At 70.3% G+C, this 111,463-nt stretch carries 102 protein-coding genes and 2 pseudogenes; 48 read left to right on the plus strand and 56 right to left on the minus strand.

Features of this window, described 5'->3' with window-relative positions:
• Positions 1–89, minus strand: a pseudogene (locus ADL25_RS48175) (ROK family protein); the annotation flags it as partial.
• 53 nt (positions 90–142) lie between these two features.
• A complete protein-coding gene (locus ADL25_RS19825) occupies positions 143–1,147 on the minus strand; it encodes a 4-hydroxy-3-methylbut-2-enyl diphosphate reductase (protein ID WP_059129101.1) in 1,005 nt (334 codons plus the stop codon).
• 89 nt (positions 1,148–1,236) lie between these two features.
• Here ADL25_RS19825 and xseA point away from each other — a divergent pair, with 89 nt between their 5' ends.
• Positions 1,237–2,445, plus strand: coding sequence for an exodeoxyribonuclease VII large subunit (gene xseA, locus ADL25_RS19830; RefSeq protein WP_059129188.1), 1,209 nt, complete (start codon positions 1,237–1,239; stop codon positions 2,443–2,445).
• Positions 2,446–2,454: 9 nt separating this feature from the next.
• On the plus strand, positions 2,455–2,700 hold the full coding sequence (locus ADL25_RS19835; RefSeq protein WP_059129102.1) for an exodeoxyribonuclease VII small subunit: 246 nt from the start codon (positions 2,455–2,457) through the stop codon (positions 2,698–2,700).
• Positions 2,701–2,990: 290 nt separating this feature from the next.
• Here ADL25_RS19835 and ADL25_RS19840 read toward each other — a convergent pair whose 3' ends face one another.
• Entirely contained in the window at positions 2,991–3,512 is a 522-nt protein-coding gene (locus ADL25_RS19840) for a DUF4245 domain-containing protein (protein WP_059129103.1), read from the minus strand.
• 126 nt (positions 3,513–3,638) lie between these two features.
• On the opposite strand from ADL25_RS19840, the gene glpX reads away from it, so the two are divergent.
• Positions 3,639–4,673: a class II fructose-bisphosphatase gene (gene glpX / locus ADL25_RS19845; RefSeq protein ID WP_059129104.1), complete on the plus strand. Its 1,035-nt coding sequence runs from the start codon at positions 3,639–3,641 to the stop codon at positions 4,671–4,673.
• A gap of 236 nt (positions 4,674–4,909) precedes the next feature.
• Here glpX and ADL25_RS19850 read toward each other — a convergent pair whose 3' ends face one another.
• Both ADL25_RS19850 and ADL25_RS19855 read right to left on the minus strand, forming a co-directional pair.
• A complete protein-coding gene (locus ADL25_RS19850) occupies positions 4,910–5,281 on the minus strand; it encodes a WhiB family transcriptional regulator (RefSeq protein ID WP_059129105.1) in 372 nt (123 codons plus the stop codon).
• Positions 5,282–5,443: 162 nt separating this feature from the next.
• A complete protein-coding gene (locus tag ADL25_RS19855; protein WP_059129106.1) occupies positions 5,444–6,145 on the minus strand; it encodes a DUF1707 SHOCT-like domain-containing protein in 702 nt (233 codons plus the stop codon).
• A gap of 363 nt (positions 6,146–6,508) precedes the next feature.
• Here ADL25_RS19855 and ADL25_RS19860 point away from each other — a divergent pair, with 363 nt between their 5' ends.
• From ADL25_RS19860 to ADL25_RS19880, 5 genes are all read left to right on the plus strand, one after another.
• The gene (locus tag ADL25_RS19860) at positions 6,509–8,176 is read left to right on the plus strand and encodes a fumarate hydratase (protein WP_059129189.1); all 1,668 of its coding nucleotides are present in this window, start codon (positions 6,509–6,511) and stop codon (positions 8,174–8,176) included.
• A gap of 230 nt (positions 8,177–8,406) precedes the next feature.
• Positions 8,407–9,792 carry a class II fumarate hydratase gene (locus ADL25_RS19865; protein WP_059129107.1) on the plus strand — a complete coding sequence of 462 codons (1,386 nt, stop codon included), beginning with the start codon at positions 8,407–8,409 and terminating at the stop codon, positions 9,790–9,792.
• Between the two features lie 82 nt (positions 9,793–9,874).
• Entirely contained in the window at positions 9,875–10,567 is a 693-nt protein-coding gene (locus tag ADL25_RS19870; RefSeq protein WP_059129108.1) for a DUF402 domain-containing protein, read from the plus strand.
• Positions 10,568–10,841: 274 nt separating this feature from the next.
• Positions 10,842–12,959, plus strand: coding sequence for a SpoIIE family protein phosphatase (locus ADL25_RS19875; protein ID WP_059129109.1), 2,118 nt, complete (start codon positions 10,842–10,844; stop codon positions 12,957–12,959).
• A gap of 143 nt (positions 12,960–13,102) precedes the next feature.
• Positions 13,103–14,566: a catalase gene (locus tag ADL25_RS19880; protein WP_059129110.1), complete on the plus strand. Its 1,464-nt coding sequence runs from the start codon at positions 13,103–13,105 to the stop codon at positions 14,564–14,566.
• Between the two features lie 51 nt (positions 14,567–14,617).
• Here ADL25_RS19880 and ADL25_RS19885 read toward each other — a convergent pair whose 3' ends face one another.
• Entirely contained in the window at positions 14,618–16,960 is a 2,343-nt protein-coding gene (locus ADL25_RS19885) for a transglycosylase domain-containing protein (protein WP_059129111.1), read from the minus strand.
• A gap of 238 nt (positions 16,961–17,198) precedes the next feature.
• On the opposite strand from ADL25_RS19885, the gene ADL25_RS19890 reads away from it, so the two are divergent.
• From ADL25_RS19890 to ADL25_RS19910, 5 genes are all read left to right on the plus strand, one after another.
• The gene (locus ADL25_RS19890; protein ID WP_059129112.1) at positions 17,199–18,131 is read left to right on the plus strand and encodes an SPFH domain-containing protein; all 933 of its coding nucleotides are present in this window, start codon (positions 17,199–17,201) and stop codon (positions 18,129–18,131) included.
• A complete protein-coding gene (locus ADL25_RS19895) occupies positions 18,128–18,376 on the plus strand; it encodes a hypothetical protein (RefSeq protein WP_059129113.1) in 249 nt (82 codons plus the stop codon). The genes ADL25_RS19890 and ADL25_RS19895 overlap by 4 nt, the downstream gene beginning before the upstream one ends.
• A 127-nt stretch (positions 18,377–18,503) precedes the next feature.
• Positions 18,504–19,028, plus strand: a complete 525-nt coding sequence (locus ADL25_RS19900; RefSeq protein WP_059129114.1) for a PadR family transcriptional regulator — start codon at positions 18,504–18,506, stop codon at positions 19,026–19,028.
• Complete coding sequence (locus ADL25_RS19905; RefSeq protein ID WP_059129115.1) at positions 19,025–19,714, plus strand: ABC transporter ATP-binding protein; 690 nt, start codon at positions 19,025–19,027, stop codon at positions 19,712–19,714. The genes ADL25_RS19900 and ADL25_RS19905 overlap by 4 nt, the downstream gene beginning before the upstream one ends.
• Before the next feature lie 86 nt (positions 19,715–19,800).
• A complete protein-coding gene (locus ADL25_RS19910; protein WP_059129116.1) occupies positions 19,801–22,098 on the plus strand; it encodes an ABC transporter permease in 2,298 nt (765 codons plus the stop codon).
• Between the two features lie 50 nt (positions 22,099–22,148).
• Here the strand turns inward: ADL25_RS19910 and ADL25_RS19915 are convergent, their stop codons facing one another.
• The gene (locus ADL25_RS19915; protein WP_059129117.1) at positions 22,149–22,577 is read right to left on the minus strand and encodes a hypothetical protein; all 429 of its coding nucleotides are present in this window, start codon (positions 22,575–22,577) and stop codon (positions 22,149–22,151) included.
• 123 nt (positions 22,578–22,700) lie between these two features.
• Positions 22,701–23,687 (minus strand): LysR substrate-binding domain-containing protein, encoded by a 987-nt coding sequence (locus tag ADL25_RS19920; protein ID WP_059129118.1) that lies wholly within the window; start codon positions 23,685–23,687, stop codon positions 22,701–22,703.
• A 158-nt stretch (positions 23,688–23,845) separates the two neighbouring features.
• On the opposite strand from ADL25_RS19920, the gene ADL25_RS19925 reads away from it, so the two are divergent.
• Positions 23,846–24,400, plus strand: a complete 555-nt coding sequence (locus tag ADL25_RS19925; RefSeq protein WP_059129119.1) for a peroxiredoxin — start codon at positions 23,846–23,848, stop codon at positions 24,398–24,400.
• A gap of 3 nt (positions 24,401–24,403) precedes the next feature.
• Entirely contained in the window at positions 24,404–24,937 is a 534-nt protein-coding gene (locus ADL25_RS19930; protein WP_059129120.1) for an alkyl hydroperoxide reductase, read from the plus strand.
• A gap of 122 nt (positions 24,938–25,059) precedes the next feature.
• On the opposite strand, the gene ADL25_RS19935 is transcribed toward ADL25_RS19930, so the two are convergent.
• The 4 genes from ADL25_RS19935 to ADL25_RS19950 form a co-directional block, all read right to left on the minus strand.
• Entirely contained in the window at positions 25,060–26,382 is a 1,323-nt protein-coding gene (locus tag ADL25_RS19935) for an AI-2E family transporter (RefSeq protein ID WP_079050476.1), read from the minus strand.
• A gap of 172 nt (positions 26,383–26,554) precedes the next feature.
• A complete protein-coding gene (locus tag ADL25_RS19940) occupies positions 26,555–27,259 on the minus strand; it encodes a lytic transglycosylase domain-containing protein (protein ID WP_079050477.1) in 705 nt (234 codons plus the stop codon).
• Between the two features lie 401 nt (positions 27,260–27,660).
• The gene (locus tag ADL25_RS19945) at positions 27,661–28,986 is read right to left on the minus strand and encodes a PhoH family protein (protein WP_059129122.1); all 1,326 of its coding nucleotides are present in this window, start codon (positions 28,984–28,986) and stop codon (positions 27,661–27,663) included.
• 349 nt (positions 28,987–29,335) lie between these two features.
• Entirely contained in the window at positions 29,336–30,109 is a 774-nt protein-coding gene (locus tag ADL25_RS19950) for an isoprenyl transferase (RefSeq protein ID WP_059129191.1), read from the minus strand.
• Between the two features lie 592 nt (positions 30,110–30,701).
• On the opposite strand from ADL25_RS19950, the gene ADL25_RS19955 reads away from it, so the two are divergent.
• Positions 30,702–31,037 carry a DUF192 domain-containing protein gene (locus tag ADL25_RS19955; protein WP_059129123.1) on the plus strand — a complete coding sequence of 112 codons (336 nt, stop codon included), beginning with the start codon at positions 30,702–30,704 and terminating at the stop codon, positions 31,035–31,037.
• 212 nt (positions 31,038–31,249) lie between these two features.
• Here the strand turns inward: ADL25_RS19955 and ADL25_RS19960 are convergent, their stop codons facing one another.
• The 16 genes from ADL25_RS19960 to ADL25_RS20035 all read right to left on the minus strand — a co-directional run bounded on the left by ADL25_RS19960 (position 31,250) and on the right by ADL25_RS20035 (position 44,869).
• Entirely contained in the window at positions 31,250–32,020 is a 771-nt protein-coding gene (locus ADL25_RS19960) for a class I SAM-dependent methyltransferase (protein ID WP_059129124.1), read from the minus strand.
• 107 nt (positions 32,021–32,127) lie between these two features.
• Entirely contained in the window at positions 32,128–33,000 is an 873-nt protein-coding gene (locus tag ADL25_RS19965) for an LLM class flavin-dependent oxidoreductase (protein WP_059129125.1), read from the minus strand.
• A gap of 40 nt (positions 33,001–33,040) precedes the next feature.
• A complete protein-coding gene (locus ADL25_RS19970) occupies positions 33,041–33,616 on the minus strand; it encodes a dihydrofolate reductase family protein (RefSeq protein WP_059129192.1) in 576 nt (191 codons plus the stop codon).
• A gap of 98 nt (positions 33,617–33,714) precedes the next feature.
• Entirely contained in the window at positions 33,715–34,332 is a 618-nt protein-coding gene (locus tag ADL25_RS19975; protein ID WP_059129126.1) for an OmpA family protein, read from the minus strand.
• A gap of 6 nt (positions 34,333–34,338) precedes the next feature.
• On the minus strand, positions 34,339–34,929 hold the full coding sequence (locus ADL25_RS19980; protein ID WP_059129127.1) for a hypothetical protein: 591 nt from the start codon (positions 34,927–34,929) through the stop codon (positions 34,339–34,341).
• A 15-nt stretch (positions 34,930–34,944) separates the two neighbouring features.
• Positions 34,945–35,553 carry a pilus assembly protein TadG-related protein gene (locus ADL25_RS19985; protein WP_267889263.1) on the minus strand — a complete coding sequence of 203 codons (609 nt, stop codon included), beginning with the start codon at positions 35,551–35,553 and terminating at the stop codon, positions 34,945–34,947.
• On the minus strand, positions 35,550–35,750 hold the full coding sequence (locus ADL25_RS19990; protein ID WP_059129194.1) for a hypothetical protein: 201 nt from the start codon (positions 35,748–35,750) through the stop codon (positions 35,550–35,552). The genes ADL25_RS19985 and ADL25_RS19990 overlap by 4 nt, the downstream gene beginning before the upstream one ends.
• Before the next feature lie 105 nt (positions 35,751–35,855).
• Positions 35,856–36,620 carry a response regulator gene (locus ADL25_RS19995; protein ID WP_059129128.1) on the minus strand — a complete coding sequence of 255 codons (765 nt, stop codon included), beginning with the start codon at positions 36,618–36,620 and terminating at the stop codon, positions 35,856–35,858.
• The gene (locus ADL25_RS20000) at positions 36,613–37,917 is read right to left on the minus strand and encodes a sensor histidine kinase (protein ID WP_059129129.1); all 1,305 of its coding nucleotides are present in this window, start codon (positions 37,915–37,917) and stop codon (positions 36,613–36,615) included. Before ADL25_RS20000 ends, ADL25_RS19995 begins: the two co-directional genes overlap by 8 nt.
• Positions 37,914–38,804 carry a DUF5936 domain-containing protein gene (locus tag ADL25_RS20005; protein ID WP_059129130.1) on the minus strand — a complete coding sequence of 297 codons (891 nt, stop codon included), beginning with the start codon at positions 38,802–38,804 and terminating at the stop codon, positions 37,914–37,916. Before ADL25_RS20005 ends, ADL25_RS20000 begins: the two co-directional genes overlap by 4 nt.
• Before the next feature lie 10 nt (positions 38,805–38,814).
• The gene (locus ADL25_RS20010; RefSeq protein ID WP_059129131.1) at positions 38,815–39,762 is read right to left on the minus strand and encodes a type II secretion system F family protein; all 948 of its coding nucleotides are present in this window, start codon (positions 39,760–39,762) and stop codon (positions 38,815–38,817) included.
• A gap of 25 nt (positions 39,763–39,787) precedes the next feature.
• Positions 39,788–41,128, minus strand: a complete 1,341-nt coding sequence (locus ADL25_RS20015) for a CpaF family protein (protein WP_059129132.1) — start codon at positions 41,126–41,128, stop codon at positions 39,788–39,790.
• 35 nt (positions 41,129–41,163) lie between these two features.
• On the minus strand, positions 41,164–41,478 hold the full coding sequence (locus ADL25_RS20020; protein WP_079050479.1) for a TadE/TadG family type IV pilus assembly protein: 315 nt from the start codon (positions 41,476–41,478) through the stop codon (positions 41,164–41,166).
• A gap of 74 nt (positions 41,479–41,552) precedes the next feature.
• A complete protein-coding gene (locus tag ADL25_RS20025; RefSeq protein WP_059129133.1) occupies positions 41,553–43,163 on the minus strand; it encodes an AAA family ATPase in 1,611 nt (536 codons plus the stop codon).
• Positions 43,164–43,221: 58 nt separating this feature from the next.
• Positions 43,222–43,935 (minus strand): Flp pilus assembly protein CpaB, encoded by a 714-nt coding sequence (gene cpaB / locus ADL25_RS20030; RefSeq protein ID WP_059129134.1) that lies wholly within the window; start codon positions 43,933–43,935, stop codon positions 43,222–43,224.
• Between the two features lie 73 nt (positions 43,936–44,008).
• A complete protein-coding gene (locus tag ADL25_RS20035; RefSeq protein ID WP_059129135.1) occupies positions 44,009–44,869 on the minus strand; it encodes a hypothetical protein in 861 nt (286 codons plus the stop codon).
• 327 nt (positions 44,870–45,196) lie between these two features.
• Between ADL25_RS20035 and ADL25_RS20040 the strand changes: the two genes are divergently transcribed.
• On the plus strand, positions 45,197–46,897 hold the full coding sequence (locus tag ADL25_RS20040; protein ID WP_059129136.1) for a chitinase: 1,701 nt from the start codon (positions 45,197–45,199) through the stop codon (positions 46,895–46,897).
• A gap of 85 nt (positions 46,898–46,982) precedes the next feature.
• On the opposite strand, the gene ADL25_RS20045 is transcribed toward ADL25_RS20040, so the two are convergent.
• A complete protein-coding gene (locus tag ADL25_RS20045) occupies positions 46,983–47,378 on the minus strand; it encodes a hypothetical protein (RefSeq protein ID WP_059129137.1) in 396 nt (131 codons plus the stop codon).
• 135 nt (positions 47,379–47,513) lie between these two features.
• Here ADL25_RS20045 and ADL25_RS20050 point away from each other — a divergent pair, with 135 nt between their 5' ends.
• Positions 47,514–48,029, plus strand: a complete 516-nt coding sequence (locus ADL25_RS20050) for a SigE family RNA polymerase sigma factor (protein ID WP_059129138.1) — start codon at positions 47,514–47,516, stop codon at positions 48,027–48,029.
• A 46-nt stretch (positions 48,030–48,075) separates the two neighbouring features.
• Positions 48,076–49,314 carry a hypothetical protein gene (locus ADL25_RS20055; RefSeq protein ID WP_059129139.1) on the plus strand — a complete coding sequence of 413 codons (1,239 nt, stop codon included), beginning with the start codon at positions 48,076–48,078 and terminating at the stop codon, positions 49,312–49,314.
• A 106-nt stretch (positions 49,315–49,420) separates the two neighbouring features.
• Here the strand turns inward: ADL25_RS20055 and ADL25_RS20060 are convergent, their stop codons facing one another.
• The 5 genes from ADL25_RS20060 to ADL25_RS20080 form a co-directional block, all read right to left on the minus strand.
• Positions 49,421–49,993 carry a hypothetical protein gene (locus ADL25_RS20060; RefSeq protein WP_059129140.1) on the minus strand — a complete coding sequence of 191 codons (573 nt, stop codon included), beginning with the start codon at positions 49,991–49,993 and terminating at the stop codon, positions 49,421–49,423.
• Between the two features lie 68 nt (positions 49,994–50,061).
• Positions 50,062–51,543: a GntP family permease gene (locus ADL25_RS20065; RefSeq protein WP_059129141.1), complete on the minus strand. Its 1,482-nt coding sequence runs from the start codon at positions 51,541–51,543 to the stop codon at positions 50,062–50,064.
• Between the two features lie 128 nt (positions 51,544–51,671).
• On the minus strand, positions 51,672–52,082 hold the full coding sequence (locus ADL25_RS20070; protein ID WP_059129142.1) for a RidA family protein: 411 nt from the start codon (positions 52,080–52,082) through the stop codon (positions 51,672–51,674).
• Positions 52,079–52,840 carry an IclR family transcriptional regulator gene (locus ADL25_RS20075; RefSeq protein WP_059129143.1) on the minus strand — a complete coding sequence of 254 codons (762 nt, stop codon included), beginning with the start codon at positions 52,838–52,840 and terminating at the stop codon, positions 52,079–52,081. Before ADL25_RS20075 ends, ADL25_RS20070 begins: the two co-directional genes overlap by 4 nt.
• Entirely contained in the window at positions 52,837–53,910 is a 1,074-nt protein-coding gene (locus ADL25_RS20080; RefSeq protein WP_059129144.1) for a sugar kinase, read from the minus strand. The genes ADL25_RS20075 and ADL25_RS20080 overlap by 4 nt, the downstream gene beginning before the upstream one ends.
• Before the next feature lie 137 nt (positions 53,911–54,047).
• Here ADL25_RS20080 and ADL25_RS20085 point away from each other — a divergent pair, with 137 nt between their 5' ends.
• Together ADL25_RS20085 and ADL25_RS20090 are read left to right on the plus strand one after the other, a co-directional pair.
• Positions 54,048–55,325: an amino acid deaminase gene (locus tag ADL25_RS20085; protein WP_059129145.1), complete on the plus strand. Its 1,278-nt coding sequence runs from the start codon at positions 54,048–54,050 to the stop codon at positions 55,323–55,325.
• Between the two features lie 10 nt (positions 55,326–55,335).
• Positions 55,336–56,946, plus strand: a complete 1,611-nt coding sequence (locus ADL25_RS20090) for an N-acyl-D-amino-acid deacylase family protein (protein ID WP_059129146.1) — start codon at positions 55,336–55,338, stop codon at positions 56,944–56,946.
• Between the two features lie 18 nt (positions 56,947–56,964).
• Here the strand turns inward: ADL25_RS20090 and ADL25_RS20095 are convergent, their stop codons facing one another.
• A complete protein-coding gene (locus ADL25_RS20095) occupies positions 56,965–57,831 on the minus strand; it encodes a S1 family peptidase (RefSeq protein ID WP_059129147.1) in 867 nt (288 codons plus the stop codon).
• A gap of 414 nt (positions 57,832–58,245) precedes the next feature.
• On the opposite strand from ADL25_RS20095, the gene ADL25_RS20100 reads away from it, so the two are divergent.
• The 3 genes from ADL25_RS20100 (at position 58,246) to ADL25_RS20110 (ending at position 60,828) form a co-directional block, all read left to right on the plus strand.
• Positions 58,246–59,457: a pyridoxal phosphate-dependent aminotransferase gene (locus ADL25_RS20100; protein ID WP_059129148.1), complete on the plus strand. Its 1,212-nt coding sequence runs from the start codon at positions 58,246–58,248 to the stop codon at positions 59,455–59,457.
• 101 nt (positions 59,458–59,558) lie between these two features.
• Complete coding sequence (locus ADL25_RS20105; RefSeq protein WP_059129149.1) at positions 59,559–59,981, plus strand: hypothetical protein; 423 nt, start codon at positions 59,559–59,561, stop codon at positions 59,979–59,981.
• A 259-nt stretch (positions 59,982–60,240) separates the two neighbouring features.
• On the plus strand, positions 60,241–60,828 hold the full coding sequence (locus tag ADL25_RS20110; RefSeq protein WP_059129150.1) for a tetratricopeptide repeat protein: 588 nt from the start codon (positions 60,241–60,243) through the stop codon (positions 60,826–60,828).
• 226 nt (positions 60,829–61,054) lie between these two features.
• On the opposite strand, the gene ADL25_RS20115 is transcribed toward ADL25_RS20110, so the two are convergent.
• Entirely contained in the window at positions 61,055–62,878 is a 1,824-nt protein-coding gene (locus ADL25_RS20115) for a phosphoenolpyruvate carboxykinase (GTP) (protein WP_059129151.1), read from the minus strand.
• Between the two features lie 308 nt (positions 62,879–63,186).
• Here ADL25_RS20115 and trhA point away from each other — a divergent pair, with 308 nt between their 5' ends.
• The 4 genes from trhA (at position 63,187) to ADL25_RS20135 (ending at position 67,078) form a co-directional block, all read left to right on the plus strand.
• A complete protein-coding gene (gene trhA / locus ADL25_RS20120) occupies positions 63,187–63,900 on the plus strand; it encodes a PAQR family membrane homeostasis protein TrhA (RefSeq protein ID WP_059129152.1) in 714 nt (237 codons plus the stop codon).
• Positions 63,901–64,054: 154 nt separating this feature from the next.
• Positions 64,055–65,620: an MFS transporter gene (locus ADL25_RS20125; protein WP_059129153.1), complete on the plus strand. Its 1,566-nt coding sequence runs from the start codon at positions 64,055–64,057 to the stop codon at positions 65,618–65,620.
• Positions 65,617–66,276: a TetR/AcrR family transcriptional regulator gene (locus tag ADL25_RS20130; RefSeq protein ID WP_059129154.1), complete on the plus strand. Its 660-nt coding sequence runs from the start codon at positions 65,617–65,619 to the stop codon at positions 66,274–66,276. Before ADL25_RS20125 ends, ADL25_RS20130 begins: the two co-directional genes overlap by 4 nt.
• 25 nt (positions 66,277–66,301) lie before the next feature.
• Complete coding sequence (locus tag ADL25_RS20135; protein WP_059129155.1) at positions 66,302–67,078, plus strand: Mut7-C RNAse domain-containing protein; 777 nt, start codon at positions 66,302–66,304, stop codon at positions 67,076–67,078.
• Here the strand turns inward: ADL25_RS20135 and ADL25_RS20140 are convergent.
• The 5 genes from ADL25_RS20140 to ADL25_RS20160 form a co-directional block, all read right to left on the minus strand.
• On the minus strand, positions 67,075–69,450 hold the full coding sequence (locus ADL25_RS20140; RefSeq protein ID WP_079050482.1) for a galactose oxidase-like domain-containing protein: 2,376 nt from the start codon (positions 69,448–69,450) through the stop codon (positions 67,075–67,077). The genes ADL25_RS20135 and ADL25_RS20140 overlap by 4 nt on opposite strands.
• A 92-nt stretch (positions 69,451–69,542) precedes the next feature.
• Positions 69,543–70,739: a glycosyltransferase gene (locus ADL25_RS20145; RefSeq protein ID WP_059129157.1), complete on the minus strand. Its 1,197-nt coding sequence runs from the start codon at positions 70,737–70,739 to the stop codon at positions 69,543–69,545.
• Positions 70,736–72,379 (minus strand): ArnT family glycosyltransferase, encoded by a 1,644-nt coding sequence (locus ADL25_RS20150; protein ID WP_059129158.1) that lies wholly within the window; start codon positions 72,377–72,379, stop codon positions 70,736–70,738. Before ADL25_RS20150 ends, ADL25_RS20145 begins: the two co-directional genes overlap by 4 nt.
• Positions 72,376–73,653: a glycosyltransferase gene (locus ADL25_RS20155; RefSeq protein ID WP_059129159.1), complete on the minus strand. Its 1,278-nt coding sequence runs from the start codon at positions 73,651–73,653 to the stop codon at positions 72,376–72,378. Before ADL25_RS20155 ends, ADL25_RS20150 begins: the two co-directional genes overlap by 4 nt.
• Positions 73,654–73,846: 193 nt before the next feature.
• A complete protein-coding gene (locus ADL25_RS20160) occupies positions 73,847–75,886 on the minus strand; it encodes a thioredoxin domain-containing protein (protein WP_059129160.1) in 2,040 nt (679 codons plus the stop codon).
• Positions 75,887–76,139: 253 nt separating this feature from the next.
• On the opposite strand from ADL25_RS20160, the gene ADL25_RS20165 reads away from it, so the two are divergent.
• A complete protein-coding gene (locus ADL25_RS20165; protein ID WP_059129161.1) occupies positions 76,140–79,337 on the plus strand; it encodes a tetratricopeptide repeat protein in 3,198 nt (1,065 codons plus the stop codon).
• Between the two features lie 70 nt (positions 79,338–79,407).
• Here the strand turns inward: ADL25_RS20165 and ADL25_RS49795 are convergent, their stop codons facing one another.
• A complete protein-coding gene (locus tag ADL25_RS49795) occupies positions 79,408–79,680 on the minus strand; it encodes a hypothetical protein (RefSeq protein WP_234380971.1) in 273 nt (90 codons plus the stop codon).
• Positions 79,681–79,692: 12 nt separating this feature from the next.
• Entirely contained in the window at positions 79,693–80,565 is an 873-nt protein-coding gene (gene mca / locus ADL25_RS20175) for a mycothiol conjugate amidase Mca (RefSeq protein ID WP_059129163.1), read from the minus strand.
• Between the two features lie 158 nt (positions 80,566–80,723).
• Between mca and ADL25_RS20180 the strand changes: the two genes are divergently transcribed.
• Positions 80,724–81,122 carry a DUF4307 domain-containing protein gene (locus ADL25_RS20180; protein ID WP_059129164.1) on the plus strand — a complete coding sequence of 133 codons (399 nt, stop codon included), beginning with the start codon at positions 80,724–80,726 and terminating at the stop codon, positions 81,120–81,122.
• 168 nt (positions 81,123–81,290) lie between these two features.
• Positions 81,291–81,791, plus strand: coding sequence for a transcription elongation factor GreA (greA, locus tag ADL25_RS20185; RefSeq protein WP_059129165.1), 501 nt, complete (start codon positions 81,291–81,293; stop codon positions 81,789–81,791).
• 89 nt (positions 81,792–81,880) lie between these two features.
• Here the strand turns inward: greA and ADL25_RS20190 are convergent, their stop codons facing one another.
• The 3 genes from ADL25_RS20190 to ilvA all read right to left on the minus strand — a co-directional run bounded on the left by ADL25_RS20190 (position 81,881) and on the right by ilvA (position 85,168).
• A complete protein-coding gene (locus ADL25_RS20190; protein WP_059129166.1) occupies positions 81,881–82,738 on the minus strand; it encodes an ABC transporter permease in 858 nt (285 codons plus the stop codon).
• Positions 82,735–83,745 (minus strand): ATP-binding cassette domain-containing protein, encoded by a 1,011-nt coding sequence (locus ADL25_RS20195; RefSeq protein ID WP_059129167.1) that lies wholly within the window; start codon positions 83,743–83,745, stop codon positions 82,735–82,737. Before ADL25_RS20195 ends, ADL25_RS20190 begins: the two co-directional genes overlap by 4 nt.
• Before the next feature lie 193 nt (positions 83,746–83,938).
• The gene (ilvA, locus tag ADL25_RS20200; protein ID WP_059129196.1) at positions 83,939–85,168 is read right to left on the minus strand and encodes a threonine ammonia-lyase; all 1,230 of its coding nucleotides are present in this window, start codon (positions 85,166–85,168) and stop codon (positions 83,939–83,941) included.
• Positions 85,169–85,331: 163 nt separating this feature from the next.
• Between ilvA and ADL25_RS20205 the strand changes: the two genes are divergently transcribed.
• The 3 genes from ADL25_RS20205 (at position 85,332) to ADL25_RS20215 (ending at position 86,874) form a co-directional block, all read left to right on the plus strand.
• Entirely contained in the window at positions 85,332–85,838 is a 507-nt protein-coding gene (locus tag ADL25_RS20205; RefSeq protein WP_059129168.1) for a MarR family winged helix-turn-helix transcriptional regulator, read from the plus strand.
• 212 nt (positions 85,839–86,050) lie between these two features.
• Entirely contained in the window at positions 86,051–86,554 is a 504-nt protein-coding gene (locus ADL25_RS20210; RefSeq protein WP_059129169.1) for a sigma factor-like helix-turn-helix DNA-binding protein, read from the plus strand.
• Positions 86,555–86,625: 71 nt separating this feature from the next.
• On the plus strand, positions 86,626–86,874 hold the full coding sequence (locus ADL25_RS20215) for a hypothetical protein (RefSeq protein ID WP_059129170.1): 249 nt from the start codon (positions 86,626–86,628) through the stop codon (positions 86,872–86,874).
• Between the two features lie 10 nt (positions 86,875–86,884).
• On the opposite strand, the gene ADL25_RS20220 is transcribed toward ADL25_RS20215, so the two are convergent.
• Positions 86,885–88,039 carry a cystathionine gamma-synthase gene (locus tag ADL25_RS20220; protein WP_059129171.1) on the minus strand — a complete coding sequence of 385 codons (1,155 nt, stop codon included), beginning with the start codon at positions 88,037–88,039 and terminating at the stop codon, positions 86,885–86,887.
• A 267-nt stretch (positions 88,040–88,306) separates the two neighbouring features.
• Between ADL25_RS20220 and ADL25_RS20225 the strand changes: the two genes are divergently transcribed.
• The 8 genes and pseudogenes from ADL25_RS20225 (at position 88,307) to ADL25_RS20255 (ending at position 95,203) form a co-directional block, all read left to right on the plus strand.
• A complete protein-coding gene (locus ADL25_RS20225) occupies positions 88,307–89,425 on the plus strand; it encodes a hypothetical protein (protein ID WP_059129172.1) in 1,119 nt (372 codons plus the stop codon).
• Positions 89,426–89,549: 124 nt separating this feature from the next.
• Positions 89,550–90,227, plus strand: coding sequence for a peptide-methionine (S)-S-oxide reductase MsrA (msrA, locus tag ADL25_RS20230; protein ID WP_059129173.1), 678 nt, complete (start codon positions 89,550–89,552; stop codon positions 90,225–90,227).
• A 73-nt stretch (positions 90,228–90,300) separates the two neighbouring features.
• Positions 90,301–90,894 carry a DUF4291 domain-containing protein gene (locus ADL25_RS20235; RefSeq protein ID WP_059129174.1) on the plus strand — a complete coding sequence of 198 codons (594 nt, stop codon included), beginning with the start codon at positions 90,301–90,303 and terminating at the stop codon, positions 90,892–90,894.
• A gap of 468 nt (positions 90,895–91,362) precedes the next feature.
• Positions 91,363–91,647: a hypothetical protein gene (locus ADL25_RS20240; protein WP_059129175.1), complete on the plus strand. Its 285-nt coding sequence runs from the start codon at positions 91,363–91,365 to the stop codon at positions 91,645–91,647.
• Between the two features lie 151 nt (positions 91,648–91,798).
• Entirely contained in the window at positions 91,799–92,689 is an 891-nt protein-coding gene (locus ADL25_RS20245; protein ID WP_059129176.1) for an NAD(P)H-binding protein, read from the plus strand.
• A gap of 29 nt (positions 92,690–92,718) precedes the next feature.
• Positions 92,719–92,949 (plus strand): annotated as a pseudogene (locus tag ADL25_RS46325) (DUF4291 family protein); the annotation flags it as partial.
• 171 nt (positions 92,950–93,120) lie between these two features.
• Positions 93,121–93,915, plus strand: coding sequence for a hypothetical protein (locus ADL25_RS49800; RefSeq protein ID WP_199839186.1), 795 nt, complete (start codon positions 93,121–93,123; stop codon positions 93,913–93,915).
• Positions 93,916–94,096: 181 nt separating this feature from the next.
• Positions 94,097–95,203, plus strand: a complete 1,107-nt coding sequence (locus tag ADL25_RS20255) for a serine hydrolase domain-containing protein (RefSeq protein ID WP_059129177.1) — start codon at positions 94,097–94,099, stop codon at positions 95,201–95,203.
• Between the two features lie 52 nt (positions 95,204–95,255).
• Here the strand turns inward: ADL25_RS20255 and ADL25_RS20260 are convergent, their stop codons facing one another.
• Entirely contained in the window at positions 95,256–97,274 is a 2,019-nt protein-coding gene (locus tag ADL25_RS20260; RefSeq protein WP_059129197.1) for a restriction endonuclease, read from the minus strand.
• Here ADL25_RS20260 and ADL25_RS50630 point away from each other — a divergent pair.
• The gene (locus ADL25_RS50630) at positions 97,209–97,382 is read left to right on the plus strand and encodes a hypothetical protein (protein ID WP_234380973.1); all 174 of its coding nucleotides are present in this window, start codon (positions 97,209–97,211) and stop codon (positions 97,380–97,382) included. The two genes, ADL25_RS20260 and ADL25_RS50630, sit on opposite strands and share 66 nt — an antisense overlap.
• Before the next feature lie 333 nt (positions 97,383–97,715).
• On the opposite strand, the gene ADL25_RS20265 is transcribed toward ADL25_RS50630, so the two are convergent.
• Positions 97,716–98,492 carry a DinB family protein gene (locus ADL25_RS20265; RefSeq protein WP_059129198.1) on the minus strand — a complete coding sequence of 259 codons (777 nt, stop codon included), beginning with the start codon at positions 98,490–98,492 and terminating at the stop codon, positions 97,716–97,718.
• A 154-nt stretch (positions 98,493–98,646) separates the two neighbouring features.
• The gene (locus ADL25_RS20270) at positions 98,647–99,456 is read right to left on the minus strand and encodes a helix-turn-helix transcriptional regulator (protein ID WP_059129178.1); all 810 of its coding nucleotides are present in this window, start codon (positions 99,454–99,456) and stop codon (positions 98,647–98,649) included.
• Positions 99,457–99,678: 222 nt separating this feature from the next.
• Here ADL25_RS20270 and ADL25_RS20275 point away from each other — a divergent pair, with 222 nt between their 5' ends.
• The 4 genes from ADL25_RS20275 to ADL25_RS20290 all read left to right on the plus strand — a co-directional run bounded on the left by ADL25_RS20275 (position 99,679) and on the right by ADL25_RS20290 (position 103,165).
• On the plus strand, positions 99,679–100,416 hold the full coding sequence (locus tag ADL25_RS20275; RefSeq protein WP_059129179.1) for an SDR family oxidoreductase: 738 nt from the start codon (positions 99,679–99,681) through the stop codon (positions 100,414–100,416).
• A 114-nt stretch (positions 100,417–100,530) separates the two neighbouring features.
• Positions 100,531–101,808 (plus strand): ATP-binding protein, encoded by a 1,278-nt coding sequence (locus ADL25_RS20280; RefSeq protein WP_059129199.1) that lies wholly within the window; start codon positions 100,531–100,533, stop codon positions 101,806–101,808.
• 438 nt (positions 101,809–102,246) lie between these two features.
• Positions 102,247–102,420 (plus strand): hypothetical protein, encoded by a 174-nt coding sequence (locus ADL25_RS20285; RefSeq protein ID WP_159044959.1) that lies wholly within the window; start codon positions 102,247–102,249, stop codon positions 102,418–102,420.
• Between the two features lie 22 nt (positions 102,421–102,442).
• Positions 102,443–103,165, plus strand: coding sequence for a DUF2637 domain-containing protein (locus ADL25_RS20290; protein WP_079050483.1), 723 nt, complete (start codon positions 102,443–102,445; stop codon positions 103,163–103,165).
• 121 nt (positions 103,166–103,286) lie between these two features.
• Here the strand turns inward: ADL25_RS20290 and ADL25_RS20295 are convergent, their stop codons facing one another.
• The 4 genes from ADL25_RS20295 to ADL25_RS20310 all read right to left on the minus strand — a co-directional run bounded on the left by ADL25_RS20295 (position 103,287) and on the right by ADL25_RS20310 (position 107,894).
• Positions 103,287–105,041 carry a S8 family serine peptidase gene (locus tag ADL25_RS20295; RefSeq protein ID WP_059129181.1) on the minus strand — a complete coding sequence of 585 codons (1,755 nt, stop codon included), beginning with the start codon at positions 105,039–105,041 and terminating at the stop codon, positions 103,287–103,289.
• Between the two features lie 111 nt (positions 105,042–105,152).
• Positions 105,153–105,593, minus strand: coding sequence for a hypothetical protein (locus ADL25_RS49805; RefSeq protein ID WP_059129182.1), 441 nt, complete (start codon positions 105,591–105,593; stop codon positions 105,153–105,155).
• 657 nt (positions 105,594–106,250) lie between these two features.
• Positions 106,251–106,637, minus strand: coding sequence for a VOC family protein (locus ADL25_RS20305; RefSeq protein WP_059129183.1), 387 nt, complete (start codon positions 106,635–106,637; stop codon positions 106,251–106,253).
• Between the two features lie 216 nt (positions 106,638–106,853).
• Entirely contained in the window at positions 106,854–107,894 is a 1,041-nt protein-coding gene (locus ADL25_RS20310) for an NAD(P)-dependent alcohol dehydrogenase (RefSeq protein WP_059129184.1), read from the minus strand.
• A 167-nt stretch (positions 107,895–108,061) separates the two neighbouring features.
• Between ADL25_RS20310 and ADL25_RS20315 the strand changes: the two genes are divergently transcribed.
• On the plus strand, positions 108,062–108,985 hold the full coding sequence (locus ADL25_RS20315; protein ID WP_059129185.1) for a helix-turn-helix domain-containing protein: 924 nt from the start codon (positions 108,062–108,064) through the stop codon (positions 108,983–108,985).
• 114 nt (positions 108,986–109,099) lie between these two features.
• On the opposite strand, the gene ADL25_RS20320 is transcribed toward ADL25_RS20315, so the two are convergent.
• Together ADL25_RS20320 and ADL25_RS20325 are read right to left on the minus strand one after the other, a co-directional pair.
• The gene (locus ADL25_RS20320; protein ID WP_059129186.1) at positions 109,100–109,783 is read right to left on the minus strand and encodes an ABC transporter ATP-binding protein; all 684 of its coding nucleotides are present in this window, start codon (positions 109,781–109,783) and stop codon (positions 109,100–109,102) included.
• An 83-nt stretch (positions 109,784–109,866) separates the two neighbouring features.
• The gene (locus tag ADL25_RS20325) at positions 109,867–111,354 is read right to left on the minus strand and encodes an ABC transporter permease (protein ID WP_059129187.1); all 1,488 of its coding nucleotides are present in this window, start codon (positions 111,352–111,354) and stop codon (positions 109,867–109,869) included.
• Between the last annotated feature and the right edge of the window lie 109 nt (positions 111,355–111,463).

The following is a 111,463-nucleotide window of genomic DNA, read 5'->3' on the forward strand; positions in this document are numbered from 1 at the left end:
AAGCGCTCCTCCACCAGGACGCCCCGCTCCAGGTCCACGGGAGCGCCCTTGATTCCGGATCCACCGATGTCCACGCCGAAGATCTGCATGGGCACCACGTTACGGCGTACGGGCTACGCGTTCTTCCCGATCTCCACGGCCGTCAGTTGTCCCCGGTGGCGTCCGGGCCCAGCTCGGCGGCCTCCGCACGCAGGTCCCGCCGGAGTTCCTTGGGCAGCGAGAAGGTGATCGACTCCTCTGCCGCCTTGACGATCTCGACGTCCTCGAAGCCGCGCCCGGACAGCCACTCGAGGACCTGCTCGACCAGGACCTCGGGGACCGAGGCACCCGAGGTCACCCCGACCGTGGACACGCCCTCCAGCCACGCCTCGTCGATCTCGTCGGCGAAGTCCACGAGGTACGCCTCCCGCGCACCCGCGAGCTTGGCGACCTCGACGAGCCGCTTGGAGTTCGAGGAGTTCCGGGAACCGACCACGATCACCAGGTCCGCCTCGGCGCCCATCTGCTTCACCGCGAGCTGGCGGTTCTGGGTGGCGTAGCAGATGTCGTCGCTGGGCGGGGAGACCAGCTGCGGGAAGCGCTCCTTGAGGGCGTCGACCGTCTCCATGGTCTCGTCGACGGAGAGGGTGGTCTGGGAGAGCCAGACGACCCTCGACGGGTCGCGCACCTCGACCTTGGCGACGTCCGCGGGGCCGTCCACGAGCTGGATGTGGTCGGGGGCCTCGCCGGAGGTGCCGATGACCTCCTCGTGGCCCTCGTGCCCGATCAGGAGGATGTCGAAGTCCTCATCGGCGAAGCGGACGGCTTCCTTGTGGACCTTGGTGACCAGCGGGCAGGTCGCGTCGATGGTGGCGAGCCTGCCCCGCTTCGCCTCTTCGTGGACCGTGGGCGCGACGCCGTGGGCGGAGAACATGACGATGTTGCCCGGCGGCACCTCCTCCGTCCGTTCGACGAAGATCGCGCCCTTCTTCTCCAGGGTCTGCACGACGTATTTGTTGTGGACGATCTCGTGGCGGACGTACACGGGGGCCCCGTACTGCTCCAGGGCCTTCTCGACGGCGATCACGGCACGGTCGACACCCGCGCAGTAGCCCCGGGGGGCGGCGAGCAGAACACGGCGGCCAGGCGAAGCGGTCATGCGCACCATCGTAAGGCCGTGTCCGGGCCCGCAGATCGCCTCCCTGGGGAGAGGTTGTGCCGACCGGCGATGTCGGTCCGGGCCGTTACCCTCGGCGCATGGCTGTCAACACGTCCGCGGAGTCACCGCTGCCCGTCGGTGAGGTGTCGCGGCTCATCGGCGGATGGATCGACCGGCTCGGAGCCGTGTGGGTCGAAGGACAGATCACGCAGCTGTCGCGGCGGCCCGGCGCCGGGGTCGTCTTTCTGACCCTGCGCGATCCGTCGTACGACATCTCCGTCGGAGTCACCTGCTACCGCCAGGTGTTCGACGCCGTCGCCGATGTCGTCAGCGAGGGCGCCCGTGTGATCGTCCACGCCAAGCCCGAGTGGTACGCCCCGCGCGGACAGCTCTCGCTGCGTGCCGCGGAGATACGGCCCGTGGGCGTCGGCGAGCTGCTGGCGCGGCTGGAGCAGCTGAAGAAGTCGCTGACCGCCGAGGGACTGTTCGCCGCCGAGCGCAAGAAGCCGCTGCCCTTCCTGCCGCAGCTCGTCGGGCTCGTCTGCGGCCGGGCCTCGGCGGCCGAGCGGGACGTACTGGAGAACGCCCGGCACCGCTGGCCCGCCGTCCGCTTCGAGGTGCGCAACGTCGCCGTGCAGGGCGTGCATGCCGTGCCCCAGGTCGTCCAGGCCGTGAAGGAGCTGGACGCGCTGGACGAGGTGGACGTGATCATCGTGGCCCGCGGCGGCGGCAGCGTGGAGGACCTGCTGCCGTTCTCCGACGAGCAGCTCGTACGGGCGGTGGCTGCCTGCCGCACCCCCGTGGTGTCGGCCATCGGACACGAGCCGGACAATCCGCTGCTCGACCACGTCGCGGATCTGCGCGCCTCCACACCGACCGACGCCGCCAAGAAGGTGGTGCCCGACGTCGGCGAGGAGCTGCAGCGTGTGCACGCGCTGCGGGACCGGGCGCGGCGGTGCGTGCTGGCGTTCGTCGAGCGTGAGGAGCGGGGACTGGCCCATGCGCTGGCGCGGCCCTGCATAGAGGATCCGCACCGCATGGTCGACGAGCGGGCCGAGCAGGTGGCCGCGCTGGTGGACCGCAGCCGGCGCACGCTGAGGCATCTGCTGGACCGGGCCGAGTCGGAGCTCACGCACACCCACGCACGCGTGGTGGCGCTGTCGCCGGCCGCGACGCTCCAGCGGGGCTATGCGGTGCTGCAGAGTGCCGACGGGCACGTGGTCCGGACGCCGGAGGAGGTGTCGGCGGGCGAGGCGCTGCGGGCGCGGGTCGCCGAGGGCGAGTTCACGGTACGGGCAGAGATCTAGGGTGGGCGCATGACCGGCAAGACGGACGAGGCACTCGGGTACGAGCAGGCACGGGACGAGCTGATCGAGGTCGTACGGCGGCTGGAGGCCGGGGGCACGACGCTCGAGGAGTCCCTGGCGCTGTGGGAGCGGGGCGAGGAACTGGCCAAGGTGTGCCGGACGTGGCTGGAGGGGGCCCGGAAGCGGCTGGACGCCGCGCTCGCCGAGGAGCGGGAGGACGCGGACGACGCCGCCGGCGTCGAGGGCTCCGGGTGACCGTGTCGGCGGTTTGTGCCGTCGGCCGCGGGTCGGCCCCTGCGAGCGGTGTGATGTCACGCATCACGGGCCCGTTGATTGAAGTTTGAACTTAATAGGGTTAGCGTTCACCTCGCAGGGGCTCATCGCCGAGCCGACGACCCGTCCGGACATCGAGGTCCGGAGTTCGACCGGGGCGTCGCCATGGCCGAGCAGACTGCGCACACATGAGGAGGCCCCGCCGATGACGCCGGGGCCCTCCTCATGTACCGGCCCCAGCAGGGCCGCCGCGGAGCACGGCCCCGCGGCCGTCACTCGGTCTTCAGCGACTGGGCCATCTTCGTCAGCTGCGCGAACGACGCCGTCCCGGCCACCACGGTCGTGGAGCCCTTGTCCTTGAACACGAGCGCGTCGTAGCGGCCGCCCGTGTAGTGCTGCCAGGTACGGCCGCCGATGTTCTGGGTCACCTCGGTCCCGTGTCCGCCCTGACTGGCCTCGTCGATGAATGCGGACGGCTTCTGAGTGGACTGCTCGATCGCCACGTACTGACCGGTGGGGTCCTGGAAGCCGAGGTGCCAGGCGTCGAACGGTTCGCCCTGGAAGCGCACCGAGGTGGCCTTCCAGGTGCCGGGCAGGCCTTCGGGCGCCGCCACCGGGTAGGCCGCCGCGCGACGAGCCGTGAGCAGCTCGACCCGGTAGTCGACCCGCTGGAGATCGGGAGCGTGGTCGTCGTGCGGGAGGAAAAGGTAGATGACACCCGCCATCAGCCCGATCACGCCCAGGGAGAGAAGCATGCCCCGGACCGTCTTCTGCTTGCCATTCGTACCTGCCACACCCCTATCGTCGCAGGTACGACGGTCCGCTCATCCGTGGGCCCCCCTGCTCATTTTGTCTGCCCGGCGATAGAGTCGTGGGCACACCCTCATCCGGCCGTCGTCGTATCAGAAAGGTGCGCTCCGATGACCGAGAATCATCATCTGCCGTCCGAACTCGAAGTTCCCTCCGAGGCGCCCGACCGCAACCTCGCCCTCGAACTGGTCCGCGTCACGGAGGCCGCCGCGATGGCCGCCGGCCGCTGGGTCGGCCGCGGGGACAAGAACGGAGCCGACGGCGCCGCAGTGCGCGCCATGCGCAACCTCGTCCACACCGTGTCGATGAACGGCATCGTCGTCATCGGCGAAGGGGAGAAGGACGAGGCCCCGATGCTCTTCAACGGGGAGCGGATCGGCGACGGTACCGGCGCGGAGTGCGACATCGCCGTCGACCCGATCGACGGCACCACGCTCACCGCCAAGGGCATGCCCAACGCGATCGCCGTGCTGGCCGCCGCCGACCGCGGCACGATGTTCGACCCGTCGGCCGTCTTCTACATGGACAAGCTCGTCACCGGCCCCGAGGCGGCCGACTTCGTCGACATCGACGCCCCGGTCTCGGTGAACATCCGCCGGGTCGCCAAGGCCAAGCGGTCCGCGCCCGAGGACGTCACCGTCGTCATCCTCGACCGGCCGCGCCACGAGAGCCTCATCAAGGAGGTCCGGGACACCGGCGCACGTATCAAACTGATCTCGGACGGCGATGTGGCCGGCTCGATCCTGGCGCTGCGCGAGGGCACCGGCATCGACCTGCTGCTCGGTGTCGGCGGCACACCCGAGGGCATCATCTCGGCCTGTGCCGTGAAGTGCCTGGGCGGCACCATCCAGGGCAAGCTGTGGCCCAAGGACGACGAGGAACGGCAGCGGGCCATCGACGCCGGGCACGACCTCGACCGGGTGCTGACCACGGACGACCTGGTCTCCGGCGAGAACGTCTTCTTCGTCGCCACCGGCATCACCGACGGCGAGCTGCTGCGCGGGGTGCGCTACCGCTCCGAGACCGCCACGACCGACTCGATCGTGATGCGCTCGAAATCCGGCACCGTCCGCCGGATCGACTCGGTGCACAAGCTGAGCAAGCTGCGTGCGTACAGCACGGTCGACTTCGACCGCGCGCAGTGATCGCGGCCCGGCTCGCCGGGCGGACCAGGTCGGGGGCGCCCTCGGTGCGGAGAGGGCGCCCTCCGCCGTTTCCGCGGGCGGTGCGCGGGTGGTGGAAGCCTGACCCGGACGCGGGAAGGCGTGCCGGGAGCCCGGCCGCGCCCAGGGCCTGCGTCGTCGGGCCCCGCACCGCGCTCCCACCCCGGGCCCGCCCTCGGCTCGCCCGCCGGCCGATGGGCCGCCGCCCGCGCGGACTCCTAGCCGGCCGCGGCTATCGTCCCTCGTGCGGCCTTGTTGAGCTCCATGTCCCGGCGCCGTCGCCGGGCGAGGACCACACGGCGCTCGGCGGCCGTGAGACCGCCCCAGACCCCGTACGGCTCGGGCTGGACCAGCGCGTGTTCGCGGCACTCCACCATCACCGGACAGCGGGCGCAGACCCGCTTGGCCGCCTCCTCGCGGGACAACCGGGCCGCGGTGGGCTCCTTGGAGGGGGCGAAGAACAGGCCGGCCTCGTCCCGCCGGCACACCGCCTCCGTGTGCCACGGGGCGTCCTGGTTCCTGTCCCGCACCGGCACTCGCTGGTGCGGGATGGCAGCGACCTGCAGGGACGAATGCGGCGGTTGCAGCACGGTCTACTCCTGACGACGGCTTCGCGAGCGAGAGACGATGCAGCAAGGCCTACCCGCTGTGCGCACGCCTATGCACTGCGTCCCCAACGGCTGCTGATGCATGGGGTGTTCACGACATGGGGAAACGTCCGGCCGGCCGGGGACGCGAGCGAGGCACGGGAGTCAGCGGTCGAGGTGCCTGCGCAGAGCCTTGTCGACCTTGTCCGACACACGGTCCAGGATGTCGGAGACCAGCTTGCCCCGCTTCGGCCGCGCCTCCACGTTCCCGAGCACGGCAAGTCCGTCCACATGGACGACGGGTGCGTTCTGCTCGCCGGAATCGAGGGGACTCACCTCGAAGTTGCCGAGGACGGCGCCGCCGGTGCCGCGCAGCGTGATGTTCTCCGGGACACGGATCGTCACATCACCGAAGACCGAGATCGCCTTGATCACGACCTGCTGGTATTCGAAGATCGCCTCGCTGAGGTCGATCTCGACGCTGCCGAAGATCGCGTAGGCGTGCAGCCGGCGGCCGGGACGCCAGCGGCCCTTGCGCATGGCACTGCTGAAGACCGCCACCACGTTCGCGTCGGGCTCGGCAGGCACCGCGCCCGGGGCGGGGCGCCCCGGCGGGGCGTATGCCGCGGTGGTGCGGCGCGCGTGCGCCGCGGGCAGATCGCGGACGAACAGGTCCAGCTCCCCGACCGTCTTGGCGTTCAGCACGCCCTCGACGCGCTCGGCGTGCTCCTCCACCGTGAGGCGCCCCTCGGCGAGGGCGTCGCGCAGGATGTCGGCGATGCGGTCACGGTCGGCGTCCGAACAGCGCAACTCGGTCGCGGGCACGGGCCCGCGGGCCGTCGGGGCAGGGCTCTTGTGAAGGTCCACGGCAGCAGCGTACCGAAACGCGATAGATCGCGACTACCCCCCGGCGCGCCCTGTGGAGAACATGCCGGCCGGACCGGCACCCTCCGCCCGGCCGACTGAGCCTTACCTCACAGGTTCACCGCGAGTGCCAGGTTCTACGCTGGTGAACGCTGCCAACGGAGGCCAGCCACGGCGAGTGAGCCGAGGGGCGCGTCTGCGCTGGGAGACCGAGGTCCCCTGCTCGAGCAAGCCGAGAGCCCGGGGAAGCGCGCCGAAGCCCGACACGGAAGAGCCGGGTGCGGCCGGTCGCCCGGCACGGCCGACCGCGCCCCGAAGGTGCACCGAGCCACGAAAACACGGCCTGTCTAGTGAGGAATGGGCGAGATGCCTGAGTTCGCGTACACCGATCTGCTCCCGACGGGAGAGGACACCACGCCGTACCGGCTGGTGACCTCCGAGGGCGTCTCCACCTTCGAGGCCGACGGGCGTACGTTCCTCAAGGTCGAGCCGGAGGCGCTGCGCAAGCTCGCCGAAGAGGCGATCCACGACATCCAGCACTACCTGCGGCCCGCGCACCTCGCCCAGCTGCGGCGCATCATCGACGACCCGGAGGCGTCCTCGAACGACAAGTTCGTGGCGCTGGACCTGCTGAAGAACGCGAACATCGCCGCGGCGGGCGTGCTCCCGATGTGCCAGGACACCGGCACGGCGATCGTGATGGGCAAGCGCGGTCAGCAGGTCCTCACCGGGGGCGAGGACGAGAAGGCCCTCTCCCGCGGCATCTACGACGCGTACACCCGGCTGAACCTGCGGTACTCGCAGATGGCTCCGCTCACCATGTGGGAGGAGAAGAACACCGGCTCCAACCTGCCGGCGCAGATCGAGCTCTACGCCACGGACGGCGGCGCCTACAAGTTCCTGTTCATGGCGAAGGGCGGCGGCAGCGCCAACAAGTCGTTCCTCTACCAGGAGACCAAGGCCGTCCTGAACGAGGCCTCCATGATGAAGTTCCTGGAGCAGAAGATCCGCTCGCTCGGGACCGCCGCCTGCCCCCCGTACCACCTGGCGATCGTCGTCGGCGGCACCAGCGCGGAGTACGCGCTGAAGACCGCCAAGTACGCCTCCGCGCACTACCTGGACGAACTGCCGAGCGAGGGCTCCGAACTGGGCCACGGCTTCCGGGACAAGGATCTCGAGGAGAAGGTCTTCGAGCTCACGCAGAGGATCGGGATCGGGGCGCAGTTCGGCGGCAAGTACTTCTGCCACGACGTGCGCGTGGTGCGCCTGCCGAGGCACGGCGCGTCCTGCCCGGTCGCCATCGCGGTCTCCTGCTCCGCCGACCGCCAGGCCGTCGCGAAGATCACGGCCGAGGGCGTGTTCCTGGAGCAGCTCGAGACGGACCCGGCGCGGTTCCTGCCGGAGACGACGGACGAGCACCTGGAGCAGGACGGGGACGTCGTCCGCATCGACCTGAACCAGCCGATGGACGACATCCTCGCCGAGCTGACCAGGTACCCGGTGAAGACGCGGCTGTCGCTGTCCGGACCGCTGGTCGTGGCGCGCGACATCGCGCACGCCAAGATCAAGGAGCGGCTGGACGCCGGCGAGGAGCTGCCGCAGTACCTGAAGGACCACCCGGTCTACTACGCCGGTCCCGCCAAGACCCCCGAGGGCTACGCGTCGGGTTCCTTCGGCCCGACGACTGCCGGGCGCATGGACTCGTACGTGGAGCAGTTCCAGGCGGCGGGCGGCTCCAAGGTGATGCTGGCGAAGGGCAACCGGAGCAAGCAGGTCACGGACGCGTGCGCGTCGCACGGCGGCTTCTACCTCGGTTCCATCGGCGGCCCGGCCGCCCGTCTCGCCCAGGACTGCATCAAGAAGGTCGAGGTCGTCGAGTACGAGGAGCTCGGGATGGAGGCCGTCTGGAAGATCGAGGTCGAGGACTTCCCCGCGTTCGTCGTCGTGGACGACAAGGGCAACGACTTCTTCCAGGCACCCGCCGAGCCGCCGACCTTCACCTCGATCCCGGTCCGCGGCCCCGGGCTCGCGTAGCACGCCGGGGCGGGGACGGTTCCGCCCCCGCCGCCCCGTCCTTCCCCGGGCCGGCGGTCCGTCCGCCGCGCCGCGGGGACGGCTGACTGCCCCCGCGGGCACCCGGCTTCCGCCCCTTCCGAAGAGTGCTCCCGGAAGGGGCGGCGCCCCCCGGCCGCGAGCGCGCCGGATCACCCGCACGTCCGGCTCCACCACGGAACAACCGCACCCGGTCCCGCGCTGTACCGGACATGAGCGAATACCGCATCGAGCACGACTCCATGGGTGAGGTACGGGTACCCGTCGACGCCAAGTGGCGGGCGCAGACCCAGCGCGCCGTGGAGAACTTCCCCGTGTCCGGACAACGGATCGAGCGCGCCCACATCGAGGCGCTCGCCCGGATCAAGGGCGCTGCCGCCAAGGTGAACGCGGAGCTCGGCGTGCTCGACAAGGACATCGCCGAGGCGATCCGGGAGGCCGCCGCCGAGGTCGCCGAGGGCCGGTGGGACGAGCACTTCCCCGTCGACGTCTTCCAGACCGGTTCGGGGACCTCGTCCAACATGAACACCAACGAGGTGATCGCGACTCTGGCCACCGAGCGGCTCGGCAGGGACGTGCACCCCAACGACCACGTGAACGCCTCCCAGTCGTCCAACGACGTCTTCCCCTCCTCCCTCCACATCGCCGCGACCGCCGCCGTCGCCCGCGACCTCGTCCCCGCTCTCGAACACCTGGCGGCCTCCCTGGAACGGAAGGCCGACGAATTCGCCGACGTCGTGAAGGCGGGGCGCACCCACCTCATGGACGCCACGCCGGTCACGCTCGGACAGGAGTTCGGCGGATATGCCGCGCAGGTGCGATACGGCGTCGAGCGGCTGAACGCCTCGCTGCCGCGGCTCGCCGAGCTGCCGCTGGGCGGCACCGCGGTCGGCACCGGCATCAACACCCCACCCGGCTTCTCCGCCGCGGTCATCGCCGAGGTCGCCCGGGCCACGGGGCTGCCGCTCACCGAGGCCCGCAACCACTTCGAGGCCCAGGGCGCCCGGGACGGCGTCGTCGAGACCAGCGGGCAGCTCAGGACCATCGCGGTCGGACTGACGAAGATCGCCAACGATCTGCGGTGGATGTCCTCCGGGCCAAGGACCGGACTCGCCGAGATCGCCCTTCCCGACCTGCAGCCGGGGTCGTCGATCATGCCCGGCAAGGTCAACCCCGTCGTCCCCGAGGCCGTCCTCATGGTTGCCGCGCAGGTCATCGGCAACGACGCGACCATCACCACGGCGGGCGCCTCCGGCAACTTCGAGCTCAACGTCATGCTGCCGGTCATCGCCAAGAACGTGCTGGAGTCGATCCGCCTGCTGGCCAACGTCTCGCGGCTGCTCGCCGACCGCACCGTCGACGGGATCGTCGCCCACCGGGAACGCGCCCGGGAGTACGCCGAGTCGTCGCCCTCCGTCGTCACCCCGCTCAACAAGTACATCGGGTACGAGGAGGCCGCGAAGGTCGCCAAGAAGGCGCTCGCCGAGCGCAGGACGATCCGTCAGGTCGTCCTGGAATCCGGGTACGTGGAGCGCGGGGACCTGACGCTGGAGCAGCTCGACGAGGCACTCGACGTCCTGCGCATGACGCATCCGTAGCCGTCCGGCGTTTCACCCGCCCGTGACGCGAACCGTGACGGGGACCGCAGCGTCGTATGCCTGGGGCACCTAATATCTGTGCATGGCAGACGGCGGAGCGGTGGGACGGACGCAAGCGGGCGGGTCGGCGACGCACTGGGCCCCGGGGGATCAGATCCTCTGGCGGTACCGGGAGAACGGCGGCGAACGCTTCCACATCGCTCGTCCCGTCACGGTCGTCAGGGACGACGAGGAACTGCTCGCGGTGTGGATGGCTCCCGGCACCGAGTGCGTGAAGCCCGTCTTCACCGACGGCACGCCGCTGCACGCCGAACCGCTGGGGTCCCGCTACATCAGGCGCCGGACCGTGCAGCTCGACCGCTGGTTCGGCACCGGCGTGCTCAAGCTGGCGCGTCCCGGCCGGCCCTGGTCGGTCTGGCTGTTCTGGGAGCCCGGCTGGCGGTTCAAGAACTGGTACGTGAACCTGGAGCAGCCGCTGGTCCGATGGGCCGGCGGTGTGGACTCCGAGGACCACTTCCTCGACATCTGCGTCTACCCGGATCGCAGTTGGGGCTGGCGGGACGAGGACGAGTTCGCGCAGGCCCAGCGGGACGGACTGATGGACTCCCGGCTCGCCGAGCGTGTACGGGCCGCGGGGCGGTCCGCGGTGGCGGTGATCGAGGCATGGGGGGCGCCGTTCTCGGAGGACTGGCAGCACTGGCGACCCGATCCGTCCTGGCCGGTGCCGCCCCTGCCGCGGGACTGGGACCGTACTCCCGCGTACATGACGTCATGAGACCCTTGTTGCGCCCCCGCGGTACAACCGTAGGATCGTCCTCCGCAAGGGCACACAACAGCAACTCCCGCAGAATGCACTGGGCTTGACCGAACGTCACCGAGGGGCGGCAGGACGTGAGCGAGGGGTACGAGGGCCACACCGGGACGGCGCGCCCGACCCGTGGATCATGTACGGCGGGTGACCGTACGGGAATTTCGTTCCTGGGACACGTATTCCGGGTATCGGCTTCTCGGCGGGACGAACTGCACGCACGGCGCGCAGCCCCGGACGGATGGACTCGACACGCGTGACGGAGCACCCGACCTCCCACAAGAGCCCGCAGCAGGGCGTCGGCCCTGCGGACCCCCGCGGGGCGCTCCTGCGTACCCCGGAACCGCTGCCCACCCCGCCCGCCACGGCTTTACCGGCACAGACCCGGGCGGGTGGCGAGGCGCCGTCGTCCGGTCCGCTGTCCTGCGCGAAGCAGGGTCCGCCGGGCAACCCCGGCGGCACCTCCTCCCCGTTGCCCGCGACGGATGGCTCCGAGCACTCCCAGCCGGCCGCCGAGGAGCCGGGCACGCACCGGCCGCGTCCGGTTCCGGAGGGCATCCCGGCGCAGCCCGGCGGTGAGCAGGACCGTGTGTCCGCGCCGCCCGGCGGCAAGGACCGGCGCACCGGCCAGAGCCCGATGCCGCACGGCCCCATGCCCATGCGGCGTGACGGGGACCGGCTGCGTTTCGTGGGCGCCGCCACCCGGCGGATCGCCCGCGGCATCGACCTCGACGAGATCGTGATGGGGCTGTGCCGGGCCACCGTGCCCACCTTCTCCGACGCGATACTCGTCTATCTGCGCGATCCGCTCCCCGTGGGCGACGAGCGGCCCGCCGGACCGCTCGTACTACGGCTGCGGCGCACCGACCGGATCCCGCAGGAGCGGGATCTGGAGGACGGGATCCTCCCGGTTCCGGTACCGGAGAACTCCGGCCTGGTGGCCCTGAACAGCGAACTGTGCGAGGTGCGACCCGGCGGTGCGCTCGCCGAGGTGCTGCGGGGGGTCCGTCCGGTCTTCGCGGACGCGCCCGCCGCCCGCGCCGCGCTGCCCGAGCTGCTCGGCGACGACACCATGGTCCCCGCGGGCCAGCGGGCGATCCTCGCTCCGCTGCGCGGCCGCCGCAGGGTCATCGGCGCCGTCCTCTTCCTGCGCCGCCCCGACCGGCTGGCGTTCGAGGCGGACGACCTGCTGGTCGCCGCTCAGCTCGCCACGCACAGCGCGCTCGGCATCGACAAGGCGGTGCTGTACGGCCGTGAGGCGTACATCGCCGACGAACTGCAGCGGACGATGCTGCCCGAGACCCTGCCGAACCCGACGGGTGTCCGGCTGGCGTCGCGCTATCTGCCGGCCGCAGAGACCGCCCGTGTCGGCGGCGACTGGTACGACGCGATCCCGCTGCCGGGCAGCCGCGTCGCACTCGTGGTCGGCGACGTCATGGGCCACTCCATGACATCCGCGGCGATCATGGGCCAGCTGCGGACGACCGCCCAGACGCTCGCCGGGCTCGATCTGCCGCCGCAGGAGGTGCTGCACCACCTCGACGAGCAGGCCCAGCGGCTCGGCACCGACCGCATGGCCACCTGCCTGTACGCGGTGTACGACCCGGTCGCGCACCGGATCACCATCGCCAACGCCGGCCATCCCCCGCCGGTCCTGCTGCACCTCGGCGGCCGGGCGGAGGTGCTGCGGGTCCCGGCGGGCGCGCCCATCGGCGTGGGCGGGGTGGACTTCGAGGCCGTGGAGCTGGACGCACCGGCCGGCGCGACCCTCCTGCTGTACACCGACGGCCTCGTCGAGTCGCGGCTGCGGGACGTGTGGACCGGCATAGAACAGCTGCGGGAGAAGCTCGCCGCCACCGCCCAGCTCACCGGCGCCGATCATTCGCCGCCGCTCGAGGCGCTGTGCGACGAGGTGCTCGACATGCTCGGCCCGGGCGACCGCGACGACGACATCGCGCTGCTCGCCGCCCGCTTCGACGGGATCGCGCCGAGTGACGTCGCGTACTGGGTCCTCGATCCCGAGGACGCGGCCCCGAGCCGGGCCCGGCGGCTCGCCCGCCGTGCGCTCGCCCACTGGGGCATGGAGGAGCTGACGGACTCGGTGGAGCTGCTGGTCAGTGAGGTCGTGACCAATGCGGTGCGCTACGCGTCGCGTCCCGTCACGCTGCGGCTGCTGCGCACCGATGTGCTGCGCTGCGAGGTGGGCGACGACGTTCCGCAGCTGCCGCGGCTGCGGCAGGCCCGGGCTACGGACGAGGGGGGCCGTGGTCTGTACCTGGTCAACCGGTTGGCCCGGCGGTGGGGTGCGACCCGTCTGAGCACCGGGAAGGTGGTCTGGTTCGAACTGAACAGGGGCTGAGCGGCGAGGACGGGCCGAGCGGCAGTAGAACGATGCCGGTCTTGGACTCAGTCCAAAAGTTGCCAACCTCCCGTCGTAGGAGTTGACTGCTGGGGTGAGCGAAGCGACCTGACCGACCCCTTTTGTACGACGGGAGGACGCTCGTGACGCAGGCACCCCAGTCGGTTCCTTACACCACCAGCAATGCGGGTATCCCGGTGGAGAGCGACGAGCACTCGCTCACCGTCGGCCCCGACGGCCCGATTCTGCTCCAGGACCATTACCTCATCGAGAAGATGGCCCAGTTCAACAGGGAGCGGGTACCGGAGCGGGTGGTACACGCCAAGGGCAGTGGCGCGTACGGAACCTTCGAAGTCACCAACGATGTCAGCCAGTTCACCAAGGCAGACCTGTTCCAGCCGGGGAAGCGCACCGAGATGCTCGCACGCTTCTCCACCGTCGCCGGTGAACTCGGCTCCCCGGACACCTGGCGCGACCCGCGCGGTTTCGCGCTGAAGTTCTACACCCAGCACGGCAACTACGACCTGGTCGGCAACAACACACCGGTCTTCTTCGTCCGTGACTCGCAGAAGTTCCAGGACTTCATCCGCTCCCAGAAGCGCCACCCGGTGACCGGGCTGCGCAACAACGACATGCAGTGGGACTTCTGGACCCTGTCCCCCGAGTCCGCGCACATGGTGACGTGGCTCATGGGCGACCGGGGCATCCCGAAGACGTACCGCAACATGAACGGGTACTCCTCCCACACCTACATGTGGGTCAACGGCGGCGGCGAGAGGTTCTGGGTCAAGTACCACATGAAGACCGACCAGGGCATCGACTTCCTCACCCAGGAGGCGGCCGACGAACTGGCGGGCAAGGACGCCGACGTGCACCGCCGCGATCTGTACGAGGCGATCGAGCGCGGCGACCACCCGTCCTGGACGATGTACGTCCAGGTGATGCCCTTCGACGACGCGCCGGACTACCGGTTCAACCCGTTCGACCTCACCAAGGTGTGGCCGCACGGCGACTATCCGTTGATCGAGGTCGGCCGGATGACGCTCGACAAGAATCCGGAGGACTACTTCATCCATATCGAGCAGGCCGCGTTCGAGCCGTCCAACATGGTGCCGGGCATCGGCCCGTCCCCGGACAAGATGCTGCTCGGCCGGCTCTTCTCGTACCCGGACACGCACCGCTACCGCATCGGCCCCAACTACGCCCAGTTGCCGCCCAACCGGCCTCGTGTGGACGTGCGCTCCTACGCCAAGGACGGCCCGATGCGCTACGAGCCCGCGCGCACCGCGCGGCCGTACGCCCCGAACTCCTACGGCGGACCGGCCGCGGACGTCCAGCAGTTCGGCGACCCGGCCGGCTGGCACACGGCGGGCGAGATGGTGCGGGAGGCCTATCGGCTGCACCGCGAGGACGACGACTTCGGCCAGGCGCACACGATGGTCCGCCAGGTCCTGGACGAGGCGGCCCGCGACCGGCTGGTCTCCAACGTCACAGGGCACCTGCTGCAGGGCGTGAGCCGCCCGGTCCTGGACCGTGCGCTGCAGTACTGGCGCAACATCGACAAGGAGATCGGCGACCGTATCGCCCACAACGTCAACGGCGGCTGACGCACAGCACACGAAGGGAGCCCGGTGGACCGTCCACCGGGCTCCCTCGTGCTACTGGCCCCCGTTGGGGTCGAGCGGGTTCTTCGGGGTGCTCGGAGGCGTGGTCCCCGGAGGTGCCGGCGGGGTCGTCGTCGTCGGCGGCGCGGACGTCGGCGGCTGGGTGCCCGGAGTCGTGGTGGGCGGCGTCGTCGGCGGCGCGGACGTCGGCGGCGCGGTGGTCGGCGTCGACGGCGGGCTCGTGGTCGGCGACTGCGAGAGGGTCGGCGACAGGGTCGGCTGGACCGCGGCGCCCTGTGTGGTGTCCAGGTCGAACTTGGCGACCTCGCCCATCGCATCGAAGGTGTAGGCCGCCCATATCTGCGCCGGGTAGCCACCGCCGTTGATGCGGCCGGGAGCCGGGAGCAGGCCCGTGGCGCCCTGGAGGGTGACCTGGGCATGGGTCTTGGCGTCCTCACCGAAGAGGCCGACCGAGGTGACCAGGTTCGGCGTGAAGCCGGTGAACCAGGCCGACTTGTTGTTGTCGGACGTACCCGTCTTGCCCGCCACCTGCTGGCCGTCGCGCGAGGGGTTGTCCCGCACCGACACCTTGGCCGTACCGTCGTCGACCACGCCGGTGAGCACCGAGGTCACCGTGTCGGCGGCCTCGCGGCTGATCACCTGGTCGCCGATCGGGTCGGGCATCGTGACCGTGCGGTCCTTGTGCTCGGCCGACTTGATGATCGCCGGGGTGACCTTCCTGCCGTGGTTGTCGAGGGTCGCGTAGATTCCGGCCATCTCCAGCGGGCTCGCGCCCATACTGCCCAGGGTCTGCGCGGGCACGGCCTGCATGCCCTTGGTGTCCATGCCCAGGTCGCCGGCGACCTTCATCACGTTGTCCATGCCGACGTCCACACCCATCTGTGCGAAGACCGAGTTCACGGACTGGTTCATCGCCTTCTGCACCGTGATGTCGCCGTAGTCCTGGTCGTCCTCGTTCGGCGGGGCGAAGGCGATCGCACTGCCCTTGACCGGACGGCCGCTGGTGCCGTCGTAGATCGTGTTGGCGGTGATCGGCCGGTCGTCCTGGGTCTTGGCCTGCTCGTCCACGGCGGCGGCGAGTATCAGCGGCTTGAAGGTGGAGGCGGGCTGGTAGTCGCGGCGGGTGGCGTTGTTGGTGAAGTGCTTGAGGTAGTCCACGCCGCCGTACATGGCGAGCACACGGCCCGTCTTCGGGTCGACGGACACGGCACCGGGCTGGACGTCGCCGTCGACCGAGCGCTTCTTCGGGTTCAGCTTGCTGGTGAGCTTGTCCTTGACGGCCTGCTCCAGCTGGGCCTGCTTCTTCTTGTCGATGTTCACGGTGATGGTCCAGCCGCCCGACTTCACGAGCGCCTCGGCGTCACCGATCGAGGCCGCGGTGCCCTGGGAGACGAGCTGCCTCTCCAGGGACGCGTTGGCCGCGTCCACCAGATAGCCGGTCTGCCCCTCCATGCCGGGCGCCCCCTTGGGCGCCTTCGGCACCGGGAACTTCATGGCCGTGCGCTTGCCCGCGTCCAGCCAGTGCTGGCCCACCATGTTGTCGAGCACGTAGTTCCAGCGGTTCTGCACCAGCTTCTTGCCGGTGTCGGTGGCGACGGCCCAGTCGTACTGGCTCGGCGCCTGGAGCAGCGCCGCCAGATACGCGCCCTCCTCCACCGTGAGGTCCTTGGCGTCCTTGCGGTAGTAGGCCTGCGCGGCGGCCTGGATGCCGTAGGCGCCACGACCGTAGTAGCTGGTGTTGATGTAGCCCGCCAGGATGTACTCCTTGGACTTCTGGCGGTCCAGCTTCAGCGAGATGACCAGTTCCTTCAGCTTGCGCGTGACGGTCTGGTTCTGGTTCAGGTAGTAGTTCTTGACGTACTGCTGGGTGATCGTCGAACCACCCTGCGCGCCCTTGCCCGAGACGGTGTTGAGCAGACCGCGTGCCGTGCCCTTCAGGTCGACGCCCGCGTCCTGGTAGAAGGTCTTGTTCTCGGCGGCGACGAAGGTGTGCTGGACCTCCTTGGGCACCTGGGCGAGGTCGACGTTCTCGCGGTTGACCTCACCGGTGCGGGCGAGAATGCTGCCGTCGCTGTACTTGTAGACGTTGGACTGCAGCTTGGCGGCGGCGTTCCCCGCGGGGATCGGGGTCATCACGTACATCAGGACGAACGCGCCCATGACGAGCAGCACAAAGCCGAACAGCGTGCCGAGGATCGACTTCCAGGTGACGAACCTGCGTATGCCGCCCTTCTTGCCCTTGGCGGCGCTCGCACGCGCTGCGGCCCTGCCGCCGACCGACGGCGAGCCGACCGTCCGCTCGGCTCCGGACGAGCGCTTGGGCGCCGCGCGGCGGCCACCGCGCTGCCGCGCTCGTCTCTCTTCCGCTCGTCCCATGGGTCGATCCGCTCCGCTTCGTTCTCGTGTGTCACACAGGGGCGTGGCTCGGGTCAGCTCAGAAAACTAACACCACGCGATATGACAAAGGCGCGCCGATCACGCCTTTTGCGGACGTGACAATCAGCACCTGTCCCATCCGAACCGACGATCGAACGGCATGAAAGGTTGTCATGACGGGTAATGTGCTATCACTTAGCTAGAGTCGTGCTAGTGGACGAAACGGGGGATACCACTCATGTCCACACAAGACGCTTCCGCTGCCGGTGACCTACCGGAGATGCCCTCGCCCCGCGTCCGCGAGTTCGCCGCGCACAGCATCGGCGGCGGGGCGGCGCTGCTTCTCGGGCTCGTCGGACTGGCGCTGGGCGCCTGTCTGATCGCGCTGGGGGCGAACCTCGGCTCCGGCTCCGGGGCCGCGTCGATCGTGGCCGGTGTCCTGCTCGCCATATCGGCGCTCATCGCGATGGCCGGCCTGAACACCGTGGCACCCGGCGAGGCCAGGGTCGTCCAGCTCTTCGGCCGCTACCGCGGCACCATCCGCCAGGACGGACTGCGCTGGGTGAACCCGTTCACCTCCCGCACGAAGATCTCGACCCGGGTGCGCAACAACGAGACCGCCGTCCTGAAGGTCAACGACGCCTACGGCAACCCGATCGAGCTGGCCGCCGTGGTGGTCTGGAGGGTCGAGGACACCGCGCAGGCCACCTTCGAGGTCGACGACTACCTGGAGTTCGTCTCCACGCAGACCGAGACCGCCGTACGGCACATCGCCATCGAGTACCCGTACGACGCCCACGAGGAGGACGGGCTCTCACTGCGGGGCAACGCGGAGGAGATCACCGAGAAGCTCGCCGCGGAGCTGCAGGCGCGCGTGGAGGCCGCCGGGGTGCGGATCGTCGAGTCGCGCTTCACGCATCTCGCGTACGCGCCGGAGATCGCCTCCGCGATGCTCCAGCGGCAGCAGGCCGGAGCGGTGGTCGCCGCGCGGCGGCAGATCGTCGACGGCGCGGTCGGCATGGTCGAGGCGGCCCTCGCCCGGATCGCGGAGCAGGACATCGTGGAGCTCGACGAGGAACGGAAGGCGGCGATGGTGTCGAATCTGATGGTGGTGCTCTGCGGGGACCGGGCGCCGCAGCCCGTGCTCAACACCGGATCGCTCTACCAGTGACGGATCCCTCCGAAGGTCCGGCCCCCCGGCGTCGGCCGCAGCAGCGCAAGCAGGTGCTGCTGCGGCTGGATCCGTCGGTCTACGAGGCGCTCGCCCGCTGGGCGTCGGACGAACTGCGCTCGGCCAATGCCCAGATCGAGTTCCTGCTCCGGCGGTCCCTCGCGGAAGCGGGTCGGCTCCCCCGTGGGACGGCACCGATCCCCCGCCGCGGACGTCCGCCGGCATCCGGCGACCCGGAGACCTAGACAGGGCGTCCGAACCATGTAACCGAACCGTGACAAACGGCTCCCACCAGGGAAGACGCGGTCCGGACCAAGATCTATACGCACTGTGTATACGTGGGGTGTATACGCCATGTGTACAGTGCTTGCCATGTCCATCGGTCACACTCTTCTCGGACTCCTGGAGTCCGGACCACGTCACGGCTACGACCTGAAGCGGGCCTTCGACGAGAAATTCGGTCACGACCGGCCGCTGCACTACGGCCAGGTCTACTCGACGATGTCCCGGCTGCTGAAGAACGGCCTCGTCGAAGTCGACGGCATCGAGCCGGGCGGCGGCCCCGAACGGAAGCGCTACGCCATCACCGACGCCGGGGTCACCGACGTTCGGCAGTGGCTCGCGACCCCGGAGAAGCCCGAGCCGTATCTGCAGTCGACCCTCTACACCAAGGTCGTCCTCGCACTGCTCACACACCGCGACGCGGCCGACATACTCGACACGCAGCGTGCCGAACACCTGCGCATGATGCGGATCCTGACCGACCGCAAGCGCAAGGGCGACCTGGCCGACCAGCTGATCTGCGATCACGCCCTGTTCCACCTCGAGGCCGATCTGCGCTGGCTGGAACTGACCGCCGCACGCCTCGACAAGCTCGCAGAGGCGGTGGCCAAGTGACTCCTCCCCCCGGTTCCCTGCTGACCGCCCAGGACCTGCGCAAGACGTACGGTCCGACCGTGGCCCTCGACGGCGCCGAGTTCTCCATCCACCCGGGCGAGATCGTCGCCGTGATGGGTCCGTCCGGTTCGGGGAAGTCGACCCTGCTGCACTGTCTCGCCGGGATCGTGCCCCCCGACTCGGGCTCGATCCTCTACAACGGCCGCGAGATGGCCGGCATGAGCGACGCCGAGCGCAGCCTGCTCAGGCGCTCGGAGTTCGGCTTCGTGTTCCAGTTCGGTCAGCTCGTGCCCGAACTGACCTGCGTCGAGAACGTGGCCCTCCCGATGCGTCTGAGCGGCACCTCGCGCAAGGAGGCCGAACGAACCGCCCTGTCCTGGATGGAGCGGCTCGAGGTCGACGATCTCGCGCGCAAGCGCCCTGGTGAGATATCCGGAGGTCAGGGGCAGCGTGTGGCCGTCGCCCGCGCCCTGGTCACCAACCCGCGCGTGCTGTTCGCGGACGAGCCCACAGGCGCGCTGGACTCCCTCAACGGCGAGCGGGTGATGGAGCTGCTGACCGAGGCCGCCCGGTCCACCAACGCCGCCGTCGTACTGGTCACGCACGAGGCACGGGTGGCCGCGTACTCCGACCGCGAGATCGTCGTACGGGACGGCAAGTCGCGGGACATGGAGCGCGTCGTATGAACACGAGATCGGGGCGGCTCCCGGCTCACGAGGGTGTCCCCGCCCGAGCGAGGGCGGGAACCCTGGGGAGCTTCCGGGACCTGGCCATGGGGGTCCGGTTCGCCGTCACCGGCGGGCGGGAAGGATGGGTCAGGCTCCTGCTGACGGCCGTCGGCGTCGGACTGGGGGTGGCCCTGCTGCTCCTCACCACCGCGCTGCCGAACGCGCTCACGGTGCGGCGCGACCGCGAGGAGGCGCGCCTGGACTACACCTACAGCCAGACGGTCATGCCCAAGGCCGACAACACCCTCGTGATCGCGGACATCGACACGACGTACCGCGAGAAGGACGTGCGTGGACGGCTGATGGAGCCCGAGGGCGCACGGGCGCCGCTTCCGCCGGGGGTGGACGGGTTCCCGGCGGTGGGCGAGATGGTCGTCTCCCCCGCGCTGAAGGAACTCCTCGCCTCCGACGGCGGGAAGCTGCTGCGGGAGCGGCTGCCGTACCGGATCGTCGGGACCATCGGGGAGAGCGGGCTCATCGGCTCGGCCGAACTCGCCTACTACGCGGGGGCGGACGGTCTCGCCACGAAGATCGACGGCTCGTCGGTGGCCCGGATCGACCGCTTCGGCAATCCGAACCCGACGACCGAGCGGTCGGACCCGGTGCTGCTCCTGCTGTCCCTCGTCGTCTTCGTGGTGCTGCTGACCCCGGTGGCCGTGTTCATCGCCGCGGCCGTGCGGTTCGGCGGCGAGCGGCGCGACCGCAGGCTCGCCGCACTGCGGCTGATCGGCTCCGACGGCGGGATGACCCGGCGGATCGCCGCGGGCGAGGCGCTCGCGGGGGCTCTGCTCGGCCTGGTCCTCGGGGCCGGGTTCTTCCTGGTGGGACGTCAGGCGGCGGGATCGGCGGTGGTCCTCGACGTCAGCGTGTTCCCCAGCTATCTGAACCCTTCGCCGCTGCTCGCCGTGCTCGTCGCGGTCGCGGTCCCGGCGGCCGCGGTGCTGGTGACGCTGTTCGCGCTGCGCGGTGTCGTCATCGAGCCGCTCGGTGTCGTGCGCACGGCGCGGCCCGCGCGACGCCGGCTGTGGTGGCGGCTGCTGCTGCCGCTGGCCGGACTCGCGATGCTCTACCCGATGATCGGCAAGGGCCGGACCCACGGGGACTTCAACCAGTACCTGGTGACCGGCGGCGTCGTCCTGCTGCTGGTGGGCATCACCGCCCTGCTCCCCTGGGTCGTCGAGACGGTCGTCGCACGGCTCGGCCGGGGCGGTGTCGCCTGGCAACTCGCCGTGCGCAGGCTCCAGCTGAGCAGCGGCACGGCGGCCCGCATGGTCAACGGCATCGCGGTGGCGGTGGCCGGGGCGATCGCACTGCAGATGCTGTTCGCCGGGGTCGAGAGCGACTACACCAAGCAGTCGCAGAACGATCTCTCGCGGGCGCAGATGCAGGTGAGCCTGCCGAGCGGAGTGGCGGTCGACGCGGCTGCCGCGAAGTTCGACACCACGCCGGGCGTACGGAAGACCACCGCTCTGTCCGGCACCGGTATCGGCGAGCGCAGCAAGGACCCCGAGATGTCCAGCGACCTCAGCATCGGCGACTGCGCCGCCCTGCGCGAGCTGGCCACGCTGCCCTCGTGCCACGACGGTGACGTGTTCGTGCTGCGGGGCGCCGAGTACGACATCGACACGCCGAAGCTCGTCGCACCGGGCCGGAAGCTCTACCTCGATCCTTCCTACGGAAGCGAGCACAGCAGCGCGGTGGCCTGGACCGTGCCGGCGGAACTGAAGCAGGCCCGGTCGATCGAGGACCCGACGGGAGTGCGGCGCGGCGGGGTCCTGATGACGCCGAGCGCGCTGCCCGAGCGGGCCGGACGGATCGTCACCGGGGTGGTCTACCTGTCGCTCGACCAGTCCGTGCCGGATGTACGCGAGTACGTACGGAACACGGCGGCGAAGGTCGACGTCGAGTCGAATCCGATGGTCTGGGCGGCGTCCGAGCAGTCCCACCGGTTCACCTCCATCCGCACCGGGCTGTTCGTCGGCGCCACCTGCGTGCTGGCGCTGATCGGGGCGAGCCTGCTGGTGTCGCAGCTGGAGCAGCTGCGGGAGCGCAAGAAGCTGCTGTCGTCGCTGGTCGCCTTCGGCACCCGGCGCCGCACGCTGAGCCTGTCGGTGCTGTGGCAGACGGCCATCCCGATCGCGCTCGGACTGGTGCTGGCGTCGGCGGTTGGCCTGGCCCTGGGGGCGGTCCTGCTGAAGATGACCGCCCAGAGCATCAGCGTGGACTGGGCGAGTGTGCTGTCGATGACGGGCATCGGCGCCGCGGTCGTCCTCGTCGTGACGCTGCTCAGCCTGCCGCCGCTGCTGCGGTTGATGCGGCCGGACGGACTGCGTACGGAGTGACCGACACCCTGCCGTGCGGGCCCCCCTTACCGGGAGGGGCCCGCACGCGTTCACAGGGCGTACTCCTTGACCACCCTGCGGACCTGGGCGAAGAGCATGCCGACGTTTACCGACTTGCGGCACACCACCACCGCGACCACGTCCTGCTGCTCGCTCATCCGCACGAACAGATGGGTGAGGTTCTCGCTGTTGACGAGGATCTCCTGGAAGAAGTGGTTCTCGCTGGAGACGCCGCGGCGTTCCTTGAACACGTCCTCGATCATCACGACCGTACGGCCCTGGAACAGGTCGAGGGTCGCGCCCGCGAGGAGGTCGAGAACCTCCGGCGGATGGTTGTCCACCGTCTCGTAGGACAGCAGCGTCCCCATCGACATGTCGACCACGCCTGAGGCGACGCAGTCGGGGGCGTCCGTACGGAGGGATTTGACCAGGCCCATCACCTGATCGGAGAAACCTGGAGTCATACGCTTCGTCGCCATAGCCGAGGCGCATATTCCAGCGAAATTCGTACCTCCTGACGGAAGTTGAATTCTCTCGCCGTTCCCGGTGCCCCATCGGACACATGAATGACCGAGTATGTGTGCGGGTCTGCCCGGAGATTCTCAGTCGTCGGGCCCCAACACCCGTACGGGCAGCGGCCGCAGCGCCTCGCGGAGCGCGCCGGCCAGCTCCTCGTACTCGGCCCCCCGCGCAGCACCCGCGCGCATCGCGAAGGCGACGCGCCGGGACGGGGCCGGATCGGCGAAGCGGCCGGTGCGCAGCCGGCTGTTGCGCGAGGTCTCCACCCGGAGGGCGGTGCGCGGCAGCAGGGTCACCCCGAGCCCGCCGGCGACGAGTTGGACGAGGGTGGACAGCCCGGCGGCGGTCGTGGTCACCGGCGTGCCCACCGCGGGACCCCGCCCCGCCCCGCTGATGCCGCGGCCGGCCTCCCGGCAGATGTCGAGGGCCTGGTCGCGCAGGCAGTGCCCCTCGTCGAGCAGCAGCAGGTTCAGCTCACGCAGGGCCTGCCGGGGGATGCCCTCCCGGCCGCCGAGCCGGTGGTCGAGCGGGGTGACGAGCACGAAGTCCTCATCGTAGAGCGGGAGTTCGACGACGCCCGGCACGCCGAGGGGGACGGCGAGCAGCAGCAGGTCCAGACGGCCGCTGGTGAGCCCGTCGAGCAGGCTCGCGGTCTGTTCCTCGTGGACCTGCAGGTCGAGGTGCGGATAGCGGTCGTGGACGAGATTGAGGACGGCCGGCAGCAGATACGGCGCGACGGTCGGGATCACCCCGAGCCGCAGCACCCCGGTGAACGGCGCCCGGACGGCCTCGGCCTCCTCCATGAGCGCGCCCACCTCCGCCAGCACCGCCTTGGCCCGTACCGCGAGCCGCTCACCGGCCGGCGACAGGAGGACCTTGCGGGTGGTGCGCTCCAGCAGGGTGACGCCGAGGACCTCCTCCAGGGCGGAGACCGCACCGGACAGGGCGGGCTGGCTCATGCCGATCGCGGCGGCCGCGTCCCGGAAGTGGAGGTGCTCGGCGACGGCGGCGAAGGCGCGCAGCTGGGCGAGACTGGGCTGGCGGCGCCCGTTCGTCCTGGTCCCACCCATTCCCAACCCCCTACCGATAGTGACTGATAGCAGACATCGATCAACTGGTCAGAGTGTAGCTATTTCTTGAATCAATGCACCATGTGCCAGGATCGCAGACGTCCAACCCATGAGAAGCACCTTGTGTTCGTGGTGCTCCTGTGCTGCAAGGAGAGCGTGTGCTCACTGTCGGTGACAAGTTCCCCGAGTTCGAACTGACCGCCTGCGTCTCGCTGGAGAAGGGCAAGGAGTTCGAGGAGATCAACCACAAGACCTACGAGGGTCAGTGGAAGATCGTCTTTGCGTGGCCCAAGGACTTCACCTTCGTGTGCCCCACCGAGATCGCGGCCTTCGGCAAGCTGAACGACGAGTTCGCCGACCGCGACGCCCAGATCCTCGGCTTCTCCGGCGACTCCGAGTACGTCCACCACGCCTGGCGCAAGGACCACCCGGACCTGCGCGACCTGCCGTTCCCGATGATGGCCGACTCCAAGCACGAGCTGATGCGGGCCCTGGGCATCGAGGGCGAGGACGGCTTTGCGCAGCGTGCCGTCTTCATCGTGGACCAGAACAACGAGATCCAGTTCACCATGGTGACCGCGGGCTCCGTCGGCCGTAACCCCAAGGAGGTCCTGCGGGTCCTGGACGCCCTGCAGACCGACGAGCTGTGCCCCTGCAACTGGAACAAGGGCGAGAACACCCTCGACGCGGTCGAACTGCTGGCCGGTGAGTGAGCGATGTCCCTCGACTCCCTGAAGTCCGCCCTGCCGGACTACGCCAAGGACCTGAAGCTCAACCTGGGTTCGGTCATCGGCAACTCCGACCTGCCGACGCAGCAGCTGTGGGGCACGGTGCTGGTCACGGCGATCGCGTCCCGCTCGCCGATCGTGCTGCGCGAGCTGGCGCCCGAGGCGAAGGCGAACCTCTCGCCGCAGGCGTACACCGCGGCGAAGTCCGCGGCCGCCGTGATGGCGATGAACAACGTCTTCTACCGCACCCGCCACCTGCTCTCGGACCACGAGTACGGCACGCTCCGCGCGGGCCTGCGGATGAACGTCATCGGCAACCCCGGGGTCGAGAAGGTCGACTTCGAGCTGTGGTCGTTCGCGGTGTCGGCGATCAACGGCTGCGGGATGTGCCTGGACTCGCACGAGCAGGTGCTCCGCAAGGCCGGTGTCGACCGTGAGGTCGTCCAGGAGGCCTTCAAGATCGCTTCGGTGATCCAGGCCGTCGGTGTGACACTGGACGCGGAGGCGATCCTCGCCGAGTAGTGCATGAGATCGTCCGGCTTCCGGGGCCCCGGTCACCTCCACGGTGGGCGGGGCCCCACGCCTGTTCGCCCGGCTTCGTGCTTCGGCCCGAACGGCGTCGCCCTCCCCCGCCGGACCGACGCTCACACGGTCGTCGGGCTGTCCTGCGGCGGCGGTGCCTCCGCCTCCGCCTCCGGTACGGACGCGGGCTGGGGAACCGGGTGCAGTGCTCTGGAGGCCGCGTACGACCGCAGATAGCCCACCACCGTGTTCGTCACCGCCACCAGCGGTACGGCCACCACCGCGCCGCCGATGCCGGCCACCATGCCGCCGGCCGTCACGGAGAGCACCACCGCGAGCGGATGCACCCTCACGGCCCGGCCCAGGATGAACGGTTGCAGGATGTGACCCTCGATCTGCTGGACGGCCAGGACCACCACGAGAGTCATGATCGCGGTGAAGACGCCCTGGGTCACCAGCGCCACCACCACCGCCAGCGCGCCGGACGCCACGGCCCCCACCAGGGGGATGAACGAGAAGAGGAAGATGAAGACGGCGAGCGGCACGGCCATGGGCACGTTCAGGAAGTAGATGCCGAGGCCGATGAAGGTGGCGTCGATCAGGGCGACGATCACCGTCCCGCGGACGTAGGCCGTCAGCGTGCGCCAGGCGCGGGGGCCGGCACCGGCCACTCCCGGCCGCGCCGCCGCGGGCACCAGCTTCAGCGTCCACTCCCAGATGCGCCGGCCGTCGTACAGCAGGAACAAGGTGGAGAAGACGGTCAGAAGGATTCCGGTCAGTGCCTCGACGATGACCTGGACGCCCTCGAGGCCCGTCGACGTTATCTGGTCGGCGTTCGCGCCGATCGCCTCGCGCAGGTTCTTGGCGATCTGGTTGATCTGTTTGTCCGTGACGTGGAAGGGGCTGTTGAGCAGCCACTTGCGCAACTCGTCGATGCCGTCCTGGATCTGGTTGGAGAGCGAGTCGATGTTCTCCATGACCTGCCAGGTCACGAACCAGCCGATGAGGCCCATGATGACGAAGCCCAGGATGGCGGTCAGCGCGGTCGCCGGACCGCGCGGCACACCGTGACGGGTCAGCCGCGCGACGGTCGGCTGCAGGAGCGCTGTGATGAGCAGCGCGCACACGAACGCCAGCACCACCAACTGGACGGCGCTGATGACCCGCATCAGCACCCAGAGCGTGCCCGCGAGCACGAGTACCCGCCAGCCGGCCTCGGCCGCCACCCGCACGCCCCACGGCACCGCCTCGACGGGATGCGGACGCGCCTGTGCCGGTACGACGGGAGGATGCGCCGGAGGCGGCGGAACTCCGTCCGGCACCGGGGCGGTCGCCGACTCGGTGTGGAGTTCCTTCTCGACCTCGGCACGGCGTTCGTCCAGCCGCTCCCCCACCTGGCTGAGTCCGGCGCCGAGCCGTGAGAGCCACCCTGGCAGTTGCGACATGATCCGTCCTCTTCCCCCGCGTCCCTGAGTGCTCCCCACCACTCCCCCCTGGAGTCGTCCCTTCCGACCGTACACGGCGGGGCCCCGCGCGGGTAAACAGCCGAAGCCCCTCACCCATAGACGGTGAGGGGCTTCGTGAGGTTGAGCGCCCGCCCGGAAGCGGGACCGCGGCTCAGTACCAGCTGTTGGCCTGCCAGAACGACCAGGCCTGGCACGGGCTGCCGTAGCGGCCGTTCATGTAGTTGAGGCCCCACTTGATCTGCGTGGCCGGGTTCGTCTGCCAGTCGGAGCCGACGGACGACATCTTGGAGCCGGGCAGGGCCTGGAAGAGACCGTAGGCGCCGGAGGACGCGTTGACCGCGCGGTAGTTCCAGCTGGACTCGTGGTCCACGATGTTGCTGAAGCACTGGAACTGGTCGGAGGCGACCATCTGACGCGCCATCGCCTGGATCTGCGCAACGGTGTAAGAGCTCTGGACGGCGAAGCTGGACGCGCTGCGGCTGGCCTTGGCCTGCTCTTCCTTGCGCGCCTTCGCGGCCTCTTCGGCCTTCTGCGCGGCCTCCTGCTTGGCGATCGCGTCAGCGGCCGCCTGCTTGCGGGCCGACTCCTCGGCGTCCTTCTTGGCGCTCGCGTCAGCGGCGATGGCCTGTGCGTCGGCCTGCTGCGTCAGCGACGCGGTCTGGACCTGGGCCTGCTGACCCGTAGGTATGTCAGCGAGGAGCATCGAGTCGCTTGCCGTTGCCTCGGCGTCGCTCGAGGGCTGCCCGGTGCTGCCCGAGGCAACACCAGTGACGGCGCCGACAGCGGTGACCGCCGTGGCCGAGGCCACTGCGAATCCCCGGACCGAAATCCGGCTCACACGGTTTCCTTCCAGCATCGTCCGCTTGGGTGACCCTGGCGGACGCAATCGTGCCCCCTGACGCTGGCCTCCCAACTGCGGGGTCACGGGAGGCACGGGCCCGGTGGGCAACCCCCTGTCGGAGGTGGCCGCGTGGTGCTCGGGCGGCATACGACGGCGCTATGAAGTTGGCTGTGGTGCTTTTGAGGTGCCGTACCGCTGGGGGTACAGGTGTGTCGTATGCGGGGCCTGACAGGAGTGAGACTCTGCCGTAACCGGACGCCGAGTGGCAATTCTGTGTTGCGTGTGAAAGCTCACATCCCGTTTGGCCCAGTGGAATCGCGGAAACTCCCGCACGCGAAGGCGCCGCCCGGCTAGGCTCTAGGCCTTTGTCGGACGGCGCCAACCCGCGAGTAACAACCCCGCGTTGAATGCCCGGGTCAGATCTGCCCGTCTTCGAGCATTTCGGTCACAAGGGCGGCGATCTGGGACCTCTCGGACCGCGTCAGGGTGACGTGGGCGAAGAGCGGATGCCCCTTCAGCTTCTCCACGACGGCGACCACGCCGTCGTACCGGCCCACCCGCAGGTTGTCCCGCTGGGCGACGTCATGGGTGAGGACCACCCGCGAATTGGCGCCGATCCGGGACAGAACGGTCAGCAGCACGTTCCGTTCGAGCGACTGCGCCTCGTCCACGATGACAAAGGCGTCGTGGAGCGAGCGGCCGCGGATGTGGGTGAGCGGGAGGACCTCCAGCATCCCGCGCGCGGTGACCTCCTCGATGACCTCGCGGGAGGTGACCGCCGACAGCGTGTCGAAGACCGCCTGGGCCCAGGGGCTCATCTTCTCGGCCTCGGTGCCGGGCAGATAGCCGAGCTCCTGGCCGCCGACCGCGTACAGCGGCCGGAAGACCATCACCTTCTGGTGCTGCCTGCGCTCCAGCACCGCCTCGAGGCCCGCGCACAGCGCCAGTGCCGACTTGCCGGTGCCGGCGCGGCCGCCCATCGACATGATCCCCACGTCCGGGTCGAGCAGCAGGTCGAGCGCGATCCGCTGCTCCGCGCTGCGCCCCTTGATGCCGAACGCCTCCCGGTCGCCGCGCACCAGGCGGACGTTGCCCTCGGCCGTGACGCGGCCCAGGGCCTTGCCCCGCTCCGACTGGATCGTCAGGCCGGTGTGCACGGGCAGATCGGCGGCTTCGGGAACGTATACGTGTCCCTCTTCGAAGAGGATGTCCACCTGTTCACCGGACAGCGTCAGTTCGGACATTCCGGTCCAGCCGGTGGAGTCCGTGATGGCCAGTTCCGCGCGGTACTCCTCGGCCTGGAGCCCGACGGACGACGCCTTGATCCGCAGCGGCAGGTCCTTCGACACGACGGTGACGTCGAAACCCTCGGCCTGCAGATTGCGGGCGACCGCGAGGATGCGGGAGTCGTTGTCCCCCAGGCGGTAGCCGGTGGGCAGCACGCTGGGGTCCGAGTGGTTGAGCTCGACACGGAGGGTCCCGCCGAGGTCCCCGGTCGGGATGGGGGCGTCGAGTCGGCCGTACCGCACTCGGTAGTCGTCGAGGAGGCGCAGGGCCTGCCGGGCGAAATAGCCGAGTTCGGGATGGTGCCGCTTGGCCTCCAGCTCGGTGACCACGACCACCGGGAGCACGACCTCGTGCTCGTCGAAGCGGGTCATGGCGTTCGGGTCGGCCAATAGGACGCTGGTGTCGAGAACATAGGTGCGCCGGTCTGGCTTGTGGCGCTTTGTGCTGGTCACCACGGAAGGACGTACCCCCTCGGATGAGGTCGGGGAGCGACGGAGTGGAGCTGGACCGGTCGTCGGCCACGATGCACGGGCCGAGAACCGGCCCTCCACTGCTTCCTCCGTGCCGAGACCGCACGGTGGCGCTGGTGCAAAGGGCCTCCCGGGCGGACGACCCCGAGCCGTCCGCTGAGATACGACACCCGTGGTTCGGGTGTCGACCTGTCTGGTCTTATGCCCTCGAACATGCGCCGCCATGCCACGGCATATGACGGCGCCCCGATGAACTCCTTGTAACTTTTACACCCGAGCGAGTGAGTACGTGCCGCCGAACGACGGATGCGCGGGCGCCGCGGCGAGTGGCTTCTCAGCCGCCGTAGCGACGGTGGCGCGCCGCGTAGTCACGCAGGGCGCGCAGGAAGTCGACCTTGCGGAAGGCCGGCCAGAAGACCTCGCAGAAGTAGTACTCCGAATGCGCGGTCTGCCAGAGCATGAAACCGGACAGCCGTTGTTCGCCACTCGTGCGAATCACCAGATCGGGGTCGGGCTGGTCACTCGTATAGAGGTGTCTGCCGATCAGATCGACGTCGACGGACTCGGCCAGGTCCTCCACCGACGCACCCTTGTCATGGGCCTCGAGAAGCATCGAGCGGACGGCGTCGGCGATCTCCTGGCGCCCGCCGTAGCCGATCGCGACGTTGACGAGTATTCCGTCGATGTGTGCGGTGGCCTCCTCGGCCTCCTTGAGGACGCCCTGCATCTGTGCGGGCAGCAGATCGCGGGCCCCCACGTGATGCACCCGCCAGCGGCCGTCGGCGGCAAGGGAGCGGACCACGTCCTCGATGATGCCGAGGAGCGGGACCAGCTCCTCCTTCGGCCGGTCGAAGTTGTCCGTCGACAGCAGCCAGAGCGTCACGACCTCGACGTCCGTCTCGGCGCACCAGCCGAGGAACTCCTCGATCTTGTCGGCCCCGGCCCGGTGGCCCTGCGCGGTGGTCGAACCCGCGGCCTTCGCCCAGCGTCGGTTGCCGTCCATGATGACGCCGATGTGCTTGGGCACCTGAGCGTGGTCCAGGTGGCCCTCCACCCGGCGCGCGTACAGCCTGACGAGCAGGCCGCGCAGCTTGTCGCGCAGGTTCACGGTGATTGTCAGCCCCTCCGTACGGATCAGACAGGTGCGGGCGTGCGCGATCCCCGTCAGATGTCGGTCCCCGGAGGCGAAGCCTACTCCCGGGAAACCCGGGCCCCGCCAAGGGGTGTCAGTGGTCTGTGTCGGCTGCGTACCCGTGAACGGGGGCCGCATGACCCGGGATTCCGGGTTTTGTGTCGGGTGCGGGGGGACGCTCCCGCACGGGCGGCGGGCTCGGCGGGCGAGCCGGTCGGACCGCGGGGCTCGGCCGCGGGGAAAGGAAACGGGCCGGTCCGTGGGGGGGAGACGGACCGGCCCGAGGGGGGGTTTCCACCATAACCCTTCGTAAGTGATGCTGCGTGCATCGGCGTGCCACAACTACTCTCCGAAATCGCGCGACGACGCCACGGTGACCCCGGAAGCGTTCATTCAGGGTGCGCCCATGGCCGAAACACAGCAGATTCAAAGGGAATCCGGCTGAATCCTGAGGTATCCAAGGGGTTTGCGCGGCCTCGCGGGACGCGCGGAGAGATGTCCGTACGTACTCCCGGCGGGTGACGGGCGCCAGGAACGGCCACTTGACGCCGCCGCTAACTTCGCAGCCATGGCCATGCTCACCACGGCGGGGATGCCCGCCCCGGTGCCGCTGGAGATCGCCCGCTCGGCGGGCGCCCGGCGGCGTGGACTGCTCGGGCGCACGGGGATCGAGGGCGCCCTGCTGCTGAGCCCGGCGAGCGCCGTGCACACGCTGGGCATGCGCTTCGCGATCGACGTCGCCTACCTGGACACGGCATTGCGGGTGGTCGCGGTGCGGACGATGCGGCCGGGGCGGCTCGGCCTGCCCCGGTTTCGCGCGCGCCACGTACTGGAGGCCGAGGCCGGCGCCATGGAGCGGTGGGGGATACGGCGGGGGGTGCGGGTGAGTGTGCGGGACGCCTGACGGTGCCTCCGGCCGGGCGCGGCGCCGCGCAGCCCCCTCCACTGCGCGATGCCGTCCGCGCAGCTTTGCTCACGCGATTTACCTTGGTCTGAACTTACGTGACAGGGGCACCCGGATCGAGCCAACGTCGATAACGATGTGGAAACCTTGAGCCAACGTCTCGGAACACGGTCGCCGGTCTCACATTTCGAGCATGGTGATGCGGTGCACGGTCAGCCGCGCGGCTTGCGCGCCTCGATCAGGAAGCGCGTGCTGTGGGCGACGAAGGATCCTTCGGACTCGATCCGCTCGTGCAGGGAACGGAGCCGGGACTCGTACCGCTCCACGGTGAAGTCGGGAACCATCCAGATCACCTTGCGCAGGAAGTGGACGACGGCGCCGATGTCGTGGAACTCCATGCGCAGCCGGGCCTGCTGAAGACCGGTCACCTCCAGGCCGGCCGCTTCGGCGTCGGCCCGCGCACGCCCGGGGTCGCGGGCGGAGCGGACCCCGGCCGGCTGGGGTCCCAGGAAGTACTCGACCACCTCGAAGGCGCTCGCCGGGCCGACCTGCTGGGAGAAGTACGTGCCGCCGGGGCGCAGGACACGGGCGATCTCACGCCAGTAGGTGCGCACCGGGTGGCGGCTGGTGACGAGATCGAAGGCGGCGTCCCCGAAGGGCAGCGGCGCCTCCTCCGGAGAGGCGACGACCACGGCGCCGCGCGGATGGAGCAGGGCGGTGGCCCTCGCGACGTTCGGCGGCCAGCCCTCGGTGGCGACGGTGAGCGGCGGGAGCGTCGGCGCCGAGGCCAGAACCTCGCCTCCACCGGTCTGGATGTCGAGCGCGGCCGACACGTGCGCAAGGCGCTCGGCCATCGAACGCGCGTACCCCCACGAAGGCCGCTCCTCCGTGGCCCGGCCGTCGAACCAGGAGAAGTCCCAGCCGTCGACGGAGGCGTCGACGGCTTCCTTGACGAGCTCTTCGAAGGTGCGGCCGAGGGTCATGCGGCGATCGTCCCAATGCCGGGGAGGGATCGCGAACGAATTTTCTGCGGGGCCGCTCGCCCGCACGGACAGGCGGACGACCAGCCCCGTCAGGGCCTGTCCCGGCGCTACGGCAGCAGGGGCCGTACCTCGTGGGCCGCGAACCGAACGAACGCCTCCGGGTCCGGCTCGTCCGCGGTCGGTTCGAGGACCACCGTGTCCGCGCCGGCGTCGGCGAGGCTCCGGACGGCCTTGGCGACCGTGCCCGCGTCCCCGGCCACCCCGTGCTCCGCCCTCGGGTCCTTCCCGCCCGCCGCCATGTCCGCGCTCAACCGTGCGACGGCGTCCGGACCGGTGGCGGTGCGCAGATAGACGACGATGCGATGGGGATCGGTGCGGCCGGCCGACTCCCGTCCCGCGTCGATGAGCTGACGGGCCTTCCGTAGCCCTCCGGGTGTCGTGGACGAGGTGAGGATGGTCCCGTCGGCCGCCTCGCCGGACAGCCGCAGCGTGCGCGGTCCGGTGGCGCCCGCGAGGATGCGGACCGCCTGCGCGGGCGGCCAGTCCAGCGCGACGCCGTCCAGCCTCACGTACCGCCCGTCCGTGGTGACCCGCTCACCGCGCAACAGGGCGCGCAGGGCGTCGAGATGCTCGCGCAGCAGGGTCAGCGGCGAGTCGGCGCGGGCCCCGACCTGGGCCATCCAGCTCTGCACACCGTGACCGACGCCGAGGATCGCCCGCCCCGGGAACAACCGATCGAGCGTCGCGGCCTCCATCGCGGTGACCGCGACGTTCCGCAAGGGCACCGGAAGCAGTCCGACGCCGATCCGCAGCCGCTCGGTCCAGGCGAGCGCGGCGGACGCGGCGGAGACCCCTCCCTCCAGGAAACAGTCCTCCCACAGCCACAGTTCCTCCAGGCCCGAGTCGTCCGCGAGCCGTGCCATCGCACGCAGTCGCTCGGGAGGCAGTTGGGGCCGGAACACAGCACCGAGTCCAGTCATGCGGTCTTCCTACCGAGCGGACCGGGCCTGGACAACACCTTTACCGGTCGGCCGCGCCCGGGCGCTCGTAGTGCAGCAGCACGACACCGTTGCCGAACCGCCGGGAATCGATCAGTCGGAGGGCGGTCAGGGCGTCGCTGTCGGGGAAGAGCCGCTGTCCCCGGCCGACGAGGATCGGGTGGACGTACACCCGGAACTCGTCCACGAGGTCGAGCCGCAGGAACTCGGCCGCGAGGGCCGCTCCGCCGAGTGCCAGGTCCCCGCCGTCCTGTGCCTTGAGGGCGAGGATGTCGTCGACGACGACGTCCCGGACGACGGTGGTGTGCCAGTCGGCGTGCTCCAGGGTGCGGGAGAACACCACCTTGGGCATGTTCCGCCAGATCCGGGCGTACTCGATCATGGGCCCCGAGCGATGGGGATCGGCGTCGGCGGTGGGCCAGAAGCCGGCCATCAGCTCGTAGGTCACACGTCCGTTGAGGAAGGCGCCCATCTCCTTGAGCACGTCGTTGAAGTGCTGGTGCAGTTCGTCGTCCACGAGGTGCCAGTCGATCTCGCGGTCGGGGCCCTCGATGTAGCCGTCCAGGGACATGGACATCATCAGGACGATCTTTCTCATGGCAGCTCCCGGTTCCGGCACCGACCGACTGGACTGCACGAGCATCGCGCAGCCGTGCCGCACGGGAGCGGAGGCGGCTCCGTCGAATGCGCGCACTCCTACGAAGACGAGTCTCCTCTGGGGAACGACACCTCCACGCGGCGGTTCTTGCGCCGGCCCTCCTCCGTGGAGTTGTCGGCGATCGGATAGTCCTCGCTGTAGCCGCGCACCTCGAAGGTGACGTTCCCGCCGAGGGTCGAGGCCAGCCGGTCGTGCACCGCCTCCGCGCGCTTCTTGGAGAGGACCAGGCCGTGGGCGTAGCTGCCGAGGTTGTCGGTGAAGCCGAAGACGCGGACGCTGCTCGCGTTCTGCTTCCTGATCTCCTCCGCGATGGCGTCGATACGGGAGCGGGCCTGCGGGTTCAGCTTGGCGCTGTCCTTGGGGAACAGCACCTCCGCCTGGAGCGCGAAGGTGACGCTCTCGTTGGTGTCCTCACGACGCTCCTCGCCGCCGAGGTCCTCCACGACGGACTTGATGTCGAGCACCTTGGCGGGCGCGAGCGTGGCACCGTCGGCGAGTTTGAGCCCGGGGCTGGTGGGATCGACGGACGGCGGCGGCGAGGTGGCAACACTCCCGGGCGGCGCGCTCGGTCCGTCGTCGGCGAGCGCCTGGGGCATGGCGGTCAGGGTGAGAAGGGCGAGGGCCGCGACGAGGGTGACGCGGGGGGTGGGGGCCATGGTGGGTCACCCCTGGGAGATCTGGATCGGGGCAGGGGGCATAGAGCCGACCTGGAAGTCGACGTCGGTGGTCCCTTCCGGTGGGGCGGGGAACTGGGCGAACCATTGGGCGGTGGCGCCCTGTTGCACGCCGCCCGTGAACTGGGTGCACAGACACCGGCCCGAGGTGTCGCGCAGGATCAGGTACTTCTTCTTGCCCTTCTGGTCGATCAGGCTGGCACCGGCGATGGACGCGCCGTTCTTGGACAGCTCGCGCTCGTCACCGCGCCAGTTGGCCGCGACCCAGATACTGTCCGTGTTGTTCGTGACCGATCCCTCGACCGTCACGAATCCCCCGCCGTCGCGTTTGGCCGATGTCACCGTGAGGGTGAGGCCGTTCTCCCCCTTGACCTCCGACAGCACCGTACCGGAGTCGGGTTGCTGCGATGCCTGCTTGCCGCCGCCGCTGCTCTTCGCCGGAGCCGAGGAAGACGGAGCTCCCTTGTCGGACGTTCCCCCGTCCCCACCGCCGCAACCGGCCACCGTGAGGAGCAGCCCGGTCGTGATCGCGACCGCGCTCAGCGCCCTGCGGCCCTTCATGGTGTGCCGAAAGTCCATCGGTACGGCTTCCTTTCACTCGGCCAGATGCACAGAGAACAGCACGGACGCGTCAGGAAGGTCGTCCTGTTCGAAATCTTCGGGGTCGATGTTCACGATCCGGCCGTCGCAGTCCAGTTCGACTGGCTTCCCGGGGACCGCGTCCGGGTCGAAGTCGCAGCGCGGTTGGACGACGGCGACGGCGTGGGCCTCCGCCCGAAGGCCTTCGGTGCCCGGAATGATCGAGTGGCCGACCGTGTAGTTCGTCTGAACGCCTACCTGGAAGCCTGGATATCCGTTCCTGGTCACCGGCTGGGCCCCGCCCACAACGGTCGAGTCGTTCTCCGAGGCCAGTTGCTGCGCGGCGCTGGTGGCACCCTCATCGGCGGGCAGCCGCCCACGCAGCCAGTCGAGCCAGTCGTCGTCCTGCCCGACGTCAGCCCCGAGACGGTCCATCAACTCGTCCCGGGCGTCCTGGGCCGCTGCCAGAGCGGCAGCGTCCGCCGCCGACTGAGCTCCATTACGGGCTGACGCTGCCTGGGCGAACACGAAGAACGCCAGCGCAACGAACAGCAGAATCCCCGTCAGCCAGATATAGATCGGGAGTGTCTGCCCCCGGTCACTCGGGGGAAGTGAAGCGGTCAGCCTCCGATGACGTCGTTGACCGCCCGCAGGATCGCTCCCGAGATCAGGCCGTCCAGGCCCAGGCTGTCGATCAACGTGAAGATCCCGGCGATGATGATCATCAGGCCCGCGTACTCCACGAACCCGGCTCCCGCGTCCCGGCCCTTGCCCCTCATCCGGGAGACGAGGGTCTGCCTCCACCTGTCGAACCCGGCCATGGCGTCCGCCCTCCCGTCCGATCGCACTGCCGACCTCAGCACGGTAGGTGAGAACATGCGCACTCCGAGTGGGCCCAGGGACCCAACTTCCCCCCGCGGTGGCCGTCACCCGCTCCACCCCTCTCGTGCCGTACCGAGCCAGCGGGCGATCGCTTCGCTGCGCGAGGAACTGTGCAGTTTCGCGAAGATGCGATTGATGTGGTTCTTGACCGTCTTCTCGCTGATGAAGCAGGCGGCGGCGATCTGCCGGTTGTTCATCCCGGACGCGATGAGATCCATGACCTCCACCTCCCTCGAGCTGAGACCGAAGTCCAGCCACCCCCCGGCACGGCGCCGCAGGCCTCCCGTGTGGGCGGCACCGGCCGTCGACGACTCTGACACAACTGGTTGCAGTTGCGAAGCACTTTCACCCCGTTCGTAGGAAACACCGAGCGAGGACAAGACAGGACCGGACGGCGGCGCGACCGCCGGGGAGACCGTCGGCCGTCCCCGTCTCAGCTCCCGTACCGCCCTGATCAGTTCGGCCGCCGTGAACTCGCCGTGCACCAGATAGCCGCAGGCGCCGCGGCGCAGCGCCTCGGCCACGACGTCGGGTTCCCTGCTGTACGTCAGCATCATCACGAGGGACCGGTGGGCCAGTTCGGGCAGTGCGGTCAGGCCGTCCGTGCCCGGCATCCGCACGTCCAGGAGGACGACGTCGGGACGGTGCCGGGCGCTGAGAGCGAGCGCCTGCCCACCGTCCGCCGCCTCGGCGACCACGTTGATGCCGGGGCACGCGGACAGCAGGGCCGCGAGTCCCGCCCGCACGACCGGATTGTCGTCGGCCACGAGCACGCGCAGGGGCGGGTCGGGAAGCGCCTGGTCAGGCATGTGCGGCCTCCTCCTGGGGGGTGTACGGAGCGGTCTCCGCGAGGGGCACGTGCAGATGGATCTCGGCGCCGCCGAGCGGGGAACGGCCCCGTCGGAGGCGGCCGCCCAGGGTCACGGCCCGTTCCGCCATGCCCAGCAGCCCGAAGTGGCCGGTTTTCGCCAGGTCCCCGGGTGCGGTGCCCGGTGGCAGACCGACGCCGTCGTCCCCGATCCGCAGATCGAGCGCGGTGTCCCCGGCGGTGTCGAGCGTGATGCGGACGCGGGTCGCACGGGCGTGGCGGTGTGTGTTCTCCAGTGCCTCCGAGACGACGGCCAGGACGTGGTGCGCCGTCGCGTACGGCAGGAGCAGTGGTGCCTCCGGCTTGGCCAGCTCGACCTCGAGACCCGCGCGTCCGGCGAACTCTCGCCCCCGTACGGCCAGTTCCGCCGACACGTCCACCCGGGCCGCCCTGAAGTCCGTGCGGCGCCGCAGGTCCGACAGCAGATCCCGGGACTCCGCCGCCGCCCTGCGGGCCGCGCCGGCCACCTGGTTCGCCTGGCGCTTGAGCGTCTCGGGGTCGGCATGGTCCGCCGACAGCGCGAGCGCCTCCGCGGCCAGGGCGAGACCGTGCAGTGTCTTGGCCACCGAGTCGTGCATCTCCCGGGCGAGGAAGGCCCGTTCGGACTCGACGGCCTCCGCCGCAGCCAGGCGTGCGTTCGCCTCGGACAGCGCCTGGCCGGCGGTCCCGAAGCGGAACAGCAGATTGCGCAGGGTCACCCCGATGATGCCGGCGGCGACACAGAAGCCGGCGATCAGAAGGGTGCTGACGCCGGCGCCCGGGCGCTGCTCCCAGGCCCGGAACACCGTGACGATGACGACCAGTTGCAGGCCGGTGATGGCGCCGGCCCCCCGCCAGCCGTAGAGCAGGCCGGACAGCAGTGGGGTGCAGACGGTGGCGTACGCGAGAGGGGAGGCGGGGGACGCGGTGAGCAGCAGTGTGGCGACGAAGAGGAGGTCGAGTGCCATCAGGGACGGGTGGGCGAGCAGACGAGGGCCGACCCGGTCCCAGTCGCGCAGCAGGGCGTACGACGTCATGACACCGAGGACGGCCGCCGCGAGGACGGCGTAGCGCGGGGCACCGTCGGCGGTGTTGGCCAGTGCGAAGGGCGCGCCGATCAGGACCAGGGCCAGTCGTACGGCGACGGTCTGGCGGCACAGGGCCTGGAGCGCGCCGAGCTGGAGGCGGACGCTCGCCGGCGGCGGGGCGTCGTCCTCCAGGTACCCGGGTGTGGGGCGCGGGGCACGGCTGCTCATCATCGGCCCAGGATCGATCCGAAGTCCGTCCCCGACCCCAGGAACATGCCCGTCGCGATGAGGATCATCGTGGCCGGGAGCATGAAGACCAGGGTGACCAGCGTGGCCTTGGGGATCGTCTTCGCCGCACGGCGGCGGGCGTTCTGCGCGTCGGTGCGCCGCATGTCCATGGCCAGCTGGATCAGCGTCTCGGCGATGGGGGAACCGAGCTCCTCGCCCTGCTGCAGTGCCGAGACGAACTGGGCCACCTGCTCGGACGAGTTGCGCCGGCGCAATTCGTCGAAGGCCTGGCGGCGGCTGACCCCCATGTCCATCTGGCGCAGGGTGATGCGCAGTTCGTCCGCCCAGGGCCCCTCGTACTTCTCCGCGACCCGGTCGAGGGCCTGGCGGAAGCCCAGCCCGGCGGAGACGACGACCGCGAGCACGTCCAGGAAGTCCGGCAGGGTGCGGTCGATGACCTCCTTGCGCTCGCGGATGGCCTGCCAGATCAGCGCGTCGGCCGCCAGCAGACCGAACGCGAACGTGGCGACGGCGAGCAGCGGATGGCCGCCCGAGAGGAAGATCAGGCCCATCAGGCAACCGAAGAGGCCGTACACCGCACGGCGGGCGGCGTAGCGGTTGAGGGTGAGGCCGTTCGGGTTGCCGGCCATGTCGATACGTCGGCGCTTGTCGTCGACCCGGCGCGGACCCATCAGACGCAGGACGAACGGTGCGAAGCGTATGCCGACGCGGTCGACCGCCGATCCGGTCCTGGACACACGGCCGGCCCCGACCTCCAGGGCGAGCTGCAGGTCGCTCGGCAGTTTGGCGTCCGCGCGGATCATGCGCACACCGAGCAGGATCCCGGCGACCGAGACCGCCATCAGCAGGGCGAGGAGCAGTGATGTCATCGCGGCCTCCTCACACTTCGATCTTGCCGAGGCGGCGGATGACGAAGAAGCCGACCGTGTAGAGGCCGAGGGCGAGCAGTACCAGCCCCTGACCGAGCGGTGAGCCGGTGACGCGGGCCAGGGCGCCTTCGTTCGAGGAGTTGACCAGGACGAGGGAGCCGAGGCCCAGCAGCGGGACCGTGAAGGCCGTGGCGTTGACCTCGGAGAGCATCGTGCGGACCTCGCGCCGGGTCTCCTTGCGGTCCTCCAGGGTCTGCGTGAGGTTGCGCAGCGAGTTCACCACCGAGCCGCCCGCCTTGTTGGCCAGGACGAGCGTGGTGACGAGGACGATCAGCTCACGGGACGGGAGTCGTTCGGCCAGTTCGTCGAGGGCGTCGTCGACAGAGCGGCCCAGCGTCAGCTGATCGGCGACCCGGGCCAGTTCCTCCCCGGCCGGGGCTTCCAGTTCCTCCGCCGCCATGGCGAGGGCGGTGCGCAGGGCAAGCCCGGCAGCCGTTGCGTTGGCCAGGAGGCGGGCCACGTCCGGCAGCTGGTTGATGAAGGCCTCGATGCGCTTCTGCCGCTGCCAGTTGAGGAAGATCGCCGCGCTCCACACCCCGATCAGCGCGGCGAGGGGCCCGAAGAAGGGGGCGAGGGTCGTCGCGGCGATCAACCAGAGCGCCACGACGACGGCGGTGACGTAGGTGAAGAACTCCCCCGCCGTCAGGTCGAGTCCGGTCGCCGACAGGCGCAGCTGGACGGTGCGCCCGAGGCGGGTGCGGCGCACCCGGCGGTCGATGCCCGTGAAACGGCGTACCCGGCCGCTCGCGGTGCGGGCCGGGCCCCTCGCCGTGCCGGAGAGCCGGTCGACGAGCGTCTGGCGCTGGGCGCGCCCCGAGGCGTACGTGTGCACGCCGGCCACGGTCAGCGTGCCGGTGAGGACGGTGGCGCCGAGGGCGAGGAGGGCGGGGTCGTTCATGGCGCGCTCCTTACGTGGACGGGGGTCATCCGATGGCCTGCCTCGTGTGGAGGGCGTCGATGGCCTCGGCGACGCCGAAGGCGGGCGGCAGCGGCTCGTTGGCGACGTAGAGCTTCTCCGCGACGCTCCGGGGCAGCGGGAGGTGCTCGAAGCGGCCGCGGACGATCCGGTCGGCGGCCAGCGGCTGGGGAACGAAGCGGGAAACGGTGGCGACGCGGAACTGTTCGCGTCCGTGGGACACCACGAGCGCGATCTCCACGACCTTGCGGGAGCCGTCGGCGTACCGGGCGAGCTGCACGACGACGTCCACCGCCGAGTTGATCTGGTCCTTGAGCGCCTCGAAGGGGATCAGCACCTCGGACATCGACCCGAGGGTCTGCAGCCGCATCAGCGCGTCCTCGGCGGAGTTGGCGTGCACGGTGGCGAGGGAGCCGTCGTGGCCCGTCGACATCGCCTGGAGCATGTCGAGGGTCTCACCGCCGCGGACCTCTCCGACGATGATGCGGTCGGGGCGCATCCTCAGGCTGTTGCGGACCAGGTCACGGATGGTGATCTGGCCCTTCCCCTCGACGTTCGGCGGGCGGGACTCCAGCCGGATCACATGCTCCTGCTGGAGCTGGAGTTCGGCGGAGTCCTCGATCGTGATGATGCGCTCGCGGGAGGGGATCAGCCCGGACAGGGCGTTGAGCAGGGTGGTCTTGCCGGTGCCCGTACCGCCGCTGACGATGAGGTTGAAGCGGGCCCGGACGAAGGCGGCGAGCAGCATCAGCATCTGCTCGTCGAGGGAGCCGAGGCCGATCAGCTCGGGGAGGGTGTACGCGCGCGGGAAGCGGCGGATGGTCAGGGTGGGGCCGGTCAGGGCGAGCGGCGGAATGATGACGTTGACGCGTTCGCCTGTGGGCAGACGGGCGTCGACCATCGGGTTGGACTCGTCGACGCGGCGGTTGACCGTCGAGACGATCCGCTCGATCGTCTGCATCAGCTGCTCGGTGGAGGCGAAGCGGAGGGGAAGCTGTTCCACGCGGCCGGCGCGCTCCACGAAGACCGAGTCCGGGCCGTTCACCATGATCTCGGTGATCGACGCGTCGGCAAGCAGCGGTTCGAGGACGCCGAGCCCGAGGGCTTCGTCGACGACCCTGCGGATCAGCTGCGAGCGTTCGGACGAGGAGAGGACCGGACCCTCCCGGCTGATGATGTGCCCGAGGACGCGCTCCAGCCGGGCCCGGCGTTCGGCGGCCGCGAGGCCGGACATCTCGGCGAGGTCGATCTCCTCGAGGAGCTTCGCGCGGTAGACCGCGACGAGGTGCCCGTCCTCTCGGGCGGCTCCCCCGTCGTCGGGGGCGGCGATACGGGAGCGCAGGCTCATGTCGGTCGTCAACTCCTCTCTGTCGTGCTGCTGGTTCAGTCGTCGTTGGGCATGGTGGCGCGACGGGTGACGTCCCAGCCGTCGAAGAGGGGGATCACGGCGGGGACGTGCACGGTGACGGTGGCGGTGGTGGTGTCGGCGCCCTTCGCCGGCGGCGGTACGTCGGGGGAGAGCCAGCCGCTGACGGCGGCGGCACCCGCCGCCGAGCCGTCGCCGTCCTGGGAGGCGACCCGGGCGGCCGCGCGGGCGGCGGTGCCGGCCTGGTTGATGCCGTAGCCGACGAGGCCCAGCTGGATGGCGGCCATGCCGATGACGAGCAGGACGGGGAGGTAGCCGGCGAACTCGAGCATGGACACACCGCGGTCGTCCCGGCGGCGAGCCCGCCCCCTCGACGGGGCCCCCGCCCTGCTGCGCACGGACGACCTCATCGGTCGTCCCCCTCCAGCGCCGCGCCCGCGCTCCCGTCGACCCGCCAGCCCGGGTTGACCCCCGGGAAGAACAGCGGGACCTGGGCGCGCACCGTCGCCTTCATCACCGGGCCGTCCGGGGCGCAGCTGATCTCCGCGCCGCTCCACGAGCCCGGCAGATGCCGGGCTCCCGCCGACCGGCAGGCCCCCGACCAGTCCCCCTGCACGGCGTACGCCGCCGTCGCCGCCCGTGCCGCCTCGTCCGCCGCGTTGCCCGCCAGCGAGTACGTGTAGCCGAACAGGGCGCACTCCCACAGCAGCGCCATCACGACCAGGACGAGCGGGAACATCCCGGCGAACTCCACGGTCACCGAGCCCCGGTCGCTCCTGCGCCACAGGCTCAGCGCACCCCGGTCCGCGGACGCCTTGCGGCGCCGCCCGCCGCCTCCCTCCTGCGCCCGCACGAGGTCGAGCTCCCCCGCCAGCGACCACAGCGCCTGCTTCACGGTGGAGCGGGCGTCCAGGTCCTGAAGGCGTCCGGCGTCGACGACCGCCTGAAGCTCCTTGAAGGCGGCCGGGACGACGGCGCGGGCCACCCGGGTGCCGGTGACGCGTTCGACGAGGGCGGGCTGGATCTCCGTCCCCCGAGAGTGGCGGTTGACGACCGTCAGGGTCTCCTCGGCCTTGCGGATCTGGAGCCGGTCCCACAGGCGCACCATCCGCTTGGCCGCGCGGACCGCGACCACGTCCGGGGTGACCAGCAGCAGCGCGTGGTCGGCGACCTCGATCGCGGCGGCGGTGGCCGAGTTCATCTGGGAGCCGCAGTCGACGATCACGACGTCGTGACGGGCCCGGAGCGCACCCAGGACCCGTCGGGCCACGCGGTCCGTGATCTCCTCGCCGCGTTCGCCGTCCGCAGGGGCGAGAAGCAGCCCGACGCCGCTGTCGTGGGTGTATACGGCGTCCTGGAGGACACGGGGGTTGATGTCCGTGATCCCGGCGAGGTCGGCCACGGAACGCCGGAACTGCACGTCCAGGTAGGAGGCGACGTCCCCGGACTGCAGGTCGAGGTCGACCAGCGCGACGGTACGGCCCGACGCCCGGGCCGCGAGGGCCAGTTGGACGGCCGTGACGGTGACCCCGACACCGCCCTTGGCCCCGGTCACCGTGACCACCGTCCCGCCGGCCCCGGAGTACAGCTCGGGGGTGGTGCTGCCCAGGTGGCGTCGCATTCCGGCCGACCAGGCGGCCGCCGCCTGGACACGTTCTGCGAGGGCGTCGTAGCCGAGGGGCAGGGTGACGATGCCCCGGGCACCGGAGTCCATGGCGGCGGTCAGGACGCCCGTGCTCGTGTCGGCGGTGATGAGCACGACTCCGACGGCCGGGAACCGCAGCACCAGGTCGCGAACCAGATCGAGTGCGGGGACCGGCCCTATCCGCTCGTGCACGAGGACGACCTCGGGCAGTTCGTCGAGGGACTCGCCGGCCAGCCGGGCGAGGGCGTCCAGCAGGGCCGTGGAGTCGTGGACGGGCGGGGCGGGTTCGGCGTCGGCGACCTGGCTCAGCAGGGTGGTGAGCGAGCGTGCCGCGTCGAGGTCGCCGACGGCGGGATGGATACGGATGGTCATCGGCGGAACCTCGTGGGGACAGGCCCGCAGGGGACCGGGACGGACCTCATGGGGCCTCCTACTTGTCCTGGTCGAGGGTGTAGGTGCGGTCGCCCGGCGCGACCGCAGTCGCGGAGCCGCCAGCGACCAGGGCGAGCCGGACGTGTTCGGCGAACGACTCGGCGTACGCCACGCGCTGGGCGTCGGCGGTGTCGAGGGCGAAGGTGATGGGGACGGCCTCGGCGGCGTTGCGCCGCCGGTCGTCACTGGACTGGCCCGGGTCGAGGGCGGTGAGCCTGCCGACGTCGAGGACGCGGGCGTTGGTCACGATGACCTTGGACTCGTCCCTGCTCTTTTCGTTGGCGGCCTTGAAGGTGGCGTAGATGTTGACCCGGGAGCCGGGGGCGATCTTGCCGGCGACACCGGTCGACGCGTCGATCATGATGGCGATCTCCTGCTGTCCCGACTGGAGTGCCGGCCGGTCGACGATCATGTCGGTCTGGAGCAGCGATCCCTTCTCCAGCCGGGTCACGGCGATCTTTCCGCGGATCTGCGAGAGGTCCGTGACGGCGGTCGCGGACAGCCAGCGCCGCGGCATGGAGATCCTCTGAAACTGATCGGCCGTGAGCTCCCGGTAGGGGGCGATGTCGGCCTTGAGCCGGTACGCCGTGGCCTCCGGGCCCACCTTCGAGTTCACGTCGCGGATCACCGACAGCACTCCGGCGAAGGCGCCGACTGCGGCGAGGGCCGAGAGGACCAGCAGGATGACGCCGCGGCGCTGGCGTGAGTTCATGACGCGGACAACCTCGATCAGAAGGTGGGGACGACGGGTCGAGCGGTCGTGCTGTGGAGTTGTGGGTACGGGGTTACGTGCCGCCTCGTGGAAGTGCCCGGGTGACGGCGGGCGGCGGCTGTCCGGAGGGCGACGACAGGGGCGCCGCGCAGAACCCGCAGCGGTCTCCGATGAGTTCGAGGCCGCACCAGTGGCAGGCCTCGCGCCGCACGGACGAGACGAGTTGGTAGAGCACGGACACGTCGTGCAGTCCCGCCGCGAACTCGACGAGCCGGCCGGTCCCCCACCAGCGCACCGACTCCTCGGGGAGCGGCACGGTCGCGACCCCCTGGACACGCCAGGCGGGCGCCAGCTGCGCGGTGACCCAGTCCGACGGCGGCTGTCCGGCGGCGACGAGCATCCGGGTGCCGAACTCGGGGCCCGGCAGCTCCTCCTGCCCGATCCGCACGAGCTGCGGCCGCGGATTGGCCAGTACGCCGAACTGGGCGCCCGGCATCCAGGACTTGGCGTGGGAGGTGAGGGGGACGGGGACCTGGTCGAGTTTCGCGACCGAGCCGAGGACCGCGCCCGCGTAGATGTAGTGGGCCAGCAGCCGTGCGGAGGAGGCCAGCACTCCGGGGCTGAGGTCGCAGACGGACAGCTGCCGCAACTGCCGGGCGAGCAGGGCGAGTCCGAGCGGGGGCAGGGGGACGCCGAGCACCGCGATGCGGTCGCTCTCCAGGACGGAGCGCACGGTGCGCAGTCGCTGGACCGCCGGGTCGGCGCCGGAGGCGGCGTGGAGGGCGATCACATAGCCGTGCCGTTCGACGAGCGTGTGCATGGCGTTCAGGGACTGCTCGAGCGTGGGCCCGGGCTGGACGATTGCGGGCGGCGTCTGCCGGTCGAGCGGAGGGAGCACCAGATCGGGACTGGTGACTGCTATCGCGGTCGGCACGGCTGCACACCACCCCGTTCACTGCGGCAGGGTGGTCGGCCCCCGCCTCAGTTGGCCCCTGTGACATCCAATTGCATCGTCCTGCAACAGCACCATATCCACGGCATGCCCCGCTCAACACAGAATCCGGAAGATCATCTCACGGAAGGTGCGGGCATGATCCACACAGAGTAGGCGCATATGCCTCAACTCGACGACTCGGTAAGGGCGTTGGTGTCGCCAGAGGTATTGACAACGCAATTGGTCTGGACCAAATTCTTTCGTCAGGCGGTGGCCACCGTTCCGCAATGCCCTCCAGCCCTTCCTCTCCCCCCATCGGAGGCCCCAGTGAACCGCGTACCAGGTTTGCTCCGCCCCAGACGGACACTCGCCGCGGCCGGCGTCGCCGCGCTCGCCCTCTCCTTTCTGGCCGCCGGAAACGCGGCGGCCGCGGACGTGAACAACGCCAGGAACGCCGGCTTCGAGTCGGGCCTCGGCAACTGGACCTGTTCGGCCGGCAGCGGCACCACGGTGTCGTCGCCGGTGCACGGCGGCACGGCCGCGCTCAAGGCGTCACCGGCCGGCCAGGACTACGCGCAGTGCGCGCAGACGGTCGCGGTGAAGCCCAACTCGACGTACACGCTCAGCGCCTGGGTGCAGGGCGGGTACACGTATCTGGGCGCGACGGGCACGGGCACCACCGACGTGTCGACCTGGACACCCGACTCGACGAGCTGGAAGCAGCTGTCGACGACCTTCACCACGGGCGCCTCCACGACATCGGTGACGGTGTACCTCCACGGCTGGTACGGGCAAGCGGCGTACTACGCGGACGACGTGTCGGTGTTCGGCCCGGACGGCGGCGGTGGCGGCGACCCTGCCCCGACCGTGCCCGCGGCCCCCGCGGGTCTCGCGGTGTCCTCCACCACGTCCTCCTCCGTCTCCCTGGCCTGGAACGCCGTGTCGGGCGCCACCGGCTACAACGTGTACCGGGGCGGCACCAAGGTCGCCGCCGTGACCGGGGCGTCGGCGACGGTGACCGGCCTGTCGCCCTCGACGTCGTACTCGTTCCAGGTGACGGCCACGAACGCCGCGGGCGAGTCGACCAGGTCGGCGACCGTGACGGCGACCACCGCCGCGACCGGCGGGGGCGGGACCGGAGGACTCCCCCGGCACGCGGTGACGGGGTACTGGCAGAACTTCAACAACGGGGCGACGGTCCAGCGGATCTCGGACGTCCCGTCGCAGTACGACATCATCGCGGTCGCGTTCGCGGACGCGACGGGCACACCGGGCGCGGTGACCTTCAATCTGGACTCGTCCGGCGTCGGCGGTTACTCCGTGGACCAGTTCAAGGCGGACATCCGGGCCAAGCAGGCGGCCGGGAAGAAGGTCGTCGTCTCGGTGGGCGGCCAGAACGGCACGGTGTCGGTGAACGACTCGTCCTCGGCGGCGAACTTCGCCAACTCCCTCTACTCGCTGATGCAGTCGTACGGCTTCGACGGTGTGGACATCGACCTGGAGAACGGCCTGAACCCGACGTACATGTCACAGGCACTGAGGCAGCTGTCGTCCAAAGCCGGATCTTCGCTGATCATCACGATGGCCCCGCAGACGATAGACATGCAGTCGACGTCGAACGGGTACTTCCAGACGGCACTGAACGTCAAGGACATCCTGACCGTCGTCAACACCCAGTACTACAACAGCGGTTCGATGCTGGGCTGCGACGGCAAGGTCTACAGCCAGGGTTCGGTGGACTTCCTGACGGCCCTCGCCTGCATCCAGCTCCAGGGCGGTCTGTCCCCGTCCCAGGTCGGCCTGGGCGTCCCGGCCTCGCCCAGCGGCGCGGGCAGCGGCTATGTGTCGCCGACGGTGGTGAACAACGCGCTGGACTGCCTGGCCAAGGGCACCGGTTGCGGCACCTTCAAGCCGTCGAAGACGTACCCGGACCTGCGCGGCGCGATGACGTGGTCGACCAACTGGGACGCCGCGTCGGGCAACGCCTGGTCGAACGCGGTGGGCCCGCACGTGCACGCGCTGCCGTGACGGCGCACTGAGCCGGCATCACGGGGACGGACGGTCGCGGACCGTCCGTCCCCGTCCCCGTCCGCCGCGCCCTCGCACCGGGCCCTCACCCGATCGGGCGGTAGTGCCCCAGCACGGTCGCCAGATGGCCGAACCACTCCTGCAACTCCCCGCGCCTCGCGGCCACCACGCACTCGAACACCCTGCCGTCCGGGTGCACCACGGCCACCATCAGCGACCTGCCGTCGGGGCTCGCCCGGTAGTGGACGCTGCGGACGACCTGCCACGGGAAGTCCGCCGACAGTCCGTGCGTCTCGAAGGCGACACCCGCCGCGTCCACCACCACCGAGTTGTGCCGGTCGGCGGCCAGGAAGTCCGGACCCGGGGGCAGTTGGGGAGCCGCGGGCGGATGTGCCGGCGGATACGGCGGGTACGCCGCCGGCGGCGGCCCGAAGCCCGGCGGGCCCGCCGGCGGCTGGTGGCCGTACCCGGGCTGATGCATCCTTGTCTCCCCCTCGCCCGACGCTCGTCGCGATCAGTATCCCGGTCCGCCCACCCCGGTTGAAACATTTCCGGGGGCCCACCGCATCAATGAGGTGAGGGCGTCGTGGGACGGCACCGGGGGCAGGGGGAACACATGCGGCAGAGCCGGACCGAGGGATATCCCGAGTTCGCGGCGGCGCGCGCGGGGCATCTCTACCGCTCCGCCTGCCTGCTCACCGGCGGCGACACCCACCTCGCCGAGGACCTCGTCCAGGAGGCCCTCGGCCGGGTGTACCTCCGCTGGGGCCGGATCTCCCGTCTCGACAACCCCGCCGGGTACGTCCAGACCGTTCTCACCCGTACCTTCCTCGCCCACCAGCGGCGGCACAGCAGTCGCAGGGAGCGGGCGACCGACGTGCTGCCCGAGCTGCCCGCGCCGGACCCGGCCGGTGACACGCCTCTGCGGCTCACCCTCCTCGAGGCGCTCGGGCGGCTGTCCGCCAAGGACCGGGCCGTGGTCGTCCTGCGCTACTGGGAGGACCGCAGCATCGAGGAGACGGCCGCCGCCCTGAACACCAGCTCGGCCGCCGTACGCACCCGCTGCGTCCGTGCCCTCGCGCGACTGCGCCTGTTCCTCGGCGACACCGTCGGCGAGTACGCGGCGCCCTGACCGCCCCGCCCGACACCATCTCCTTCCGCAGAAAAGGCGGTTTGCCATGCCCCCGGAAGACCACGACCACTTCGAGGACCACCTCGCCGCCGCTCTACGGCACACCGGCGGGGCCTTCGAGGCCGACCGGCACACTCTCGTCACCGGCGGCGAGGCACACGGCCGGCGCATCCGCCGCCGCCGGGCCGCCGTCGCGGGATGCGCGGCCGGTGTCGCGCTCGTGGGACTCGGCGCGGCCCTGCTCCCGGCAAGCGCCGGTGGAGAGCAGCGGTCCGTCGCCGCCCCTCCCGTCACTCCCTCGCTCTCACCCTCACAACGACCCGTCGTGACGGGTGACGACCTCGTGCGCACCCTCAAGAAGCTGCTGCCCGGGGGCCGGTTCAGCCACGAGGAGGGACGCGGCACGAACAGTCCGATGCCGCTCGCCCAGGTCGTGTACGACGACGGCAAGGGCGAGGCCGCCGTCGCCGTCTCCCTCGACCGTGTCGCGCCCGGCAGTCAGCGGGCGGCACAGGCCACCGAGTGCCCGGACAAGGTGTACGTCCCGTACGACGCCTGCACCCGTTCCACGCTGTCCGACGGTTCCCGACTCATGATCATGCAGGGGTACGAGTATCCGGACCGCCGGGTCGACACCAAGATGTGGACGGCGGACCTCGTCACGCGGAGCGGACAGCACATCAGTGTGCAGGAGTGGAATGCCGCCGCCGAGAAGGACGCGCCCATCACCCGGGACCGGCCGCCCCTCTCCCCCGCCCGGTTGAAGGCGCTCGCCGGCGCCCGCGAGTGGCGCGCCGCCGTCGACGCCATCCCGGTGGATCCTTTCGCGGCTGTGGTCGAGCCGGCCGGTACACCGGTCGCATCCGGCCGCCCCGTCTCCGGAACGCTCGTCTCGCTGCTGCCCAAGGGACTCCGCGTCGCCTCGAAGAGCGCTGCGGATCCGGGGTTCGGCTACCTCGTCCTCGACGACAGCCGGGGCGCGAGCCTGGTCCAGGTCAACGTCCAAAAGCCCGTGCCGGGCGTCAAGGGCGGCGCCTCCGTCCCGGCCACCCGGACTCTGCCCGACGGCACCACCGTGGACATGCGTCAAAGCGACGGTGACAAGGGCGTCGAGGGGACCGTCGTACGGACCGTCGACGTCCGGCGGCCCGACGGCTCCCGGGTGGTGATCAGCGCCTTCAATTCCGGCACCCAGCACACGTCCCCGACCCGCCCGCTGCCCCCACTCACCATGAGGCAACTGGAAGCCATCGCCACGAGCCCGAAGTGGCGCCCGGTCGGCTGACCCGGAGGCGGCCGACCGGGCCCCGGCGGCCGGGGCCCTCGGCGTCGCGTACGGGGCGAGGGGGCGCGTCCGGCACGCACCGGACCGCGGTTGCGGACGGACCGCGTCAGTCGGCGACCTTCTCGAGGGTGTCCGCTTCCTCCGCGCCGTCCTCGAAGTAGGCGTCCAGGACCTCGTCGAGCCGGGTCTCCCACTCCTGGAAGCGCGAGCGGGAGTCGGCCTCGATCTCTATGGGGTACCACCGGCGTTCGGGCGTGTGCACGGTGACCGTGAACCGCTTCCCGAAGCGGGCGGTCTCCGTCTCCACGGCGCCGATCTCGTCCCAGCGGAACTCGCACGCCTGGTCGTCCAGACGGAGCCGGACGCCGCTGTGGTCCGCGACGATCCGGGCGCGGCGGTCGGACGCCTCGAAGACGGGGCCGTCGGAGGCGGACTCCTCCTCGGGCTCCGCCTCCGGCTCGTCCTCGGCGTCCGCGTCCGGCTCGTCGTCCGCGTCCGCCGCGGCGGGTGCCTCTTCGGAGACCCGGTCCTCGACCGGGCTCGTCTCCTCGGGCACGGTGTCGTCCTGCCTGTCCTCCGACTCGGCGGTGGACGCTGGGGAGGTGAGCCCGGGGATGAAGGCCGGGTCGACTCCGGCGCCGTCCAGGGGCTGGCTGCTCGAACCAATGCGCTGCTCCACAGCGGGCAGTATGGTCCAAGATCCTGTGTCCGACACAGCCGACCCCTGCATCGTTATAGGAAACTGCGCTAAACGAAGACACTCACCACGGCGGCGACCGCGAAGCCGGCCACCGACAGGACCGACTCGAGCACGGTCCAGGTCCGCAGTGTGTCGCGCTCACTGATGCCGAAGTACTTGGCCACCATCCAGAAGCCCCCGTCGTTGACGTGGGAGGCGAAGATGGAACCGGCCGAGATGGCCATGATGACCAGGGCCACGAAGGCCTGGGAGTGGTGACCCTCCGTCAGCAGCGGGGCGACGATGCCCGCGGTCGTGACGATCGCGACCGTCGCCGAGCCCTGGGCCACGCGCAGGACGAGCGAGATCAGGTACGACAGGACGATCACCGGCAGTCCGACGTTGTTGAAGGTGTCGGAGAGGGCCTGCGCGACACCGCTGCCCTTGAGGACCGCACCGAAGATCCCGCCCGCGCCGACCACCAGCAGGATGTTGCCGACCGGCTTGAGCGAGGCGGTGGACACCGTCTCCAGGGACTTGCGGGACCAGCCGCGCCGGATGCCGAGCAGGTAGTACGCGAGCAGCAGCGCGATCGTCAGCGCCACGAACGGGTGACCGAAGAACTCGATCACCGACCGTCCGGTCGAGGGGTCGAAGGCGATCGAGGAGAAGGTGGCGAGCAGGATCAGGATCAGTGGTGTGCCGATGATCAGGAAGACCGTGGTGAGCGGCACCGGCTTCTCCGTCGGGGTCACTCCGGCCGCCCGTTGCTCCTCCGCGAGCGCCTCCTTGGCCTCCTGGGCGGCCTCGACCATGTCCTGCGGTACGGGCACGAAGATCCGCTTGCCGATCCAGGCCGACCACGCCCACGCCGCCAGCACCGCCGGGATGCCGCAGACGATGCCCATCAGGATGACCATGCCCAGGTCGACCTTCAGCAGGCCGGCGGCGGCCACCGGGCCCGGGTGGGGCGGCAGGAACGCGTGGGTCATCGACAGGCCCGCGAGCAGCGGGAGGCAGTAGAGCAGGATCGACTTGCCACCGCGTTTGGCGGCCGCGTACACGATCGGCGCGAGCACGAAGATGCCGACGTCGAAGAAGACCGGGATACCGAAGATCAGACCGGTCAGGCCCATGGCCAGCGGGGCGCGCTTCTCCCCGAACAGGTTCAGCAGCCGGGACGCCAGCACCTCGGCGCCGCCGCTGACCTCGAGGACCGCGCCGAGCATGGTGCCCAGGCCGATGATGATGGCCACATGGCCGAGGGTGCCGCCCATGCCGGACTCGATGAGGGAGACGGCGTCCGAGCGCTGGACCGTGCCGAACAGTTCGGTGACCGACAGACCCGCGCCGAGGCCGACGGCTATGGAGACGGCGAGCAGGGCCACGAAGGGCTGGAGCCGCACCTTGATGATCAGGACGAGCAGCAGCACGATGCCGAGCGCCGCGACGGTGAGCAGGCCGGCGGTGCCGTGGACGAAGGCCAGCAGGCCTCCGGTATGGGGTGGGGCGGGTAGTGTGCCGGCGGCTGCGAGGAAAGGCATGGGCATGACAGGGGGACCTCTGGCTTCTCGTAGTGCCATACGGCTTCGGTGTGAGGGGGATCGCGGCACGACGCCCCGGGGGTGGGGGACGCCGTGCCGCGGCGGACTGCGGGGGTGGATGAGCGGCAGCCGCGTCAGCCGAGGACGGCCAGCGCGTCGATCTCGATGAGGAGTCCGGCCGGGAGACCCACGTAGACCGTGGTCCGGGCGGCGGGCGGCTGGGTGAGGCCCTGCTCCTCGAAGTAGGCGTTGTAGATCTCGTTCATCTCCGCGAAGTGGTCCACGTCCGTCAGATAGACCCGGATCATCATCACGTCGTCCCAGGAGGCGCCGCCCTCCTCGAGGATCGCCTTGACGTTGGCGAGTGTCTGGAGGGTCTGGTCGCGCAGGGCCGGGCCCGCGGGCGTCGGGGGCTTGCCCTCCTCGGCGGGCAGGAAGCCGACCTGCCCCGCGACCTGGAGGATGTTTCCCTTCCGCACACCGTGGGAGAACTTGGCCGGCGGCGTGGTGTGGGTCTTCGGGGTGAGGGCGATCTTGTCCGTCATACGGCGTCCTTTGCTGGGGTGTTGCCGGAGTACTCCCGGCTGATGGCGTCCGCGGTACGGCGCACCAGGGGGAGCAGCGTGAGGAGTTCGTCCGCGGTGACGACCACGTTGGGCGCGGAGACCGACATCGCGGCGACGGCCCGGCCGTCGGCACCGCGGACGGGTGCGGCGACGCAGTTGATCGACTCCTCGTGGCCGCCGAGGTCGGTGGCCCAGCCCTGCTCGCGCACGATCGCCAGTTCCCTCAGGAAGGCGGCGGCGTTCGGCGTCGAACGGGCCGTGTACAGGGGATAGTCGAGCTTGTCCACGACGGCGCGGCGCTCGGGGTCGGGCAGGTCGGCGAGGAGGAGCTTGGCGACGGCCGCGACGGTGATGGCCACCGGCTTCCCGATCCGGGAGTACATCCGTACCGGGTAGCGGCTCTCCACCTTGTCGATGTAGAGGACCTCGTTCTCCTCGTAGACCGCGAGATGGACCGTGTGCCCGCACTCCTCGTTCAGGCGCACGAGGTGCGGATGGGCGATCTCTCGGATGTCGAGGTTCTCGACCGCCTGCTGGGCGAGGGCGAAGAGCCGGGCACCGAGGCGGTAGCGCTGGTCGGACTGGCGGTAGACCAGTCCGTGTTCGTGCAGGGTGCGCAGGAGGCGCAGGGCGGTGGACTTGTGCACACCGAGCCGGTCGGCGACCTGTCCGAGATCGGCGGGCCCCTCGGCGAGCAGCGGCAGGATGCTCAGCGCCCGGTCGACGGTCTGGCTCATGGCGTACGTACCTCCTCCTCGGCCCGTGTGTCGGCTTCGGTCCAGCCGGGGCCGAGTCGAAGTGTCCCCCACCCGGTGTCGTCGAGTGCGGCGAGGCGGTCGGCGTGGTCGCGCGCGGGTGGGGTGGCGAGGTCACCGGGGACGGTGAGCGCCGCGGCGGCCATGAGGTGGCCGTGGCGCAGGCGGTCAGGGACGGGGAGCCGGCGCAGGGTGGCGGAGAGGAAGCCGGCGGCGAAGGCGTCCCCGGCACCGACGGCGGCCACGACGTCGACGTTCAGGGCGGGTTCGAAGGTGGCGGCCCCCGTGGCGTCCCGGCGGGGGCCGCCGGTGTCCCTGCCGAGCGCCGTCGCCCCGTGCCCGCCCTGCTTGACGACCACGATCTCCGGCTCGGGCAGTGCCCGGCGGATCGCACGGGCGCCGTGCAGCCCCCACGCCTCGCGGGCCTCGTCGTCCCCGACGAACACGATGTCGGCCCCGCGCGCCAGCTCCAGCAGCACCCGGGGCCCGTCGGCGTCGCGCCACAGCCCGGGGCGGTGGTTGACGTCGAAGGAGACGAGCGGACGTCCGGCGCCGGGCGCCGTCAGCTCCCGCACGAGGCCGAGACAGTCCTCGGACAGCGCCGCGGTGATCCCGGACAGATGCAGGATCCGGCCGGCCCGCACGGCGTCCAGGTCCGTGTTCCCCACCGTCATCGCCGAGGCGGCCGACGCCGCCCGGTAGTACGCCACCTCGTGGGCGTCGGTGGCGCGGTCCCCCGCCGTGCGGAAGTAGATCCCCGTCGGGCGGCCCGGGTCGCGCCGCACGAACCCGACGTCGACCCCGTACGTCCCGATCGACTCGACCAGGTGATCGCCGAAGCCGTCCGCCCCGACCCGGCCGACCCAGCGCGCCGAGTGGCCGGCGGCCGCCAGCGTGCACACCACGTTGGACTCCGCACCACCGATGGCGCGGTCGAAGGAGGGGACGTCGGCGAGGCGCCCGGGACGGGAGGGCAGAAACGCGACCATGGACTCGCCGAGCGCGACGACGTCCACGACGTCCGGGGCGGTGGGCCGGCCGATGGCGGTCACGATGGTGATGGCTCCTCGTCGACGGGAAGGGTCACGGCGATCCGTTGACCTCGCGTTGGCCGGGATGTTAGACAGCATCAAGCGAGATACGCAACGGTCGTTGCACATATTGCAACGCACTCCGTCAGGGAGGACCCATGGACGCCGCCACCTCCGCAGAACGCCTCGCCGCCCTCATGGCGGAGAGGGTCGACCACCGTTTCAAGGGCCTCCCGCCGGACGCGGAGGGCCTGACCCTCGCCGAGCTGGCGGGCGAGCGCCGCAACCTCTTCACGGACGGCTTCACCACCCCGCTGCTCTCCCTCTCCGCCGAACGGCTCCAGCACAACCTCGACCTGATGGAGACCTACACGGCCCGCCACGGACTCGCCTTCGCCCCGCACGGCAAGACCTCCATGGCGCCCCAGCTCTTCCACCGCCAGATCGAGCACGGCGCCTGGGGCATCACCCTCGCGGTCCCCCACCAGGTCTGGGTCGCACGGCACTTCGGTATCCGGCGCATCTTCCTCGCCAACGAGCTGGTCGATGCCGCGGCCCTGCGCAGGCTCGCGGCCGAGCTCGCCGCGGACGAGGACTTCCGCTTCATCTGCTACGTCGACTCGGTGCGCGGGGTCGAGCTCATGGACGCGGCGCTGGCAGGCGCCCCGCGCCCGGTGGACGTCGTGGTGGAGCTGGCGGCCGGTGAGGGCGCGCGCACCGGCGTCCGCACGGAGGAGGAGTGCGCGGCCGTCGCGGACGCGGTGGCCGGCACACGGACGCTGCGGCTGGTGGGCGTCGCGGGGTACGAGGGCGAGGTGCCACAGGCGGATCCCGACCGCGTACACGCCTGGCTGCGCCGGCTGACCGCGCTCGCGGCGGACTTCGACAAGGCGGGACGCTTCACGGGGCTGGACGAGATCGTGGTGAGCGCGGGCGGCAGCGCCTGGTTCGACGCGGTGGCCGACGTCTTCGCCGAGATCCCCGAACTGTCCGCCCCGGTACTGAAGTTGCTCCGCTCGGGCGCCTACGTGTCGCACGACGACGGCCACTACCGCAAGCTGACCCCCTTCGGACGCGTCCCCGAGGAGGGCGCCCTGGAGCCCGCCTTCCGGCTGTGGGCCCAGGTGGTGTCCCGGCCCTCCGCCGAGCAGGCCTTCGCCAACGCCGGCAAGCGGGACGCGGCGTACGACCTGGATCTGCCCCTCGCCCAGGTGGTTCGCAGGGACGGCCGGGAGCGGCAGGCCACCGGTGTCTCGGTGACCGCCCTGTCCGACCAGCACGCCTGGCTCCGTACGGCCCCCGAGGCGGACGTCGAGGTCGGCGACTGGCTCGGCCTGGGGCTGTCCCACCCGTGCACGTCCTTCGACAAGTGGCAGCTGATCCCGGTGGCGGAGGCGGACGGCACGGTCGTCGACTACATCCGCACGTTCTTCTAGGAGGCCCGGCATGGAAGAGCTCGTCATCCGGGACGCGGACGTCGTGGACGGCAGCGGGGAGCCGTCCTACCGCGCCGACGTGGTCGTCGACGGCGGCAGGATCGTCTCCGTCGTCAAGGAGGCAGCGGCAGCCGGCTGTCAGCGTCCCGAGGCCCGCCGCGAGCTGGACGCCGAGGGTCTGGTCCTCTCCCCCGGCTTCATCGACATGCACGCCCACAGCGATCTCGCCCTGCTGCGGGACCCGGACCACAGCGCCAAGGCCGCGCAGGGCGTCACCCTGGAGGTCGTCGGGCAGGACGGGCTGTCCTACGCCCCGGTCGACGACCGCACGCTCGCCGAGGTACGCCGCGCGATCACCGGCTGGAACGGGTACGGCGACGACATCGACTTCACCTGGCGGTCCGTGGGCGAGTACCTGGACCGGCTGGACCAGGGCATCGCCGTCAACGCCGCCTATCTGATCCCGCAGGGCACGGTGCGGATGCTCGCCGTCGGCTGGGAGGACCGGGAGGCGACACCCGCGGAACTCGAACGGATGCGGCGACTGGTCGCTGAGGGGATGGAGCAGGGCGCGGTCGGCATGTCGTCCGGTCTCACCTACACCCCGGGCATGTACGCCAAGGACGCCGAGCTCACGGAGCTGTGCCGGGTGGTGGCCTCGTACGGCGGCTACTACTGCCCGCACCACCGCAGCTACGGGGCGGGCGCGCTGGAGGCGTACGAGGAGATGGTGGCCCTGGCCCGAGAGGCCGGCTGCCCGCTGCATCTCGCGCACGCCACCATGAACTTCGGCGTCAACAAGGACCGCGCCCCCGAACTGCTGTCCCTGCTCGACTCGGTGCTGGCGGCGGGTGCGGACATCACCCTGGACACCTACCCCTACACACCGGGCTCGACGACGCTGGCCGCGATGCTGCCGAGCTGGGCGAGCGAGGGCGGTCCGGAGAAGATCCTCGAACGGCTCGACGACGGCGCGGTGGCCGAGCGGATCCGGCACGGCATGGAGGTCCTCGGCTCCGACGGCTGCCACGGCGTGCCCATCGAGTGGGACACGATCGAGATCTCGGGCGTGAGCGACCCGGGGCTCGCGTCGTACGTCGGCAGAACCGTCCAGGAGTCGGCGGACCTGCGCGGGGAGGACCCGTGGACGACGGCCCGCCGCCTGCTGGTCGAGGACCGGCTCGGCTCCACGATCCTGCAGCACGTGGGCCACGAGGAGAACGTGCGGGCGATCATGCGGCACCGGGTCCACACCGGCGGCTCGGACGGCATCCTCCAGGGCACAAAACCGCACCCGCGCGCGTACGGCACCTTCCCGCACTATCTCGGCCGGTACGTAAGGGAGTTGGGGGTGCTGTCGCTGGAGGAGTGCGTGGCGCACCTCACCGCGCGCCCCGCGGCCCGGCTGCGGCTGCCGGACCGCGGTCTGGTCCGCGAGGGCTACCGTGCCGACCTGGTGCTCTTCGACCCGGCGACGGTCGCCGCGGGCGCCACGTTCGAACGGCCGCGCGCGCTGCCCACGGGCATCCCGTACGTCCTGGTCGACGGCCGTTTTGTGATCGAGGACGGGCGCAGGACGGAGGTGCTCGCCGGACGGGCGGTCCGCCGGACCGCGGTGTGACCGCCCGCCCGGCGCGCGTCACGGCTTGGGCAGGGTGCACCCGCTCGCACTCAGGTCGAGCTGGTTGCCGGTGCCGAAGCACGCGGGGATCAGGTACGTCTCCTCGGCGTAGTTGATGCCCTGGCGGACGGTCACCTTGCCGTTGGCGTCGACCTCGCAGGGGTTGTTGACGGTGCAGGTCCCGCCGTCCTCGTTACCGGTGTTGTTGACGGCGACGACTTTGCCGGTGGCGTTGTCGATCACGGGGGACCCCGACGTGCCGCCGATGGTGTTGCAGGCGGAGGTGTAGCGGACCGAGTCCTTCCAGGTCCAGTCGCCCTCCTTCAGCCGGTACACGAACCCGTCGACGGCGCAGCTGTAGATCCGCTTCCAGTAGCCGGAGACGACCTTGATGGCGGTGCCGGCGACCGGGTGCGTGTCGGCGAGGGTGAGTGCGTTGATCCCGTACGAGCTCCTGATCTGCGCATAGGTGCGGGTGAGCTGGTAGATCGTGACGTCCGTGTCGGTCATGGTCGAGTAGGCGACCTTGCTCGCACGGAGCGTGGCGACCCGGGTGCCGGCCGAGTCGAGCAGGCCGAAGGAGCGGCTGGAGCTCTGTCCGACGACGACCTCGCCGGGCTCCGGGAAGCCGGTCTCCAGGCAGTGGCCGTTGGTGAGCACCAGCGCGGGGTCGCCGTCCGCGGAGCGCGGGAAGCGGACGACGGAGCCGGAGCAGTTGCTGAGCGAGACGGTGCCGGCGAAGTCGACGGCCTGGACGGTCGCCGTGCCGGAGGCCGTGGCCGCCGTGCCGGCGCCGGCCACGGACCGGGTCTCCGCGACCGCCGGTGCCGCACCGGCTCCGGTGATCACCAGAGCGAGAAGCGCGGCGGCGAGAGGCTTTCTCATGTGGGGGGTCCCCTCTCGATGAGGTTGCGATGACACGGCCGGCCGAAGATCCTCCGACCGGCCGAGTTTGTCATCGGTTTGTCATGGGCATTGTCAGCGGAGGGGCATGCGTGGGCAAGGAGCTGTTTTCGGCCGGGCCGAGGTGGATCGAGAGTGTGGCCGTCGGCCTCCCGGATTCCGGGTTCGCCGCGCCCGATGCACTCCGACGGCGGTACGGACGCCTGTGGCTCGGCTCGCGGTGCCCGCACCGTGCGCCCCCGCCGCCGGACCGCCCGCACCCACGCCATGGCCTCGCATCAAGGGGGCGATGACGGTTCGGGCCTTGATCACCGGCGCCGGCTCGTCGCCTTTCCGCCGTCCCACGTGGCGGACAACACGGGGCGCGAGGCATTACGCGGTCGTAAGCTCACGGACATGCAGGTGATCCAGTCCACGAAGCTCGCCAATGTCTGCTACGAGATCCGGGGTCCGGTTCTCGAGGAGGCGATGCGGCTCGAGGCGGCGGGGCACCGCATCCTCAAGCTGAACACCGGCAACCCGGCCGCCTTCGGCTTCGAGTGCCCGCCCGAGATCCTCGAGGACATACTCCGCAACGTCTCCTCGGCGCACGGCTACGGCGACGCCAAGGGGCTGCTCGCGGCCCGCCGGGCGGTCGTCATGCACAACCAGACGCTCGGCATCGAGACGGACGTCGAGCACGTCTTCATCGGCAACGGCGTCTCCGAGCTGATCGTGATGGCCATGCAGGGCCTCCTGGACGACGGCGACGAGGTGCTCGTACCGGCGCCCGACTACCCCCTGTGGACGGCCGCGGTGTCGCTCTCGGGCGGCACGGCCGTGCACTACCTCTGCGACGAGCAGTCGGACTGGATGCCGGACCTGGCGGACGTGGAACGCAAGATCACCGACCGCACCAAGGCGATCGTGATCATCAACCCCAACAACCCCACGGGCGCCGTCTACGACGAGGCGATGCTCCGCGGCCTGACGGACATCGCACGCCGGCACAACCTCCTCGTCTGCTCCGACGAGATCTACGACAAGATCCTGTACGACGGCGCGACGCACACCCCGACGGCCGCCGTGGCCCCCGACCTGCTGACCCTCACCTTCAACGGCATGTCGAAGGCGTACCGGGTGGCCGGCTACCGGGTGGGCTGGATGTCGATCTCCGGCCCCCGGGCGCACGCGGCGTCGTACATCGAGGGTCTGACGATCCTCGCGAACATGCGGCTGTGCGCCAACATGCCGGGCCAGCACGGCGTGGTGGCGGCGCTCAGCGGTCGCCAGACGATCAACGAACTGGTACTGCCGGGCGGGCGGCTGAAGGAGCAGCGGGACGCGGCGTTCGACCTGCTGACGCAGATCCCCGGTGTGACGTGCGTGAAGCCGAAGGGCGCGCTGTACCTCTTCCCCCGCCTCGACCCCAAGGTCTTCAAGATCAGGGACGACCGGCAGATGGTCCTCGACCTGCTGCGCCGCGAGAAGATCATGGTCGTCCAGGGGACGGGCTTCAACTGGCCCGCGCCGGACCACTTCCGCGTGGTGACACTGCCGACCGTGGGGGACCTCACATCGGCGATCACCCGGATCGGCAACTTCCTCGACGGTTACGGCCAGCCCTGACGTCCGCCGAGCGAGCTCGCGGGGCAGTTTTACGATCCGGCTCAACTTTAGACGAAATCCAAGCTAAGATGGTTTCCTGTCAGAGCACAGGAGGCCGTCCCATGTACGAACCGATCCGCACCAAGTCGGTCCACACGACGGCCGGCACCACCCCCGACTTCCCGCACCGCTCACGCGAGGAGGAGCTGGACATCCAGCTCGCGGGCCATCTGGCCGCCCTGCTCACGGTGACGGACGAGCTGCGCGCGCTGGAATCGTCGGCGGACCTGGACAGGGCCGCCGAGCGGCTCGCCGCGCAGGTGGCGCGGCTGAGGGGTGTGCCGCCGGTCCGTGCGGCGCGCAGTGCGCACATCGACGAATCCCACATCGCGGCGCTTCACCGGCGCGCCCACACGCTGGCCGGCCGTGCCCTGGTCGTCGCGGCGTCCCGCGCCGACACGGCGGCGGCGATCCTGTCCGCGCAGCGCATGGACGCGCACACCGCCGCGCTGGGCGAGCCGCGGGAACCGATCGCCGCCGGCTGACCCTGCGAGCCGGTCCACGCGGCTCCCCCAGTTCGGCCCCGGTCCGCGTGCACCCGCAGCGACGCGCGGACCGGGCGCCATGAAAGTGCGCCCGCCCGAACCTGGGTTCGGTGCGACTGTGTCCCGTCCGAGGGATCTCGTTCTGAACGAAATCCATTCGAGTGGTCCGCCGTGCCGAAGTGCCCGCCGAACGGCGGCGTTCCTGCAACTCCTCGTAACGTCTGCGGAAACGACGGCCCGTTCGACGAGATGTGACGCTATGAAGCGCAGGCTGTGGCGGGCGGCGCTCGCCGGTGCGGCGACGGCGGCCGTCGGCGTGACGGTCTGGTCCGTGCAGTCCCAGCCGGCCACCCGGCAGTCCCGGGCCGATACGGCGGAGTCGAGGACCCGGAAGGCAGACGCGCTTTTGATGGGCGCACTCGCACAGCAGCAGGACCCGAGGAGCGCGGCCCGCGCCTACCGGCACGTGCTGGAGCTCGACCCCCGCAACAAGGCCGCCTGGTACCACCTGGGGGTCATCGCGCAACGCGACGGCAGGACCGCGGACGCACGCGCGGCCTTCGACAAGGCGCTGAACATCGATGCGTCATACGGACCTGCCCTCTTCAACGAGGCGATGCTGCTGAGGTCGAGCGAACCCGACCGAGCCATCGGGCTCCTCAGACGTGCCGTCACCGCCCGGCCGAAGAACGCGGCGGCCCGTCTCCAACTCGGGCTGCTCCTCGCGCAGAAGCACCGTGACGACGAGGCCGAGATCCAGTTCCGTCGCGCCGTCGCGGACGATCCATCGCTGGGTTCGCAGGTGCCCGGGCCGTTCCGCAGGTACCTGGGCCGCGTGCGCAGGTGAAGCGGACGTCGGCGGTGCTCCGCGGCGAGGGCGGCGGACGTGGGAGCGGTGCCGGGGAGACGCACCGCACCACGGCGGACACGAAGGGCATGGGGCCCGCACCCGTACGCCGTTGTACGGGGCGGGCCCCACGTCTTCCCGTACTGCCGTCACCGCGGCCGGTCTTGACGACGTCGCAGGTCAGGGCAAAGCCGGACCGGCCGCGGAGTTCATGCGGAGGGGGACGTCAGCCGAGGCGCTGCACCAGCGCGCGGTACTCGTCCCACAGCTCCTTCGGAGTGTGGTCGCCGAAGGTGTTGAGGTGCTCGGGAACCAGGGCCGCCTCCTCGCGCCACACGTCCTTGTCGACGGTGAGCAGGAAGTCGAGGTCGGACTCCGACAGTTCCAGACCCTTCGTGTCCAGCGCATCCCGCGTCGGCAGGACGCCGATCGGCGTCTCTACGCCCTCGGCCCGGCCCGCCAGACGCTCCACGATCCACTTCAGGACCCGGCTGTTCTCGCCGAAGCCCGGCCAGACGAACGAGCCCTCGTCGTTCTTGCGGAACCAGTTGACGTAGTAGATCTTCGGCAGCTTGGACTGGTCCTTGTCCTTGGCGACCTCGATCCAGTGGGCCATGTAGTCGCCCATGTTGTAGCCGCAGAACGGCAGCATGGCGAAGGGGTCGCGGCGCAGCTCGCCGACCCGGCCCTCGGCCGCCGCGGTCTTCTCGGAGGCGACGTTGGCACCGAGGAACACACCGTGGTTCCAGTCGAAGGACTCCGTCACCAGCGGCACGGCGCTGGCGCGGCGGCCGCCGAAGAGGATCGCCGAGATCGGCACGCCCCTCGGGTCCTCCCACTCGGGCGCGATGATCGGGCACTGCGCGGCCGGGACCGTGAACCGGGCGTTCGGGTGGGCGGCGGGGGTCCCGGACGCGGGCGTCCAGTCGTTGCCCTTCCAGTCCGTGAGGTGGGCCGGGGTCTCCTCCGTCATGCCCTCCCACCAGATGTCGTTGTCGTCGGTGAGGGCGACGTTCGTGAAGACGGAGTTGCCCCACAGCGTCTTCATCGCGTTGGCGTTGGTGTGCTCACCGGTGCCGGGAGCGACACCGAAGAAGCCGGCCTCGGGGTTGATCGCGTACAGGCGGCCGTCCTGGCCGAACCGCATCCACGCGATGTCGTCGCCGATCGTCTCGACCGTCCAGCCGGAGATCGTCGGCTCCAGCATGGCGAGGTTCGTCTTGCCGCAGGCGCTCGGGAAGGCCGCGGCCACGTACTTGGACTCGCCCTGCGGGGGCGTGAGCTTGAGGATGAGCATGTGCTCGGCCAGCCAGCCCTCGTCGCGCGCCATGACGGAGGCGATGCGCAGGGCGTAGCACTTCTTGCCGAGCAGTGCGTTGCCGCCGTAGCCGGAGCCGTAGGACCAGATCTCGCGCGACTCGGGGAAGTGCGAGATGTACTTGGTCTGGTTGCAGGGCCAGGCGACGTCCTTCTGGCCGGACTCCAGCGGGGCACCGAGCGAGTGGACGGCCTTGACGAAGAAGCCGTCGGAGCCGAGTTCGTCCAGGACCGTCTGCCCCATGCGCGTCATGGTGCGCATCGAGACGGCGACGTACGCGGAGTCGGTGATCTCCACCCCGATCGCGGAGAGCGGGGAGCCGAGCGGGCCCATGCAGAACGGCACCACATACATCGTGCGCCCGCGCATGGAGCCGCGGAACAGGCCCTCCTCGCCCTGGAATATCTCCCGCATCTCGGCGGGCGCCTTCCAGTGGTTGGTCGGACCTGCGTCCTTCTCCTCCTCGGAGCAGATGAACGTCCGGTCCTCGACCCGGGCGACATCGGTCGGGTCGGATGCCGCGTAGTAGGAGTTCGGGCGCTTGATCGGGTCGAGCTTCCTGAACGTGCCCTTGCGCACGAGCTCCTCGCTGAGGCGCTCGTACTCGGCCTCGGATCCGTCACACCAGACCACGCTGTCCGGCTGGGTCAGTTCGGCGATCTCGTTGACCCACGAGATCAGTTCCTTGTGCTGGGTGGGGACGGTTGAGGGAGCCGCGTTCTCGCGCGCCACGATCGCTCCTAGATGAGGGGTTTTTTGTTGAGTGCCCCGTGGGGGCTGCGACCCGGATGCTTCGTAGCCGCTCATCCGGTGCCGACCGCACTCATTTGATCATCCGACGAGATTGCCCATCTGTCCAGAGGACGTCACACCTGAGCGGAGTGAGGATCGCCACGCGTGCCCGGGCTTCTTTGCGTGCACGTAGAGTTCAGCTGAACGATTTTTTGCGTGGCCCATGTTTCGCCACAGCCCGGACACTACGGGTGATATCGATCGCACTTTGATACGTAACTTACGGTTCCGTAGGTACGATGCGGCCCATGACTGCGTCCGTCCCCGACGCGCCCACGGACTCGCCGGCAGCCGGCCGCAGTCCCGTCGCGCTCTCCTTGCCCCAACAGGTCAAGCCGAAGCTCCGCGGCTGGCTGCACCTCGGGATGTTCCCGACGGTCATCGTCGCGGGCCTGGTCCTCACCGCCCTCGCCAACTCGGCCCGGGGCCGACTCGCCTGCGGCATCTACGTCCTGACGGCGTGTCTGCTCTTCGGTGTCAGCGCGCTCTACCACCGCGGCAACTGGGGCCCACGCATGGACGGGGTCCTGCGCCGCCTCGACCACGCGAACATCTTCCTGATCATCGCCGGCACGTACACCCCGCTGACCCTGCTGCTCCTGCCGGGCACGAAGGGCCGGTGGCTGCTGTGGGGCATCTGGGGCGCCGCCGCGGCCGGCATCGTCTTCCGCGTCTTCTGGGTCGGCGCCCCGCGCTGGCTCTACACCCCCTGCTACATCGCGATGGGCTGGGCGGCCGTCTTCTTCCTCCCCGACTTCATGCGCACCGGTGGCATCGCCGTTCTGGTCCTCGTCATCGTCGGCGGACTGCTCTACAGCGCCGGCGGCGTGATCTACGGGATCAAGCGACCGAACCCGTCACCACGCTGGTTCGGCTTCCACGAGGTCTTCCACTCCTTCACCCTTGCGGCATTCGTCGTGCACTACGTCGGGATCTCCCTGGTGGCGTACCAGCACGGGTGACACCTGGCGACCAACCCGTTCACCAGGGCCGCGGCTCCCGAGCCGCGGCCCTTTCGTGTGCCCGAAGCCGACTCGGCGGCCATGGGCCGACCCCCCCATTACGACAGTGACTCATCATTGACAGAAGCATGTTTTTGAGAGCTACTCTCATTTCATGGCTGCTGTCATTCAAGACACGGAGACACGGCGCGACCCGCGCCGCTGGTGGACGCTGGGTGCCCTGGTCGCGAGCATGCTCGTGCTCGGTTTCGACATGACGATCCTCAACGTGGCGCTCCCGACGATGGCCCGGGACCTCGGCGCGTCCACCGGCGAGCAACAGTGGATGGCGGACGCGTACATCGTCGTCTTCGCCGCACTGATGCTCCCGGCGGGCCTGCTGGGCGACCGGTTCGGGCGGCGCCGGATGCTGGTCGCGGGACTTGCCGTGTTCCTGGCCGGTTCGCTGGCCGGCGCACTCGTCGACGACGTGACCTCCGTGATCGTCGCCCGTGCGGTCATGGGGATCGGCGGAGCGCTGGTGATGCCGCTGACGCTGGCCGTCCTGCCCTCGCTGTTCGGGCCCGACGAGCGGCCCAGGGCGGTCGGCGCCGTCTCCGCCGCGTCCGCCCTGGGCCTGCCGCTCGGACCGATCATCGGCGGCTGGCTGCTCGACCACTTCTGGTGGGGTTCGGTGTTCCTGATCAACGTCCCGATGGCGGCGATCGGCATCACCGCCTGCGTCCTGCTGCTGCCCGAGACCCGCGATCCCTCCGCCCCGAAGGTGGACGCCGTCTCCACCGCCCTCACCGCCGCCGGACTCGGCGTCCTCATCTACGCGATCATCGAGGCGCCCGACCGGGGCTGGGGCGATCCGCTGATCCTCGGATTATTCGCCGCCGCAGCGGTGCTGATCACCCTGCTCGTCGTGCGCGAGCGCCGCAGCGTCCGTCCGATGCTGGACCTGTCACTGCTCGCCCACCGGGGCTTCCTGGCCAACACCTTCGCCGCGACCCTGGTCATGTTCGTGCTGTCCGGACTGATGTTCGTGCTGCCGCAGTACCTCCAGGCGGTCCTGGGCCACGACGCCCTCGCCACCGGGGTGCGGATGCTGCCGATGATGGGCGGGCTGCTCGTCGCCGCGCGGGGCTCGGCCCCGGTCGTCGCGCGGTTCGGGCCGCGCGCGGTGATCAGCTCGGGGCTGGTCGTGCTCGCCTTCGCCGCGTTCCTCGGCAGCCGGACGACGGTCCACGACGGGTACGGCTTCACCGCGCTGTGGCTGTCGATCGCGGGCCTCGGTTTCGGCTTCGCCGTGGTCCCGGCGATGGACGCGGCGCTCGGCGCACTGCCCCGCGACCGGGCGGGCAGCGGCTCCGGGCTGCTGATGACGGTCCGCCAGGTGGGCGGCGCCATCGGTATCGCCCTGCTCGGCTCGCTGCTGGCAAGCACCTACGCCGACCGGCTCGACACCTCCGCCCTCCCGCGCACGGTCGCACCAACCGCCTCCGACTCCGTGGTCGGCGCCCATGTGGTCGCGAGCCGGCTCGGTGACCGGGCCCTGGCCGCGTCCGCCGACGCCGCCTATGTCCACGGCATGGGTCTTGTGCTGCTGGTCAGCGGTATCGCCGCGCTGGCCACGGCGCTGCTCGCGGCGGCCCTGGTGCCGAACCCGAAGCCGGAGGCGGCCCTGCCCGGGGAGGTCCCCGACATGGTCACCGACCCGGAGAATGCCCGACAATGACGACCATGGCCGCCACCGCACACAGCTCGCCCGACAGCCCCGAACCCCGGCTGGGGCTCCGCGAGCGCAAGAAGATCAAGACTCGTATGGCGATCCGCAAGGCGACGTACCGGCTCGTCCAGGAACAGGGGTACGACGCCACGACCATCGAGCAGATCGCGGAGGCGGCCGAGGTCTCCCCGTCCACGGTGTTCCGGTACTTCCCCACCAAGGAGGACATCGTCGTCACGGACGAGTACGACCCGATCCTGGAGGAGGAACTGCGTTCGCGCCCGGCCGACGAGCCGTTGTCCCGGTCCCTGCGGCTCCTGATGCGCACCGCGGTCGAGCGGAGTCTGTCGGGCGAGTACGAGACGCGCGAGGAGATGGCACTGCGCGGGCGTCTCATGGTCGAGGTGCCCGCGGTCCGCGCGCGGATGGGCGAGAGCATGTCCGTCACCGGTCAGATGATGTGCCGCGTGGTCGCCGAGCGCACCGGGCGCGCCCCCGGCGACCTGGAGGTGCGCGTGTACTGCATGGGTCTTGTCGGCGCGTTGATGGAGGCCTCGCGCTACTGGGCCGAGCACGGACAGCAGGGCGACATCGCGGAGTACGCCGAGCGCACCCTGGACGTGCTGGAGCACGGACTCTCCCCGCGGAATCCGGAGGCCTCCTGAGCCGCCCACGTGCCATCCTGACCAGGTGAACGGACCCGAGATCCACATCGCGTTCGCCCCCGAGCTGGGCCTCTTCGTCCCGCACGGGCGGCGCGGGCCTGCCACCAAGGTCGTCACGGACGGCTCCTCGACCCTCGGGCATGTCGTCGAGTCGCTGGGCGTGCCGCTCACCGAGGTCGGGACGCTCGTCGTGGACGGCCGCGCCGCGGCCCCCTCGCATCTTCCGGCCGCCGGAGAGTCCATCGAGGTACGGCCCGTCGAACGCCCGCAGCAGGTGCCCGGCGCACCGCTGCGCTTCCTGCTGGACGTGCATCTCGGCACCCTGGCCCGCCGGCTGCGGCTGCTGGGCGTGGACGCGGCCTACGAGTCCACCGACATCGGCGACCCGGCGCTCGCCGCCCGGTCGGCGGCCGAGCGGCGCGTGATGCTCAGCCGCGACCGCGGGCTGCTGCGCCGCCGCGAGCTGTGGGCGGGCGCGTTCGTCTACAGCACCCGGCCCGAGGAACAACTCCGCGACGTGCTCCACCGGTTCGCACCGGTGCTGCGGCCCTGGACGCGGTGCACCGCCTGCAACGGACAGCTCCGCGACGCCACCAAGGAGGAGGTCTCCGACCAGCTCGAACACGGCACCCGGCGGTCGTACGACGTCTTCGCTCAGTGCGGTGCGTGCGGGCGCGCCTACTGGAAGGGCGCGCACCACGAACAGCTGGAGGCCATCGTGGAGCGCGCCCTCACCGAGTTCCCGAGCCGGACCCGGGGTCTGTCGTCCGGACACCGGCATGTTCCGGGCGACGGGTCCTAGCGCTTCGCCCTCACGTCACCCTTCGCACAGGCCACCCCGTCCTTGCTCGGGTCGAGGCCGAGCGGGTCGTCCTTTCCGTTGACCTTCAGGCGCCCGTAGTCGTTCGCAGCGAGCCAGGCACAGCGTTCCGCCGTCGTCCTCCTCACCTGAGGCGGGAACACCGTCGGCACGCACACGTTGACCGAGCCGTAGTGCCGGTCGCAGCCGGAGAGGGTCGTGCTGACCTTCTGCGATGTGCGCTTCTTCGCCGGGGCCGCGGTGCCGCCCTCCAGGGAGTCGGCGAAGGAGTGGACGTGTGCCGAGGCCGTGTCCGCGCTCAGCGCGGCCGGGCCCTGGAGGTGGACCCACTTGGCCACCGACGGGACACCGCCCGCGTCGACCGCGAAGAGCATGTACCAGCCGGGCGGCGCCAGGTCGGGGTTGCTCGTCACGTTCAGGTCGACGTTGGCGCCGTCCACCGACAACGGCAGGTCCACGAACCGCTGGTTGGGGTCCGAGGAGTGGGTGACCGCCGCGGGGCGGATCAGCTCAGCCTTCGCGATGGGCCGGTCGACGGTGATGCGCTGCGTGGTGCCGTAGGTCCACTCGTCGTCGATCACGGAGGTGATCGTCGGTCGTGGGCCCTTGAACAGGTAGGGCGGCGAGTAGATCGACACGTTGTGGTTCCACGTGCCGTTGCCCGGGTTGTCGCCGGTGGCCATGATGCGCCCGTCCGGCAGCAGGAAGGCGGAGGAGTGGTAGCCGCGGGACTCCGGGTCGGCGGCCACCGGGTCGAAGGCGGAGGTGTCCGGGTCGAAGATCGACGCCTCGTGGACGGGATCGGCCCGGTTGTGCAGGCCCCCGCCCGTCTCCAGGACCTTGCCGTCGGGCATGAGCACCGCGGAGACGTACATCTTTCCCTGGTCGCCGGTCTCGGCGACGGGGCCCTCGCCGAGGTCGACGGTGCCCTGCGGCAGTGGCGGCCCGGCGACGTACTGCGGGTCGGCCTGCTTGAGGTCGATGATGTCCGTCAGGCGGTTGGCGTCCGGGTTGGAGTCGATGTTGCCGCCGCCGATGGTGAGGACCCTCTGGTCCTGGGCCGGGGGCAGCAGCACGCTCGCCGACTGGTCGCGCTCGTCCTTGTTCTGCAGGCCCGGGATCTGCGTGATGGTGTTGGCGCCGTAGTCGTAGATCGCCGAGCCGGTGCCGGGGATGTTGTTGCCGAAGACATGGCTGCCCGAGTAGAACAGGCGGCCGTCCTGCATCAGGATCATCGACGGGTACAGGCCCCAGTAGGACCAGGTCTGGTTGACCTTCCACAGCGGCAGCCACTGCTGTTCGGCGTCCGACCAGTACTCGGCCGTCACCGAGCCCGTGGAGTCCTCGCGCAGCCCGCCGAAGGAGATCACGTCGCCGTTGCCGAGTTCCGTCGCCGACGGGTACCAGTGCCCGTCGTTGAGGTCGTTGGTCCTGGTGTACGTCTCGGTCTTCGGGTCGAAGATGTACGAGTCCTTGAACCCCTCGTAGCCGTGACCGCCCAACACCGGGTAGGCCTTGTTGCCGCTCATGACGAGCACACGCCCGTCCTGGAGCTGCACGTGCCCGGCGCAGAACATGTCCTTCGGGGTCGGGATCACCTTGTACGAGCCGTTCGACGGGTCGTAGACCGCACTCGTGAAGGTGCCCGCGGCGAAGTTCTCCTCGCTGTTGCCGGAACCCGCGATCAGCAGGACCTTGCCGTTGTTGAGGACGACCGAGTGCATCGAACGGACCGGGTTCTGCGTGGGCAGCACCGACCAGCTGCCGTTCGCGCACTGGTCCGCGGTCCCCGTGCACTGCGCGGGCGGCGGTGCATCGGCCACCTGTTCCATCGTGTAGTCGTCCGTGGTCACGGACCCGGTGCCGTACACCGAGACGCCCCAGGTGATCATGTCGGTCCCGGACGGCACCTCGGGTGTGCGGACGCTCGCCTGTGCCCAGCCCGCGCTCATGTCCAGCGTCTTGAGGTCGGTCCAGTACTGCCAGCCCTCGCTCGCGTCGTGCCGGAACAGGGTGACCGCGGTGTCGGGGGTCGTCGATCTGTACCAGAGCGAGAGGTCGTACTGCTCGCCCGGCGTCACCACGGGCGCGCAGCTCGCGGACTCGGTGATGAGCGCCTTGCGGTCGCCCTCGACACGGCGGGTCAGCTCGACCTTCATGGCCTTGCCGCCCGAGTGGGCGTCACCGGTGGTGGTGAAGGTGAAGTCGTTGTCCCCCCAGCCGGACCTCTCCCAGCAGTACGGCATCCCGTCGCCGCCGGCCGTCTCGAAGCCCGGGTTCTTGACGAGGTTCGCGGCCGACGCGGGCTGCGGCGAGGTCAGGATCAGGCCCATGGTCAGGCCGGTCACAGCCATCAGGGCGGTTCTGCGTCTGCGGAGAATACGGAGTCTTCCTACGGTCTTCACATGGATCTCCTAGCTCTGCGGCTCGCACCGACGGGCGCGGTTCAGCTGTGGGCCTTCGCGGCGCTGCGGCCCTTGCCGCCGCCACGGCGCGGCAGATAGACCAGCGCCTCGGTCCCCACGAAACGCAGGACGAACGTCATCACCAGCGCGAGCGCGGTGGCGGGCAGGGCTCCGATCCCGAAGTCGTGCACCAGCAGCGCGATCAGCGGGATGCGCAGCAACAGGTCGGCGTTGGCGAGGAGCGCGAACCGGCCCACCCGGTCCCACCAGCGGCGGTGCCTGCGGCGCTCGCGGAACAGCAGGTGCTCGATGAGCAGGAAGTTCCAGGCGAGGCCCAACTGGTTGGCGAGGATCTCGGCCGGCACGTAGTGCAGACCGAGTTTGGTCAGCGCCCACAGGCCGACCAGGTTCGGTACGAAGCCGGTCGCGCCGATCAGCCCGAAGGCCACCATGCGCGCCGCGGGCGAGGCGGTGCGCAGCCCGAGCAGATGGCGCAGGAAGCGGAAGCCCTCCTGTGCGCTCGACTTGGACTCGCCGGCGAACCGGTCCTGGAAGACGAACGGCACCTCGGTGACCCGGCGCGGTCTGCTGCGCACGGCCAGCTCGAACAGAATCTTGTAACCGAGCGGCTGAAGATTCTCCGCGGTGACCGCGCTGCGGCGGATTGCGAAGAAACCGCTCATCGGGTCGCTGATGCCGCGCAGCCTGCGTGGGAACAGCGACTTGGTCAGCCAGGTCGCGCCGCGCGAGACGGCGATCCGGTAGCCGCCCGCGAGTCCGGCACGGCTGCCGCCCTTGATGTAACGGGAAGCCACGACGAGCCCGGCGTTCGCGCGCTCGCCGGTGCCGACCAACTCAGGTACCAGGGACGGCGGATGCTGAAGATCCCCGTCCATGACCACGATCCAGTCGGAACCGGCCGCCTTGAAACCCTCGACCACCGCCCCGCCGAGCCCGCCGACCGGCTCCTCCCGGTGCAGCACGGTGACCGGGAACGGACAGTCCTGCGCCTCACGGAAGATCACGTCGGGGGTGTCGTCGGTGGAGTCGTCGACGAACACGACCTCGCAGGGAAGCCGGCCGGGCACCGACTCGTTGATCCGCCGCAGCAGTTCCCGGATGTTCGCCGACTCGTTGAAGGTGGGCACGACGATGGTGACGGCGCCCGGCTCGGGGACCTCGGCGGCCCGTACGGCCGGATCGCCGAGTTCCCCGGGCACGGTGGATTCGTGCGTCATCGGTTGCCTCCCGTGGCCTGGTCGATCCTGCGGATCTCGATCCGGTCGTCACCGGTGCCGAAGGTGGCGACCGGCGTGGAGTGCTCGATCGCGGCCTTGACGTTCGGCAGGTCGACCGCGTCGCGCCGTACCGTCGGGGAGGCGACGACGTAGTCCAGGGCACGCCAGCCGCCCGGCATGGTCCTGGTGACCGCCGGGTCGAGGTCGGCCTTGTAGAACCAGATGACGCCCAGCCCGGGGCGGTATCCGGCGTGGACGAGGTCGAGCCAGAGCGCGTCGTCGACCAGGACCCTGGTGTGCTCCGGGTCCTGCACCTTGTGGGTGAGCCAGTGGGAGGCCCCCCGGTAGGGGGCGTTGGCGTCGGCGGTGACGGCGGTGCGGTCGCCGTCGTACCAGCGCGGCACCACATAGACCCCGGCGGCGGCCACCAGCAGCGCCACCAGGGTGTACCGCAGCCAGGTCACGGAGCGCCGCCCGGCCCCGCCGCGCCACCTGTTCAGCACCAGGTGGACGACGCTCGCGGCACTGCCCGCCAGGACCAGCGCCAGGAACGGCAGAGCCTGGATGACGTACATCGCGGGCAGATAGCCGCTCGGCCGCATCGCGACCAGGGTGAGGATCGCGACCGCGAGCGCCGGCCCGGCCAGCGCCCGCGCCGTGACCGACCAGCGCCAGGTCAGCAGGACCAGCAGCGCACCGGCCAGCCCGCCGAGCGGCAGCACACGGTCGTAGTAGAGCCAGGAGTGCAGCACCCCGTACGAACCGGAGTGGGGGTCGAGGATGAACCCGGACCCGGCCCTGCTCATCTGGTAGATGATGCCGTCCCACAGCGAGACATGGCCCGCGCCGGGCAGCAACTCCCCCTTGAGCAGGGCGAACAGGGGGTACGACAGACCGATCAGGGCGCAGGCGGTGACCGCGCCGGTGAGCGCGAACTTCCGCGTGTCCCGGTGGCTGTGGCGCCACATGGTCAGGAAGACGGCGGGCAGGACGACGAGCATCGTCTCCTTGGTCAGGACGCCCGCAGCCGCGGCGAGGCCGGCCCCGAAGTGGTGCCACAGATGACGGCTCGGGGAGGCGGCCAGGGTGAACGCGAGGAGCGTCCACATCACCGCGATGTTGTCGAGGAAGATCTCGCGCTGGAGCACCACCGACAGCGGGGAGAGACCGAAGAGGACCATGGCGAGCCCGGCGGCCCACACCGGCAGCAGCAGGCGGCGGGCGAGGACATGGACAAGGACCGCGCTCACGGCGCTGACCAGCAGCATCACGAACCGCATCGAGCCGACCGTCATCAGTTCGGGAGCGATGCGGGCGGGAATCCAGGTCAGCAGGGCGATCTGGACCCAGCCGAACGGCGGGTGGTCGTACCAGTACGTGTAATGGGCAAGCCCGTGGCCGTTCTGCACGGCCCACGCCTGGGCGAGGTAGGTGCCCTCGTCGTCGCTGAGCGTCGGATAGGCCGTGATGTTCCAGCCCTGCACCGCGAGGATCGCCGCGAGCAGCAGTCCGCACACGATCAGATCGGGACGGGAGCTGCGGAAACGGAACGCCGGACGCGGCGCCGGGACGGTGACGGGGACACGTGTGTCCTGCGCGGCGACCTCGGTGCCGGTCGCCGCGGGAAGAGTGGAGGTCACGCAGCAACGTCCTCTCGGGACGGGCGGATCACGTCGGCCGCGGTCAGATGCGCGCCCACGTGGCTGGTCAGCTCCCAGTCGTTGCGGCCGCGCTGTTCGCGCCATACGGCACGGACGGCGGCGCCTGCGAGGAGCACCTGGTAGAAGGGGCCGCCCACGATGAGCTTCACATAGTGGATGAAGCGAACACGCAGCCTGTACTGCTTGCCGAAGTCATGGAGCCCCACGACCTCGAACACGAAGGTCACGGCGGCCGTGACGAGAGGAAGGAAGGTGAGGAAGGCGATGCCGACCGGAACGTCCAGGAAGAGGGCGATCGCGGCATTGAGCGGGATGACGACACCCGAGAACGCCTGCAGGAACGGGGTCATGAGCGTGTAACGGGCGAGCAGGCGCTGCCCGAAGCCGGAGAGCTGCTTCCAGTCCTTCTTGCGGTAGACCTGCAGGAAGCCCTGGTTCCAGCGGGTGCGCTGCTTGAGCAGCGACATCAGCGAGCCCGGGGTCTCCTCCCGGGTCACCATGTCGGAGTCGTAGGCGACGACGACCTTCTTCCCGACGCTGGACAGCCGCACTCCGAGGTCGCAGTCCTCGGCGAGGCAGTCGGGATCCCAGCCGTCGGCGTCCCGCAGGACGTCGGTCCGTACGAAGACGGTGTTGCCGCCGAGCGGGATGAACCCTTTCTGCGCATGCAGATGCAGCCGGGAGCGGAACCAGAAGAAGTACTCCAGGCAGTTGCGCAGGCTGTACCAGCTGGAATGGAAGTTGATGAGCTGCACCCCGCCCTGGACGACGTCCGCGCCCGTGGTGCGGAACGCGTGGTCGACGTGGGCGAGCAGCTCGGGATGCACCTGGTCCTCGGCGTCGAAGACCCCGACGACGTCGCCGCGGCAGTGCGGCAGCGCCGTGTTCATGGCCTTCGGCTTGTTCTTCCTCTCGTGGTGGTCGACGACGACACGGACGCGCCCGTCGCGGGCCGCGGCCTTCCGGGCGACCTCGGCGGTCTCCGGGTCGTCGTGCCCCACGATGACGATGATCTCGTAGTCGGCGTGCGTGGACTCGAGCAGCCGCTGGATCGTGTGGTCGAGCACGGCCTGTTCATGTCTCGCAGGCAGCAGCAGCGAGAAGGACAGGTGCTCACCACCGTCCGGGCTGCCGAACCGGGTGGAGGCCAGCACTTCGGGCGTACGCCACGCGTGCATCTGCCACCACAGGGTGAAAGCGGCCATCCAGAACAAAGCCAGCGAAACAGCAGCTATGAAGACAGACGTCAGCAACAGATCCCCCCAGATCCCCAATACCCCCTGCCGCGACAACGTGGCACACGTGTCGCGGAACGATGGAGAGACTAGGTGGGAACTGTGAAGTCCTGGAGCTCTTCAGATAAATAGTGCGTTTCGGGATGGACGCCCTTCTGGTGGGATCTGCTCCGGGCCGGGACCGGTCATGCCACCGGAGTCCGATCTTCCGTCATCCTTCCCTGAAGCTCAGGGCGTTGCGCAGCCGCTCCGGGTCGGTGGTCGGGGCGTCACAGGTGAAGTTGCGGCAGACGTACGCGGTCGGTTCGTCATCCACCGGAATCCGGTCGGCGAGAAGCGGCAGTTCCCCGCTCCCCGCAGTGCCCACCGCCACCACCGCGCCCGGGGCGGTGCCCAGAAGTGCCGTGCGGTGCAGGGCCCTTGTGGCGGGATCATCGAGAGCCGGACCGACGACCGCGACCTCACGGGGACCGTCGAGGAACGCCTCGGCGACGGCGAGCCCCCAGCCGACGAAGCGGGGCACGCGCGGTCCGAGCGCCTTGACCACGCCCAACGCCCGCTCCGCCGCGGTGCGATGGGGTTCGGATCCGGTCTGCGCCGCGTAGGACAGCAGGGCCCCGGCGGCGGCGGTCCAGCCGGACGGGGTGGCGTTGTCGGTGGGGTCCTGAGGACGGCGGATCAGCTTCTCCGCGTCGGCAGCGGTGTCGTACAACGCACCGCTGTCGTCGGTGAAGCGGACCAGCACATGGTCCAGCAGGAACCCGGCGAACTCCAGCCAGACGCCCTCGCCGGTGACGGAGGCAAGCGCCAGGAAGCCCTCGGCGACGTCGGCGTAGTCCTCCAACACCCCTGTGTGGGCACCGACCCGATCGTCCCTCGACGTACGGGCCAGACGAGCGCGCTCGTCCATGTGCAGCCGCACGAGGAGGTCGGCGGCGCCGATCGCGGCCTCAACGAGGTCCGAGCGGTCGAAGTACGCGCCGGTCTCGGCGAGAGCCGCGACGGCCAGACCGTTCCAGGCCGCGACCACCTTGTCGTCCCGCCCCGGTGCGGGGCGTTCCGCCCGGCTCACGAGCAGCCGGCTCCTGATCAACCCGATCCGCTCGGCGTCGACCACGCCTTCCTGCTGGGGCAGTTGGAGAACAGAGCTGCCGTGCTCGAAGGTGCCCTCGTCGGTGACGCCGAAGTAGCGGGCGGCGAGTTCGGCGTCCTCGGGACCGAGCACCTCCTCGAGCTGCGCAGGGGTCCACACATAGGCGGCCCCCTCGACATGGCGGCCGCTTCCGTCGTCGCTGTCGGCATCGAGCGCGGAGGCGAACCCGCCCTCCTTCGTGCGCAGTTCGCGCACCATGAAGTCGGCGGTCTCGAGCGCGACCCGCCGGGCGAGCCGGGAGCCGGTGGCCCGCCACAGGTGCGCGTACACGCGGCACAGCAGGGCGTTGTCGTACAGCATCTTCTCGAAGTGGGGCACGACCCAGTCGCGGTCGACGGAGTAGCGGGCGAAACCGCCGCCGAGCTGGTCGTAGATCCCACCGCGCGCCATGCGCTCGCAGGTGTCCTGCGCCATCTGGAGGGCACCCTCGGAGCCGGTGCGGGCGTGATGGCGCAGCAGGAACTCCAGCACCATGGAGGGCGGGAACTTGGGAGCGCCGCCGAAGCCGCCGCGCTGCGGGTCGTACTCCCGGGTCAGGCCGAGGAGCGCCTGAGCGAGCTCGTCCTCGCCCGGGGTCCGCGTGTCGCCGTACTGCAGCTCCCGGCCGGCGAGATCCCGCACGATCTTCCCGGCGACCTCCGCCACCTCCTCCCGCCGGTCGGCCCAGGCCTGCCGGACGCCTTCGAGGACCTGGCGGAAGCCGGGCATGCCGTGCCGGGGGGAGGGCGGGAAGTACGTGCCGAAGTAGAAGGGCGCGGCCTCGGGGGTGAGGAAGACGGTCATGGGCCAGCCGCCCTGGCCGGTGGCGGCCTGGACGGCCTCCATGTACACGGCGTCCACGTCCGGTCGCTCCTCGCGGTCGACCTTGACGCTCACGAAGTGCTCGTTCAGATACGCCGCCGTCGCCCCGTCCTCGAACGACTCGTGCGCCATGACGTGGCACCAGTGGCAGCTCGAGTAGCCGACGCTCAGCAGTACGGGCACATCGCGACGCCGTGCCTCCTCGAAAGCCTCTTCCGACCAGGGCCACCAGTCGACCGGGTTGTCGGCGTGCTGGAGGAGGTAGGGGGACGTTTCATGAGCCAGTCGGTTCGGCATACCTCCATCCTGCCCGACACGGCCCGTTCGATCGCACCGCGACGTGATCGACTTCGCAGCGGCCGCACCCAGGAGTCCCACCGCGCGCCGGGATCCTTCACGAGGTGGCCCCCGGCATCCGTGAGACGGCCGCACGCAAGGCACGGGTGATGGTGTAACCGGACCCGAATCCTGATCGTCGGCACCCTCGCGCCGACGCCGTCCTCGAAGGACACTGAAAAACAATGGAGTTGACGCCGGAGGGGGACGTGACATGCGGGACAGCCATCGGGCTGAAGCCGAGCGGCTGTTGGCACGGGCCGTTGAGGAGGAGGTGCGCCGCTCGGGCGGCCGCACGGAGGGGACCGTCCTGCTGTCGCGGGCGCGCGGAGCCCTCGACGCGATGGCGCAGACGGCCTCGGAGGAGTACGAGGTGTACACGCGGGCCCTCGACGAGGCGGAGGCCGGCCGGCTGACCTTCGGGCAGCGGTACGCGAAGGAGGGTGCGGGGACGGCACTCCTGGTGGCGGCCGTCGCCGCGGTCGCGGCCTGTGTCGCGGACCTCGCGCTGGGCACGGACAGCGGCACGGCGCTGGGCACCGGGGCCACCGTCGCGGTCGTGGGCGCCGCGGCCACGGTGGCCAAGGTGACGGCGTCCCATCTGCCGGCGGCCAGCCGGCGGGCCGGTGAGCTCGGCCGGCCCGGCGGCCCCGAGCAACTGCGCCTGCAGTGGCTGACCGCCCTGGAGGTGCGCGGCATCCGCCCGTTCCTCGACCAGCAGAAGGTGCTCACCTCGACCACGCAGGCGAAGGCCTCGCCCCGGCTGCGCCGCACGGACAAGAGCGCGGCAGCTCTCAGGCGCACGGTGCTCGAGCAGTCCTTCGGTCAACTTCCCGACCCCGTCGGCTCCTTCGCGGGCCGGCGCACGGAACTGGACAGGATCCGGCAGTGGGTACGGTCGGCCCGTGCGGGCACCGAGACCAAGCCGTCGGTGGTCGTGCTGCACGGTCCACCCGGCTCGGGACGCACATCGCTCGCGATCCACGCCGCACACGACCTCAAGGACCACTTCCGCGGCGCCTGCGTGGTGGACCTGCGCGGGGACAGCACCGATGAGCAGCCACTGTCCACCCGCGACGCCCTGCTCCATCTGCTCAACCGGCTCGGCGCGCCCCGCGAGCAGCTCCTGTTCCGTGAGCGCTCCGCCCCCGACCACCAGGTCAAACGGCTGGGCGAGCTGTACCACCAGCACCTGACGGACCTGCCGGTCACCATCGTGCTGGACGACGCCTTCGACCCGGAGCAGGTGCGCACCCTCCTGCCCGAACGGTCCGAGAGTCTGGTGCTGGTCACTTCCCGGGAGCCCCTGGAGTTGCCGGAGGACCTGCCGGCCCATGTCCACCAGCTCCCGGTCGGGGCGCTGGACGCCGCGGGCGCGGAGGAACTGCTGAACGCGGCGGCCCAGGACGGCTCGGGGCCGTACGACGCCGAGGCCGCCGACCGCAGCAGGGAGCTGTGCGGCGGACTGCCGCTGGCGCTGCGCATCGCCGGTTCGTCACTCGGCCCGCGCTCCCCTCGCCGACTGGCCGCGGATCTCGCCGCCTACGGGCCGGTGGGACCGGTGGAGCGCGCCCTGTGGCTGCGTTACACCGACCAGCCGGAGGGGGCCCGGCGGCTGCTGCGCCGGCTGGCGCTGGCGGGCCGTGCCTCACTGGGCGCGGCCGCGGCGGCGGCCCTGCTGGCCACCGACGATCAGGACGCGGCCCGGTATCTGCAGACGCTGGCCGACGCGGGTCTGATCGACCACGTCCGCGGCAACCGCTACCGCCTGCACGACCTGGTGCGGGGCTTCGCACAGGCACGGCTCCTCGACGAGGAGGAGCCGGCCGAGCGCACGGCCGCGCAGGAACGCCTGATCGTCAACTACGCGGAGCTGGCGGACTCGGTGCTGCGCCTGGTGGACGGCAATATGTCGACCCGCTCGGACCGCTTCGGACCGCACGGCTTCACCTCCCTGGACGCCGCGCTGCGCTGGCTCGACGACGAGTCGAGCTTCATCACCGCCACCCTGCGGCACGCGGAGGGCGTCGACCAGGCGGCGGTGCTGAACCTCCTGGGCGCCTTGTGCGACTACTGCCTGTTGCGCGGCGACCTCTACCGCCTGGGTGAGATCAGCGAGCTGACACAGGCCGTCGACCAAGGTCTTCTGGTGCGCTCGGTGCAGTGGCGCACGGGCATCGCGGCACGCCAGCTGGGCGAGCTGGACAAGGCACGGACGACACTGGCCGCGGTGGTGGACCTGTACTTCGAGGCGCACCACGACGCCGGTGCCGCCAGGGCGCTGTGCTCGCTCGGCATCACCCTCCACCACCAGGGCAACCTCACCGAGGCCGCGGCGAAGCTCCAGGAGGCGATGGATCTCCAGGCCGCCCCCGAGCTGGCGGCGGACCGGGCGTGGACGATGCACGCGCTCGCGGCGGTGGAGCGCGACCGGGCACGGCTGAACCAGGCGCTGGAGCTGCTCACCGGGGCCCTGGTCCTGCACCGGGAGAACGAGTCGGTGCACGGCGAGGCCTGGGCGCACTTCCAGCTGGGCCAGCTCGCCCTGCGCATGGGGGACGTGCCGCGCGCGGAGAGCGAGCTGCGCACCGCGCTGGATCTGTACACCCGCACCCATGACGCGCGCGGCGAGGCCTGGGCGCTGACCCAGCTGGCCCGCGCCCGCCTGTTCGCCGGCGACACGTCCGCGGCGGCCGAGGAACTGCGCCGGGCCGCCACGCGCCACCGGGAGAACGAGGACGCGCGCGGTGAGGCCTGGACGGTCTACTACCTCGGGCAGGCCCTCGAGGAGGCCGGCGACCTCGACCAGGCGGTCCGTGATCTGGAGCGCGCACGGACGATGTTCTCGCGGATGCGGGACGTCTACGGCCTGGCCTGCGCCCGGCATCACTCGGCGCGGGTGACCCGGGATCAGCGGGCGGCCAGGACCGGCTCGCTGCGCAACTCCGGCTTCGCCCGCCAGTTGCTGGTGGACGCGAAGGCGGACTTCCAGCGCATCGGTGTGGCCCACGGCGAGGCCTGGACGTGCCTGGAGCTGGCGGTCGTGGACGCCGGGAACGCCCGTACGCAGCAGGCGCTGGCCCTGTGCGACGAGGCGGTGGACCTGTTCACCTCCTACGGCGACCGCAGGGGCGAGGACTGGGCCCGTTTTCTGCGCTGCACCCTCCTGCCCTACGCCTCACCGGGAGGGGCCGAGGTGGGCGCGGCGGTCGCCCAGGAGGAACTGGCCCAGCTCTCACGCGCGTACCACCCGGCGAGGGACGACAAGCTGGACGACTACGTCGGGGCGTACGGGCTGCTGCTGGAGCGGGGTGTGAGTCTGGAGGGCGGCTGGCAGGCGTGGCGCCTGGGGATGGTGCCGGGCCGGCACGCGCGCGAGGTCATGGGGGTGCCGATGACCGCCGGGCGCTGACGGGCACCCCGAACGGGGGCTGCGCCCGGCGTCCGCCGTGCACAGCCCCTGGGAAACCCCGGTGGGGGCCTCAGCCCCGCTGGGTCTTGGGCGCCCCGACCGAGCCGGGGTCCTGCCGGCCGGCCTTCTCGGCGCCGCCGGAGGTGTCGTCCTCGGCGTTCACCTGGAAGTCCACCTTGCCCATGTGCTTGTTCATGGACTTCATCAGGCGCCACACCGCCAGTGCCATCGCCGCGAAGACGATGAAGCCGAGGACACCGGGAGTGACCTTGTTCTGGTCCACCTCGGCGAAGGTGACGAGGTGCGTCATTGCCAGGCTCGCGCTTGCGCTCATGTCAGGCATTGTCCCTCAGGGCTAGCGGATGCCTGCAAAGAGGTCGTCCTCCGGGAGCGAGGTGTCCACGAGGGACTTCGCGAGCTCGTACTCCTCCGTCGGCCAGACCTCCCTCTGGAGGTCCATCGGGACCCGGAACCAGCCCCCGTCGGGGTCGATCTGGGTGGCGTGCGCGATCAGGGCCTTGTCACGGATCTCGAAGAAGTCCGCGCACGGGATGTGGGTGGTCAGCGTGCGCTCGACGCGCTCCATCTCGCTCCACCGCTCCAGCCACTCCCCGTACGGCGACTCAAGCCCGCGGTCGAGCATCGCGTGGTGCAGCGCCTCGGTGCGCGGTCGGTTGAAGCCCTGGTTGTAGTAGAGCTTCAGCGGCTGCCACGCCGGGCCGAACTCCGCCTCCGGGTACTTCTCGGTGTCCGCGGCACCCTCGAACGCCACCATCGAGATCTTGTGGGTCATGATGTGGTCGGGGTGCGGATAACCGCCGTTCTCGTCATAGGTGGTGATCGCCTGCGGACGGAACGCGCGGATCTTGCGCACCAGCTCCCCGGCCGCCTTGTCGAGGTCCTCCAGGGCGAAACAGCCCTCGGGAAGCGGGGGCAGCGGGTCGCCCTCGGGCAGGCCGGAGTCGACGAAGCCGAGCCACTCCTGCTTGACGCCGAGAATCTCCCGGGCCTCGTCCATCTCCTTCTTGCGTACCTCGTGGATGTGCTCCTCGATGTACTTGTCGCCCTGGAGCTTCGGATTGAGGATGGAGCCGCGCTCCCCGCCCGTGCAGGTCACCACCAGCACGTCCACCCCCTCGGACACGTACTTCGCCATGGTGGCCGCGCCCTTGCTCGACTCGTCGTCGGGGTGGGCGTGCACAGCCATCAGTCGCAGTTGGTCAGTCAAGACTCGATCCTCAGTAAGTCGTCAAGTGCGCGCCCTGGGTGATTCGGCGCGATGAGCGGCTTCTATAGTGACCGAATCGGAGGGTGAAAAATTCCGGGACCGGTCCCGGAACGCCCCGTCCGGGGCGGTCTGTCCCGGTCCCTGCCGAGAGGACGATCATGAGTACGGCGAGCACGGAGCTGCCCCAAGGGCGCTACGGCCGCTCCGCGGACGAGCGCGCCGACCGCACACTCAAGATCGTCGGCAGTGTGCTGGGCGTGGTGCTGCTGCTGGTCGTCGGCCTTTTCGCGTACCACTACGTCTTCCAGAACAAGATCAGCGGCGAAGTGATCACCTTCCAGGCCTCGCGGCATGCGGTCGAGGTGCACCTGGAGGTGCGCAAGGACGCGGACGCCTCCGGCTACTGCACCCTGCGCTCCCAGTCCGCGGACGGCACCGAGGTCGGCCGCGCGGATTTCCGGTTCGGCGGACACGCCACGCGCATCGACAAGGTCGTCACCCTGCGCACCACGTCCCAGGGAAGCACCGCGGAGCTGCTCGGCTGCCACACGGGCTGACATCACCCGTCTCACGTACGCGCTGACCTGCGCTGACGTAATTCTGATGGCTTATGTCCTCCCCCTTTGGCCGTTGAATTGTTAGGCTCGTGGTTTCGCCCACTCGTGAAGGACCGTTCTTCTGGGTAGGGCGATGCTTTGTATTCCCAGTACCGACGAGGAGCACCTGTGACCCAGACCAGCGAGAACGTCACCTGGCTGACCCAGGAGGCGTACAACAAGCTCAAGGACGAGCTTGAGCACCTTACTGGTCCTGCGCGCACGGAGATCGCCGCCAAGATCGCGGCCGCGCGCGAGGAGGGCGACCTGCGCGAGAACGGCGGGTACCACGCGGCCAAGGAGGAGCAGGGCAAGCAGGAGCTCCGTGTGCGCCAGCTGACCCAGCTCCTGGAGAACGCCCAGGTCGGCGAGGCTCCGGCCTCGACCGATGGCGCCGTGGCCCCCGGCATGGTCGTGACGATCGCCTTCGACGGTGACGAGGACGACACGCTGACGTTCCTGCTCGCCTCGCGCGAGTACGCGAGCGCCGACATCGAGACGTACTCGCCGCAGTCCCCGCTCGGCGCGGGCGTGCTCGGCCACAAGGTCGGCGAGGACGCGCAGTACGAGCTGCCCAACGGCAAGAAGGCCTCGGTGAAGATCCTGAAGGCCGAGCCCTACCAGGGCTGAGCCTTCCCCACCTCGGTGATGCCCCCGGCGCCCATGCGGCACCGGGGGCATCGCCGTTCCCGGGGCCGGGCCCCGGGAACGGGGTCGCGTCAGGCCGTCGCGGAGCGGTACTTGCGCACCGCCAGCGTCCGGAATATCGCGATGATCACGACCGAGTAGATCAGGGACGCCCAGACGGGGTGCGCCATGGGCCAGGCGTCCGAGGGCGAGACCCCGGGGTTGCCGAACAGCGTGCGGCAGGCCTGGACGGTCGCACTGAACGGATTCCACTCGGCGATGTGCCGCAGCCAGGGCGTCATATGAGTGGTGTCCACAAACGCGTTCGAGATGAACGTGACCGGGAACAGCCAGATCAGTCCACCCGAGGTGGCCGCCTCCGGCGTACGCACCGAGAGGCCGATCAGCGCGCCGATCCAGGTGAACGCGTACCCCGTCAGCAGCAGCAGACCGAACGCGGCCAGCACCTTTCCGGCGTTGGTGTCGCCGTTGGAGCCCACGCGCCAGCCGACCAGCAGGGCGACGATCGCGAGGACGAACACGGTCAGCGCGGTCTGCACGAGGTCCGCGAGCGTCCGCCCGGTGAGCACCGCGCCCCGTGCCATGGGCAGGGAGCGGAAGCGGTCGATGAGTCCCTTGTGCATGTCGTCGGCGATGCCCGCGCCGGCGCCCGCCGTGGCGAACGTGACGGTCTGGGCGAAGATGCCGGCCATCAGGAAGTTGCGGTATGCCTCCGGGCTGGTGCTGCCGCCGATCTGCATGGAACCGCCGAAGACGTAGCTGAACAGCACCACGAACATGATCGGCTGGATCAGCCCGAAGATCACCATCTCCGGAATGCGGGTCATACGGATCAGATTCCGCTTCGCGACCACCAGCGAGTCCCGGACGGACTGGCTGATCGGGTTCGCCGGCGCCGCGGTGGCCACGGTGTCGGTGACTGCACTCACTTCGCGCTCTCCTTCGTGCGCTTGCGGGCCTTGGTGTTCCCGGCCGCGCCGTTGTCCTCGGACTTCTGCTCGGCCATGTGACCGGTCAGGGACAGGAAGACGTCGTCCAGGGTGGGACGGCGCAGCCCTATGTCGTCGATCTCGATGCCGTGGGTGTCCAGCTCCCTGATGACCTCGGCGAGGAGCTTCGCGCCGCCGGTGACGGGGACGGTGAGCTTGCGCGTGTGCTCCTCGACCGTGGTCTCGCCCTTGCCGAAGCCGCGCAGGACGTCGGTGGCGGTCGGGATGTCCTCGCGCTGGTGCACCACGACCTCGACACGCTCGCCGCCGGTGCGTGCCTTGAGCTGGTCGGAGGTGCCGCGGGCGATGACGCGGCCGTGGTCGACCACGCAGATCTCGTGCGCCAGGTGGTCGGCCTCTTCGAGGTACTGGGTGGTCAGCAGGAGCGTGGTGCCGCCGGAGACGAGCTGCTTGATGACCTCCCAAAGCTGCTGGCGGTTGCGCGGGTCGAGACCGGTCGTCGGCTCGTCCATGAACATCACGGGCGGACGGACCACGAGCGCGGCCGCGAGGTCGAGGCGGCGGCGCATGCCGCCGGAGTAGGTCTTCGTCGGGCGGTCGGCGGCCTCCGTGAGGTTGAACTGCTCCAGCAGCTCCGCCGCCCGCTGCTTGGCCGCCTTCGCCTTCATCTGGTAGAGCTGGCCCACCATCTGAAGGTTCTCCCGGCCGGTCAGGTACTCGTCGACCGCGGCGAACTGGCCGGACAGGCCGACCGAGCGGCGCACGGCGTCGGGATTCTTGAGCACGTCGATCCCCGCGACGGTCGCGGTGCCGCTGTCGGGGCGCAGCAGGGTCGTGAGGCAGCGGACCGCGGTGGTCTTGCCCGCGCCGTTCGGCCCCAGGAGGCCCAGCACGGTGCCCTCCGGGACATCCAGGTCGACGCCGTCCAGAGCCCTTACGTCGCCGAAGGTCTTCACCAGACCTTCGGCATAGATGGCGCCTGGCATATCAGTTCTCCACGTCATTGGGAATTCGGGCAATGAGGGTACGATTCGGGCTTCGTCCGCTCGATGGGCTTTCCGCCCGCGCGGCCGCGAACGACCGCGTGTGTGCGCAGACCGGCGAGACGCTCACACCATAACGCGATGTATCGCGTCTCTCAATGCATTTTTCCACCGGGTCACGACGACGCCCCCGACCTCAGTCGATGACGGTGTAACCCGCCTCCCGCAGTGCCCGGCCCACCTCGGCGCAGTGCTCCGGGCCCATCGTCTCCAGCTGCAGCTCCACCTCCGCCTCCGTGAGCCCGAGCCGCGGGTCGGTCCGTACGTGACTCACATCGAGGACGTTAGCGTCGGCCACTGACAACACCCCGAGAAGCGTCGCGAGTGCGCCCGGGCGGTCGGTCACCCGCAGCCGGACGGCGAGGTAGCGGCCCTGCGCGGCCATGCCGTGCCGCAGGATGCGCTGGAGCAGCACCGGGTCCACGTTGCCGCCGGACAGCAGCGCCACCACCGGCCCCTCGAAGGTGCCGGGACCGCTCAGAAGCGCCGCAACGGGACTCGCACCCGCCGGCTCCACGACCAGCTTGATCCGCTCCAGGCACAGCAGCACCGCGGCGGACAGGGCGTCCTCGGACACCGTGCGGACCTCGTCGACCAGGTCCTCGACGATACGGAACGGCACCTCACCGGGCCGGCCCACCTTGATCCCGTCGGCCATCGTCGCCGGGTTCTCCACCGGCACCGGGCGTCCGGCCGCCAGCGAGGGCGGATACGCGGCCGCACCCTCCGCCTGCACGCCCACCACCCGCACATCGGGACGCAACGCCTTCACCGCGGTCGCCACACCCGCCGCCAGCCCGCCGCCCCCCATGCCCACGACGACGGTGCGCACCTCGGGGCACTGCTCCAGGATCTCCAGACCCACCGTCCCCTGACCGGCGACGACGTCGGGATGGTCGAACGGATGGATGAGGACCGCGCCCGTCTCGGCCGCGTACTCCTGCGCGGCGGCCAGCGTGTCGTCCACCACCTGTCCGTAGAGCCGTACGTCGGCGCCGTACTCACGGGTCGCGCTGATCTTCGGCAGCGGAGCGCCCTTGGGCATGAAGACGGTGGAATGCACACCCAGCAGCGAGGACGCGAGGGCCACTCCCTGGGCGTGGTTGCCCGCGCTCGCGGCGACGACACCCGCCGCCCGCTCCTCGGGCAGCAGCCCGGCGATGCGCACATATGCGCCACGCAGCTTGAACGAACCGGTCCGCTGGAGGTTCTCGCACTTCAGGTGCACCGGTGTGCCGACCAGCTGCGACAGGTACCTGCTGCCCTCCATCGCGGTGACGCGCGCGACGCCCGAGAGCATCTTCTGGGCGCCCCGGACGTCGTCCAGCGTCACCGCGGGCAGGGAGTCGGCCGTGCTGTAGTTCATGAGCACCAGTCTCGCAGTTCACGCCCGTCCGCAGCGGGTGTGACCAAGCTGCGAAACGGGTTTGCGCAGCGCCGGTACGCCCCGCGCCCCGGCCGCGTACCCTGTCCCCCAACCCAGCTTCCACGCATGAATTGAGCCCCCGGCCATGCCCACAACACCTGAAATGTCGATGGACATGTCGACCGTCGGTGACCCCGGTCTTCTGGACACGCTGCAGCACGAGGTCGCAGTGTTCGCACGCCGCGCCGAACAGACGCGGCTCGGCGGAGTCGGGCAGGTACGCAACTCGATGGACCGTGCCGCATATCTCCTGCTCAACCGCCTCGACAAGGAAGGCCCGATGGGCGTCAAGGCGCTCGCCGCGAGCATGGGCATCGACTCGTCGACGGTCACCCGGCAGGTGGCCCCGCTGGTGGACACCGGTCTCGTCAAGCGGACCTCCCACCCGGAGGACGGGCGCGCGGTGGTGCTCCAGCTCTCCCCGCGCGGACTGTCGCGCCTGGAAGAGGTGCGCTCCTCCCGGCGGCAGCTCATGGCCGAACTGACGCACGACTGGACCCCCGCGGAGCGCCAGGAGTTCTGCTCGCTCCTCACGCGCTTCAACGTGGCCCTCTCCGCCCGCCAGACATCGCAGGTCCTTCCGGGGAACGAGGCGCAGCAGCCGTCCTGAGTCCCGGACGCCCCGTCCGTCGTCTCCCGGCACGCATGCGTGCCGGGCGCTCCCCGGCTCTTGACCCCGGGGGCGCCACCGGTCTCATATGAGATCGGGTCCCTGTCGTACGCGCTCCGGCATCCCGCACACGCACCCGCGCCGTGCGGGCTCGGCCGCCTCCGCACGGCGAGGCCCCGACCCTTCATGGTCGCCCTCAGTCGGGAGGCGCGGTGCGAGAACGGCATGCGTCCCAAGAGGCCCGCCGGGCCCGGGACTTCGAGGCCTTCGTCGCGGGCGCGGCCGGACGGCTGCTGCATGCGGCCACCCTGCTCACCGCGGAGACCCCGGACGACAACCCGCGCGCCCGGCGCCTGCTGACGCTGGCCCTCGCCGAGACGTACGCCTCCTGGGACCGGCTGCGCGGCGACGATCCCTACGACCGCACGCGCCAGCAGGTCGCCACCCGCTTCGCACGTGAGGCATGGCACCGGCACGGGACCTTCGGCCGGCAGCGCAGGGATCGGGGCGGCGTCCTCGCGGGCCTGTCTCCACGGGAGCGGCTGATGCTCGTACTGAGGTTGTACGAAGGTGTGACCGAGGAACAGACCGGGGCGCTGCTGGGACTGTCCACCGAGCGGGTGCGCGCGATCTGCACACGCGCGGTGGCTACGCTGCTGCACCCGCCGCCCCGGCCGGCGCCCGCGGTGCCGGTCGCGAAGGTGGCTCCGTCGTGACCGGCCCGGCCCGGAGAACGGGCGACGGCACGACGGGCCGCCCGACCCGCATACGGGAACCGAGGTGACCGATGAATCTGCGCGAGCGTGAGGCCGCCGTACGGCGGATGCTGGAGCGGACACCGCCCCCGGTGCCGCCCGACCTGTACCCGGAGGTGCTGCGGCGTGGCACCCGGATCCTGCGCCGCCGGACCGCGGCGCGCCGCCTGCTGTGGCTCACGCTGCTGGCCGCGGCCCTCGCCTTCGCGATCTGGGCGTCCCTGACCCGGCCCTGGGCGGAGCTGCCGTCCACGACGACTCCGCCCATCAACGGCTGGTGAGAACCGGCGGCTAGCCGAGGGCCTGCCGCAGGTCCTCCAGGAGGTCGTCGACGTTCTCGATGCCCACCGAGAGACGGACCAGGTCGGAGGGGACCTCCAGGGCCGAGCCTGCCGCGGACGCGTGCGTCATGCGCCCCGGGTGCTCGACGAGCGACTCCACACCGCCCAGGGACTCGCCGAGCGTGAACACCTTTGCGCGGTTGCAGACCTCGACCGCCGCCTCCTCACCGCCCTCGACCTGGAAGGAGACCATGCCGCCGAACGCCTTCATCTGCTTCGCGGCGATCTCGTGACCGGGGTGCTCCGCCAGGCCCGGATAGAGAACGCGCGTCACACGCGCGTGCCGGGTGAGCATGTCGGCGATCCTTGCGGCGTTCTCGCTGTGCCGGTCCATACGGACCGCCAGCGTCTTGGTGCCGCGCAGCACCAGCCACGAGTCGAACGGGCCGGCGACCGCGCCCATCGCGTTCTGGTGGTACGCCAGCTGCTCGCCGAGCTCCTGGTCGTTCACGATCAGCGCACCGCCGACGACGTCGGAGTGGCCGCCCATGTACTTGGTCAGGGAGTGCACGACGACGTCCGCGCCGAGCGCGAGGGGCTGCTGCAGGTAGGGCGTCGCGAACGTGTTGTCGACGACGAGCCTGGCGCCCGCGTCACGCGCGATCTGGGCGACGACGGCGATGTCGGTGATGCCGAGCAGCGGGTTGGAGGGGGTCTCCACCCAGACGACCTTGGTCTTCGGGGTGAGTGCGGCTCGTACCGCCGACGGATCGGAGGTGTCCGCGACGGACCATTCCACGCCCCACCTCGAGACGACCTTCGCGAACAGACGGAACGTGCCGCCGTACGCGTCGTTCGGGATGACCACGTGGTCGCCGGGGCTGAGCAGCGTACGCAACAGGCAGTCCTCGGCCGCCAGTCCGGACGCGAACGCGAGACCGCGGCGGCCGCCCTCCAGGGCCGCGAGGTTCTCCTCGAGTGCGGTCCTGGTCGGGTTGGCGCTGCGGCTGTACTCGTAGCCGCCGCGCAGCCCGCCGACGCCGTCCTGCTTGTAGGTCGACACCTGGTAGATCGGTGGGACGACCGCGCCCGTCAGGGGGTCGGCGGTGTTCCCCGCGTGAATCGCGAGGGTCTCGAAGTGCTGACTGATGTGCCTGTCGCTCATGTGCACCGAGGGTAGTGCTCCGGCGGCGGGGATGACGGACCTCGGGGACCCGGGCGCCGGGACGGGCGAGCCGGTCCCGGAGGGCACGGACCGGAGCACCCGGACCCGGGGAGCCGGACCCGGGGAGCCGGACCCGGGGAACAGGGGTGCGAGACGCTGGGCGCGGCAACCGCGCCCGATGCCCGTACCGGTCGGTGCGCCACTGGTTCTCCACAGGCCCGGCGACCGGGTTGGCCAAGTGTCCGACCCGTCTGGTTCGCTGGAGGCATGGCGATTCTCTGGGTCCTGATGGCGGCGGCCATGTTCAGCATGGTCCTGCTGCCCGTTCTCATGCGCAGGCGCGCGCGCATCCAGCAGGTGGCGCCGGGCCACCCGGACGCGGCGGACCCCGCGAACTACGGCTTCGTGCGCCAGGAGGAGCTGGACGTCCGCATGCCCGGCCCCGACCAGGACCTGCTGGACGTCCTGGACGTGGTGCAGCACACGCAGGACTACCACGCCGCCGCGCAGCTCCTGGCCGGCACGGAGGCGGAGGGCGAGACGCGCTGGCAGCGTGTGCAGGCCTTCGCGGGCTCCGCGTCCCTGGAGCTGCAGACGCGGCCCGGAGGAGTGAGCGAGATCCCGGGCGGCCAGTGGCTGCGGGTGTGGCGGACCGAGGCCCCGAAGGACGCGGGCGGCGCGGCCGTGCAGGCGGAGTTCCTGGTGCAGCAGGCCTGGCGCACGTCGACGCCGGGCACGGAGGAGTTCCGGATCATCATGGAGGAGGCGCAGTCGGCCTGCGCCGAGGCGGCACTGCTGGCCCCCGGTGACCCGGTCCCCTACATCATCGAGCTCTCGGTGGCCCGCGGCCTCGGCTACCCGCGGCCGGAGTTCGAGCAGCTGTGGCTGAAGGTCCTGGACCGCGCCCCGACCCACATGGGGGCGCACCTGGCCGCACTGCACTACTGGTGCGAGAAGTGGCACGGCTCGCGCGAGCTGGCGTACTCCTTCGCGGAGGCGGCGGCCGCGCGTGCCCCGCAGGGCTCGCTCCTGGCCGCGATGCCCCTCTTCGCGGTCTTCGAGCACCTGCCCGAGGTGAACCTGGTCAGCAGCTTTTACCGGAGCGAGGTCGTGACCAAGGCGATCCACGGCGCACTCTTCGCGGTGCAGTCGGCCCGCTCCGACGACCCCATGGCAGCGCACGTGCGCCACCTCCTGATCCTCTTCCTGGTCCGCAGCGAGCGCTGGCCGGAGGCGATGGCCCAGCTGGTCCATGTCGACGGTCATGTGGGTGCGCTGCCCTGGACCCTGAGCGCCGACCCGGCCGCGGACTACGCGATGTACCGGGCCCTGGCGGTGGCAGGCTTCGAGGCGAACGGCGGCAGCCCGGCGGCCCTGCCGCACTGAGTCCGCCGGCCACGCCGCGCGGCGGCACACCATGGCCGCGCCCCTGGTCCGCCCCGGAATTCCGGGGCGGACACGCACGTTGGGCGTCAAGCCCCATTCGTCGCGTGCCCCCCTTGGAGACCAGATGTTCCCGTACAGCCGCACGCCCCGGTTGCCCACGCCGGAGCAGGCCCTGAGCGGTCGCCCCAAGCCGATCTTCACGATCCCCGGGCGGCACACGGTGCTCGGCACCCCTCTCCTCGGCCCCTACCCGGAGGGTCTGGAGATCGCGGACTTCGCCCTCGGCTGCTTCTGGGGCGCCGAGCGCACGTTCTGGCAGCTCTTGGGCGTACATACGACGCTCGTCGGCTATCAGGGCGGCTACACCGAGAACCCCACGTACGAAGAGGTCTGCTCGGGCCTGACGGGCCACACCGAGGCGGTCCGTGTGGTCCACGACCCGGAGAAGATCTCCTACGAGCGCCTGCTGCAGGTCTTCTGGGAGTCCCACGACCCCACGCAGGGCTTCCGCCAGGGCAACGACGTCGGCACCCAGTACCGCTCGGCGATCCACACCCACTCCCCCGCCCAGGCGACCGCGGCCCGGGCGTCCCGCGAGGCGTACCAGAAGGTCCTCACCTACTCGGGCCACGGCAGCATCACCACGGAACTGCTCCCCGCGGAGGGCCGCCAGTTCTATCCGGCGGAGGGATACCACCAGCAGTACCTGGACAAGAACCCGGGCGGGTACTGCGGCTTGGGCGGGACGGGGGTGTCGTGCCCGACGGGTATCGCTCCGACGCCGGTGGCCAGGGACAAGTAGGCGCTCTCCGCCGCAGCGAACGGAGTCGAAAATCAGTGGCCCCCTGAAGCGGGCCAACGCGAGGCTGGACGCCATGGAAGAACCGCAACGCAGGATCCGTGCGGCACACTCGGAATCCACGATCACCGTCTACCAGGCCTACTCCCCGGAAATCGGCCTGCCCGCCGCCCGCGAGGGCCGATTCCCCGCCACCTGGAAGCGGGACAGGATGACGTGGATCAAGCCGTCGTTCCTGTGGATGATGTACCGCTGTGGCTGGGGCGCGAAGGCAGGGCAGGAAACCGTCCTCGCTGTCGAGATCAGCCGTGACGGCTTCGACTGGGCGCTGCGCCACGCGTGTCTGTCGAGCTATGTCCGCGGGGTGCATCCCGACCGAGCCGCCTGGCAGCGTCAGTTGAAGCGTGCGCCCACTCGCGTGCAGTGGGACCCCGAGCGGGACCTGCGCCTCCAGCCCCTGCCGTACCGGTCGCTGCAACTCGGCCTCTCCGGAGAGGCCGCACACCGCTACGCCGACGAGTGGACGGTCGCCATCCGCGACGTGACCCCGCTCGCCCATGAGATCCACGCCCTCGTCAGCAGCGGGGACCTGGACTCCGCCGCCCGGCTGCTGCCCCAGGAAGACTCCTATCCCCATGGAGACGAGCTTCTTGCCCACCTACACGGATAACAGGCTGCTCCGCCCGACAGCCGGCTCCGGCCCATGGGGCACATGGCAGCACAGGCCCGCCGGGACGGATGTGTCGTGCCCGACGGGTATCGCTCCTACGCCGGAGGCCAGGGACCAGTAGCCGGTGTCGTGCGTCGGGGTGCCTGAAGAGGACCGCACCGGCACCCGCAGCCCGCACGGTGCCGCACCAGGCGCTCTCCGCGGCAAGGAACGGAGTCGAAAATCAGTGGCCCCCTGAAGCGGGCCAACCTGACGCTGGACGCCATGGAAGAACCGCAACGCGGGACCCGTGCGGTCCATACGGAATCCACGATCACCAGGGCCGCGTATCCGGGCCGACGGCCGACGTTCGGATCGCCCAAGGCGGCCCTTCAGGTGATTGCCAGATGCCTCATGAGCCAGACGACCCTCGCAGGGGTACGACGTCCCAGCAGAGGACGAACCCAGAACGCCGTGAGGAGCGTGGCGATGTACGCAGCAGTCCGGCGGTACGAAGGGGTGACCGATTCGGCCGAGGCCGCACGTCTCGTGAACGAGGGATTCGTGCCGCTCATGCGCCAGGTCTCCGGCTTCGTGGCCTACTACTGGATCGATACCGGGGACGGAGTGATGGTCTCGACCAGCGTCTTCCAGGACCAGGCCGGTGCCGACGAATCGGTCTCGAGGGCTGCGGACTTCGTGCGGGACAACCTTGCGTCGCTGCTCCCCAACCCTCCCCAGGTCATGGCCGGCGAGGTGGTGGCTTCCGCATGACAGCGTTCGGACCAGCCACATGAGATGGCCTCAAACGCCGGCCCGTAGTGCCCGCGTGGTCGTCCTTCACAGCCTTGATCGCGCATTTCACTGGATGTGATCGGAAAGAAGGACGCTCCGGTCGACAGCGGCCCCGGATCAAGGGAAATCCATGTCCGACAAGCATCACGCCACGGTGGCGGTCACCGGAGTGACCGGGGCACTGGGCAGCCGGATCGCAGCGCGGCTCGCCGACCGTGGCGTCCCCCAACTCCTCGTCGGACGCAGCCCCGACCGCATGCCCGACCTGCCCGGCGCCCAGCGACGCGGTCCCGCCGCCTACGGCGACGTCACCGCGATGCGCGAGGCGCTGGAGGGCGCGTCGACGCTCATCCTGGTCTCCGGACATCGCACGGGACGCCGGCTGGAGGAACACGCCACCGCGGTCGAGGCCGCGATCGCGGTCGGCGTGGACCGCGTCCTGTATGTGTCCCTCGTCGGCGCCTCGCCGACCGCCACCTACCTGAACGCCCGCGACCAGTGGCTGACCGAACAGTTCCTGGCCGGAGCCGGGGTCCGCCACACGGTGCTCCGGGCGGGCTTCTACACATCGACACCGGCCGCACTCGCCGACGAGGAATTCGTCGTCAGCGGCCCCGCGAGCACCGGCCGGGCCGCCTTCGCCACCCACGAGGACATCGCGGACGTGATCACCGCGGTCGCCCTCGACGAGGGTCCCCGTTCCCGGCACGACGGCGCGATCCTGGAGATCACCGGGCCCGAGGCCCTGACTCTCCACGAAGCGGTCACCCGGATCGCCGCGGCCACCGGCCGGCCCTACCGCTTCGAACCAGAGACCCTCGAGGAAGCCTTCGCGCGGCGATGGCGGCAGGGCATGAGCGGGGAACAGATCGAGACCTGGATCTCGTGGTACCAAGCGATCGAGAAGGGCGAGATCTCCCTGGTCACCGACGTCGTCACCCGGCTGACCGGCTCACCGGCGAACTCGATCTCCGACGCAGCCTGGTGGCCGTCACCGAACACCGCGCGTGGCACCCCCTGAGCTCAGGCGGACGCGACGATCGAGTTGGCCTGACCTGGATCAAGCCGTCGTTCCCATGGATGACGTAGCGCTGCGGCCGGGGCACGAAGGCGGGGCAGCAGGCCGTCCTGGCGGTCGAGATCGCTCATGACGGCTTCAGCTGGGCGCTGTACCACGCCCGTCTGTCGAGTTGCGTCCGCGCGGCGCACCCCGACCGAGCCACCTGGCAACGTCGGTTGAAGCGTGCGCCCACTCGCGTGCAGTGGGCGCCCGAGCGGGTCGCGTCGAACGCAGCCCGAGCCCGGTGCGTCGTAGGAGCGGTACGCCGCGAGGCCTGTGCCCGTCACCGTCGGACCCAGGGGGACCCATGCCCACATGCACCGCACAACTGCTCCTCGCCCTCACCCTGCTTGCCGCAGCGGGCGGGGCCGCCACCGCCTGCGACAACGGTCGTGGCGCTCAGCCCCGCACCCCCCACCACAACCCGGTGGCGGAGGCCCGCGCTCGTCAAGTCGCCGAGGCCTGGGAGTTCCGAGGCCGCCCGGGCTTGGCGCAAGGGCTACTACCCGATCGGAGAGGCGGTCCAGTTGCCCGAGGACGCCTTCCACGACGAAGCCGACAAGCAAGCCCATGAGAGCCGCAACTTCGCCCTGCGCGGCCGACTCCCCACCGCGGCGCGGAAGAACGGCCTGGTGAGGTGGCAGAGCGGGGGCTCGCTCACACTGCCGCTGATGGAGGCGCAGCAGACCTACGAGGTGGTGGCCCGCGGCGGCGGCACGGGACCGCAGTTGCACGTGACCGGGGCGAAGCTGGGTGAGATGACTTTGGCCACCAGCCGCGGCCCGGCCACCGTTCCGGCCTGGCTCTTCACCGTGGACGGCTACGACACTCCGCTCAAGCGTGCCGCCGTCCGTCCCTCGGAACCTCCGACGCCGCCGATCGAGCCGTTCGCGGAGGGGTCCAGCGCCACGTTGCAGGCACTTCGGCAACTGGTCGGGACGGCAAGGGACGGCCGGTCCGTCACCGTTGCGGCCGCCCACGGGGCCTGCGACGACGGTCCTGCCGTGGACGTGCTCGAGACGGGCGGGAGCGTGGTGCTGTCCGCGTCCGTCGTCGGGACGAAGAACGGTCCCTGCACCGGCCAGCTGCTCAGCGAGAGGCTGACGGTGAAACTGGACCGACCGCTCGGCGACCGCGTGCTCCTGGACGCGTTCACCGGCCGGCCGGCGGCCTACGGACGGACGTAGGGGCACACGAGTCGGACCTCGGCAGGGGAGTTCCCGGTCGGGGAACGTGACGGTGCCCGAAGTGGGTACGTTGTGGTTCCCGGCTGCCGGTCCCACAACCTGGCCACGGCGGCATGGGAACGCTCCTCCCGGTCCGGAAATTCGATTGCCTCCGACCGGCCGATACGCGCTAATACGGCACATGGCCGATATCCGGGGCACGTACGACGATCTGTTCACCGCGGTGCCGAATGCGCTGGCCGGGTTGCTGGACGAGGGAGACGCGGGCGCCTCGGTCGCGGTCTTCGTGGACGGCGAGTCGGTGGTGGACGTCTGGGGCGGATTCGCCGACGCGGACCGTACGATCCCGTGGCAGCAGGACACGATCACCAACGTCTGGTCCGTCACCAAGACGATGACGGCATTGTGCGCGCTGGTCCTGGCCGACCGTGGCGACCTCGATCCGACCGCACCGGTCGCCCGGTACTGGCCCGAGTTCGCCACGGCGGGCAAGGACAAGGTGCTGGTACGGCATCTGCTTGCGCACACCGCGGGCCTGCCCGACTGGGCAGGGCCGATCGAGGAGCTCTACGACTGGCCTGCCGCCACCGCACGGCTGGCGGCGTCGGCTCCGCAATGGGAACCGGGAAGCGCGGCCGGATACCACTCGCTGACCCAGGGGTTTCTCGTGGGCGAGGTCGTACGCCGGATCACCGGCCGGAGCCTGGGCGAATTCTTCGCGGAGGAGGTGGCCCGGCCGCTGGGCGCCGACTTCCACATCGGACTGCCGGCCGGGCACGACCACCGGGTGGCGCTCGCCGTCCCGCCGTCGTCGCACGACGAGGACTACACCGCGAGCGCGCCCGGCCGCAGCGCGTCCCCCGCCACCGGCACCGCCGTACGGGTCCGTGACGGGAACAGCGTGGCCTGGCGTCGCGCGCAGATCCCGGCGGCGAGCGGCTTCGGCAACGCCCGCTCGGTCGCCCTCGTGCAGTCGGTGATGGCCTGCGGGGGAACGGCGCGTGGGGTGCGACTGCTGTCGCAGGCGGGCTGTGACCGTGCGAGGCAGGAGCAGTTCGGCGGCGAGGACCGCCGCCTGGGCATGCCGGTCCGTTACGGGCTGGGCTACGGGCTGTTCGGCAACACCTTCGGTTGGGGCGGTTGGGGCGGTTCGCTCGTCATGATCGATCCCGAGGCCCGTATGGCGATGGCGTACGTGACCAATCAGATGCGCGAACCCGCGGACGACAACCGGGGGCTGGAACTTGTGATGGCCGCGTACGACGGGCTCAAGGGTCTGCGGGCTTGATGCCACGGCCACGTCGTTCGGCGCAGCGGCATCACGACCCCGGGTCCTCGATCTAATCGACGTCGATACCGAAATCCTGAACGAGTTCCTCCAGGCCGCCCGTGTAGCCCTTGCCGCCCAGGACGAAGTCCCAGTCGCCACTCGGTCTGCGGCGGAACGAGCCGAGCACCAAGGCGGTTTCGCGCGGGCGACCGTCGGAGACTTCCAGACGTCCCAGCTCCGCCGTCGTCGGGTCGAGCAGACGGATGCAGGCGTCCGTGAAGCCGGAGAGATCGGCGGCGGGATTGATCTCAGGGTCGATGGCGGCCACGAGTACGAACCGGTCCGCCTCGTCAGGCAAGCCGTCGAAGGAGACGCAGATCGCGGCCTTGTCGGGCGCGATGGCGGGAAGAGCCCGCACGGAGCCATCCGGTGTCTGTGGGTTGTTGAAGAATACGAAGTGATCGTCACTGAGGACTCGACTGCCTCGGCAGACGAGGGCACCCACGTCCAAGGCGACACTTCCGGTCCACGACATGCCCAGGACGTTGTAGTCGTCGGGCAGTCGAGTGTCCGGAACCGACGGGGTGGCCGGTGTCGCACCTCGACCGGCGCCGTCACCCAGGCGCCCGCGGAGTCCATGCCGATGGAGCAGGTCGACGAGTTCGGTACCCGAGATCAGTTCCAGTGGCTTTCCGCCCGCGAAGCTGTGGGAGCCGGGGCCGAACCTCGACGTCGTCACGAGGACACCCTTGTTGGCCCCGGCGTCCTGCACGGTTCCGTACAAGTCGCGTACAGCGGTGGGCGGCACCGTGTTGCGGTAGCGCTTCACCTGCACGACGATCTTGCCGCCTCGGATCGGTGCCGGATCCAGTGCGTCGACGTCCACCCCGCCGTCGTTCGAGCGTTGGGTGGTGACGGCCTGCATCCCCATGGCTCGGAAGAGATCGGCAACGAGGTTCTCGAAGGCGATCGGATCCATCTCGTACAGGTCTGGGTCGTCATCGCTGCCATGCGTGACCACACGGTTCCCGACGTCCTGCGGCCGGCGACTGGGCCGCACCGCCGAGAGTTGGTCGGGGCGGGCCGAGAGCTGCCCACGCAGTGCGTCGGCCAGGCAGCTTCCCGCGTCCACCTGGGCCAGGTGGAGATCACGGAACGTCGAGTGGCTGGCCATGACGGTTGCCAGACACATACGTCCAGGTCGGCCCGTCGTGGGGTCATGCCCGTCGACGAATCCGTTCAAGGTCACCGACTCGAGCGCGCCGTGCTCGTCCGCCGCGAAGAGTTCATGCAGGACCAGCAGCATGCACTGTGCCAGAACCTCCCGATAAAGGGCCCGACGTTGGCCTGCCGGACGTGGAGTCTCCTTGTCCTGGTCGACCCCGGGCATGTACCGGACAGACTTGGCCTCCGGGACGACGCTGTAGGCGGGCAGCTCCCAATCCAGCACCAACTGTCCGGCTGCCGAGTCATAGGCCGCTGCCACCTGGCGTGGGAAGCCCTCCGGCCACGCGGTCGAGGCGTAGAGAGCGGCGGAGAAGTACTCGACCACGGAATCGGGATCGCGGCGGCCGACTCCTTCGGTCAGATCCACGACGCCGGCGTTGTGCCGCCGCAGGTCGGCCAGCTGGGAATCGGCCCACTGCTGGTACTCCCGGTGGTACGACGCCAGTTGTTGCTGCCGCTGGGCCTCCGCGGCCTGGGCCGCCTGCCAGTCCCGCTCGAAACGCGCCTGGGCCTCGGCCTGCGCCTGAGCCCGGCGGCCGGCGGTCCACCCGCTCTGCGTTCGGTAATGATCGAAGTTCGGCATGGGTACGGGCTGCGCCAAAGGTCCTGGGGCGAAGGGCTGGATCTCTTCGGATCGCATGAGAGCGGAAGCCCTGAAAGCCGGTGCCTGACAACCCGAGGCGAGAAGGCCTTGCAGCGACGAGACCTGCGCGTCCAATTCCGCGGTGCGACGCAGCGCCTCTGCCTGCCTGTACTCGCGGTGACTCTGCGCAGCCCGCCGTTGACAGGCGCGTGCTTGCTGCGCTTCTTGTCTCCGTCGTCGGGCTTCTGCTTCGATCTGACGCTGCTGCTGCCTCTGCATCTCGGCCCAGACGCCGACCACGCCACCAGAACGACGACTCATGTGCTGCAGGCCCTCCCCAAGGCGCTCTGGCTGTCCCCACAACCAGTTGTGACGGGACGACTCTAGTCAGCGATGACCGTCTCGCACATCCACTCGGACGGAACAATTCGCTCAGCCGTCTTCGCAGGTCAACATGACTTGAGACGACCACCGCGGGGCTGGGCCGGAATCCGCGCAATCGCATGCGGCCGCGCTGCCCGCGGCCTCCCGGCGGCTGATGCCGTGATCGTGAAGAAAACCCTCCGTCCGTAACTCCGGGCAGTGAGTGCGGCGATACGAGGGCCGCTCGGCAGCCGCGGAGAAGGGGTGGTGCCACTCGGCTCGATGAATCGGGCCAAGCCGTGCCCACAGACATTCGGTACGCGGCACACGAGCCCCGCGACCACGAGGTCCACGACGTCAGCCCTGTTCCTCCAGGACCGCCAGGTCGCGCTCGGCATACATGCGGTGCCACCACTCCTCGTTGAGGACGACCAGCAGGCATTCGCGGAGCGGGAAGGTCTCGCCCTCGTCGGGCCAGCCGGGGCCCACGAGCGGCTCGGTGCGGCTGTCGAGCCGCTCGTCGGTCAGACCGTCGACCATGCGTCGCATCATGGCCATCGCCTCCCGCCGCAGGGCGAGCGCCTCTTCGAGCGGCGGGCGCGCGTCACGGTCGTGCGGCACTCCCGGCCGCGGACTCATCTGGTCCCACGGCAGGGACAGCGGGTGCCAGGGGCCGGGTTCGCCCAGGATGCAGCGGCCGACCCACGACTCGGTTGCGAACGCCAGGTGGCGCAGGGTCTGGATGAACGACCACTTGCCGTCGACCGACTCGTGCAGCAGTTCCTCGGGCAGTCGGCGTGCCCGCGCGACGGTCGACTCCCACAGCCGTTCGTCGAGGTACCAGGCCTCCCGGAACCCCTCGGGGGTGGTCGGCCGGAACTTGCGGCGGTCGGGGTGCCGACGGTCCAGCTCGGCCTCCACCAGCGGTGCGACGTCGACTCCGTTGACGACGAGATTCTGGATCTCGCCGTCGATGGTGGTGTTGACCATCTCGACGCCGCGCATGACGACCCCGTTGAACTCGCATGCCCGGAACGTCGCCGCGTCCAGGCTCACCGTGGTGAACCGCGCCCCCGTCATGTCCGCGCGCTCGAACTCCGCACCGCGCAGGCCGGTGAAGTCACTGTCGCCCATGGCGCTCAGACCAGGCCGGGACACACCGCCGGGAGCAAGGTCTTCCGGGTGTCGCAGCCGGACGTCGTTCCCCTCCATGTCCCCAAGGCAGAGACCGCACTTCGGCATCGTCCCGGCCTCACGCGAAGCGCAGCCGTACCGCGGTCGGTTCGGTTCAGGCGCTCGCGCCGGCCGTCCCTCCGTCGTCGTTGTAGATCACCAGGGTCAGTTCCGGCCGCTCCGCCAGGTGGAACGCGGTGTACGCGTACTCGATCGCTCCGCGTCCCGGGTGCCGCAGGCGTTTGCGTCCGCTGTGCCGGGGCTGCACCTCGTACTGGGGCCACCAGGCCCGCGCCTGCGGGCTGTTCGCGTTCAGCTCGTCGATCAGCCGGGCGTAGCGCGGGTCGGCGGGATGACGCGCCGCCTGTGTCCGGAGCCGGGCGAGCAGGCCGCGTGCCTCGGGTTCCCAGTCGACCAGGACGTCCCGGGCCACCGGCTCGAGGAACACCCAGCGGACGAGGTTGGCCGGCAGGTCGGCCCCGGTGACGAGCTTCGGGAACAGTTCCTCGGCCGCCCGGTTGTGGCTGAGCACGTCGTAGGTGCCGTCGATGATGTACGCCGGGTTCGGCTGGAGCAGCAGGGGCACGGCCGCCACCTCGTCGGCGAGCGGCTCCTGCTCCTCCGCTTCGGCCGCGGGCGGGTGACCGGCCAGCCGGAAGAGATGCTCCTGCTCGTGCCTGTCGAGCCGGAGCACCCTGGCAAGGGCGGTCAGCACCTGCTCGGAGGCGCGGATCTCCCGCCCCTGCTCCAGGTACGTGTACCAGGTGGCACTGATCCCGGCCAGCAGCGCCAGCTCCTCACGGCGCAGTCCCGGAGTCCGCCGGCGGCCGGTGCGGGGCAGGCCGACCTCGTCAGGGGTGAGGCGCTCCCTTCTGCTGCGCAGGAACGCGCCCAGGTCACTTCGTCGGTCCGGCTGCGTGGGCATGACGGCTGGCACCTCTGGTTCCAGAATAAGTAGGTTCTGGATACCAGGCTAAGCCTGGTCGGAGACTGATGTGCGAGCACCGGCCGCGGCGCCGCCGACGGCCTCGCACGCTCGCACCGGCCCACGGCCGCCCGGTGCGCGACGGCTCCCGGGCCCCCCGCGCGGGAAGCCGCCGCCACTCGGTACACGGCCGTGCCACCGACGACGGGAGAGGACTGCTTCATGCACGGAATCAGGGACAAAGTGGTGGCGATCACGGGAGCCGGCAGCGGCATCGGCGAGGCGACCGCGCTGCTGCTCGCGGAACGCGGCGCGCGACTTGTGCTGGGTGCTCGCCGCTCCGAGCGCCTGGAGGCGGTGGTGACCCGGATCAAGAAGGCGGGTGGCGAGGCTGTTCGGCTGCGCACCGATGTGACCCGGCGGAACGATCTGCGGGCCCTGGTGGCGCTGGCCGGTGACCGCTTCGGCCGGCTCGACGTGCTCGTGAGCAATGCCGGGGTCGGCACGATCTCACCGCTGGACGATCTGCGCGTCGACGAGTGGGACCGGATGGTGGACGTCAACGTGAAGGGCCTGCTGCACGGAATCGGCGCCGCCCTTCCGGTCTTCCGTGCGCAGGGCTCGGGCCATTTCGTGGCCACCGCGTCCACGGCCGCGTTCCGCGTCGTGCCGAACATGGCGGTCTACGCCGGTACCAAGCTGGCGGTCCGGGCCATCTGCGAGGGGCTGCGCCAGGAAGCGGGCGACTGCCTGCGGGTGACCACCGTGTCACCCGGTATGACGGCCACCGACTTCGCCGAGGCGTCGACCAACAGCCAGGTCAGGGCGGAGATCACGGCGATGCGCGACCGCATCGCGATCCCGCCCGACGCGATCGCCCGGGCCATCGCGTTCGCCGTCGAACAGCCCCCCACCGTCGACGTGAACGAAATCGTCGTACGGCCCACCGCCCAGAGCTGAACCGCACCCGGTAGCCGCGGAGCGCGCCTTCCTCCCGGGACCGTACTGCTCCGTGCGGCGGCAGGCGGGGCACCGGGTGACAATGGAACACCCCGCACCTGCGAGGTGGTGGCGATGTCCGCATGGCATCTGCGCGACTACCACGATGACGATCTCGACCAGGCGATCCAGATCTGGGACCAGAGCCGGCCGGCCGACGAGCGGCCCGCCTTCCCGGTCTCCGAGGTGATGGCCGCGGTCGAGAGCGGTCAGACCGCGGTGGTCGCGGTCGTCGGTGACGAACTGGTCGGCATGGCCGTGGCGCAGGCGCACGGCAAACGCGCCTGGATCCTGCTGGTCGCGCTCGCCGCCCGGTGGCGCGAGCGCGGGATCGGCAGCGCCCTCCTGGCCGAACTGGAACGACGGCTGCGGGCGCGCGGCGTGCGCCGCATCAGCGCCCTGCTGCCCGCCGACGCCGCCGGGACGAAGGCGCTCGACCACTCCGGCTTCCTGTCCCGCGACGATCTGACCTACTACGAGAAGCTCGAACCACGGGAGTCTGCCGACACCGACGTGCTCCGGGCGCTGGGCGGCCGCATGCTGGCCGAGGGCCTGTGGAACCGGATGGCCGGGATGGAGCGGGAGAAGCAGGTCGTCGAGCGGCGGATCGTGCTCCCGCTGACGGAGCCCGCGCTGGCCGACCGCTACGGTGTCGTCCCGCCGAAGGCGGTCATCCTGTTCGGGCCGCCGGGCACCGGGAAGACCAGCTTCGCCAAGGCCGTGGCCTCACGGGTCACCTGGCCGTTCGTGGAGCTCTTCCCGTCCCGGCTCGCGGCCGACACGAGCGAGGGGCTGGCCGCGGCACTGCGGGAGGTCTTCGCCGACCTGGTCGAACTGGACTCGGTCCTGCTCTTCATCGACGAGGTCGAGGAGATCGCGGGCGTGCGGTCGGGGCGGGCGGTCGACCCCGGCCACGGGGTGACCAACGAGCTGCTCAAACTCATCCCCAACTTCCGTGAGCACGATGCCCGGTTGCTGGTCTGCGCCACCAACTCGGTGCGTTCTCTGGACCCGGCGTTCCTGCGGCCGGGCCGGTTCGACTACGTCATCCCGATCGGGCCGCCGGACCCCACGGCTCGCGCCGCCATCTGGGTCCGCTACCTCAGGGCCGCCATCGACTCCGTGGACCTCTCGCGACTGGTGGAGGCCAGCGAGCTGTTCACCCCGGCCGACATCGAGTTCGCCGCGCGCAAGGGGGCCCAGGCGGCCTTCGAACGCGAAGTGACACATCGGCAGGGCGAACCGGCCACCACCGAGGACTACTTGACCGCCATCGCCGACACACGGCCGACTCTCACCGCGCGGGCGATCGAGGAGTTCACCGAGGACATCGAGAAGTACAGCCGGCTCTGAGGGCGGTCAACTGCGGTGCCGGGCAACCCTCGTGGGCGATAAGGTGGGATGTCCACGGTGCACTGAGCCCATGCCCTCCTGTCGGCCGACCCGGCGGTCAGGGCGAAGCCGGCAGCAGGACGGCGCCCACCGACACTCAACCATGGCCGAAAAGCGCCGTCGAAAGCCACGCCCAGGAGTCCCGCCGGCTCCCGCGGCGGCCCGCGCGTCGCGTGCCCGGGCCTCGGCGCACGCGACTCCCGTCCCAGGTTCGTCCCTCGGACCGAGCTCACCAGGGACCCTCGCGGAGAGTGAAATGCTATTCACCGAAAGGTGATTGCACGCATTTTCTGAATTTCGTCGGCAGGGTACGGTCATCACACCGCAGGAACGATTCTTCAGCGATAGATTCCCCCGAATGCCGGATAGCTTCCTCCGTATGGCGCTCGTTAGGTGATCGTGACTTGGAACGAACCGGAAGATCAGATCTCTGTCGGACGTGGAGCCGCTTGGCAGGATCCGACGGGCGGTGAGGCACTCGCCAGGGGCTGCTCGGACCTTCTTGAAGACTTCCTCAAGGAGATCGGCGACATGGAAAGCGAATACCTGCGCGCCATGGACGGAGCGTCCTGACGAGGGCGCGGAGGAGCTGAGAATGGACAGGCTTCAAGGCGAGCCAGGCCTCTACGACATTCAGTTCGACCTGAGAACGGATTACGACCCACCGGGGCGTCATCCTTACACCGTCGATCCCCTGGAGGTGCATCACGCCTGGGGCTCACCCGCCCCCGACATGGCACCGAGCGGCTGGGATCCGGACGAGGAACTGGCCCAGATGCTGTCCACGGCGACCGGAGTGGACCCCGCTCCGCCCTCGATGGACGGGCAGCACCGCCACCGGATCGACCGTCGGCGCCCCCGGCCGGGTGCACACATCCTCGACAGCGGCCAGAAAGTCACCCCTGCCACGATCCTGGTCGCCACCATCGCCGCCTGCGCGGTGGCCATGCTCGGCTGGTCCATCGCCTACTCCTACGCCCAGCTGCGCGCCATCGCCTCGACGGTGCTTCCCGAGCCTCTGGCGCAGTGGTGGCCGCTGACGGTGTACGGGCCGTGGTTCGTGGCGGCCCTCTCCGTCCTGCGGGCCGCCTTCCAGCACCGGACCGCCCGGCGGTCGTGGGTGGTCGTCCTCGTCGCCTCCGCCACGGCCGTTGCGCTGTGCATCGGCAACTCGGAACACAGCCTGCTGGCGATGGTGATCGTGGGAATCCCGCCGGTCACCGCGCTGGTCTGCTTCCGGGAGCTGGTCGGCCAGGTGTCGTGCAAATACCGCCCCAGGCATGCGGCACCCGGCAAGGAGCAGTCGCCCGGCGGCTGACACGAGGACCCGACCTGCCGGCACCGCGGTGGCACACGGGAGGACACGGTCGGACACACGGAACGGCACCCGCCGCACGAGCGGGTGCCGTTCCGTGTGTCCGCGCCCGTCCCGCGGGCCGTCAACCGGCCAGGGACGGGACGAACGGCGACAGAGCCGGAGCGAGCTGTACACCTGGGGCCAGCCCGAGGGCGACGAGGGCGTCGGGCAGACCGCGTCCGACGCGCGCCGCCTCCATCGTGCCGGGGGCGGCCAGAGCGCGGCAGCTCGTGGCGATGATCTGGAACAGGTGCTGCACCCGCCCGGGACCACGCGGCAGCAGCTGGCCGTGGAAGTCCTCGTGGTGGGCGAGGACAAGGGCAGCGAGACCCGCGACATGGGCCGAGGCAGTGCCGGTGCCGTCGAGGGACGCGTATCCGCCGCCCGGCGCGCACGACAGGACCGCGACGCCCGGGGCGGCGGCGTCGACCCCGGGGCCGTAGCCGCTGAACGGCGCGGCGAACAGTCCTTCCGGTGTCAACGGCGGCCCCGTGTGGGTCGCTTGGGAGGTGTCCGGGGGGAACGAGCCGTAGACCCCCAGCGCACCCACCGCGAACACGGTGGGCAGCGAGCCGGGGAAGGCGACCGGGCCGCCCGTGTCGCCCGCGGGGGCGACGCAGGCGATCCCCGCCGCGTTGGCGTCGGCCAGCTTGTGGGAGACCAGTGACGAGGGGTATGGCGTCGCCACGGCGATGTTGGCGATGTCCACTTCACGATCGATGCAGTGGTCCAGGGCGGCGATCAGGTCGCTGAAGTGCCCGCCGGGCATCACCTCGCACACCTCGATCTCGGCGTCGACGGCGATGCCGATGACACCCTTGCCGGTGTCGGCCCCGGCGATGACGCCCGCGGCGTGCGTGCCGCTGCCCATCACGTCGTGGGCCCAGCCGTCGGCCGTACCGTGCACGAGATCGACTCCGGAACGCACCCGCTGCTTCAGGTCGGGATGGTCGGCGCTGACGCCCGACCCGATGACCGCGATCCTGACGCCGAAGGCGCGGAAGGTGGGAGGCAGCCGGTCCAGGCGCATGGCCTGCTGGCCCCAGCCGTACTGCTGCCGCTCCTCGAGCTCCGGGTACGCCTTGGCCAGCGGCGTCAGCATGACCAGGTTCTCCTGGGTCTCCGACAGGTCGGGGCGGTGGATCCAGCGGTCGTTGTAACCGCCCACGGGCCGGACGTACAGCGACCGAACGGACTCGACGGTGTCCGTCGCCAGCGTCACGGTGGCCGTGCCGTCGGCCCCGGTGATGCCCTGGCCCGGCCAGGTCGCCCCGATCAGGAACACCGCGGCGCCGGAGAGCGGTTCGCCGTCCGGGCCGCAGACGCGCAGCGTGATCTCCACAGGGCGTCCCAGGGACAGGACCAGCCCCGGATCACGCAGCGGCAGGGTCCCCGCGGTGGGCATGGCGGCGAGTCCGGTCCCGGCCAGCGGCAGGTCCGGTTCGATGTGCACATGCAGCGACCGCATCGCCGGCACCTGCGCCTCGGCCGCCTCGACGACCGCGATCTCCGGGCAGGAGGGGTGCACCCCGGCCGACTGCAGCCTCTCCGCGGGCCGGAGTCTGCGGATCACCCTCACCTCGGGCATCCGCTCCAGCCGGTCGCACACCGCGTCCATGCCCAGTTCGGGCACTCCCGGTGGGAGCAGATGCTGCGGCAGCGGCGTCACCATGTACCGCTCCCGGCGCGGATGCACCGCGATCGGTGACGGCGCGCCCTTCTTGCGCGGCGCCGCGTCCTTCCCCTCGGGCCCCGGCCCGCCCGCCCCTGCGCCCTCGGACCCGCCCTCGCGGCTGTGTCCGGGCTTTTCCTTGACCATCACGTCCACCTTCACCACGGAAATGTCGTCCTTGCTCCTGATCCGGCGACGGGCGGCTCGCGCTTCCACGGTGATGCGGTGTGCCCGGGAACCGGTCCCGTGGCACACCGCATCGCGCGCCGCCAGGGGTCAGCCGATACCGAAGGGCTGACCCATCTGGCCGTAACCGAAGCCGGGCTGCTGGTGCTGCGGGAACGACTGGCCGAACGACTGCTGGCCGCCCGACTGCTGGCCGCCCCACTGCTGCATGCCCTGCTGGCTCTGCTGCAGCAGGGTCACGATGGCGGTGGGCAGCGCCTGCTGCACGGACTGCTCCACGGCCTGCCGGATGCCCGCGTGCAGCGTGTGGTGCAGCGCAAGAGCGAGGTAGGGGTGTGCCTGCTGGGCCATGCCCTGCTGCTGGAGCTGCTGCTGAACCTGCTGAATCTGCTGCAGCTGCTGCTGCATGCGCTGGGCGATCTGCTGGCTCGCCTGCTGACAGGCCTGCTGGATCGACTGTTGGACGATCTGCGCGATCTGCTGCTGCGAGCCGGTCTGCTGCATGGGCTGGATTCCGGTCATCACCGACATGAATGCTCCATTCGCGGCATCATGGGGGAAGCCGACATACGAATCTATGTTGGCTTTGTCGGGAGAAGTCCGACGCCCTGAAGCTAAGTTGGCGCCGCCCCGACCGCAATCCGATGGGCACCCGGCGAGGGACACGCCGGTCGAGGGGCGCGGACGCGCACGCCACACGGTTTCCCTGGCCCGGGCCGCTCCCGGGGTCCGCGGTCGCCCATGCGGGTGGCTTCCGGAAGGTCGGGCGTGTCGCCCTCGCACCGCCCGCCACCCGGGTGACGGCCTCCGCGGCACGGGGGGGCTCCCCCGGTACGGCGGCTCCGGGCAGCGAGCCATGGCGGCCCGTGTCGGCGCCGGGTCCCCGTTGCACCGGTCGGGGTACGGCGGCCCGTACGTCACCGCGGACCGCCCGCCACCCACGGTGGCCTGCCCGAACTCCGCGTGGCGGCAACTTCCGCTCTCCGCACGGGAGTTCATGGAGACGTCGGGGGACACTCCCGAGTGCCGACAGGCCTGATCGACGACAGGCCCGATCGACGACGCCCGCGAGGTCACTCCGCACCGGGCGGGGCCGGCGTCGCACTCGCGCTCGCGGACATCCGCTCCGAGGGTTGTCCGGTGCGCCCCGCGGTCGCACGGCTGCCGGGCCGGGACCGCGGTCGGGAATCAGTCCTCGCCGCTCCCGTACGGCCTGGTGAGGATCTCCAGGTTGTGTCCGTTCGGGTCGTCGAAGTACGCCCCGCGGCCGCCGTCGTTGTGGTTGATCTCTCCGGGACGGTTGTGGTGCGGGTCCGCCCAGTACGTCAGGCCCGCGTCCCGGACCCGGCCGAAGATCGCGTCGAAGTCGTCCTCGGAGACCAGGAACGCATAGTGCTGCGGAGTGATCGAATCGTCGGAGTCCATGAAGTCCAGCGTCACGCCGTTCGGCATCTGCACCGGCATGAACGGGCCGTACTGCGGTTCCACCTGCAGACCCAGCAGATCCGCGAGGAACCGTGCGGATGCCGTCTTGTCGTGGGCGGCGACGATCGTGTGGTTGAGTTCGACTGCCATGGTCGGGCCTCCTTCCCCCTCGGTGCCAGGACCACTTCTCACGCTAGGCGGCCGCACGGCCGAAAACATCGGTCTCTGGTCCCGTCCCGCTCCTACCCGCGACCGAGACCCGGGCCGTCGGAGACCGGAGGGGCAAGCCCATGACATGAGGTGCGGGACACGGCTGTACGGCGTGAGGCGGCCGCGGGGCCGCCTCACGCCGTGATCACCGATTCCTCAGATGGTGGCCGTGTCGATCACGAACCGGTACCGGACATCGCTGCTCAGTACCCGCTCGTACGCGTCGTTGATCTCGGACGCGCCGATCAGCTCGATCTCGGCGCCGATGCCGTGCTCGGCGCAGAAGTCCAGCATCTCCTGGGTCTCGCGGATGCCACCGATGGCGGAGCCGGCGAGGGTCTTGCGGCCCGAGATCAGCGAGAACAGGTTGAACGAGATCGGCTCCTCGGGCGCACCCACGTTCACCAGCGCGCCGTCCGGCTTCAGCAGCGAGAGGAAGGCGCCGAAGTCCAGCGGCGCCGACACGGTCGAGACGATCAGGTCGAACGAGCCGCGCAGCTGCTCGAAGGTCGTCGGGTCGCTGGTGGCGTGGTAGTGGTCGGCACCCAGCTTCAGCCCGTCGTCCTTCTTGCGCAGGGACTGGGAGAGCACGGTCACCTCGGCGCCCATGGCGTGGGCGATCTTGACGGCCATGTGCCCCAGGCCGCCCATGCCGAGGACGGCGACCTTCCTGCCGGGGCCCGCGTTCCAGTGCCGGAGCGGCGAGTACGTGGTGATCCCGGCGCACAGCAGCGGGGCGGCCACGTCGAGGGAGAGACCGTCGGGGATGCGCACGGTGAAGTTCTCGTCGACGACGATCTTCTCGGAGTAGCCGCCGTAGGTGGGCTCGCCGTTCTTGTCGAGGGCGTTGTACGTGCCGACATTGCCCTTCAGGCAGTACTGCTCGAGGCCGGCCCGGCAGTTCTCGCACTCGCGGCAGGAGTCGACCATGCAGCCGACGCCCACCCGGTCCCCGACCTTGAACTTGGTCACGCCGGAACCGACCGCGGAGACGATGCCAGCGATCTCGTGCCCCGGAACCATCGGGAAGATCGCGTCGCCCCAGCCCTCACGGGCCTGGTGGATGTCCGAGTGGCAGATGCCGGCGAACTTGATGTCGATCAGTACGTCGAACTCGCCGACCTCGCGGCGCTCGATCGTGGTGCGCTCGAGCGGGGCCTTGGCGGCGGGCGCGGCGTACGCAGCAACGGTGGTCATGCCGGATTTCTCCTTGAGGGTCGCGTGCCCGGCTGCCTTCCACCGGGCACGGCGTCCAGCCTGCCGGAGGGCACCGGCTCCACCCAGGCCACGGCTTTGTGTACGTCGGCCGTTCGTACCACCGAGGGGGTCAGGCTCATGGGCGTACGACCAGGAATACTGGACGTATGGACGTGACGCCCGGCTCCGTGCAGGGGCCCACCGCGGGGGCCGGACAGGCCCTGGACCGGCGTGCGGAGCTCAGCGAGTTCCTGCGCACCCGGCGGGCCCGGCTCAAGCCCGAGGACGTGGGCCTGCCGGACTTCGGCCGGCACCGGCGGGTGCCGGGGCTGCGGCGCGAGGAGCTGGCGCAGCTGGCCGGGGTCTCGGTGGCGTACTACACGCGTCTGGAGCAGGGCAACGGACGGAACGTGTCGGCGGAGGTGCTCGACGCCATCGCCCGCGCACTGCGGCTGAGCGACGCGGAGCACGCGCATCTGACGCACCTCGCCAAGCCCAAGGCGCACAAGAAGAAGCCCTCGGCACGGTCGCAGCAGGTGCGCTCCTCGCTGCGTCAGCTGCTGGACACCTTCGACGGTGTCCCCGCCTACATCGTCGGGCGCCGCTCGGAGGTCCTGGCATGGAACCGGATGGCCGCGGCGGTCTTCGGGGACTGGTCCCGGCTGCCCCAGCAGGAACGGAACTGGGCGCGCATGGTCTTCCTTCAGCCGGAGTACCACGACCTGTTCGTGGGCTGGGAGCAGAAGGCGATCGACATCGTGTGCCAGCTGCGGTACGAGGCGGGGTGCTATCCCGACGATCCGCGGCTGTCGGCGCTCGTCGGGGAGCTGTCGGTGAAGAGCGAGGAGTTCCGGCGGCTGTGGGCGACGCACGACGTCAAGGAGAAGAGCCACGGGCTCAAACAGCTGAGGCACCCGCTGGTGGGCGATCTCGAGTTGCAGTTCGAGTCGTTCCGGCCGCCGAGCGACGGTGAGCTGTCGATGGTGACGTATCACGCCGAGCCCGGATCTGCGTCGGCGGAGGCGCTGCGGCTGCTGGCGAGCTGGGGGACGGACGCGACCCGGGCGGCCACGACCGCGCCCGGCCACTGACCCGCGGTACCGGCCCCGCCCCTCTGGACGTCGACCCCCCGGGGCACGCAATGCGCCGGGGGGTCGATCGGTGCCTCGGATCCGTGGGATACGACGCATTGGGGCCCGTGCGGTCTACCGTGCGGCGTTCTCCTTGACCGTGATCCGCCCCTTGCGGATGGTCACGAGGCGCGGGGCCTTCTTCGCGATGGAGGAGTCGTGGGTGACCATGATGAACGTCAGCCCGTGCTCCTTCCACATGCGCTCGAGCACGTCCATGATCTCGTCGCGCATCGACTCGTCGAGGTTTCCCGTGGGTTCGTCGGCGAGCAGCACCTTCGGCTGCTTCACCAGCGCGCGGGCGATGGCCACGCGCTGCTGCTGACCGCCCGACATCTCGCCCGGCAGGTGTCCGAGCCGCTCGCCGAGACCGACGGACCGCAGCGCCTCGGCAGCCCGTTCGCGCCGCTCCTTGGCCTTCACCCCGAGCGGCACGAGGGCGGTCTCCACGTTCTCCTGGGCGGTGAGCGTCGGGATCAGGTTGAAGGACTGGAAGACGAAGCCGATGTTCTCGCTGCGCACCTTGGTGAGCCGGGCCTCGGACAGCTTGGCGAGGTCGACGCCGTCGAGTTCGACACTGCCGGCGGACGGCTTGTCCAGTCCGCCGAGCATCTGCAGCAGCGTGGACTTGCCGCCTCCGGTGGGGCCCTGGATGACCAGCCGGTCGCCGTCGCCGATGGCGAGGTCGACGCCGTCCAGGGCGAGGATGGTCTCCTTGCCCCGCGTGTAGCGCTTGGTGACGCCTCTGAGTTCGTACATGGCTGCAACTCCTGGGATGGGATGGGGCCGGGGCCTGCCGTGACGGGCGGGCTCCGGGCCGCGCGAGGTGTGCGGGGCGGGTGCTACTCGACGCGGCGCAGGGCGTCCGCCGGGCGCAGCCGTGAGGCGCGCCAGCCGCCGAAGGCACCGGCGATCAGACCGCCGGCCACCGCCAGGGCGACCGCGAGGACGATGGTGGTGGCGCTGACCGGCGCCGTGAGGGCGACTTCCAGGCTCTTGGCGGTCTGACGGCCGGGACCGCCGCCGAAGCCGCCGCCACCACCTCCACCACCGAAGCCGCCACCACCGCCACCGGTGAAGCCGCCGCCCCCGCCACCACCACCGCCGAGCTGGGCCTGCAGCGTCGGGCTGATGGCGCTCACGACGTAGGCGCCCGCGAGGCCGAGCGCGATACCGAGGACACCGCCGACCAGGCCGTTGACGACGGCCTCGCCGACCACCTGCCGGGTCACCCGGCCCGACTTCCAGCCCAGCGCCTTGAGCGTGCCGAACTCGCGCACCCGGCGGGAGACGGCGGAGGAGGTGAGGAGACCGGCGACCAGGAACGCGGCCACGAGCACCGCGATGGAGAGCCACTTGCCCACGCTCGTGGCGAGGCTGGAGGCGGTGGACAACGAGCCGGAGACCGTGGAGGCGAGGTCCGAGGAGGTGGTGACGGTCGTCCCGGAGATGTTCGTCTGGATCGTCTTCTTGACGGCCGCGATCTGCTGGGAGTCGGTCGCCTTGACGTAGATCGTGGTGACCTTGTCCTTGGAGTCGGCGAGCGTCTGGGCCTGCTTCAGCGGGAGGTAGAGGTTGGCCGCCGCGTCACCGCTGTCGGCCGTCGCGATGCCGATCACCTGGTACTTGACGTCCTTGATGGTGACGGTGCTTCCGACCTTGAGCTTCTTCTCCTTGGCGTACGCCGAGTCCGCGACGACGACCTTGGCGTCCGTCTCGGAGGTCTTGAACGTACGGCCGCTGGTGATCTTCGACGAGGTCAGCGGGCCCAGGGCGGGCTTGGTGACGTCGGTGCCGTAGAGGGAGTAGTTGTTGACGTCGAAGTTGGCACCGCCGCCCTCGACGCGGCCCTGGGGCCCTCCGGTGGCACCGCCCCGGCCGCGCTGCCCACCGCCGTTCTGGAACTGCTTGAACTGGCCCTGGGTGAACTGGCCGCTGATCTTGATGACGCGCAGGCTCAGTCCGCCCACCGCGTCCGAGACCCCGCTCTGGGAGCCGACCTTGGAGACCGTGCTGTCGGCCAGGGTCTGGAATCCCTGGACCATGACGCGGTCGCTGCTCTGCGTGTCGCTGGAGCCGTTGTTGCGTGCGTCGAAGTTGAAGCGCGGCCCCTGCGAGCCGCTCGACGGGGCAGCCGCCGCCTTCGTCACGGTCATGTCGGTGCCGAGACCGTACAGCGACTGCAGGACCTTGTCCTGCGCCTTCCCCATGCCGGAGGACACGGAGTTGACCACGATGACCAGAGCGATGCCCAGCGCAAGCCCGGAGGCGACGACGAGGGCCGCCTTTCTGCGGCGGCGCAGTTCGCGCCTCAGGTAGGTGAAGAACATGGCCGCAAGCTAGGGACGCACCCTGATGAACCCATAAGCCGGACATAAGAGAACGATGAGAAGACCGCGCTGCCCCGGCCGCCGCCCCGCTGCCGGGAGATCCGGGGCG

Origin of the sequence: Streptomyces sp. NRRL F-5122 (genome assembly GCF_001507435.1) — a bacterium.
GTDB classification, from domain to species: Bacteria; Actinomycetota; Actinomycetes; order Streptomycetales; family Streptomycetaceae; genus Streptomyces; species Streptomyces lannensis.

Bases quoted from the DNA above. Each gene is read 5' to 3' on its own strand.
- ADL25_RS19825 (WP_059129101.1), bottom strand. From the start codon at position 1,147: ATGGTGCGCATGACCGCTTCGCCTGGCCGCCGTGTTCTGCTCGCCGCC.
- xseA (WP_059129188.1), top strand. From the start codon at position 1,237: ATGGCTGTCAACACGTCCGCGGAGTCACCGCTGCCCGTCGGTGAGGTG.
- ADL25_RS19835 (WP_059129102.1), top strand. From the start codon at position 2,455: ATGACCGGCAAGACGGACGAGGCACTCGGGTACGAGCAGGCACGGGAC.
- glpX (WP_059129104.1), top strand. From the start codon at position 3,639: ATGACCGAGAATCATCATCTGCCGTCCGAACTCGAAGTTCCCTCCGAG.
- ADL25_RS19860 (WP_059129189.1), top strand. From the start codon at position 6,509: ATGCCTGAGTTCGCGTACACCGATCTGCTCCCGACGGGAGAGGACACC.
- ADL25_RS19865 (WP_059129107.1), top strand. From the start codon at position 8,407: ATGAGCGAATACCGCATCGAGCACGACTCCATGGGTGAGGTACGGGTA.
- ADL25_RS19870 (WP_059129108.1), top strand. From the start codon at position 9,875: ATGGCAGACGGCGGAGCGGTGGGACGGACGCAAGCGGGCGGGTCGGCG.
- ADL25_RS19875 (WP_059129109.1), top strand. From the start codon at position 10,842: ATGGACTCGACACGCGTGACGGAGCACCCGACCTCCCACAAGAGCCCG.
- ADL25_RS19885 (WP_059129111.1), bottom strand. From the start codon at position 16,960: ATGGGACGAGCGGAAGAGAGACGAGCGCGGCAGCGCGGTGGCCGCCGC.
- ADL25_RS19890 (WP_059129112.1), top strand. From the start codon at position 17,199: ATGTCCACACAAGACGCTTCCGCTGCCGGTGACCTACCGGAGATGCCC.
- ADL25_RS19900 (WP_059129114.1), top strand. From the start codon at position 18,504: ATGTCCATCGGTCACACTCTTCTCGGACTCCTGGAGTCCGGACCACGT.
- ADL25_RS19910 (WP_059129116.1), top strand. From the start codon at position 19,801: ATGGGGGTCCGGTTCGCCGTCACCGGCGGGCGGGAAGGATGGGTCAGG.
- ADL25_RS19915 (WP_059129117.1), bottom strand. From the start codon at position 22,577: ATGGCGACGAAGCGTATGACTCCAGGTTTCTCCGATCAGGTGATGGGC.
- ADL25_RS19920 (WP_059129118.1), bottom strand. From the start codon at position 23,687: ATGGGTGGGACCAGGACGAACGGGCGCCGCCAGCCCAGTCTCGCCCAG.
- ADL25_RS19930 (WP_059129120.1), top strand. From the start codon at position 24,404: ATGTCCCTCGACTCCCTGAAGTCCGCCCTGCCGGACTACGCCAAGGAC.
- ADL25_RS19935 (WP_079050476.1), bottom strand. From the start codon at position 26,382: ATGTCGCAACTGCCAGGGTGGCTCTCACGGCTCGGCGCCGGACTCAGC.
- ADL25_RS19940 (WP_079050477.1), bottom strand. From the start codon at position 27,259: ATGCTGGAAGGAAACCGTGTGAGCCGGATTTCGGTCCGGGGATTCGCA.
- ADL25_RS19955 (WP_059129123.1), top strand. From the start codon at position 30,702: ATGGCCATGCTCACCACGGCGGGGATGCCCGCCCCGGTGCCGCTGGAG.
- ADL25_RS19960 (WP_059129124.1), bottom strand. From the start codon at position 32,020: ATGACCCTCGGCCGCACCTTCGAAGAGCTCGTCAAGGAAGCCGTCGAC.
- ADL25_RS19965 (WP_059129125.1), bottom strand. From the start codon at position 33,000: ATGACTGGACTCGGTGCTGTGTTCCGGCCCCAACTGCCTCCCGAGCGA.
- ADL25_RS19970 (WP_059129192.1), bottom strand. From the start codon at position 33,616: ATGAGAAAGATCGTCCTGATGATGTCCATGTCCCTGGACGGCTACATC.
- ADL25_RS19975 (WP_059129126.1), bottom strand. From the start codon at position 34,332: ATGGCCCCCACCCCCCGCGTCACCCTCGTCGCGGCCCTCGCCCTTCTC.
- ADL25_RS19980 (WP_059129127.1), bottom strand. From the start codon at position 34,929: ATGGACTTTCGGCACACCATGAAGGGCCGCAGGGCGCTGAGCGCGGTC.
- ADL25_RS19990 (WP_059129194.1), bottom strand. From the start codon at position 35,750: ATGGCCGGGTTCGACAGGTGGAGGCAGACCCTCGTCTCCCGGATGAGG.
- ADL25_RS19995 (WP_059129128.1), bottom strand. From the start codon at position 36,620: ATGCCTGACCAGGCGCTTCCCGACCCGCCCCTGCGCGTGCTCGTGGCC.
- ADL25_RS20000 (WP_059129129.1), bottom strand. From the start codon at position 37,917: ATGATGAGCAGCCGTGCCCCGCGCCCCACACCCGGGTACCTGGAGGAC.
- ADL25_RS20005 (WP_059129130.1), bottom strand. From the start codon at position 38,804: ATGACATCACTGCTCCTCGCCCTGCTGATGGCGGTCTCGGTCGCCGGG.
- ADL25_RS20010 (WP_059129131.1), bottom strand. From the start codon at position 39,762: ATGAACGACCCCGCCCTCCTCGCCCTCGGCGCCACCGTCCTCACCGGC.
- ADL25_RS20015 (WP_059129132.1), bottom strand. From the start codon at position 41,128: ATGAGCCTGCGCTCCCGTATCGCCGCCCCCGACGACGGGGGAGCCGCC.
- ADL25_RS20020 (WP_079050479.1), bottom strand. From the start codon at position 41,478: ATGCTCGAGTTCGCCGGCTACCTCCCCGTCCTGCTCGTCATCGGCATG.
- ADL25_RS20025 (WP_059129133.1), bottom strand. From the start codon at position 43,163: ATGACCATCCGTATCCATCCCGCCGTCGGCGACCTCGACGCGGCACGC.
- cpaB (WP_059129134.1), bottom strand. From the start codon at position 43,935: ATGAACTCACGCCAGCGCCGCGGCGTCATCCTGCTGGTCCTCTCGGCC.
- ADL25_RS20045 (WP_059129137.1), bottom strand. From the start codon at position 47,378: ATGCATCAGCCCGGGTACGGCCACCAGCCGCCGGCGGGCCCGCCGGGC.
- ADL25_RS20050 (WP_059129138.1), top strand. From the start codon at position 47,514: ATGCGGCAGAGCCGGACCGAGGGATATCCCGAGTTCGCGGCGGCGCGC.
- ADL25_RS20055 (WP_059129139.1), top strand. From the start codon at position 48,076: ATGCCCCCGGAAGACCACGACCACTTCGAGGACCACCTCGCCGCCGCT.
- ADL25_RS20065 (WP_059129141.1), bottom strand. From the start codon at position 51,543: ATGCCCATGCCTTTCCTCGCAGCCGCCGGCACACTACCCGCCCCACCC.
- ADL25_RS20070 (WP_059129142.1), bottom strand. From the start codon at position 52,082: ATGACGGACAAGATCGCCCTCACCCCGAAGACCCACACCACGCCGCCG.
- ADL25_RS20075 (WP_059129143.1), bottom strand. From the start codon at position 52,840: ATGAGCCAGACCGTCGACCGGGCGCTGAGCATCCTGCCGCTGCTCGCC.
- ADL25_RS20085 (WP_059129145.1), top strand. From the start codon at position 54,048: ATGGACGCCGCCACCTCCGCAGAACGCCTCGCCGCCCTCATGGCGGAG.
- ADL25_RS20090 (WP_059129146.1), top strand. From the start codon at position 55,336: ATGGAAGAGCTCGTCATCCGGGACGCGGACGTCGTGGACGGCAGCGGG.
- ADL25_RS20095 (WP_059129147.1), bottom strand. From the start codon at position 57,831: ATGAGAAAGCCTCTCGCCGCCGCGCTTCTCGCTCTGGTGATCACCGGA.
- ADL25_RS20100 (WP_059129148.1), top strand. From the start codon at position 58,246: ATGCAGGTGATCCAGTCCACGAAGCTCGCCAATGTCTGCTACGAGATC.
- ADL25_RS20105 (WP_059129149.1), top strand. From the start codon at position 59,559: ATGTACGAACCGATCCGCACCAAGTCGGTCCACACGACGGCCGGCACC.
- ADL25_RS20110 (WP_059129150.1), top strand. From the start codon at position 60,241: ATGAAGCGCAGGCTGTGGCGGGCGGCGCTCGCCGGTGCGGCGACGGCG.
- trhA (WP_059129152.1), top strand. From the start codon at position 63,187: ATGACTGCGTCCGTCCCCGACGCGCCCACGGACTCGCCGGCAGCCGGC.
- ADL25_RS20125 (WP_059129153.1), top strand. From the start codon at position 64,055: ATGGCTGCTGTCATTCAAGACACGGAGACACGGCGCGACCCGCGCCGC.
- ADL25_RS20130 (WP_059129154.1), top strand. From the start codon at position 65,617: ATGACGACCATGGCCGCCACCGCACACAGCTCGCCCGACAGCCCCGAA.
- ADL25_RS20140 (WP_079050482.1), bottom strand. From the start codon at position 69,450: ATGGCTGTGACCGGCCTGACCATGGGCCTGATCCTGACCTCGCCGCAG.
- ADL25_RS20145 (WP_059129157.1), bottom strand. From the start codon at position 70,739: ATGACGCACGAATCCACCGTGCCCGGGGAACTCGGCGATCCGGCCGTA.
- ADL25_RS20160 (WP_059129160.1), bottom strand. From the start codon at position 75,886: ATGCCGAACCGACTGGCTCATGAAACGTCCCCCTACCTCCTCCAGCAC.
- ADL25_RS20165 (WP_059129161.1), top strand. From the start codon at position 76,140: ATGCGGGACAGCCATCGGGCTGAAGCCGAGCGGCTGTTGGCACGGGCC.
- ADL25_RS49795 (WP_234380971.1), bottom strand. From the start codon at position 79,680: ATGCCTGACATGAGCGCAAGCGCGAGCCTGGCAATGACGCACCTCGTC.
- ADL25_RS20180 (WP_059129164.1), top strand. From the start codon at position 80,724: ATGAGTACGGCGAGCACGGAGCTGCCCCAAGGGCGCTACGGCCGCTCC.
- ADL25_RS20195 (WP_059129167.1), bottom strand. From the start codon at position 83,745: ATGCCAGGCGCCATCTATGCCGAAGGTCTGGTGAAGACCTTCGGCGAC.
- ilvA (WP_059129196.1), bottom strand. From the start codon at position 85,168: ATGAACTACAGCACGGCCGACTCCCTGCCCGCGGTGACGCTGGACGAC.
- ADL25_RS20205 (WP_059129168.1), top strand. From the start codon at position 85,332: ATGTCGATGGACATGTCGACCGTCGGTGACCCCGGTCTTCTGGACACG.
- ADL25_RS20215 (WP_059129170.1), top strand. From the start codon at position 86,626: ATGAATCTGCGCGAGCGTGAGGCCGCCGTACGGCGGATGCTGGAGCGG.
- ADL25_RS20220 (WP_059129171.1), bottom strand. From the start codon at position 88,039: ATGAGCGACAGGCACATCAGTCAGCACTTCGAGACCCTCGCGATTCAC.
- ADL25_RS20225 (WP_059129172.1), top strand. From the start codon at position 88,307: ATGGCGATTCTCTGGGTCCTGATGGCGGCGGCCATGTTCAGCATGGTC.
- msrA (WP_059129173.1), top strand. From the start codon at position 89,550: ATGTTCCCGTACAGCCGCACGCCCCGGTTGCCCACGCCGGAGCAGGCC.
- ADL25_RS20235 (WP_059129174.1), top strand. From the start codon at position 90,301: ATGGAAGAACCGCAACGCAGGATCCGTGCGGCACACTCGGAATCCACG.
- ADL25_RS20240 (WP_059129175.1), top strand. From the start codon at position 91,363: ATGTACGCAGCAGTCCGGCGGTACGAAGGGGTGACCGATTCGGCCGAG.
- ADL25_RS20245 (WP_059129176.1), top strand. From the start codon at position 91,799: ATGTCCGACAAGCATCACGCCACGGTGGCGGTCACCGGAGTGACCGGG.
- ADL25_RS20255 (WP_059129177.1), top strand. From the start codon at position 94,097: ATGGCCGATATCCGGGGCACGTACGACGATCTGTTCACCGCGGTGCCG.
- ADL25_RS20260 (WP_059129197.1), bottom strand. From the start codon at position 97,274: ATGCAGAGGCAGCAGCAGCGTCAGATCGAAGCAGAAGCCCGACGACGG.
- ADL25_RS20265 (WP_059129198.1), bottom strand. From the start codon at position 98,492: ATGGGCGACAGTGACTTCACCGGCCTGCGCGGTGCGGAGTTCGAGCGC.
- ADL25_RS20270 (WP_059129178.1), bottom strand. From the start codon at position 99,456: ATGCCCACGCAGCCGGACCGACGAAGTGACCTGGGCGCGTTCCTGCGC.
- ADL25_RS20275 (WP_059129179.1), top strand. From the start codon at position 99,679: ATGCACGGAATCAGGGACAAAGTGGTGGCGATCACGGGAGCCGGCAGC.
- ADL25_RS20280 (WP_059129199.1), top strand. From the start codon at position 100,531: ATGTCCGCATGGCATCTGCGCGACTACCACGATGACGATCTCGACCAG.
- ADL25_RS20290 (WP_079050483.1), top strand. From the start codon at position 102,443: ATGGACAGGCTTCAAGGCGAGCCAGGCCTCTACGACATTCAGTTCGAC.
- ADL25_RS49805 (WP_059129182.1), bottom strand. From the start codon at position 105,593: ATGTCGGTGATGACCGGAATCCAGCCCATGCAGCAGACCGGCTCGCAG.
- ADL25_RS20305 (WP_059129183.1), bottom strand. From the start codon at position 106,637: ATGGCAGTCGAACTCAACCACACGATCGTCGCCGCCCACGACAAGACG.
- ADL25_RS20310 (WP_059129184.1), bottom strand. From the start codon at position 107,894: ATGACCACCGTTGCTGCGTACGCCGCGCCCGCCGCCAAGGCCCCGCTC.
- ADL25_RS20315 (WP_059129185.1), top strand. From the start codon at position 108,062: ATGGACGTGACGCCCGGCTCCGTGCAGGGGCCCACCGCGGGGGCCGGA.
- ADL25_RS20320 (WP_059129186.1), bottom strand. From the start codon at position 109,783: ATGTACGAACTCAGAGGCGTCACCAAGCGCTACACGCGGGGCAAGGAG.
- ADL25_RS20325 (WP_059129187.1), bottom strand. From the start codon at position 111,354: ATGTTCTTCACCTACCTGAGGCGCGAACTGCGCCGCCGCAGAAAGGCG.